This window comes from Embleya sp. NPDC005971, assembly GCF_040629175.1.
In the GTDB taxonomy this organism is placed as follows: Bacteria; Actinomycetota; Actinomycetes; order Streptomycetales; family Streptomycetaceae; genus Embleya.
On sequence record NZ_JBEXUX010000004.1, the window covers coordinates 1 to 112084 of the forward strand.

Consider the following 112084-nt stretch of genomic DNA (forward strand, 5'->3'; position numbering starts at 1 on the left):
CACGAGCGGCACCCGAAACTCATTCGCCGGGTACTCGATGCTCTGCCATACGGACCGACCGAGCGGGCTGCGGTCGAGGAACTCCTGTCCGAGAGTCCAGGCCAGGTGCGAACGGTTGCTCGGGCGACGGCCGTTCGCGAACAGTGCGGGATCGCTGTTGGCGGCGGCGAAGCTGATCACCACCGGGGTGCCCCGGCCGAGCGCGACGCCGGCCAGGTCGACGTCCCGCACCGGATAGTGCACCGCGTAGTTCGCCATCGGCGGGTCGGCCCACAACACCTCGTCGAGCGCGTCCTCGACGGAGGCTCCGCCGCCGAACAGGCTGGCCGAGAACCGCTCGTCGGAGAGGATCAGTCGCAGTCCGTTGGCGATCAGATTGCGCTGTGGTTCGGTGCCGGCGCTCATCAGCATGACGAGTTGGTGGATCATCTCCTCGTCGGTGAGCCGGTTGGGGTGCGCCATCAGCCACGAGGTGACGTCCGAGCCGGGCTCTTCGCGTTTGAGCGCGACGAGTTCGACCAGGGCTCCGGTCAACATCTGATTGGCCGCGTCCGCGTCCCCGACGGCGTCGAAGATGCCCGCGATGCCCGCCACCAGGCGGTCGCCCAACTCGGGCGGGCTGCCGAAGAGTTCGCTGAACACCAGGAGGGGCAGGGTCTTGGCGTAGGAGTTCAGCAGGTCGACGGTGCCGGTGCCCGCCCACTGGTCGACCAGGTAGTCCGAGCTGCGTTCGACGAACCGGCGCAACTGGTACGGGTCGATCCGGTCGAGGCTGTCGGTCACCGCCTGGCGCAGCCGCAGGTGCTCGGCGCCGTCGGAGAACAGACAGTTCGGCCGATACATCATCATCGGCACGACCGGGCTGTCCTCGGGAACCCGGCCGTCGGCCAGCGCGAGCCAGCGTCGGGGGTCCTTGGCGAACAACTCCGGGGAGTGCAGGACGCGCAGCGCGGCGGCGTGGTCGGTGACCAGCATCGCCTCGACGCCGGGCGCCAATTCCACCGGCGCCGCCACGCCCTGTCGGCGCAGGTCTTCGTACACGGCGCGCGGGTCGGCGGAGAACGTCTTGTCGTACAGGGGAACGGCCCCGCCGGCGTGGTGCGCGGGGCAACCCGGAGGCGGGGAGGGGTGACCGCCGGACGAGGGGGCCGGCGGATCGTATGGGCCAGTGTTCACGCGAGTTCCTTGGATGCCCGAAGCTGGAGGTAGCGGACGAGGGCCATCAGGGCCTCCGTCGAGGAGGCGCGGTCGCGGGCGTCGCAGGTGACCAGCGGCGTGTCCGGCAGCAGGTCGAGCGCGGCGCGCAGCTTCTCCAGGGGATGTTCGACGCCGCCGTCGAACCGGTTGATGGCGACGGCGTAGGGCACGTCGTACTCCTCCAACAGGCCGATCACGTCGAAGGATTGGTCGAAGCGCTCGGGGTCGATCAGGACCAGGGCGCCGAGCGCGCCGAGCGTCATGTCTTTCCACACCTGGGCGAAACGCTGCTGCCCGGGCGTGCCGAAGAGGTAGAGCACGAGTCGGTCGCTGAGGGTGAGTCGGCCGAAGTCCAGGGCCACCGTGGTGGTGGTCTTGCGGCCCGCGCCCGTCAGGTCGTCGATGTGTGCGCCGGCCTGCGTCATCGTCTCCTCGGTGGTGAGGGGGCGAATCTCCGACATGGTTCCGACGAAGGTCGTCTTGCCGACGGCGAAGTGCCCGACCACCAGGATCTTCGCCGCGACCTTGACGGAGTCGGCCAGGTAGACGTCGGTGCCGGCGCCGCTAGAGACGGGCGAGTCCATCCAGCACCTCCTGTAGCAGTTGGGTCTTGGGCAACTCGGCGCTGGGGATGGGGCGGCGGGTGGCCACCAGGCCGGTGTCCATCAGGTCGGACAGCAATACCTTGACCACGCCGATGGGGAGTTGCAGGTGTCCGGCGACCTCGGCGACGGAGAGGATCCCGCCGCGGCACAGGGCGAGCAGGCGGGTGCTCTCGGGGTCGAGGATGTGCGGCGACTCGTCGCCCGGCAACGCGATCACCAGGCTGACCAGGTCCAGGCCCTCGCGGGTCGGGTGGCCGCGGCCGCGGGTGATGACGTAGGGGCGGACTAAGTCCGGGGCATCGGATTTCGCCGTGGGATCGTTGGTCATACCGAATGGTCCGCATTCCGTCGGGGCGGGCTGGTCATTTCCTTTCCGAGTTGGCGCACGAGCTGTTGCATGCGGAACGTGATGATCTCCATGTCCACGTTCTGCGTGGCCGATACAGCCAGATAGGCGCCGGGGCCGGCCGCCACGAGGAAGATGAAGCCGTCGCCGAACTCGACGAGGGTCTGACGCCACGGCGTCTCGGAATCGCCGATGAACTCCGCCGTGCTCCGGCTGATGGACTGGAGTCCGGACAGCGCCGCGGCCTGCCGATCGGCTTCGTCCCGGGATATCCCGTCGGAGTGCGCTCGCAATATCCCGTCGGCGGACAACAGGATGGCGTGCCGGGCCTCCGGGACCTTGAGGGCGTCGTTGAGTATCCAGGCCAGCTCGTTGTTCATCGGTTTTCTTGCCCTTTGTCGTCTGTATCGGGAACGCGGCCGGAGCGGGTTCCGCGCAGGAACGCGCCCATCAGCCCCGCGGTCTCCGCGTCCGATCGGTCGGGGGCGTCCGTCGGCGCCGGTTGGTGCGTGCGGTCGACCGGCAGCGGGGCCCGGCGGCGGCGCTGGGGCAGTTCTCCGTCCAGGGCGGCGGTTCCTTCGTCGGCGACGGGAGCGGCGGCCGCGGGTGCGACCGGCCGGGATTCGCCGGTCCCGGCGCGCGGGACGCGGGCGACGCGACGCTGCGCGGGCACCGAGGCGGGCTCCGCGTCGACGGCGGTGGTGAGCAGCCCGGAGGGCAACATCACCACCGCGCGCATGCCGCCGTAGGGCGATCGGGTGTCCACCGACACGGTGAAGCCGTACTGGGCGGCGAGCATGCCGATCACCGGGAAGCCGAACTGGGGCGGGTGGCCCAGCCGGGTGATGCCGACCGGCTCACTGGCGTCGAGGTAGCGGGCCGCGTTCTGCCGGGCCTCCTCGTGCATGCCCACGCCCGCGTCGTCGACCATGATGCACACCCCGTTGGGCACGGTCTGGAAGTTGATCTCGACCGTGGTGTGCGGCGGGGAGTAACTGGCGGCGTTGTCGAGGAGTTCGGCCACCGCGAGGGCGACCGGCTCGACGGCTCGGCCGATGACGGCGACATTGGACTGCATCCGGATCTCCACCCGGAGGTAGTCGCGGATGCGACCCTTCGCACCGCGCATGACGTCGTACAGCGGTGCGGCGGCGCGCTGGCGGCCGGTCCACCCGCCGCAGAGCGCGGCGATCACCTGGGCCCGGCGGCCGAATTGCGAGTTCATGTGGTCGATCGCCAGGAGATCCTGGAGCAGTTGCGCGTCGACGTAGTTGTTCTGCATGTCGGAGATCGCCACCTGCTGTTCGCCGGCGAGCGCCTGGAGGGTGCGCATGGCGGCCTTCAACGCGTTCTTGGCCGAATGGTCGGCGCGATCGCGGGCGTCCTCGACGGCGGTGGTGAACATCTCCACGACCGTCTCGATGCCCTGCGCGTAGGGGGTGGCGCGCAACTCCTCGTGCCGGAGCAGCGATCCCTTCAGTCGTTCCCCGGTCTCGACCAGGGCCGGCAGCAACACCCGGACGACGTTGTCGATCTCGTCGTCGCGCATGCGCACATCCTCGGCCAGCAGGCGATTCCTCTCCCTCAGGTCCCTGACGGTTATTCGGCTGCGGGCCACGTAGACGGCCGCGGCACAGGTGCCGGCCACCCCGTACCAGAGTGCGGGGTCCTGTACAAAGTTCATTCCCACGGTCCTCGTCGCGCTATCAGGCGGGCAACGGCACGCGCAGCGAGTCGATTTCGGCGTCGACCGGGTACGCGAGGCACGCCACGCGGTCTCCGTCCGGCGTGTCGCGGAGTGCGCGACCCGCCCGCTGCACATATCACTCTCCGCTGCTCTCTCGTCGATGGGGCGTAGCGAGTGTAGTGGCGTCGACTTCCCCGTTCCGGGGCACGACGACACTTCTTCTTTCACGTCGACTACACGTGGGTGATCATTCCCGGGATCGAGTTATATGTCCGGTATATCGAGCCATGGCGACCGAATTCGATGCGCCCGTCGGCGGGGACGAATATTCGGAACGCCGGTCGGACGAACGTGGGAAATGGCTTGAATCCAACGGTCATTCGGAGCATTGCGGCCATTGCACCCACCGAATTTCGGGCAGGTCGCGAGATCGGCGGCGACACGAGACCCCGACCGGCGGACCCCGACATCCACGGCCGACGCACAGGCGGGGAAGTTGTTGTGAGGATGTTCACGCATTGGCGACCCGATCGACACAACTTCCCGACGAATGCCGGGGATTCGGACCCACACCCGGATCCTCCCGAAATGGCACGAGGCCCGACACGGGTGCGTCGGGTGTTGTCACCGGGGCCCGGGGTCGATTGCCGGCCTTGCACGAAGCCGCCGAACAGGCCGTCCCGGCGGGCGTCCGGGTCTCATCGCGGGGTGCTTGTCGTGGTGTTGCCTCGGTGGGGGCAGGCGAGGCGGGACAGGATTGCCTGGGCCATCAGGTCCTCCGGGCCCTTCAACGCGTTCGCCAGGGTGTGGTCCGCGGGGAACACCGCCTCCGCCGCGACGTTGTCCTGGACGATTCGGGCCAGGTTGTCGAGGGCGACGAAGACGGGGTCGGTGGGGGGTTGGGCGGTCGGCAGGTCGATCAGGTGCGAGTCGGCCGTTGCGGGGTCCATGAAGCGCCTGATGATGATCGAGTTCTGGTTCAGGGCGGAGGTCGTCCAGATCGACAACACGACGACGTACAGGCCGGGCCAATCCGCCGGGCCGACTCGCTCCCGCCAGCGGGTCAGCAGGGCCTCGACGCCCTCGATCTGGGCCTGTGCCGCGTGTTGGATGTTGGTGCCGATGTCGTCGGTCAGCCGGCTCGTGTAGCTCTCGAACGACGTCGTGTCGACGGAGCGGCGGCGCAGGCACGCGTCGACGAATGCGAGCGACCTGTCCAGGATCCGGGTGCTCGCCGCTGCCAACTCCGGTGCCAGGTGGGCGTCGCCGAGTTGTCGGCGGGCGGTGGCCAGGGTGTCGGCGAAGGACTGGAGCGGGGCCTGCCAGCCGGTCGTTCCGGGGTCCTTGAAGGCCACCATGGCCAGGTCGTGCGGGTCCCGGCGGGCCGAGCCGGGGCGATCCGGGATCCGGGGGTTCAGGTAGGGGGCGATGATCGAGTGGATGCCCAGCGGCGCGTGGGCGATCGACTTGGCCAGCTCGAAGACGTCGGATACCGGGTGCACGGATTCGTGTTCGGCGTTGTGGACGAGCGTGTATCGGCCGCCCCGGTAGTCGTTCTGGACGACGATGACGGGGGCGAGATGTCGGATCAGCTCGGCTCGGAGCGCGTCGTAGTGCGCCCGGGTGTCCGTGTCGATGGCGAAGATCGCGTTGCGGGCCCGGAGTTGCTGCGCCGGCGGACCCGGGTCGCCCGAGGCGCGGGCGCTACCGAGGAGCGTCACGGCGCCGACGGTGCCGGCGCCGCCGAGGAATTCCCGTCGGGTGGTCAAGGTCCGCCCTTCCCGTTCGAGTCTCCCGTGGACCGGGCCCGGCGGATCACCCCTGCCCGTCGTCCTCGTTCTCGTCGTCGCTGTGGGCGTAGAGCTTCAGCACCGGGACGCCCACCTTGTGCCGGGCCCGGGCGGCCCAGTCCCGGTGGAAGAACTCCTCGACCAGGTGCGGGGCGGTCAACACGATCACCTCGTCCGCGCCGACCTGGTCCACCACCGATCGCAGCAGGTCCAGCGGGTGGCCCTCTACCACCTGGCCGACCGCCTCGGAGCCGGCCTCGCGCAGCAGCCGGAGGGTGTGTTCCAGTGCGAGCGCGGCGGGGCGCAGGGAGTCCCGGCCCTCGGGTTCGTCACCCTCGTGGGCCGCTTCCTCCAACTCTCCGAGCACGACATCGTCGATGGTGCGCAGGAGTCGGTCCTCCGCACCCCGAGGGTTCATCAGGACGACGAACGACATCGCCTCGTCGTGCAGGCCGGTGACGAACTCGACATCCAGTGCGGACAACGGTTGCTCGACCATCAGGACGCTCGTGAACACGGCAGACCTTCCCTCGGCGCACCCGGACCGGCGCGGACGGAGAGTAACGATACCGACACCGACCGCTCGCGAGGCGGCGCTCCCGCAACCTCGTGCCCGGCGCGTTGCCCCGAGCGGCCGCGGTCTCGGTCAGGCGGTATCGAGGGCGGTATCGAGGGCGGAATCGGGGGCGATGTTCGTGGGCACTTCGAGGCCCTCGCGCACCAGGCCCAGCAGGCGGCGGCCCTCGTCGGCGCCGCCGCCGGCGATGCACAGGCCGCCCGCGACGGCGAGCAGGTCGTCGGTCGTGACGGTGCGGCGCACGGCACCGGCGGCCTGGGCCCGGATCAGGAGCGGCTCGGCTGCGGCTCGCAGACTGCGGTGCCAACGGTCGAACAGTTCGGTGCGCTGGTGCGCCGCGTCGTGGGTGGCGGCCAGGGCCAGCGGGCGTTTGTCCGCGACGTGTTCGATGAAGGCGCCGAGCCAGACGAACAACGCCTCGGCGGGTGGGGTCGGTGCCTGGGCGAGTGCCGTGCTCTTTTCGCAGAGCGCGGCGACTTCGTCCGCGTAGACGGCGGCGAGCAGTTCGCTGCGGGTGGGGAAGTGCCGGTACAGCGTGGCGTTGCCGACGCCGGCCCGCTTGGCGATGTCGTCGAGCGCCGCGTCTGGGCCGTGCGCGTCGAAGAGTTCCTTGGCCGCCGCGACCAGCCGCCGGGCGTTGCGGGCCGCGTCGGCGCGGGTGCGGCGCGGTGTCCCCGCTGCCGGGTTTTCCGTGTCCGCCATGCCGCACCGCCCTGTCTTCACGGTCGACCGGGGACTTCCCCGGTTAACCTAGCACTCGGAAAACGGGGAACTCCCCGATTGCATGCACCCATGTACCCCTCGACCCGTGACCCCTCGACCCGTGACCCCTCGACCCGTGACCCCTCGACGCCGTGACCTCCGTGACCCCTGACCGCTCACCGCATCCGCGAGAGGAACGACCGTGGCACTGAACGCCGAAGACCGCGTCACCATCACCGACCTGATCGCCCTGCACGGACACCTGATCGACGCGGGCGAACTCCTGCGCCTCGACGAGTTGTTCACCGCCGACATCGTCTACGACGTCACCGACCTGGGCGGAGCCGCGATCGAGGGGCTCGACGGCATCCGTCGGGCCGCACACGCACTCGGTGCCGGCAACCCCGTCGCGCACCACGTCACCAACATCGTGCTGACCCCGATCTCCGACACCGAGGTGACGGCCCGCTCCAAGGGCCTCGGTATCAACGTCGACGGCACGTGCGGCAGCGTGACGTACGAGGACACCGTCGTCACCACGGACGACGGCTGGCGAATCAGCCACCGCAAGGTCCACGCCCGCCGGGTGCCGTTGGACGGCGTGTGGGCCCGGGACGTGTCGTAGGCGGGTCGGCCGCGGCGGTGCCGGCGGGACGCGGGTCTTGGAGCGGTGTGGTTCGTGGGCAACTACGTGATTGTGTACCTCGAACCGCTCGACCATCGGAGGCTTCCGTGAGCAAGTTCCCGCGACGCAAGAGCAGTTACAGCGCCACGAGCAACTGCGTCGAAGCTCGGCTGCGGCGCGAGAAGGGCGTCGAGGTCGGCGATTCCAAGCTCTCGCCCGCCGCTCGCCGGCTCACCTTCACCGACTCGACCTGGACCGCGTTCCTGACCGATACCCGACGATCGCGGGGCTGAGCGCGGCATTTGCCCCCGCCGCGCTGGGTCGGCGGTCGTCGAGCCCAGCCAGGACGACGCCGCCGATGATCAGGAGGCCGCCGGCCGTCCGGGCGGCGGTGGGCGTCTCGTCGATCAGCAGCCAGGCGAAGCCGACACTGGCGACGACTTCCAACAGGGCGACGAACGAGGCCGTGCGTGAGCCGAGTCGGCGGCTCGCGGCGGTTCCCGTGGTGTAGGCCAGGGCGGCGGTGACCAGGCCGAGCAGGAGTACCGGCAACCACCAGGGCACGCGGCCGGTGGTGTAGTCGGCCGGCTCGAGCGTGGCGTGCATCGGCAACAGTCCGACGGCCGCGAGGGCGAGCAGGGTGATGGTGCCGAGTACGAGACCGGCGCCGGTCAGGGCCACCGGCGGCAGGCCGGTGTCGGTGTCCGCCGAGATGAGGAAGTACGCCGTCAGGCCCACCATCGCCCCGAGCGCCCAGGCCACGCCCGACCAGGCCAGGTCGGCGCCGGAGAGCAGGTCGACGGCCAGGACCAGGCCGGCGGCGGCCAGGCCGGAGCCGGCCAGCGTGTACGGGCGCGGTCGTTGGCCCCGGCGCACCCACAACCACACCACGACGGCGGCCGGGGCGGTGTACTCGATCAGCAAGGCCGGCGCGACGTCCATCTCGGCGACCGCGGAGAAGAAGCAGAACTGCGCTCCGGCCAAACCCAATACGCCGTACACCAGCACCACGTGCGCCTGCGCGCGCAGTTGCCGAACGCGGCCGCGCAGGGACACGGCCGCGAACGGCGCCACCACGAGCGCGGCGAGGCCGACCCGGGCCAGCACGATCGCTCCCGGACTCCAGCCGGACGAGAGCAGCCCGCGGGCCAACGATCCCGACAGGCCGAAGGACGCCGCGGAGACGACGGCGAGGAAGAGGCCGCCGCCGAGGGCGCCGGAGGAGGTGCGTACGCGCGACACGTCATCGGCCATACGGGTCATAGGCCATGACATTACGAGGCGCTATGTAAGATGTCAAAATGATTTTTGGTCATGACACCGAGTCCGCCCTCCAGGCAGCCGTGGCGCTGACCAACAGTGCGCGGGGGTCGGACACCCTCACCACCGTCCGGGAGTTGCGGGCCTGGTACACCGAGCACGGCTACACCGGACGCCGGGACGGCGATGCCGCCGAACTCGCGAGCCTTCGGGCGTTGCGGCCCGTGCTGCGGGAGTTGTTGACCGCCGACCGCGAGCACGCCGCGAGCCTGGTGAACACGATGCTCGCCGAGGCCCGCGCGCTCCCGCAGCTCGTTCGGCACGACGACCAGGACTGGCATCTGCACGCGGTCTCCGCGGACGCGCCGCTGGCCACCCGGGTGATCGTGGAGACCGCGATGGCGATGACCGACGTGGTGCGCGTCGACGAATCGTCCCGGCTGTTCCTGTGCGCGGACCAGGGCTGCGAGGGCATCGTCCTGGACCTCACCCGCAACCGTTCCCGCCGCTATTGCAGCACTACGTGCGCCAACCGCAACGCGGTGGCCGCCTACCGCGCCCGCCTCGGCGCGCGGCAAGCGGACGGGCCTTGATCCGAAGCTCCGAATGGTGGTTCACTGCTTGCATGGCCTACCGCAAGACACCGGCCGAACACGACCGCCTGAACGCGGCCCGCGAGCACCTGGTCGAGCAGGCCACCACCGTGGTCGCCGAGCTGGGCTGGGCCAACGCCTCGGTGACCGCGGTGGCCGCCGCCGCGGGCATCTCGGCCGGCTCGGTCTACCAGCACTTCCCGTCCAAGGCCGCCTTGGCGGTCGAGGTCTTCCGCCGGGCCTCCGGGCGCGAACTGGAGGTCCTGGGCCGGGTCCTGCACGACGGCGACGGCGACGCCGCGGCTCGGCTCGCGCACGGCGTCGCGGTGTTCGCCCGCCGCGCCCTGGAACGCCGCGGCCTGGCCTACGCACTGCTGGCCGCACCCGCCGAACCCGCCGTGGGCGAGCAACGACTGGAGTTCCGCCGCCGCTACCGGGACCTCTTCGCGCAGGTGGTCCGCGAGGGCATGGCCGCCGGCCTGATGCCGGCCCAGGACCCGGAGGTCACCGCCGCCGCCCTCACCGGCGCCATCGGCGAGGTGCTGATCGACCCACTGGCCGCACCGGCCGAGGAGGCCGTCGAGGACCTCGTGGCCGCATTGACCGCGATGTCCCTGCGCTGCGCGGGCGCCCGCGTCGACGCACGTCCGATCGATCCAGGAGGTTCCCGATGCCCGTGACCGCAACGCCCGCGCCGCGCAGCAACCCCACGGCGCGCACCCACGAGGTGAGCAACCAGGCCCCACCGCTGGTCGGACACGACGTCGCCGACGATCCGGTGCTGCTGGAGGGCATCGCACGCGAGGGTGCCCAGTGGTACGAGGCGGACCTGCACCGGGTCGGCCGGCTCGCGGGCAGCGAGGAGGTGCAGCGCTGGGCGGAGCAGGCCAACCGCTGCGAGCCGGAACTGCGCACGCACGACCGCTACGGCAACCGCATCGACGAGGTCGAATTCCACCCCGCCTACCATCACTTGCTGGACGTCGCGGTCCGCGAGGGCCTGGCCGGGGCCCCCTGGGCGGATCCGCGCCCGGGCGCGCACGTGGCCCGCGCGGCCGGATTCATGGTGTGGACCACCGCCGAGGCCGGGCACGGTTGCCCCGTCTCGATGACCTACGCGATCGTGCCCGCGCTCCGCGCCACCCCCGAACTGGCCGCGCTCTACGAGCCGTTGCTCACCAGCCGCGATTACGATCCGGGCCTGCGCGCGCCCGCGGCCAAGCGCGGCCTCCTCGCCGGCATGGGCATGACCGAGAAGCAGGGCGGCACCGACGTCCGCGCCAACACCACGACCGCCACCGAACACGCCGACGGCACCTGGCGGTTGCGCGGCCACAAGTGGTTCACCAGCGCCCCGATGAACGACCTGTTCCTGGTGCTCGCGCAGGCGCCCGGGGGCCTGTCCTGCTTCCTGGTGCCCCGGGTGCTCCCGGACGGCAGCCGCAACACCTTCCGCATCCAGCGCCTCAAGGACAAGCTCGGCAACCGCAGCAACGCCAGCAGCGAACCCGAGTTCGACGACACCGTCGCGTGGTTGGTCGGCGCCGAGGGCCACGGCGTGCGCACCATCATCGACATGGTCACCATGACCCGGCTCGACTGCGTGCTCGGCTCCGCGTCCGGCACCCGGGCCGCCCTCGCCCAGGCCGCCCACCACGTGCGGCACCGCTCGGTGTTCGGCCGCAAGCTGATCGACCAGCCGCTGATGCGCAACGTGATCGCCGACTTGGGCGTGGAGTCGGAGGCCGCGAGCACGCTCGCGCTGCGCCTCGCGGGCGCCGTCGACCGGTCCCGACGCGGCGACACGCACGAACGCGCCTTCCTGCGCACGGCCATCGCGGTGGCCAAGTACTGGGTGTGCAAGCGCCAGCCCGCGGCCGTCGTCGAGGCGCTGGAATGCCTGGGCGGCAACGGCTACGACGAAGCCTCGGGCCTGCCCAGGCTCTACCGTGACGCGCCGCTCAACGGCATCTGGGAGGGCTCCGGCAACGTCCAGGCCTTGGACGTCCTGCGCACCCTGCACCGCGAACCCGAGTCGCTCGCCGCGTTCGCCGCCGAAATCGACGCCGCGTCCGGTGCCGACAGCCGCCTGGACACCGCCTGGCGGGCGCTCCGCGACGAACTGGTACCGACCCGGGACCTCGAACCGCAGGCCCGCCGGCTGGCCGAATCCATGGCCCTGGTCCTCCAGGGCTCCCTGCTCGTCCGGCACGCGCCGACCGCCGTCGCCGACGCCTTCTGCGCCTCCCGACTGACCCCCGAACGCGGCCTGACCTTCGGCACCCTGCCCGCCGGCCTCGACCTCGCCCCCATCCTGGACCGGTTGCCGGGACGCACGGACTGACCGGGGGAGCGGGGGCGGCCTCCCGCCGTGCCGGGAGGCCGCCTTTCGTGCGTGTCGGCTACCAGCAACCGGCCGCGAAGGACACGGTCGCGCAGAGCGGGCCGGACAGCAGCCAGGTGCTCCGGGCGAACTTGCCGGTGTGCACGTCGCCGCCGGAGATCATGGTCAGGTCGATGTCACCGGACGGGTGCACGACGCCGGGCAGTTCCTCGCGCAGATCCTCGTCCTTCCAGGCGCGGATCAGCTCGTCGATGTCGTTCGGGTTGCTCATGGACGGTCCTTCCTTCTCAGGGCGTGAGAACGGCGCTGGTCGCGCCGTCGCCTCCGGAGCGAGCCGGGGTTGCCGGCGCTCCGGTGGAATGTGGGCCGAACAGGTCGGCGTAGTGCCCGCCCAGGGCGAGCAGTTCGGGGTGCCGGCCGCGTTCGACGATGCGGCCCGCGTCGAGCACGAGGATCTCGTCGGCGTTCTCGATCGCGGACAGCCGGTGCGAGACGACCAGTCGGGTGATCTCCAGCCGGTTGAGCGCCGCGTCGACGGCGCGTTCGGTGGCCGGGTCCAGGTGGCTGGTCGCCTCGTCCAGGATCAGCAGCCGCGGGCGGTGCACCAGGGCGCGGGCCAGCGCGACCCGCTGCCGCTGCCCGGCCGACAGCGCCACGCCGCCTTCGCCGACGTTCGTCTCGTAGCCCATCGGCATCCGCCGCACGTCCTCGTGCAGGCCCGCGAGTTCGGCCGCGTGCTCCACCTCGGACCGGGTCGACTCCGGGCTGCCGAGCGCGATGTTGTCGGCGATGCTGCCGTCGAACAGGGACAGGTCCTGGAGCACGGCACCGCAGTGCGTCCGCAGCGCACGCAGATCGAGCCGCTCCAACGGCACGCCGGAGAGCAGGACTTCACCCCGATCGGGCCGGAGCAGTCCGAGCACGAGCAGCGCCAGCGTGCTCTTGCCCGAACCGGTGCGCCCGGCGACCCCGATCTTGCGTCCGGGGGGCAGCGCGAGCGAGATGTCGCTCAGCACGGGCGCGGCCTCGCGGTCGTAGCCGAAGGTGACCCCGGTCAGCGCGACACCGATCGGTCCGCGACCGGGCAGCCGTTCGTCCCCGCCGCGCTCCGGCTCCGAGTCCAGCACGTCGTACATGCGTTCCACCTGTGCCCGGACCAGTTGCAGGGACTGACCGGCGCCGGCGAGCGAGTTCAACGGCTCCAGTACCGCGATGGCGACGGCGTTCGCGGCGAGCATCACGCCGACCGGCATCGCGCCGTTCAGGACCAGCCCGACGCCGACGGTCAACAGCACCAGCGGCGAGATCACCCGGAGCGTGCCCAGCGCGGCGTCCACGGCGGCGGAGGTGCGCCCGCGCCGCAGGCTCGTCTGCTGGTGCACCTCGAACAGGGCGCTCCAGCGGCGCAGCGCCCGGCCCTCGGCCCCGTTGGCCTTCACCGGCAACACGGCGTCCAACGTCTCGACCAGATAGCCCTGTTCGCGGGACATCGCGGTGAGTTCGCGCTGCGCGAGTCTGCCCTGCCGACCGTAGCTGCCCATGATCACGGCCAGTTGCAGCCCGCCCAGGGCGAGGGTGACCAGGACGTACTCGGGTGCGAGTACGGCCAGCCCGATCAGATAGCAACCGAGCATCGACGCGTCGAGCGCCACCATGAGCAACTGGCCGGTCAGTGCCTCGCGCGCCGTGGTGACACTGGCCAGGCGCAGCAGCAGGTCGCCGCGCGAGCGGCGCAGGAAGAACGGCAGCGGTTGGCGCAGCAGATGGGTCATGAAGCCGGGGGTGAGCACCGCGTTGGCCCGGGTGCGCAGCGTCACCACGACCCAGCCTCGGGTCAGGGCCGTGATCGCCTGGGCGAGCGCGACGATCGCCACGCCCGCGATCAGGACCGGCAGCAGATCGTGGCGTCCGTCCGGCAGCAGGGTGTCGACCACGTAGGCGGTGGCCAACGGCAGGGCCAGGCCCACGCCCTGGAGCGCGGCCGAGGCGAGCAGGATTGCCGCCATCGGCTTTCGGGTGCCGGGCACCGCCAGCACGTCCCGCAGGTAGCGCGACATCGGCCAGTCGCGCGGCCGTCCCAGCCGGCGGGTGAACCCGGGCGCCGGGGTGAGGCGCAGGTGGATGCCGCTGTAGTCGGCGGCGAACTCCGGGTGCGAGACGCGCATGCGTCCGTCGGCCGGATCGGCGAGGTAGGCCCATTTCGCCGTGCGCCGTTCCAACACCACGAAATGCCGTTTGCGCCAGAACAACATCAGCGGACCCGGCGGCAGTCGGTCCGGTTCGGCCCGCTCGACCCGTGCGGACAGCCCGAGTTCCCCGGCCACCTCGATCAGCCGGCCGACCGAGAGACCGTCGCGTCCGGCCTCCAGCAGTCGCCGGCCGTCGGCGGTGGTGGTGTGCCGGCCGAAGTACGAGGCGATCATCGCCAGGCAGGCGATGCCGCATTCGGTATCGGTGAGTTGTTGGCGCAACGGCACCCGCCGGGTCCGCCTCCGCAACCAGGTGAACAACCGCGCGATCGCCGGCAACAGCAGCCCCGATCGGTGGCGCGACGGCACCGTGCCGAGTGGAGTGTTCGACGTGCTCACCGCACGCTCCCGCGGTTCTCCCGCGGCGGCCGGAGCAGCAGGAGCGAGGGCACCCGCTCGGGGTCCGCCAGGCGCAGCAGCCCGTAGCCGATCCCGGCCAGGCCGGTCATCAGCGCCGGGGTCTCCACGTGCCCGGGGGTACCGCAGCGCGGGTCCTCCCCGATCGCGGCCGCGGCGAAGGCGATCGGGTCCGGACCGTCGTGGAGTCCGCGTTCGCGGGCCGCGAGCACGAGTTCGGCGTTGCCGAGCGTGCCGTGGCACAGGCAGTGCGCGGTCGGGACGTGCGCGCCGTGCACGGTCGCGGACAACGCGAGCCGCAGATCCTCGCGCAGCACGGGTATCTCCCGCAGGCCCAGGACGTCGGCCCGGGCCAGACCGATGCCCGGCGCGCCGTGGCACCAGCCGTACATGTGCGAGAGAGGCGCGTCCGGGGCACGTGGGTCGCGCCGATGATCGGGCCAGTTGCGCCACTCCGGCCGATATTCGGCACGTTCGTAGGCGAACGCGGCCAGCGCGGCCTCCCACATCGCACCGTCACCGGTGACCGCCGCGAGTCTGGCCAGGGCCCAGCCGATGCCCGCCGCACCGTGCGAGAACCCGAGCAGGGGAGTCGGATGCGCCTCGTGCCGCCAGGCGATGCCCTCGGCCCGGGCCTCGGCACGTGTCATCAGCCGGGCGCCGCGGTCCAGGGCGATCTCCAGCGCCTGCGCCGAGCCGGTGCGCGCGTGCACGGCCAGGAGCGCTGCGATGGTGCCCGCGTCGCCGCCGAGCACATCCGGCGAGTACGCGCCGTCCCGGGTCGACCCCCGCGCGATCAGCCGGACCACGTCGGCCGGCGGCGGCACCCGATCCTCGCCCGCACACGCGCCGATGTGCGTCAATGCGTACGCCACCCCGGGCAGCCCGGCGAAGCCGGCGGCGCCGCCGAGGGCCGCAGCCGGCCCGTCGAGCAGCCGGGGCAACTGCCACAACGCCCGGACCGCGAGGTCGAGATGACGTCGCTCGCCGGTGAGCGCGCCGAGCCTGGCCAGGAACACCGCGATGCCGACGGCACCGTCGTACAGACCGCCGCCCGTCGGCGCCACCTGCCAGCCGGAGTCCCCGATCCGGGTGAGCCCCAACCAGGAGACCCGATCCCCCTGCCGGATCGCCGAGGCGGCCAGCCGGTCGCCGATCCGGGCGGCCGACTCCAGGCACGCGGCCGCGGCGGGGGCGGCCGAGGGACGGTTTTCGGTCGTCGCCGGGCAGGTGCGGTCGTATGTTCGCTCGACCGCCCCGACCTTGGGCCGGGTGGCCAGGGAGGCCCGGATCACCCACTCCTGGCGGTCCCGGTCGGCCGGACCGAAGCCGGCCAGTTTGGCCCGGGCACGTTCCAGCGGGCTCTGCGCGAAGTAGCCCGCGAGCCGCTCGCCCCGGCCGGTCCACAGATCACGCGAGTCCGGCCGGGCACCGAAGATCGGCACGTCGCCCTCCCACAGATCCGCCTGTTCGTAGGGCACGAGGCGGGCGAACTGCGGGTCCGGTCGCGACAGTGCCCACAGGAAGTCCTGGAAACGATCCCGATCCAGCGCATCCCGCAGCAGATCCGGATGGGTGCCCTCGTCCAACAGCGTCGCGTAGACCTGGGTCGGTCGCAGGATCGCCCGCACCTGCATCCCGGCAAATCTCGCCAACAATCCGCTATCGCCCAGCAGTTCGTCACGACATCGAGCGAGGACGCCGTACCCGGCGCGGAACCCCTCGACCAACTCATGCACGTAGTCGGTCGGTTCGGCCGGACCGCCGGCCAGCGTCGGCCGGTTGTCCGCGCCTTCGAAGACGGATCGGGTCCGCACCAGGCGCATCGTGTCGGTGCCCAGATCCTCCCAGTCGGGCGCCGCGAACGGCAGCGCGGCGCCGCGATCCCCACCGACCCCGCCCATGTCCAACTCGCCGAGCTCGCCCGACAGCACGATGGGCAGCAGCCCCACCCGCAACACCGACGACATCAGCACCTCGGCCGCCGGATCCCGGTCGTCCACGCCGAGCAGCCGGTGCGGATGCAGCAGCCCCTCCAGATCCAGGAGCACCGGTTGCGCACCGTGCGCGATCAGGTTCTCGTAGTGGAAATCGGCGCCCTCGACCGCGTGCAGCAGGGCCAGCAGGGCACCCAACCGCCGGTAGTAGTCCCCGACTTCGGCAGCCGAGCGGCACTCGGCGGGCTCGACGAACTCGATCCACCCGTACGCGAGACGATCCAGCGCGGCGGGAACCCGCAGTCCCATCCCGCCGATCCGCTCGTCGAACCACGCCAACACCTCGCGGAAGCGGACGTGCACCCCCATCGGCCGCGGCTTGTAGACCAGCCGCTCCCCACCCCGAAACCGCAACACGGCCACCGCCCGGCCACCCCCGTGGGTGTCCCCACCACCGAGCACGATCGAGACGGGGTCTCCGATGTCCCGCCCGCCGAACAGGGCGGACCCGATCGCCTCGCGGTCGGCCCGCAGACGCCGGAACACCTCCGTCACGGCGGTGACCGTCTGATCGGTACGCCGGGCCGACAGCCGTGCCAGGACCGGGTATTCGAAGAACAACGCCTCGCGTCCGGCCCGGGTGGCGAGTTTCTCGACGAACGACCCGAAGCGTTCCCCCGAGGTGTCCCCGGGGAGGCGGCCGCCGACCCGCATCACGTTGAGTTCCAGGACCAGCGTGCGCAACGCGGCCACCACGAGCGACCTGCTCAGCGCCTCGCCGATGTCGCCGCACAACGCGTCCGCGCTCTGCGGGGGCAACTCGGCGCGCAGCCGGTCAAGTGCGTCGGCCACGAAGGGGCGCACGATCGACACGACCCCGCCGCGCCAACCCTGCGCGGGGTCCCACGCCGGTTCGTCCCGGTCCAGCACCCGTTCCAGGGCCTGCCACCATTGGGGCACCCGCCCGGCCCGGTCGGCCAGTTGCTCGGTGGGCTCGGCCAACAGCGCGAACAACCCGGCCTCGTCCCACCCGTCACCGAGCAGCGCCAACCGCTCCGTCAACCATCCCGGGTCGGCGCCGCGCCAGCGTGCCAGTCGGCGGAGCGCCCGCTTCTCGGCGTTCCCGGCGGCCTCGCCGCCCAGCGCCGCGCGCTCGACCAGATTCAACGCCCGCGCCCACGCCGGAGCGCCCAACACGGGCAACCCGTGCGGTGCGTGGGACGAGACGGTGACATCCGGCATGAGGGCCCCCCAGGCGCCAACGGTCACAGACGCACCAGCCCGATGCGCGGGCTCATGTTTTCAATTGGATGGCTGTCCAGTCAACAAAAAACTGCACCGACGGTGACCGAAGATCACCCGAAGGTGAGCCCTGGGTCCTGAGCCCCGCGTGCTGAGTCCCGAGCCCTGAGCCTGTGCGCGACGCTCGGCGGCACCCGCAGGGGCGACGAGCCGGGGCGGCCGAGGCGACTTGTGCCCCACGTCGCCCGATGCGACCGGGTCGGGATGTCCGCCGGATCGCGGCGCGGTGTCCGGATTCGCCCCCCGGCCGGCGTCGCGTACAACCGATGGTTGTGTCCGCCCGCCGGCAGGTTGTTTGCTCTCGTCGCCCGCCACTCGCTTGGATGCCGATGGTCCGCAATCGCGGGTCGGGGCGGCGAGGGGTGCGTGGGGTATGGCGGGTCGGCGGGCGCTGGGGCCGAGGTTCGGGCGGTTGTGGGCCGCGTATGCCGTCAGCGCGTACGGCACCTCGCTCGGATTCGGCGCGTTTCCGCTGATCGCGGTCCTCGTGCTGGACTCCGGGCCGGGGCAGGTGGCGGCGCTGGCCGCGGCCGGGCGGGCGGTGGGGGCGCTGGTGGCGGTGCCGCTCGGCCCGTGGGTGGAGTTCCGGCGCAAGCGGCAGGTCATGGTTGCGATGGACCTGATCCGGTTCGCGGCGTTGATGAGCGTGCCCGCCGCGTTCGCGCTCGGCCGGCTCGGCTTCGCCCAACTGCTCGTGGTGTCCGTCGTCGTCGCCGCCGCCGACATCGCCTTCAAGGCCGCCGCCGGCGCGTATCTGAAGACGCTGGTGCAGCCGGCGGACCTGCTCGTGGCGAACAGCCGCTTCGAGTCCACGACATGGACCGCGACCATCGTCGGACCACCGCTCGGCGGCGCCGCGATCGGCGTGTTCGGCCCGGTGACGACCGTGATCGCCGACGCGGTCAGCTACCTGCTCTCGGCGCTGGGCATCCGCTCCATCGGCGGGACGGAACCACGCACCGCCGCACCGCGGTTGCGTGCGCGTGACCTCCCCGAGGGGTGGCGGCACATCCTGACCCGACCCGCGCTGCGCCCGCTGTACCTCAACACGATCGTGGTCAACGGCCTGATCATGGCCTCCCAACCGCTGCTCGCCGTGCTCATGCTGCGCGATCTCGGCTTCGCACCCTGGCAGTACGGGCTCGTGTTCGCCGCCCCCTGCATCGGCGGCCTGCTCGGTGCCCGCCTCGCGCAGCCACTCGTGGCCCGGTACGGACGGCACCGGGTGCTTCGCACCGCCGGCGCGCTGCGCGCGTGCTGGCCGCTGGGCCTGGCCTTCGTCCGGCCCGGCCTGCCCGGGATCGTCCTGGTCATCGTCGTGCAACTCGGCCTGGTGACCTGCTGCGGCCTGTTCAACCCGGTACTGGCCACCCACCGGCTCGAACACACCGCCCCCGACCGGGTCGCCCGCACCCTGGCCGCCTGGTCGGTCAGCACCAGCATCGGCATCGCGGCCCTGACCGCCGGCTGGGGCCTGCTGGCCGCCGTCACCGGCCCACGCACCGCGATCGCCGCCGCCGGCCTGCTCCTCCTGGCCACCCCACTGCTGCTCCCGCGCCGCGAGAGCGTGTCGCCCAAGGACAGGGAAGAGGCGGTGAACCCGATCGGCTGAGGGGTGCCGGCAGCCGGCGCTAAAGGCCCGAGGTGCGCAGCCGCTCCGCCGGGCGGGGTGGGGTCGGGTCGGTGATCGGGAGGTCGTACATCCGGAACAGCCGGGCGCGGACCGCGGCCAGCGGGTACGTCTCGGGGTAGACGGCCAGCTTGAAGATCACGCCCTCCAGGACGCTGCGCAGCGTGGCCTCCTCGGCGCCGGGGTCGGCCGCGCCGCGTTCGGCGAAGATCGCCCGGATACGATCCTCCGCCTGCTCCAACGCGGCCATGTTCGCCTGCTCGGCCTTGGCGTACGTGGCCCGGGTGGCCGGCTGCAACATCAGTGACAACAGGAGCCGTTGCACGTCGACGCCGGCCGCGGCGCCCTGCAGCGTGCGGTCGATCAGACCGGCCAGGCGTTCGTCGGCGGTCCGCTCGCCCGGCGGCGGCGCGGTCGCCCCGTACATGGTCTGCAACGCCTCGGACAACAACGCTTCCAGCAATTCGTCCTTGGTCGCGAAGTAGTAGGTGACCAGGCCCCGGGCGACCTCGGCGCGGGCGGCGATCTGGGAGATGGTCGCGCCGGTGTAGCCGCGCTCGGCGAAGACCACGAGCGCGGCGTCGAGGATGCGCCGGCGCGAGCGCTCACGCATTTCCTCGTTGGCCGAGGTTGACCGCGGCACCGCCCCACCCCCTCATGTCACCCGACCGTTCGGCCATTGTCTCCGACGCGCCGCCCCGGCCCACCGCCGGACCGGCCGATACGCACGGAGCGGCCGAAAACCGCCCACCCGCGACCGTGTTCGGGAGCTGCGGCCGGCCATGGCATCCGCGCCGGCCGGGCCTGGGCCGAACCGGTCGGCGGCTGCCGGTTCAGGCAGTGGGCACCGGGACGGCGGCCTCCCACGCGTAGCCGTCCGGGTCGGTGAAGGGTTCGGTGGTGCCGGCGATGGTGAGGCGGCGTGATCCGGTGCCGTCGGCGGGGACGCCGACGTCCTTGGCCAGCGCGCGGCGCCGGTACAGGGCCGGCTTGATCTGGCTCGACCCGGCGGCGAACTCGACGTAGACGCGGCTGAAGCTCTTCGCCACGACCAGGCCCTGGTCCACGTAGAACCGCTTGCTCGCGATCACGTCCGCGACGCCCAGCAGGAGCACGATCTCGTCGATGTCGCGGGTGGCGGGGCCGCTGTTCTTCTTCGCCGAGGTGGCGACCTTCCAGATCGTCCCGTCCGGTGCCTGGACGACCCCGCCGTACCCCCAGAGCGACTTCGCGGCGGGCTTGAGCGAGGTGGCGCCGGCGTCGAGAGCCGCGTCGATCAGGGCGTCGACGTCGGCCGGCTGGGCCACGGTGAGCGCCATGACGAACCCGCGGAAGCCGGTCGAGGGCGCGTCCGAGGCCCGCAGACGGAGCTGCGTGTGCAGACCGAACGCGGTGGTGTAGAAGCGGTGGGCGGCCGAAGGGTCGGCCACGTCGAGGGTTACCGAGGTGATTGCCATGCCCACCACGCTAGGCGCGACCCCCCGACCCGAGCTTCTCGAATCCTGATCGATCGGATGGACCGATCGATTCGACCGATCGATTCGACCGTCGGGTCGACGGGGGCTCCGGCCACGGCCGCGAGCACACGTGGCAAGTACCTATGCGTGACCGATTCCCCGTCGTTCCCGTCTCCCTAGTTTTGGGGTCACCGGAGGGAACGACCACCGAGTGGAACGAAACCGAGGAGCGCAGCATGACCGCCTACGCCATCGCCCGCCTGCAAGACGCCGCCCCGCACCCGGAGATCGCCGACTACATCGAGCGACTGCCCGCCACCTTCGCGCCGTACGGTGGCCGCTTTCTCGTGCACGTCACGCCGCACGAGGTCATGGAGGGCCGCTGGTCCGGAAGCGTCGTGATGATCGGCTTCCCCGGGATCGCCGAGGCGCGGACCTGGTGGGACTCACCCGCGTACCGGGAGATCGCGCCGCTGCGCTCACGGCACATCAAGGGCGACATCATTCTGGTCGAGGGCGTCCCCGAGGACTACGACCCGGGCGCCACGGCCAGGGGCATGCGCGAGGCACTGTCGGCGGAGTAGTCATCACGGTCGGTCGGGTGGTCCGGCGGGCAGGCCCTTGACTTCCCGATCGGTTAGCCATTGGCTAAACTGCGGTCGATGTGCCGCCCGCCCCACCCTGGCGGCCCCCGCGCCGTGCCCGGCGCGGCCGTTCCCGCGGCGGCCGGCCGATGACCACCATCGCCGCACGGCTCGTCGCCCGCCTGGCCGAACTCGGCATCGAGCACCTGTTCGGCGTGCCCGCCGACTACAACCTCGACTTCCTCGGTGTTCGCCGACGAGTCGCCGGCCATTCGCACGCTCGCGGAACTGGTCGGGCGGGAGTGGGAGGCGGGGCCGGCATCGGACCCGGCCCGGGACCGGTACGACCCGCGGGTCGTCGCGGCGACCTCGGTGCTCGCCGTGCCGGCCTGGAGCGTGTTCGCCCCCTACGTGTTCCCGGCCGCCGGACTCGCGGACCGGGACCCGGACGACGTGCACGCCGAAGTCCTCGATCTGTTGCGGGACATGATCGCCACGACCGGGCCGGGCCCGGACCGCGGAAGCACGGATGTCGGGCCCTGAGGCCGAGGACCCGCACCGCGCGAGTTTGTGCGGCCGGCTATTTCGGGTGGGGGTCGGTGGTCTCGGGGCGGGCGACGGTGCGGTCGCGCCAGGCGTTTTCCCACTGGCGGGTCAGCGCCGGGTAGACGATCAGGTGACGGAACGGGGCGATGCCGGCCATGTACAGCCGGCCGAATCGGCCGTTGGGCTTGACCAGGACCGCCATGCGCAGTTCGTACTCGCCGCTGTCGCCGGACACCGGCGCCCACCCCAGGTGCATCACCGTGTGGCAGGTCTGGTTCGCCAGTTCCTGGGCGGCCTCGTCGGCCAGTTCGTACATCGGGGTGAACGGCATCCCGCGCGGCGCGGCGGTGTCCACGGTCTCGGCGAGGTCGGCCGGCAGGCGGTCGTGCAGGGGCGGAACCCGCGACCCCAGGCTCGCCTTCGGCTTGTCCCAGCCGAACAGTGCGCCGAGCTTCCAGCGCAGCGCGAACAGGAACCGGACCGGAGCGCTCTGCTTGCCGAATCCGCCGTCGCCGCGCAGCGCGGCGAGCATCACCGGGAAGTCGTTCGGCCCGGCGCCGGCGGTGCGGTAGGACCACACGTCCTCGATCCGGAAGTCGCTGGTGAACTCGTGGATTCGCCAGGGCTGTTCGGTGTGCGCCGAGCGGGCAAGCCTCATCGCCGCCGCCTTTCCTGCTGGGTCGGGATGGCGTGTCCCCACCTGTTATACGCTTGCGTATAGATCAGGGCAAGAACGAATATGCGGTGGCGTATATCGGACCGGAAGCGAGGTGGGACACCGTGGGCGTTGCGCGCACACCACGTGAGAGGTGGGTCGAGGAGGGCCTGCGGGCCCTGGCCGACGGCGGCCCGGACGCGGTCAGGATCGAGGTGCTGGCGAAGCGCCTCGGCGTCACCAAGGGCGGGTTCTACGGCTACTTCGCCGACCGCGACGCGCTTCTGGAGGCGATGCTCGACACCTGGCAACGGGAGTGCACCGACGAGGTGATCGAACAGGTCGAGCGCGAGGGCGGTGACCCCAGGACCAAGGCCCGGCGCGCCGGCAAGCTCACCTTCTCCGACGACCGACTGCTCCCGATCGACCTCGCGGTCCGCGACTGGGCCCGGCGCGACGAGGCGGTCGCCGAGCGCCTGCGCCGCGTGGACAACCGGCGGATGGAGCTGCTCCGCGAGATGTTCGGCACCTTCTGCCCCGACCCCGACGAGGTCGAGGCGCGCAGCCTGATCGCCTTCTGCGTGGCGATCGGACACCACTCCCTCGCCGCCGACCACCAGGGCCGCAGCCGCACCGACGTGCTCGCCCGCGCCGCGGCCCTGGTCATGGACTGCCCGCGCGACGCGTAGGGCGCCGGCGGATCACCGCGGGGCGGGACGGCGGCCCGCGGCCGGCGACGGGGTGACCGAGTCCGGAGCGTGAACGTGACCGTGCCGTCGGCCGGTTGCCCGTCCCCGACGAGCCCGGCGGACGGGTACACCCACCCGCCGCCGTGGTGACCCCGGCCTCGTCGCCGCCCCGGGCCCGCGCGCGGGTGTCCGGGGCGGCGCGCTATACGGTGGGTCGATGATCATTTCGCTGCCGCCGGGCGAGTTCCGCGCGTACCTGTTCGACTGCGACGGCACCATCGCCGACTCCATGCCCCTGCACTACCGGGCCTGGAAGCAGGCGCTCGACGAGTGGGACTGCGCCTTCCCCGAGGACCTGTTCTACGCCTGGGGCGGCCGGACGGTGGCGGGCATCATCGCCTCGCTCAACCAGGAGCAGGGGCTGGACATGCCGGTCGAGGTCGTCGCGCAGCGCCGCGAGGCGCTCTTTCGCGAACTGCTGCCGCAGGTGACCCCCGTGCCGGGAGTGCTCGCGCACATCGACAACGCCTGCGGACGCATACCCACGGCCGTCGTCTCCGGCAGCACCCGCGATTCCGTCACCGCGTCGCTGAGCGCGTTGGGTCTGTCGGACCGGTTCGACGTACTGGTGTGCGCCGGCGACTACACCAGGGCCAAGCCCGATCCCGAGGGTTTCCTCAAGGCCGCCGAGCACCTGGGCGTCGCCCCGCGGGACTGCCTGGTGTTCGAGGACACCGACCTGGGGATCCAGGCCGCCGACGCGGCGGGCATGGCCTCGGTGCGCGTGCCCCCGCCCCGGCGGGGATGAACGACACACCTCGCATCGGTCGCCGGGCCCGGAGCCGACGCTCCGGCCCCGGGCGGCGTCACAGTCGGTCGAAAAGCCCGAGCAGCGCCCGTGATACCGCGGTGTCCGGATCCGCGAGATCCAGCACCACGTCGAAATGGTTGCGATCCGGGACGACCAACAACTCCGTACCCCAGTGCGCCGCGAACGCGCGGGACTGCTCGGTGAAACCGCTCGCCTCGTGCTGCGCGAGCACCGTGACACCGGGCACCCGAGGAGGCGCCCCCGGCACGAGCGGGCTCAGCGCGGCCGCGCGCTCCTCGTCCAGGGTCAACCACGCGTTGGCCCGGGTGCGCACCAGCGGTCGCACGTCGAACAATCCGCTGATCGGAAACCCGGCCGCGACCACGTCCTCGGGCAACCCGACCGCCGCCTGCCAACCGTCGACCAGCGTCATCGCGGCCAGGTGGCCCCCCGCCGAACTGCCGCCCACGACCACCCGCGAACGATCCAGCCCGTGGCGCGGCCCCTCGCGGTACACCCACGCGATGGCCGCACGCACCTGCCGGGTGATCTCCTCCAGGGTCGCGGCCGGCGCGAGCGTGTAGTCCGGTACGACCGTCGCCACCCCGCGCTCGGCCAACATCCGCGCCCCGAAGGCCGAGTCCGCACGCGACAACGCCCGCCAATAGCCGCCGTGCACGAACACGAACACCGGACGCGGCGCCGTCGCCGACCCCGGCCCCCACACGTCCAGCCGCTCCCCGCTCGCGTCGTCGTAGACCAGCCCCGTGGTGCCGGGCAGGCCGGCGACCGCCGCCGCCGACTCCGCCCGATAGCGCTCCATCAACCGGGCGAATCGCTCCGGTCCCACCGTCGCCCGCGCGTCGTACGCGACGTCCAGCTCCGCATCCACCGCCGTGTTCGTCATGCGCCGGCACCCCGCGCGAACTCCACCGTCGCGGCCGCCGGCCCGGCGGTGACGTGGTGGTCGGTCCCGTGTGTGCCCGGGGTCACGGTCGGCATGGTCCGGTACTTCCTTCCCGATCGGCAGTGCTCGACAAGCATCAGGCAGCCTCTCGGGTCGCGGCATGCCGATCAAATGCCGGTCTCGGAGAGAGTCATACCATGATCGATATGGGCCTGCGGTGCCGACGCGGTGCGGACAGGATCCGGCGCGCCGCCGAGTGCGTGTCCCGGCGGCCGGTCGATCGTTTGGCGACGTGAGACTTGTTCCGCACCCTCGGAGGGAATGCCCATGCGCCGAATCTGTACGGCGGCTGCCCTGGCCATCACCGCGTTGACGCTGGGATCGACCGCCACCGCCCACGCCGACCGGCCCGGGCCCTCGGTCCTGGACCGGGTCACCAACCTGGACCCCGCCAACCTGGGCCACATGGTGGACGGGCCCACGCAGAAGGCGACCGGCATCGTGACGTCGTCGAACGCACAGCCGTGACCTCGCCGGCGCCGGGTCGCCCCGCGGGGCGATTCCGGCCGGTCGGTACAGTACCCGGATGGTGAACCCACGGGAGCAGATTCTTGCCGAGCTCGGCGTCAAGGCGACCATCGTGCCCAAGGTCGAGATTCGGCAACGGGTCGATTTCCTCAAGCACTACCTGAGGTCGACCCCGGCCAACGGCTACGTGCTCGGGATCAGCGGCGGCCAGGACAGCACCCTGGCCGGCAGGTTGTGCCAACTCGCCGCCGAGGAACTGCGGGCCGAGGGACACGAGGCCGAATTCGTCGCGGTGCGGCTGCCGTACGGAGTGCAGGCCGACGAGCACGACGCGCAGATCGCGCTGGAGTTCATCGCGCCCGACCGGTCGATCACGGTCAACGTCAAGCCGGGCGCGGACGCCGTCGCCGCCGAGGTGGCACTCGGCCTCGCGGAGCAGGCGGGCGACCCGGCCGGGCTGCGGGACTTCGTGCGCGGCAACCTCAAGGCCCGCGAACGCATGGTGATCCAGTACGCGATCGCCGGCCAGGCCGGCCTGCTCGTCGTGGGCACCGACCACGCGGCCGAGGCGGTGACCGGCTTCTTCACCAAGTACGGCGACGGCGGCGTCGACATCACCCCGCTGACCGGACTGACCAAGCGCCAGGGCGCCGCGCTGCTCCAGGAGCTGGGGGCGCCCCCGAGCGTGTGGGAGAAGGTGCCCACCGCCGATCTGGAGGACGACCGACCCGCACTGCCCGACGAGGTGGCGCTGGGCCTGACGTACAGCCAGATCGACGACTACCTCGAAGGTCTCGACGTCGCTCCCGAGGTGGCCGCGAAGCTGGAATCGATCCACCGCGCGACCCGCCACAAGCGCACGGTCCCGGTCACCCCCCTCGACGACTGGTGGCGCTAGCCGATCCCGCCGACGAGGGGATTGGGCACCTCGGTCCACGCGTCGCCCGGGCGGCCCGGGTTCAGGCGCATGCCGGTGAGGGCCTTCGTCGGTAGTGGCCGGGTCGACAGGGCCTCGACGTCGTCGGTGTGGGCGAGGTCTCGGGTGAGCGCGGCGAGCAGTTCGCGCATCGTGTGGGCGTTGCCCGCCAGGGGGCCGAGGGTGCCGGTGATCAGCGACCCGAAGAGCTTGCGTCGCAGTTCGCCGGCGTCGTCGGTGACGGGTCGCCCGGTCAGCGGTGGTGGGGCGATCCGGTGCCGGCGCAGGCGGGCCGGGCTGATCCGCACGTCGGCGATGTCGCGGTAGACCAGGCGCACCGGGTCGCCGGCCCGGTCCACGATCACGAGCAGGTTCTGGCCGTGGGCCTCCAGGGCCACGCCCAGGTCGAGCAGGTCCAGGCAGACCGAGCCGGCCAGCCGGGCGAAGGCCAGGACCGCAGCGGGCGAGCCGGCGAACGCCGCTGCGGGCAACACCCGTTCGCCCGCCTCGTGGTCGGCGTGGGCGCCGGGCGACTCGCGCAGCACCGCCGCGAGGTCGGCGGTGCCGGCACTTGCCGCGGCGAGCGTGCGGGTGATGTGCAGGCGACCGTCGAGGCGGCGCGCGAGCCGGTCCAGGAAGGCGGACACCGCGACGGAGTGCGCCACCGAGTGCTCGGAGATGTCGCGCACCGAGGAGGTCAGCCGAGCGCTCAGGGCGGTCTTGACGTGCGGGCCGCCGGCGAGCGGGGCGAGGGTGCGCAGGGACATCAGGGGATGCGCCGGAAAGCCCGGCCGGACGGGGGTGTCGGGCAGCACGTGCCGGGCCTGCCAAGGGTGGACCGGGACGAGTACGGTGCGCCCCTCGCGCAGGTGGGCCGGCCAGTCGCCGACCACCAGGGCGTCGGCGGTCGCGGCCAGGCCCAGTTGCACCACCGGCCGATGCTCGGGGGCATAGGCGAGTTGCTCGCCGGCGGTGAAGCCGGGTCGGGAGCGACACCCCGGGTGGTAGGGGTGGCCGTCGACGACGCGCTGTTCCCACTCCCAGTCGTTCCCGGGCGGATCGCGCGGGGTCGGTGTGGTGCGGGAAAGGGCGAGGGAGGCCGTGCTGTTGTCGAGTTCGACGGCGAACTCCGGGCCGTGCGGCACCCGTAGCGCGCGGACCAGCCGAGCCGGGTGATGGTACGCGGTGCCCGCGAGCACCACGACGGTGGTCGAGGGCCGGGTATCCCAGGGATCGGGCGCCGGGCCGTGCGCGCGTCGGCCGTCGGCCAGGTGCAGCACGACCGCGTCGCCGGCCCGCTCGTGGCGCACGACCCAGGGCAATCGGTCGTGCACCAGGCCGCGCCACAACCGGCTCAGCACTGCGGCCCGGGCGCCGGGCAGCGCCGCCTCGTACGCGCCGAGCCGATCCGGCGACGCCGTGCGCAACTGGTCGGCCAGGAGCCGTTCACCGATCGTGTGAAACAAGACCTGCTCCCCATTTACGGTCCGTACAGTGAATGACCGTGAACATCCCAGTCTCCGTGATCGACGACATCGCGGCGGGTCCACTGCTCAATTGCCTGCTGCGCGAGTTCGGCGAACCGATCGGGGAACCGGGCGCCGGGCGCCGGATCCACCGGTTGCGCGGCGGCGGGCTGCTGCGGGTGCGGGAGGGGCGGCGCCCGGCACAGCCGGAACGACGCGTGGGCCGGGCATGGCAACGCCTGAGCCACGGCGGCCTGGTCGCGTTGGTGGGAGAGGTCCTGCGGGAGAACACCGGGCGCGCCAATGCCGGACTCCTCGCCGAGATGGTCGACAGCCGGGATGTGCTGGCCTCGATCCTCGCGGCCCGAGTGCGCGCCGAGCCGCCGGCGGATCGATATCTGCGCTCCGAACAGGCCCTGCTGGTGGGGCATCCGTACCATCCCGCACCCAAGGCCCGCGGGGGCGCGCGCTCCGGCACCTGGTTGCGGTACGCGCCCGAGGCGCACGCCCGCTTTCCGCTGACCCTGCTCGGCGTGCGCGAGGACGTGCTCGTGGGCGAGGGCGATACGCGTCGCCTGGACACCCTCGGCGTGGCGCCGGCCGGATACCGACTGCTGCCCGCCCACCCGTGGCAGCTCGAACTGGCGGCGCGGCGACCCGAGGTGCTGCGCGCGTTCACCGACGGACGACTCGTGGCGCTGGGGCACACGGCGGTCGCGGCCCGACCCACCGCGTCGGTACGCACCGTGCATCTGCCCGCCGGCGCCGGGGTGGACGACGTGTTCCTCAAGTTCAGTCTGGACGTACGCATCACCAACGACGTTCGCCGGCTGTGGCGGCACGACCTGGTCAAGGTGTGTCGTACCAACACCGCGGTCGCCGCGGCGTTCGACGCGCTGCCGGGGCCGGCGGCGTGGTTGCGCGAGAGCGGCTACCGCACCGTCGGCGGACTCTTCGAGACGTTCGCGGTCCTGGTCCGGGAGGGGCTCGGGCGGCGGGTGCTGCCCGGGGCCGCGGCGTTGCTCGCGGCCGCGCTGACCGAGGACTTCGACGGCAACCCGCTGGACCGGGTCACCGACCCGTGCCGATGGTGGGCGGCCTACCTGCGCCACGTGGTGCCGCCCGTGCTGGAGGTCTTCGCCCGGCACGGCCTGGTGTTGGAATGCCACCTCCAGAACACCCTGATCGCCGTCGACGGCGAGGGCCTCCCGGTGCAGGCGATCTTCCGGGACGCGGAAGGCGTCAAGGTGCTCCGCGACGTCGGCCGGGCGGTCGGCTGGGAACGTCTGGTCTATTGCCTGGTGGTCAACCACCTGACGGAGATCGCGAGCACGCTCGCCGAGCGCTTCCCGCACACCGCCGACGCACTGTGGCCGGCCGTACGCGCGGAATTCGAGCGTGCCGCGGACGAGTACGAACTGCCCGAGGCCGCCGACCTGCTCACGACGCCGACGCTGCCCGCGAAGGCCAACCTGTCGCTGCGCTGGGGCGACGCCGACGGCGCGCACTCCCACTTCATACCGATGCCGAACCCGCTCCGCGGGCAGACGGCAGCCCACCTGCCGCAGCGGACACCCGCTCCCGTCGGCCCGCTCACCGACGGCGACCCGACGGTCCTGTGCGAGGGCGCACCGGCCCCGACGCGGTGACGCCGTTTACGGCGTCGAGCGCGTCCGGGTAGGCGCGCAACACGTGCAGGGGACGGGTGGTACCGGTCGACGACCACGGCACCCCACCTCGGCCGGGGCGATGCGAACCGGGGTCATGGGGGTGGGGTGGCGGGTCGCTCGGACGCGGCGGCGTAGCGGTGGGCCAAGAGGGCGAAGGCGGCCTTGAGTTCGGGTGGTCCGACGACCTCGATGTCGGCGTCGAAGCCGCCGACGGCGGCGGCCAGGCCGGGCCAGGACCACGAGCCCAGCACGAGCCGGCAGCGGTCCGGGCCGAGTTCCTCGACGATTGCCTCGCGGGCGTACCGGGAGACGGCGGCGGCGGGCAGGTCGAGGATCACCTCGCCGCGGCACGGCCACTCGCCGGAGCCGTCGGAACCCTGGAAGCGGCCGGCGACGAAGGTGGCCACGTCCCCGCCGGGCAGCTCGCGTCGGGCGAAACGGGGCCCGGTGGGGACGCGCGGGGTGATCCGGTCCGCGCGGAACGTGCGCCAGTCCGCGCGATCGAGGTCCCAGGCCACCAGGTACCACCGCCCGCTCCAGGTGACCAGATGGTGCGGCTCCACCCGACGCGGCGGGGGCTGGGCGGGGTCGCCGGCGTCGGTGGCCGACGGGTGCGCCGGGGCGTAGTCGAAGCGCAGCACCTCGCGGGCGTGTACGGCGTCGCCCAGGGCCACGAGAACGCCGCCGTCGACCGGCGAGCCCGATCGCGTCGTGGGCCGGCGCACGGCGGTGACCTGCAGGACGTCGATCCGGCGGCGCAATCGCGGCGGCATCACCTGGCGCACGGTGGCCAGCGCCCGTGCCGCGGCCTCCTCGATCCCGACCCCGGCGGTGCCCGCGATCTGCAGGGCGACGGCGAGGGCGACGGCCTGCTCGTCGTCGAACAACAACGGCGGCAGTTCGGCGCCGGCGCCGAGTCGATAGCCGCCTTCGGGTCCCTTGAAGGCCACGATGGGGTAGCCGAGCTCGCGCAGGCGATCCACGTCCCGGCGCACGGTGCGTGGGCTCACGTCCAGCCGCTCGGCCAGCAGCGCGCCGGGCCAGTCCCGGCGTGCCTGGAGCAGGGAGAGCAGCGCGAGCAGACGGGCCGAGGTCTTGGGCATGCCTGCATTGTTCCCCGAGTAGAGGACACTACCTGGCCGCTTCTGTTGGGATCGTTGTCTCATACCGATCAGCGATCACCCGGAACGACCGGAAGGACCGATCACCATGACCGACACGACGCCGCAGCCCGCCACCCCGGACGCCGAGCGCGCCGACCTGCTCGCGGCCCTCGCGACCGCGCGAAAGCACCTGATCGGCACGGTGCAGGGGCTCGACGACGAGCAGGCCCGCGCCTGCCCGACGGTCAGCACGCTGTGCCTGGGCGGGCTGATCAAGCACGTCACGTCCGTCGAGGAGACGTGGACGCGCTTCGTGGTCGAGGGCCCGACGGCGATGTCCTACGACCTGCCCGAGGGGGTCACCTGGGCGGACTTCGCGGCCGGCACCGCCCGCGAGATCCCACAGTGGGCGATCGACCGGGAGAACGGCTTCCGGATGTTGCCCGGCGAAACGCTCGCCGGGATCCTCGAGGACTACGAGCAGGTCGCCGCCCGGACCGACGTGCTCGTCGCCACCCTCCCCGACCTGTCCGCCACGCACCCGCTGCCGGAGGCCCCCTGGCACGAGCCGGGCGCGGCACACAGCGCGCGCCGCGTGCTGATGCACATCGTCGCCGAAACCACCCAACACGCGGGCCACGCCGACATCCTGCGCGAGACCCTCGACGGACGGACATCCATGTAGGCGGGGACGCGGCCGGCCCGCCGGGCCGGCCGGTCCCGGGCCCGGTCCTCGTTTCCGACGTCCATTCGATCCGCGAGCGCCATGCGCTCGATGAGGGTGCCATCAGATGAGTCCGACAACCATCCTCGACAACCGTGCGCTCAACCGCGCCACGCTCGCTCGGCAGTTGCTCCTCGATCGTGCCGAACTGCCCGTGTCGGACGCCGTCGCCCATCTCGGCGGTCTACAGGCGCAGGAACCACAGGAGCCGTTCGTCGGACTCTGGTCGCGGCTGCACGCCTTCGACCCGGCGACGCTCTCCGACCTGCTGATCGGGCGGGACGTGGTGCGGACCCACCTGATGCGCCGCACCGTGCATCTCGTCACCGCCGCCGACGCCCTGGCCTGGCGCGCCCGCCACGACGCCATGTTGCGCCAACGGGTCCTGGGCACCTACCGCACCGACCTCGACGGCCTCGACCTCACCGAACTCGCCGCGGCCGGACGGGCGATCATGGCCGACGGCGAGCCCCGCACGATGGCCGAACTCACCCGCGCCCTCGCCGAACATTGGCCGACGACAAACCGGCGCGCACTGGGGGAGATGCTGATCGCCGCCCTCGTGCCGATGGTGCAACTCCCGCCGCGCGGGCTCTGGCGTACCAGGGCGGGAGTACGCAACGTGCGACTCGCGGCCTGGCTGGGCCGCGACATCGACCCGCTCGACCCGGACGGTGCCGACCTCGTGGGTCAGGCGCTGGTACGGCGCTACCTGGCCGCGTTCGGCCCCGCCGCCACCGCCGACCTGCGGGCCTGGAGCGGCCTGGCCGGACTCCCGGCCGCGGTCGCGGCCATCCGCCCGGAGCTGGTCGCCTTCCGCGACGAGCGGGGCCGCGAACTGCTCGACCTCCCGGACGCGCCACGCCCCGACCCCGACACGCCCGCCCCGGTCCGGTTCCTGCCGGCGTTCGACAACGCGATCCTCGGCTACCACGACCGCAGCCGAATCATCGACGACGCCCACCGCGGCCTGTCGGTGGCCGGCGCCCGCGTCGTCCTGGTGGACGGCCGAGTCGCCGCGACCTGGACCGTCGAGACCGACACCGTGGTCGTCACCCCCCTGGCCCCCCTCTCCCGACCCGACCACACCGCTCTCACCGAACAGGGCCGAGAACTGGCCTCGTTCCTCTCCGACCACGCCACCGACGGAGTCCGCATCACCGCTGTGTGAACGCCGCGTCGCCCGGCGCCGGAGAAACAATCGCCCAGGGCGGACGATCATGCCGCGGCCCCGGAACACCACCGGCGACAACCACCGGAACCGCGTCGGCGGCAGTAGGTGATCGGCGAGCCCCCGTAGCCTGGTCCGAAAGGGTGGGCGGTCGGGAGAGAGTGGGCACGGCGTGTCGATCGGGCTGATGATCGTTCTCGGTGTTCTCGGATTGATCGTGGTCGGGCTGTTGTTCGCCGCGTTGATCGGGGCGACGTTCGGGCGGCGGGCCCGGGCGGGCAGGCGGGCCGGTCGGTACACCTCGCGGCCCGGGAACTCGTCGAGCAATTGGTGAGGTCGGGTTGCGGGTCGACCCCCGGCCCCGCTTCGGGGCGGACGGTGCCGGGAGCCGGTACCGCCCGTCCCGGCAGCGGGTCGACGGCAGGTCAGTAGTCGACGCGGTCGGGTTTGGCGAGCCATGCGTCGAAGGGGGCCGTACGGTTCGGCAGGTCGAGTTGTTCGACCCGGGTCGGCCACATCGACCTGGGCTTCTTCTCGAAGAGGTCGTAGAACTTGCGGTCGTCGAAGCCGGCCACCGCGGCGTCGTGCCGGTCGGCGGAGTAGACGATCCGGTCGACACGCGCCCACAGCGCGGAGGAAAGGCACATCGGACACGGCTCACACGAGGTGACCAGGACGCAGCCTTCGAGCGAGAAGGTGTCCAGTTGCCGGCAGGCGGCGCGCATCGCGCTCACCTCGGCGTGCGCCGTCGGATCCAGGGTCGCGGTGACCCGATTGTTGCCGATCGCGACGATCTCGCCGTCCTTGGCGAGCAGCGCGCCGAACGGACCGCCGCCCTTGGTCACGCTGTCGGTGGCCAGCCTGATCGCCTCGTCCATCCAGGCGCGTTCGAGGTTGTGGGTGCTTGATTCCTGGGCGTGCGCGGTCATCGTCACTCCTTTGTCGGGGGTGGTGGTGCGGTGGGTGGGGACGCGGGAGTTCAGCGCGGTTCGATGCCGCAGATGTGCTCCGGTGCCACCGGGGTGTGGGTCAGGTTCAACCCCGTCGCGTGGCGGATCGCGTTGACGATCGCCGGGGTGGCGGAAATGGTGGGCGGTTCGCCGACACCACGCACGCCGTACGGCGAGTTCGGGTCGGCCCGTTCGATCACGTCCACCGTCATCGGCGGCATGTCCACGATGGTCGGGATCAGGTAGTCGGTGAACGACGGGTTGCGGATCCGGCCGTTCTCGACCCGGATCTCCTCCATCACGGCCAGACCGAGCCCCTGCGCGGAACCCCCGTGGATCTGCCCGACGACGGCGTCCGGGTTGATCGCCCTGCCGACGTCCTGCGCACAGTCCAACTGCACGACCTTGACCAGACCCAATTCGGTGTCCACGTCCACCACCGCGCGGTGCGCGGAGAAGGCGTGTTGCACGTGCACCCGCCGGCTCTGCCCGGTCACCGGGTCCATCGCGTACGTCTGCCGGTGGTGGTATTCCCTGGTCTCCTCGATCACGTCCTCGCCGAGCACGTCGACGAGATCGGCCAGGACACCGGTGACTTCGGAAACGATCTTGCCGCCGGCCAGCGACAGATCCGCGGGGTTCTCGCCGAACCGCCGGGCCACCCGGTCGAAGAGCACCTCGCGGACGGCCTCACACGCGTTCTTGACGGCGCCGCCGGTGATGTAGGTCTGCCGCGACGCCGAACTCGACCCCGCGTCACCGACGTCGGTGTCGTTCGGATGGATGTTCACCCGCTCCACGCCGAGTTCGCTGCGGGCGATCTGCTGCTGCACGGTGATCAGGCCCTGTCCGACCTCGGCCGCCGCCGTGTGCACCATCGCGATGGCATGGCCGCCGATGGCCTGCAACCGCACCCGCGCCGTGGAGTAGTCGTCGGCGCCTTCCGCGTAGGAGATGTTCTTGACGATCACGCTGTAGCCGACTCCCCGGACGATGCCTTCGCCGTGCGTGGTGTTGGCCGCACCACCGGGCAACTCCCGGATGTCCACCGGTTCGGTCCGCGTCTCGGGCGGCAGCGGGATGTTCCTGACCCGCTCCAGCAGTTCGGCGACCGGCGCCGGGTAGTCCAGCACCTGCCCGGTGGGCATGGCCGAGCCCTCGCCGACGGCGTTGAGCCGACGCAGTACCACCGGATCCATCCGCAACGCCTCGGCCAGCTTGTCCATCTGGGACTCGTAGGCGTACGCGGGCTGCACCGCGCCCAGGCCACGCATCGCGCCGCACGGCGGGTTGTTGGTGTACAGGCCCCAACCCTTGATGTCGACGTTGGGTACCTCGTACGGCCCGATGCCCAACGAGGTGGCGTTGCTGACCACGACGGGGGTCTTGGAGGCGTACGCACCACCGTCGAAGTACATCCTGGCCTTGACGTAGACGAGCCTGCCGTCCTTGGTCGCGCCGTGCTCGTAGTACATCTTCGCCGGGTGCCGGTGCACGTGGCCGTAGAAGGATTCCTCCCGGTTGTAGACCATCTTCACCGGTCGGGCGGTGTGCAGCGCCAACATGCAGCAGTGGATCTGCATGGACAGGTCTTCGCGGCCACCGAAGGCGCCGCCGACCCCGGACATGGTGAAACGCACCTTCTCGACCGGGAGTCCGAGTGCTCGCGCGGTCTGTCGCTGGTCCACGTGCAGCCACTGGGTGGCGAGGAACAGGTCGACCCCGCCGTCCTCGCCCGGGACGGCCAAGCCGGATTCCGGCCCGAGGAACGCCTGGTCCTGCATGCCCATGGTGTACACGTCGGAGACCACGACGTCGGCCCGTGCATTCGGATCGCCGGTGACGATCGGCTGATAGCGCACCACGTTGCCCCCGGGATGCAGCTTGGGCAGCGTGTCGTCGTGCGCGGCGCGCTCCGGGTCGGTGATCGGCTCGAACACCTCGTATTCGACCACGATCTTCTCCAGCGCGCGCCGGGCCGTCTCCGGGTGATCGGCGGCCACCAAGGCGACCGGCTCGCCCTGGTAACGCACGATGTCCCGAGCGAGGACCGGCGTATCGGCGACCTTGAGGCCGTAGATGTTCTCGCCGGGGACGTCCTCGTGGGTCAACACCGCGTATACGCCGGGGTGGGCGAGTGCGGGTCCGATGTCGATGGAATCGATCCGCGCATAGGGGTGTGGGCTGCGCAGCGTCGCACCCCAGAGCATGTCCTGCGCCCACAGGTCCGAGGAATAGGCGTACTCCCCGCGTACCTTGAGCGTTCCGTCCGGCCGCAGCGGGCTGTCGCCGATCCCGCCGGTGATCAATTCGTCGAGGTCCTGCGGGGTGCGGGCGGGAGAGGTCTGTTCGGTCATCGGGAAGCCCCCACGGTCTGGATACTCGGCGGCCCGCACCCGGGCCGGGTGGGTTCGGGCCGAGTGGGCCGGGCCGCCGGGTGGGTTCGGACGGAGCGGATCGAATTCGTGCGTTTGACAGGTGATTTGCCGATGCTCCGCGGCTCGCGCGAAACAGCGCTCCTCGATGCGGTTTCCGGCTGATCGCGGTTGGTCGGAAGCTGTGAGAAGTACACAGTCCATCCGGGGTGACCCGCCACGGGCGGAAGAAATGAAAGGCCACGCAGGCCCGGACCGGCTCTTCGTAGAGTCCTACAAGCCCCGGGTCACCGTCGACCGGGTCACCCGCACCGCGGTTCGCCTACGGGGTCCAGCGGGCGCGGAGGGTGGTATCGGGGTCCGGGAGGACGGCGGAGAGCAGGGGTGCGGATTCGGCCGGGTCCAGGGACAGGGCCATGGCGGCGCGGGCGCCGGTGAGGGTTCGGGCCAGGTCCGGGTCTTCGCCGCGGGCGACGAGGGCGGCGAGGTGCCGGGTCCCGGTTTCCCAGACGAGCCGGAACAGGTCGTCCCCAGTGACGGAGGCGAGGACGCCGGCGACGTCCGGGGAGAGATCGGGCCAGACGAGCAGGCGTGCGCGCGGGGCGAGTCGGGCACGGATCGGGTCGAGGGTGGCGGTGGTGAGTCGGTGCCATCGGGAGGTGGAGGCGAGGTAGCCCTCTTCGAGGATCACCGCACCGCGCGCGGCGACGAGCGCTGCGGTCTCCGCCCAGAACCCGGCGTCGGCGACGCGTGGCGCGGGAGCGTCGAGGTTCGGTGCGTACGGTGAGCCCACCATGGCTTCGGGGAACAGCCCCAGTTCGCGGGTGTGGGCGAGCGCGCGTTCGCAGGGGTCCGTGCTGCCGACGTAGACGTACTGGTCGTAGCCGACATGGACGAAGAAGCGTCCCTCGTCCTCCAGTCGGCACCAGGCGCCGCTGTCGCGCAGCATGGCGCGGACCAGTTCCAGCGCGGTGGCCACGGGCACTCGGGCGCCGTCGTGGTAGCCGGTGAGGTCGGGTGGGAAGAGTCCGGCCAGGCCGTGGCCGGCGGCGGTCGCGGCCGGGCCGGACTCGACCGGGCCGCCGACGCCCGGTTCCCGGATGGAGACTTCGGTGCTTCCGCTGTCCCGGGCGAAGGCGGCGACCGCGGACAGGTAGCCGGCTTCGACGGGGCCGCGGTCGCTCTCGGAGTGCTCGATGCCGGTGTAGCGACCGTACCCGTCGCGGTCGGCCGGGTCGTATTTGGTGACGCGGTAGGTGTACGGCAACACGTGGACTCCAGGTGGCGTCGGGCGAGGGGCGGCGGGGCCGTCGGGCACGAGGGTAGGGGCCGCCGGGCGTGCCCTCGGCGCCGCGAGCCCGCGTGCCTGCCGCAAGTCGCCTTCGCGGCCTTGCCGATGCGTTCGAGCGGGTGCCTTGCCGCGCGCACGAATCGGGCTCGCCGGCGGGGGAACGGCGGTCCCGGACGGTGTTCGTCGATGCCCTCCTCCCGGTTCTGCGGGCCTGTGACCGGCGGTGGAACTCCTGGTGCCCCCCGGGCGGGGATGGGCCGTCCCGGGATACCTCCGGGGCCTGCGCGGGGCCGTTGTGCGCCGAGGCCGGGGAGCCTTCGGCGGCTCGGGTGCGAAGCTCTGTGTGGCGATCTGAAGGCTTGGATGGCCGGGTGGCGTGGAGGGGATTGACATCCGGGATTCTGGAGGCTTGTAGCGGCAATTGGCCGGCTTGTATGCCGGCATACAGATCACTCGATCGGTATGATTGCGCTTGTTCTCGGATCGAGAATCGCGGCCCCGAAGGGGCCTTGTTCGGCATGCCTGCCCGCAGCCGATACCGCCCGACCACACCAACGCTCCCGTCACTCGACGGGAGCGCTGCTCGCAATGCCAGAAACGAGGGCTCCATGACCGATCCCGGCATCCTCTCCGTCGCCCCCGGGTCGCACGCCGACCGCACCGGCGGGGCGGGCGACCCCTACGACGCCGGTACGATCACCGTGCTGGACGGGCTGGACGCCGTTCGCAAACGGCCGAGCATGTACATCGGTTCGACCGGTGAGCGCGGCCTGCATCACCTGGTGCAGGAGATCGTCGACAACTCGGTCGACGAGGCTCTGGCCGGTTGCGCGGACCGGATCGACGTGACGCTCCTGCCCGACGGCGGCGTTCGGGTGGTGGACAACGGGCGCGGCATCCCCGTGGGCATGCACCCCCAGGCGAAGAAGTCCGGCGTCGAACTCGTGCTGACCGTGTTGCACGCGGGCGCCAAGTTCGACGGCGTGGGATACGCGGTCTCCGGCGGCCTGCACGGGGTCGGCCTGTCCGTCGTCAACGCCCTGTCCACCCGGCTGTCCGTGGAGATTCGCACGGACGGACATCGATGGAGCCAGGACTACCGCAACGGCGTGCCCGGCGCCGCTCCCGCCCGCCACGAGGCCGTGACCGACACCGGCACGTCAGTCGCCTTCTGGGCCGATCCGGACATCTTCGAGACTGTCGAGTACTCCTTCGAAACCCTGGCCCACCGTCTTCAGCAGATGGCCTTCCTCAACCAGGGCCTGACCCTGACCCTGACCGACGAACGCGCCGGCACCCGACCGGCGACCGGCGCGGCCGACCACGACCACGCCGGCGGGGAGCCGGGGGAGGACGGTGCGGCCCGGTCGGTCGAATACCGCTACCAGGGCGGCGTCGTCGACTTCGTGCGGCACCTCAACTCGCGCAAGGGCGATCCGGTACATCCCTCGGTGATCTCCCTCCGGACCGAGGATCCGGGGCAACTCCTCTCCGTGGACGTCGCGTTGCAATGGACCACCCGGTTCAGCGAGGGCGTGTACTCCTTCGCCAACGCCATTCACACGCACGGGGGAGGCACCCACGAGGAGGGCCTCCGTACCGCGGTGACCGGCGTGGTCAACCGCTATGCCCGCGAGCGCAGGCTGCTGCGGGACAAGGACGAGAACCTCTCCGGCGAGGACATCCGGGAGGGATTGACGGCGATCGTCTCGGTGAAGCTGGGCGAGCCGCAGTTCGAGGGCCAGACCAAGACCAGGTTGGGCAACACGCAGGCGCGGACGTTCGTGCACAAGGTCGTGCACGAGCACCTGTCCGACTGGTTCGACCGCAACCCGCTCGAAGCGGTGGACATCGTCCGCAAGGCGGTCAGCGCCCGGACCGCGCGGGTGGCGGCCCGCAAGGCACGCGATCTCACCCGTCGCAAGAGCATGTTGGAATCCACCGCGTTGCCGGGCAAGCTCGCCGACTGCCGGTCCACCGACCCGGCCGCCTGCGAGATCTTCATCGTCGAGGGCGATTCCGCCGGCGGTTCCGCCAAGTCCGGCCGCGACCCTCGGCACCAGGCGATCCTGCCCATCCGCGGCAAGATCCTGAACGTCGAGAAGGCGCGCATCGACAAGATCCTGCAGAACACCGAGATCCAGGCGCTCGTCTCGGCCTTCGGCACCGGGGTGCACACCGACTTCGACCTCGGCAAGCTCCGCTACCACAAGGTCATTTTGATGGCGGACGCCGACGTCGACGGCCAACACATCAACACCCTGTTGCTCACCTTCCTGTTCCGCTTCATGCGACCCCTGGTCGAAGCCGGGCACATCCACCTCTCCCGGCCCCCGCTCTACAAGATCAAGTGGAGCCGGGACGACACCCGGTACGCCTACAGCGACCGCGAGCGCGACAACCTCGTCGCACTCGGCGCACGCCAGGGCAAACGCCTGCGCGACGACACGATCCAACGCTTCAAGGGCCTCGGCGAGATGAACGCCGAGGAGCTGCGCGTCACCACCATGGACCCCGCGCACCGCGTCCTGGGCCAGGTCACGCTCGAGGACGCCGCCCGAGCCGACGGGCTGTTCTCCGTCCTGATGGGCGAAGACGTGGACGCACGGCGCCTGTTCATCCAACGCAACGCCCGGGACGTACGTTTCCTCGACATCTGAGTCCTCGGGAGCCGGCGCCCGACGGGGCTCAGTCGAGGATCGCCGTGGCCTCGATCTCGACCAGGTGCTCGGGGACGTCCAGGGCGGCGACCCCCAGCAGGGTGCCCGGCGGTACCGGGGTGACGCCGAGCCGCGCGGCGGCCCGACCGACGCCGGCCAGGAACAGGGGCAGCTTGTCGGGGGTCCAGTCGACGACGTGGACGGTCAGCTTCGCCACGTGGTCGAACGTGGCGCCGACCCCGGCCAGGGCGGTGGCGATGTTGAGGTAACACTGCTCCACCTGCGCCGCGAGGTCGCCGGCGCCGACGGTCACCCCGTCGGCGTCCCAGGCGACCTGTCCGGCGACGAAGACCAGCTTGGATCCGGTCGCGATCGACACCTGTCGGTACGCGTCGATCGCCGGGAGTCCGACGGGGTTCACCAGGGTGACGGCCATGTTGCCTGCCTTCGTGTACGGAGGGTCCACGGGCGCGCCCGCGCAACGCCGGGACCCGCGACCGCTCTCTTGTGGTTACTGGTGAACTGTAGGAGAGTGAGCGCTGACCTGGAAGAACGCACTTTTCGGTGACTGAGGAACCTTATGGTGACCAAGCGCGGGGACTTGCCCCACGACGCGGACCTGCTACGCGCGGACTCGCTGGCGCGGGAGATCTTCTCGGACGTCGCCAACAAGTGGGCGCTCCTGATCATCGGCGCCCTCGACCAGGGCACGCTCCGTTTCGGGGAGCTGCGCAACGAGGTCGAGGGCATCAGCCACAAGATGCTCACCCAGAACCTGCGCATGATGGAACGCAACGGCCTGATCGAGCGCAAGGTGTATCCCACGGTGCCGCCACGGGTCGAGTACACGCTCACCGAATCGGGCCAAGCCCTGCGGGCCACGGTCGACGGCATGTGCGACTGGACCCAGCGCTACCTCGGTCACATCGAGGCATCTCGCCGCAGCTTCGACGGGTGACGGGGGACGCCTCGCGGTGGCGGGGTGGGGCGGTGGTGAGCCGACTGTGGGCATCGATGATTCGTGCCCCGTCGTCGTCCCCCCGGGCGTTGTCGCCGGGGGGACTCGGTCGAACGGTCGGGTGTTACGCCTTGGGGCCCTGTTGGATTCGGACCATGTTGCCGGAGGGGTCGCGGAAGGCGCAGTCGCGGGGGCCCCAGTTCTGGTCGATCGGCTCCTGCAGCACTTCGGCGCCGGACGCCCGTACACGTTCGAAGGTCGCGTCCACGTCGTCGGTGCTGAAGACGGTCATCGGCAGGACGCCCTTGGTGAGGAGTTCCTGGAGGGTGTCGCCGTCGGACTGGGAGCGGCCCGCGTGCGGCGCGGAGAGCACGATTTCCAGGCCGGGCTGGGTCGGGCTGCCGAGGGTGACCCAGCGGAACCCGTCGGAGGCGACGTCGTTGCGGACCTCCAGGCCGAGGCCGTCCCGGTAGAAGGGGAGTGCCTCGTCGGGGTCGTTGACGGTGATGTGGCAGTACTGGAGTGCGATGTTCATGCCGTCCACGTTAGGCGGCGGCGTCGGGGCCTGCTTCTCGAATCCTGATCGGATTTCTCGTCGGCCGGGTCTGTACCTTGGCCACACACGCGGGCATCGCGGCCGGGGCGTCGTGGTCCCGGTTGCGGTAGGCGCTGGGCGTCTCGCCGGTGATCTCGGTGAACCGCGAACTGAACGAGCCCAGCGAGGTACAGCCGACCGCCATGCACGCGTCGGTCACGCTCATTCCGCCACGCAACAACGCCATCGCCCGCTCGATCCGGCGGGTCATCAGGTAGCTGTACGGCGTCTCGCCGTAGGCCGCCCGGAAGCGTCGGGAGAAGTGCCCCGGGGACATCAACGCGCGGGCGGCCATCGTCGGCACGTCCAGCGGCCGGGCGTACTCGCGGTCGATCAGATCCCGCGCCCGGCGCAGGTGGGCGAGGTTGGCGAGTTCTTCCGGGGTCATGTCCCGACGCTAGCACTGCCCGCCGACGCGGCCGGGGTGCGGCTCAGGGCTCCCGTGGGTACGCCGCCGGGGGTGTCGGCGGTCCGATCGCGAGCAGTCTTCGGGCCAGGTCGTGGGCGTGCGTCGCGAGTTCGGGCGGGTCCAGGACCTCGAAGTCGTGTCCCAGCAGGAGCATGTGCACGAGGATGGCATCGAGGGAGGCGGCGCCGCTGCGGACCTCGCAGCGGCCGTCGCCTCGCGGGATGACCACGGCCGAGGAGGCGGAGACGCGGGCACGGACCGCATCGGCCGACGCGTGGACCAGAACGCGGGCCCGATGTCGGTAGACCCGGCCGGTCATCCCCTCCTGGACGTACGCGGCCGCGTCCGGCGCCGGGCGCGGCCGGTAGCTCCAGGTGCGTGCGGCCACGTCGGTCATCCGGTCGATGCGGAAGCTGCGCCAGTCGTCGCGGTCGAGGTCGTAGGCGAGGAGGTACCAGCGCCGATCGGAGGCGACCAGGCGATAGGGCTCGACCCGTCGCCGGTGTACCTCGTTCCCGGACGGATAGTCGAAACCGGCCTCGACCTCGTCGCGACAGGCGCCGGCCAGGGTCATGAGCACCTGCGGATCGAGCGGGTCGGCGCCGCCGAAGGATTCCACCGAGGCGGAGAGCGCGCGCACCTCGTGTCGCAACCGGGTGGGCAACACGCGGTCGAGCTTGCTCAGGGCCCGCAGCGCGGCGTCGCCCGCGCCGGGGATCGCGCCGCCGGCGCCGGCGACGAGCGAGACCACGGTGGCGATCGCCTCCTCGTCGTCGAGGAGCAGCGGCGGCAGGTCCGTGCCGGGGCCGAGACGGTAGCCGCCGCCGACGCCGGGGCCGGCGTGCACCGGATAGCCCAGTGTGCGTAGTCGTTCGACGTCGCGCCGGACCGTGCGCGTGGTGACGGCGAGCCGGTCGGCGAGTTCGGGGCCGGTCCAGGCGCGGCGTTGTTGCAGCAGGCCGAGGAGGGTGAGGACGCGCTCCGTGGTGCCCCGCTCGTCGCCGTTCGCCGTGTCCATGCCGGCCACCCTGTCAGAGATCGCGGACCGAATCCGTCCGCATCGTCTGCCAGGGTGGTCGCACGGACTCGACAAGGTCCGCAGCCCCACCGCGAAACCATGGAGAACGGAGCACGACGATGAGCCGCCACGTGCAGATCACTTTCGACGCCCACGATCCTCGGGCCCTGTCGGTCTTTTGGCGCGACGTGCTCGGCTACGTCCACCCGGGGCCGCCCGGGGTCGACGTGCCCGAGGGCGTCGACCCGCTGTCCGCGTGGGACGAGTTCCTGGCGCGGATCGGGGTGCCGCAGGAGCAGTGGAACACGAGGTCGGCGATCGAGGACCCGGACGGGCAGGGCCCGCGGGTGTTCTTCCAGCAGGTACCGGAGGACAAGGTCGCCAAGAACCGCGTGCATCTGGACGTGCGCGCGGCTCCCGGCCTGGCGGGCGAGGAGCGGATGGCGGCGCTGGAGGTCGAGTGCGCCCGGCTCGTCGCGATGGGGGCGACGCGGGTGCGTCGCGACGAGCCGGCTCCGCCGATGAGCGCGGGTTACCTCGTGATGACCGACCCCGAGGGCAACGAGTTCTGCCTGGACTGACCCGGCCCCTGCCACCCGGGCCGTGCCCCCGCCGCCCCCGCCTGCGCGGCCGGGGCACGGTGCGAGGGTCCGGCCGGGGGTCGGAGCGGTCAGAGGGTGCCTGCGTCCGGTCGGTTCGACCAGTGCGTGTTGGGCGCCTCGGTGGGGCGGTATCCGTCGGCATCCCCGGTGTCGAGGACTTCGGCGATCGCGCGGAAGAAGGGGTGGCCGCCGGGCCGGTGGTCGTCCGACAGGTCCGTCGGCTGATGCCACTCGTCCAGCCGGAGGACCAGCGGGATGTCGGCCGGGATCCCGGCCCGTACCTCGCGGTCGTCGGCCAGGAGCAGCTCCCGGTGTTCCGGCACCAGGGACCGGAACACGTCTTCCAGCGGGGTCCCTTGCGCCGCATCCACCACCAGCGCGCGACCGCGGACGACGATCGGAACGCCGCCGCGGAACTGCTCCGCGTCGTCCCCGTCGCCCTCGACGTCGTCCATGTTGTCGACCCGATGGAGGAAGTCGTTCGTCGGGCCGATGTCGCCGTGGGTGAGGCAGTTCCCGAAGACATGGACCACGTCGATCAGGTTGCGGCCGCGGGGACTGTAGCCGAGCAGTTCGACGACCCAGGCCCACCTGTGCGGGTCCGCGAACAGGTGCATGCGGACGTCCACCGGATAGTGGTAGCCGTTGTCCAGGTCGGGGAACCTGCCGGTGTCGTAGGCGAGATCGAACTGGCCGAGGATCGAGGAGACGGTCTTCACGGCGCGTGATCGTACAAGGCGGGCCGGCCGGGCCGGCCCGCGGTGTTCGAGTCGGCGGGCGTGGTCAGATGTCGGCGTCGACGGGCTCGCCGGCGGTGCGTCGGTCGATCGGGCTGCCGGTGACCGAGACCGGGATTCCGTGCGGCGCGGCGTGCGTGCGGAGGTCGTCGACCAGGTCTCGGACGGCTTCGAAGGCCAGGTAGGAGAGGACGTGGCGGCGGCGCGAGCCGTTGCGCATCGTGTAGCGCATCGTGACGTAGCACATGTTGTCGAAGTGCGGGCGGATCTCGATGGCCGCGATGTCCACCCAGGCCACCCGGCGGGTGCCGAACAGTCCCATCAGCGCCGGTCCCTGCGGTTTGATCACGATCTTTTGCCGGAGGAAGTAGACGAACATGAGGACGAAGAGCACGACCGACGCGATGATCGCGTAGCGCACCCAACCGACGTCGACGAACGCCGGGACGACGCCCACGATCACCGGGACGAGGGGGATCGACATGTCCCAGCCCAACCGGGGTTGCCACAACACGCCGTCGGCCGTCACCGAGCGGTTGCCTCTGTTTCGACCCACCGGACCCCCGTTGCACACGTGCTCACCGACACCCTCACCCGGATGTCGCCGTTCGGGCCATCCTATGAAAACGGAATCACCGCCACCGCAGGGAAAAGCCTCGACTCGACCTCGGCTCACGAGGAGGACGGCTTGGGCGGATTCGCGGCGCGGGTGGCGCGGTCGCGGGCCGGCTCGGTGCGGTTGGCCACCCCGAGCTTGGCGTAGGCGTGTGCGAGGTGTGTCTTGACGGTGCCGCGTCCGATGAACAACTCGGCCGCGATCTGCGGGTTGCCGAGCCCGCGGACCGCCGGCTCGGCCACGGAGCGTTCGGCCGGGGTGAGAGCGGCCCAGCCCGTCACCGGCCGGGTGCCGCGGCGGTTGACCCGAAGTGCCCGCTCGGCGGCCTGGTCCAGGGTCAGTGCCCGGCCGCGAGCCAGTGCGGCGGCGACGGCGGGCCCGGTCGGCAGCGGCGATCGTGCGGCGAGGTAGCCGGTGTCTCCACGGGCTCGGTGCGCCGCGCCCAGGAGCAGTGCGACTCGTTCGGGCGTGCCGGCCGTCGCCGGCGCCTCCAGGCTGTCGATGCAGCCGAGGACCAGGCCGTGCCGGAGCCGGATGCGCAGCGCGTCACGATGCAGGGCGGCGGCCGCGGTCGCATCCTCGGCGGCGATCAGGTGGGCCCGCTCCGCCGGCGCCACGGCCCGCAGTCGGGGCATCGCGGCCAGGGTCGGCGAGGACTCGGCCTGCTCCAGCCTGCGGCGAGCCGCCAGGGCGTCGCCGGTTCGGCGCAGGGCGGCCACGTGGGTGAGCAACAGGTCGGGGGTGAGCGCGTGTTGCTCCCGTGCGCACCAGCGCAACGCGTCCGCGGCGGCGCCGCGCCACAGGGCCACCTGGGCGCGGGTCGCGGACCAGCCGGGGACGTAGGGGGCCGTCGACGCCTCGTCGATCACCCGCTGTAGCTCGTCCATGATCGCCTCGGCCTCGTCGAGTCGGCCGCGCAACGCGATGATGCGGGCCAGTCCCCAGGCCGCGGTGCCGATCCGGACGAAGTCGTGCAGTGGGGCGGCGGCGTCCCGGGCGCGGAGGGCGGTCTCCTCGGCCTCGGCGAGGTTTCCGGTGTGGGCCCGGCCGATGGCGAGGGCGGCCGGCGCCGTGCCGGCGATGCCTCGGTCGCCGCGGCGGAGCAGGGCGGTCGCGGACCGGTCGAGCCGGTCGAAGGCGGCGGCGTGGTTCTCGCCGAGCTGATCGATCAGGCCGACGAGTACGCCGGACGCGTCCCGGCCGAAGTCGTCGCCGACGGCCGCGGCTTCGTGATGGGTGCGCAGGGCGAGTTCACGCGCGGCGGCGAGGTCGGTGTGGAGCAGGCCGATCGCGACCAGTTGTTGCGCGAGCAGCGTGGTGCCCGGATCGTCGGTCCGGCGCCCGAGCGCCGCCGCTTGTTCGGCGGCGGCGAACGTCCGCGCGTCGGGCTCTACCACCTCGCCCACCAGGGCCAGGGACACCAGTACGCGAGCCTGGAGCGCGTCGTCGTCGCCCGGGTCGAGTGCGGCGGCCTGCCGGAGCAGGTGCAGGCCGGTTCGGTCGCCGGTGAGGTGCCACCACCAGGCCGCCGCGACGCACAACCGGCGGCCGAGGTCGGGGTCGCCGCCGGACAGGCACCACTGCGCCGCGGCGGGCAGATCGGCCCGGAATTCGCCGACCCGTTCCCGCCATCGGTCCTTGTCGTCGGCCGCCAGTGGCCGCAGGGCCCGGAGCAGGTCCAGGTGCGCCCGGGCGTGTCGGTGCCGGGCGCGGGTCTCCTCGCCGGCTTCACGCAGGCGGGCCAGGGCGTACTCGGCCACGACGGTCGGCATGCGGTGCCGGGCGCGTGGCCCGGAGACGTCGCAGACGACCAGGGACTTGTCGATCAGGCCGCGCAGGGCCTCCAGCACCGCGTCGGCGGCATGCTCCCGGTCGGCCGGCGCCCGGACCGCGTCGACGCCGAAGTGTTGGAACGGGGCGAGCCGGCGCAGCAACCCTGCTCGTCGCCGGTGAGCAGCCGATGGCTCCAGTCCATCGAGTCGGCCAGGGTGCGCTGTCGAAACGGGGCCGATCGTCGGCTGCCCGCGAGCAGTGGGCGCTCGACGTCGTCGCTCAGCATCGCCGCGATCTCGTGCAGCGAGAGGGTGCCGGCCCAGGAGGCCGTCAGTTCCAGGGCGAGCGGCAGCCGGTCCAAACGATCGCAGATCCGGCGCGCCGCGGCGCGGGCGTCGGGGTCGGTGGGGTCGGCGTCGGATCGGTCCAGGAACAGGTCGATCGCCTCGGTCAAGACCATCGGGGTGAGCCGCCAGACCCGCTCCCCGGTGATCCGCAGCGGTTCGCGACTGGTCGCCAGGACGGTGAGCCCGGGGCATCGCCGCAGTGCGACCTCGACGAATTCGGCTGCACCGGCGCGTACTTGCTCGCAGTTGTCGAGCACGATCAGCGCCGGGCCGGCCGCCAGGGCGGCGGCCACGGCGGCCGGATCCGAGCGTGGTACGGGCACGGCCGGCGCTTCGGCGACCCGCTGGGTGACCTGGTCGTCGTGGGATGTCTCGGACAGGTCCACCCACACGGCCGCGTCGGACGAGACCCGCCGGGCGGCTCGGATCGCCAGCCGGGTCTTGCCGAAGCCGCTCGGGCCGGCCGGCGTGAGCAACCGGCTGCCGGTCAGCGCCTGGAGGATCGACTCCAGTTCGGTTGCCCGGCCGACGAAGGACGACAGGTCGGCCGGGAGGTGGATCACCATGGCGAGGAGTCTGCCATCCGGCCTGCGCACGGACGGTCGCGCGGGGTGCGAAACGTCTGCCGGCGGGGGTGGGAAACCCATGCCATCGCAGGTGCGGAGGGTTGCCGCCCTCTGCCACCTCGGCGCACGAAAGATCTGCCACCTGGCAGATGTCCCGGTTCGGCTCGGCGGCCACGATGGAACCACACCGAGCGAGCAGCACGACGATCGAGAGGAACCACGGCGCATGGGCACGGCGCGACGGGGAACGGCCCGGGTTTCGGGGCCCGTTGCTCCCGGTCGCGGGCCAGGGAGATCGCGCCGGGCCACAGGTGTTCCACGTCCACGATCGAGGCGGGCGGGGCCGTGGACGTGGCGTCGATATCGGTCGAGGGCGGTGCCCGTGGCGCCGAGCCACAGGCACCGCTCTTCCATGGTGCCAATGGCCGCTCGCGTGCGGGCCGAGACGCCGCGCACGCGGGGGAGGGGTTCGCCTGCTTTGCCGGGTCGCGATCGCCGGACGCGGACGGCCCCGGGGCGCCTACGCGGCATGGCCCTTTCGGATCGAGGGCATCCGGTCATCCTGCCACGGGCCGACGGGTGCGGCTCGGGTGGCGTGGCGCGGTGGGGTGCCCAAGTGTTCGCTCAGGTGGTTGCGACCAGTAGTTCCTCGCCGCTCGATGTGCGGAGGCCGTCCGGGCGGTCGGTGAAGTAGCGGTCGTTGAGGTCGGCGGCCGATACGTGCCGGGCCTGCGGGAAGCCCGCTTCGCGGGCCAGCGCCAACATCTCCTCCGGGGCGAAGAAGCTGACGAACGGCGTCCCGGACTCCCGGGCACCCCGCACCGCGACCTCGAACCCGGCGCGCTTGTCCGGGTCGAGCAGTTGCGGCGGAAGCTGGAACGTCATGGCCAGCGTGGATCCCGGGGCAAGCTCCGCCAGTCGGCGCAGGGTGGCCGCGTTCGCCTCCCTGCTCAGGTACAACGCGACGCCCGTGGAGACCACCACCGCCGGCTGTTCGGCGTCGAACCCGGCGGCCGTCAGTCGATCCCACCACGACCCGCCCGCCTCGAAGTCGACCGGCACCAGCCGCAGCCAGTCCGGGACGCCGAAGCCGAGTTCGTCCAGCCGCCGGCGCTTCCAGACCTGGGGTTCGGGTCGGTCGACCTCGAACACCCGCAGGCGCGAGGCGATTTCCGGCCTGCGCTGGGCGAAGGTGTCCAGGCCGGCGCCGAGGATCACGTACTGGCCGACGCCGCGATCGGCCTGTTCGACCACCAGGTCCTCGATGAAGCGGGCCCGGGCCACGATCGCCGCCCGGAACCATTCGGTCAGGGTCGGGTCCATGTCCCCGCGCCGGAGCCAGTCCTCGCCGGGATCGGCCAGTCGCAGGCCGATCTCGTCCTCCAGGACGTACGGCGGCGCGTCGAGTCTGATGTGCAGGGCCCGCCACAGGGCCGTCCGTACCGCCGTGCTGTCCGGCGCCCCGGTTCGTTGATCGGCCATCACGCACTCCCCCTTCGATGCTCGGCTGTTCGCGATCAGTGCTCGGCCGGGGCCTGAATGCTCCACAGGCGCCCGTCGGGGTCGCGGACGGTCATCTCCCTGGTCCCGTAGTGGGTGTCCGCGAAGGGCGTGACCACCTCGGTGCCGGCGGCGGGGGTGAACGCATCCGCGTCCGCCACCTTCAGGACCAGCCGCATCTCGGGCTCCTTGTCCCGAGGGACCTCGGCGATGAACACGTACGGGCCGTCGCCGTTGCGGAGTTGGCCGGAGTTGTGATCCGTGGAGAACTCCAGCTCGTAGCCCAGTCCCTGGAAGAACTTGGCCGCCTTCCCCCAGTTGTGCGTCTCCAGGAGCACGGCCTCGATGCCTTCGGTGGTCATGTCAACTCTCCTTCTCGGACGATGGCTCTCGTTCGCTCGGGGTGTCGTCGAGGTAGGCGCGCAGCGCGGTGGCGACCAGCGCCGACAACGACTGCTCCGTCTCGATGGCATGGTGCTTGACCTGCTTGATCAACCCGATCGGCAGATACACGTTGAACTGCTTCACATCCTCGTCGCCCACGGGTCGATGCTAGCAAACTAAAAACCTAGATTCCAGAGCGGAAGCAGCCCGGGGCCTCGCCGTCATCCCCGCGATCGCCAACGAAGTGGCGCGTGCCTGCCGAGCGGGGCGCCGGGCTGCTCGTGCCGGCGTCCCGCTCGGAAAGCGAGGCCGTCAGTCGGCCGATTCCTGCTTGATGTAGTCGTCGTACTCCGCGGAGGTGAGCAGATTCGACATGTCGGCGCCCTTGTCGAGGGTGATCTCGATCATCCATCCCTGGTCGTAGGGATCGACGTTGACGTTCTCCGGGGACTCGTCGAGCTCCGTGTTGACGGCGGCGACCGTGCCGGTCAGCGGCATGTAGACCTCGGTCACCGCCTTGACGGACTCCACCGACCCGAACGGCTCACCCGCCTCGCGGCGGTCGCCCACCGGCGGCAGTTCCACGAAGACGACGTCGCCGAGTTGTTTCTGGGCGAAGTCGGTGATCCCGATCGCCACCCGCTCGACGCCGAGTGAACGCACCCACTCGTGGTCCTTGGTGTACTTGAGGTCTTCCGGGCTCATGCTGCGCCTCCGCGAGGTCGTGGCCGAGGTTCCCGCTCCACCGATCGGCAACCGTCGCCGAGCTTGCTACAAACACCCGGAGTTCGGTGGGATGTTCACCCGAACGTGGTGTCCGTCGGCACGTCGATCGCCACCGCCGCAGCGGCACGCGCGGCCACCCGCGCGCGTGCGGGTCCGAGCGCCGGGTGCCCGGCCGCCCAGCGCTCGGCGTCCGCCAACGCCGCGTCGGCGGCGGCGAAGTCGCCCGCGGCGGCCGAGCAGATCGCGATCAGGCACTCGCACTCGGCCCGCGTCCAGCGGCTGCGACACACTGCGGGGCTCCGCCGCCATCGATAAGCCTGGGCTGCCGCGTCGTCCACCCGTCCCTCGTGCAGATTCAAGGCGAACTCGGCCACACAGCCTCTGCTTCGGTGCGCCCGCGTGCTGCTTGCCACTGCGGGACGCAGCTCGGGCACCACCGAGGCCGCGTCGGCCCTGCCCAGGACCAGCAACATCGCGGCATATTCCGTGCCGCGATGCGCCACTCGGCGCCCCAACAGGTCGTCGTGCGGATGCGTCCGCAGCCACTGCCGGACCACCTCGACGGCCTCCGGACCGAGACCTCGGGCGAAGAGCACCATGGACACGGACTGCACTTCGAGTACCCGTCCCACGGGGGTGTCGGGAAAGCCCTGTGCCTGCGCCCGCGCCCGCTCGATATCGCCGCGACGCACGGCGCGCGTCACGCGCCTGCTCCGCGCCATGGCGGCCCGATCCGCCCTGGCGAGCAGCAACGGCAGCCCCGAGCGGGCCCGTTGCCGGATTGCCAGTCCTTGCAGGGCCAGGCAGGTCAGGACGACCGCCGCCGCGAACCCCCACGGTCCGCGGAACACCAGAAACGAGACGGCGAAACAGGCGACCGTCGAGAGCGGCGGAATCGCCCGGAGCAGGATGTGCACGAAGGGAGTATGCAACCCGCCCGACCTGTGGGAACAGGCCGCCCCCCGTTGTCGGGTCGGGTGCGTGGTTTCGTCGTGTCGGTGGGCGATTTGTGGTGTCGGGGATGGGGCAGGGGAGTGGCATGGCCTTGTTCAAGCGAAGGACCGCCGGTCGAGCCGGTGAGTGGTACTACTGCCTGAAGCACGGGACGGTCGAGGAAGGCCCCGAGTGCCGGGCCGCCGATCGGCTCGGGCCCTATGAGAGCCGGGAGGAAGCCGGTCGCGCACTGGAGACGGTGCGCGAGCGTGACGCGCAATGGCGGGAGGATCCCCGCTGGAACGACGACGGGGGAGCGGACCGGTAGGGTCCGGGACTCGGTTGTCGGGGGCGGGAATTCGGTCGCCGGGGTGGGCGGGGCGCTGCTAGCTTGCGGGCGTGGATCTCTTCTCGCGTTCGTGGACGGCGTTGCGCGCGGCGGTTGCCGAGCTCGGCGACGAGGACTTCGTCCGGCCGTCCGGCTGTGCCGGCTGGCTCGTCCGGGACCTGGTGTGCCACCTGGTCATCGACGCGCAGGATGTACTCATCACCCTGGTGACGCCGGTCGACGAGGAACCGACCCGCGACGCGGTGACCTATTGGGCGGTGTCCCGGACGCCGCCGACCGGCGAAGACCCGTTGGACGCGTTGATCGTGCGACTGGCCGCCGCGTACCGGGAGCCGGGGCTGCTCAAGTTCCACCTGGACGACGTCGGTTCCGCCGCCGGCCGAGCCGCCGGCCTGGTCGACCGGGGCCTGCGGGTCGGTACACAGGACCAGGTCCTCACCGCCGGCGACTACCTCGACGCGTATGTCCTGGAATGGACGTTGCACCACCTCGACCTGATCGCGCACCTGCCGGATGCCGCCGAACCCCCTGCGGAGGGACTGGCCCGCACGCGCGCGATGGTGGAGAAGATCGCCGGGATCGCGTTCCCCGCATCCTTCTCCGACCGGGACGCGCTGCTGATCGGCACCGGACGGCGGGCCGCAACCGCTGCGGAGCGGGCCGAACTGGGCGCATCGGCCGCCGAACTCCCGCTCTTCCTGGGCTGATCGCCCGGGCCGACGGGACCGAGTGCGGGGCGGTCAGGGGAGCAGGGTGAACGCCGCCGTCGCGCGGACCTCGCCGTTGACGACGATCTCCAACTCGCGGGCGCCGGGTGGTTCGGTGCGGGTGGTCACCGGGCGGAACGAGTGGGAGCGGGCGAGGGTGAACGTGTCCCCGGCGGCTTGCGCGACCCGCTCGGCCAGGTGGAACACGCGGCGGGAACCGTCCCGGCGGACCGCGTACTTCAGCAGCAGCGGCCCGGGTCCGTCGGCGCGGACGACGACGGTGAACGGGATGCGGTCGCCGGTCGCGACGGTGTCCGCGACCGTGAGCGATGCGACGGTGCCGCTCCCGTGGGTCGCACCGACGAGGCCGAGCGCCTCGGGATGCCCCGCCCGCAGGAGACCGCGTGCGGCGTGGCGCACGACGCGGTCGGTGTGCTCGCCGCCCTCGGCGTGCCAACGGCGCAACACCGCCAGCGCCGTGTCCGGATGGTCCTTGGCGATGTCGTTGACGTGGTTGGCGACCGAACGACGCACGTATTCGCTCGGGTCGTCGCGCAGCCGCTCCAGGATGGGCAGTGTCGGGCCGGGGGACATGAGCCCGCGCACCCGGACGCCCCAGGGCAGGCGCGGGCGGGTGCCCTCGGACGCGAGGCGGCGCAGGTGTTCGTCGGCGTCGTCGGCCCAGTCCAGGACGATCTTCAGCGCGGCGTCCGGGTAGCGGTCGAGATAGGGACGCACCGCGAACTCGGCGGTGGCGAACGGGGTGATCACGGCGAGCGTGGACATCGCCTCGTCGAGGTGCTCGATGCCCTGGACGGCGACGTAGTCGGTGGCGGGCCAGCCGCTCCACATGTCCAGGCGGGCATGCCCGGTCGCCTCCCGCAACACCCCGGCGGCCTGCGGAAAGGGCAGGTCGAGGGTCGTGTGCAGGACCCGAGCCACGTGGCCGACGCGGGCCTTGAGCTCCAACCCGTCCAGCCCGGCGAGCGCGTCGGCGACGAAGCGGTCGCGGGGGAAGCCGCCGTGGGCGGCGACGACTCCGTCGGCCAGGGCGGCGACGGAGGCGGCGTTGATCATGTCCTTGAGCGGTTGCGCCATGCGCCCAACGGTGCCAGACCGCACCGACATCGGCGGCTCCGGGCATATTTCCCGACGGATCGATGCACGGCGTGGGCGTCACCCGACGGCGGCCGTCCCGGTGCCGTCGACGGGAATGTCATATGTTTCCCGATATCACCCCGATGCCCGTGCCGTACGTGCCAGACTCCGCCTCGGGAGCAATCGTCGGTACACATGCGGACATTCGAGGCAGGTGGGCCGGCCGTGCCGATGCCTCCCGGCCGGCACCTTCAGCCCCGGCGGACGGAGCGAGCAGATGGCGTTCATTCGACCAAAGATCACCGGATTCGCGGGTGCGATCGGCTACCCCGCCGCACCCTGGCAGGCGCTGTTCCTGCGCGGCGACAAGGTGGCCGTGATCAACGAGAGTGCCCTCCTCTACGCGGGCGATCTGGCCGGCGCCGGGGGCGGCAGGCTCGACGGCGTGACCGAGCCGTATCGGTTCGCCACCGACGGCCTGCTGCAACTGCCCGACGGCCCGGACGGGTCGCGGCAGACCATGTTCCTGCGCGGCGACACCGTCCTGGTCTACGACTGGGAGCGCGGCGTCGTCCGCGACGTGCCGTGGACGCGGTACGACAACTGGGGCACCGGGCTTCCGGCCGGCTACCGCTCGGGCATCGACGCGATCCTGCTCGCGCCCGACTCGGCCGACGGAACGCCGCGTACCCACTTCTTCAAGGGACCTCGCGTCCTGACCCTGCACCCGGTGACCGGCGTCGAACACGAACGCCCGATCACCGAGGGCCCGGACCCGCAGCGCTGCGCCGGCTGGGCGCAACTGCCCGCGGACTTCCGTGCCGACCTTGACCACGTCCTGGTATTGCCTCCGGCCGAGGACGGCACCCACCGCTCACTGCTGATCAAGGGTGACACCGGCTGCCTCCTCGACTGGGCCGGCGGCGTGCGGAACACCGGCCCCCTGACCACCCTGCTGCCCGGACTCGCCGCGCTTCCGGCCCCGTTCACCACCTGCTACCGCCCGGTCAGCGGCCGCTACGTGGGTCTCAACGGCACCGGCCGGGTCGAACTGCGCATCGACGTCGACGGCGACCGGGCCCTCGGCGCGGTCAGCGGCGACCTGTTCACCGTCACCGGCGGCACCACGACCTACCGCGACTCCTTCCGGGCGTCGGGCGTCGAGGTCCTGATGTCCGAGCAACAGGTGCAGATCGACGTGACCGGTTCGCTGGGATTCGCCAAGCCCGGCACCCGCACCGACCTGCGGGTGGTGATCCCGCGCAGCGCCGCCGGTCAACCGCAGGGCAACGCCGACCTGATCCTGGGCGGGCCGGCCCGGGACGACACGGAGCAGTGGTCGGCCGCGTACGAATCCACCGCCTTCCGCAGCGTGGACGTCGAGACCGACAACATCGCCGGCACCGTCCCGTTCACCCGATACGACACCTCGACCGGCCCCGCGCCGGCCTGGTACCGGCACCGTGTCGCCACCGTCGCCGGCGCCTATGCCGAGGCCGGCATCGAACTGCGCACGGCCGGCACCACCAATGTCCCCGCCGACACCTCCGGCGCGGACCTGCGCTGGTCCGAGGCCGAGCTGCACGCCGCGATGGTCGCCAACTTCAGCCTGCGACGCGAGGTCCCGCAATGGAAGTTGTGGACGTTCGTGACCACCCGGCACACCAAGAACGGCGTCATCGGCATCATGTTCGACCAGAGCGGTGCCCAGCGTCAGGGCATGGCCGTCTTCCACCGCGCGCTCGTCGACTTCGGGCTCGTCGGCCGCAACCACGAGTTCCATACCTACGTGCACGAACTCGGCCACGCGTTCAACCTGCTGCACGCCTGGCAGAAGGACCTGGCGAAACCGCCCGCTCCGCTCGGACCGAACAACGGCTTCGGCGACCTGTCCTGGATGAACTACCCGCAGAACTACCGGAGTTTGTCGGGCGAGGTCGGCGAGGAGGCGTTCTGGGGCGCGTTCGCCTTCCGGTTCTCCGACGACGAACTGCGCCACCTGCGGCACGGCTTCTATCGGCACGTCGTCCCGGGCGGCGACAACTTCGTGGTCAACTCGGCGATCGACCTGGGCGCTGCCGCCGAGGCCGCGACGGCGCCGATCGACGACGAATCCGGGCTGCGTCTGGAACTCGGCGGCAAGGCCGGGTACGAGTACGGCGAACCGGTGATGGCCGAGCTCAAACTCTCCCGCACCGGCACCCGCGGCGACGTCACCGTCATCCCCGAACTGTCCCCCAAGAGCGAGCACCTCGCGATCTTCGTGACCGACCCGCAGGGCCGCACCCGGTTGTTCCGGCCGATCGCCCGACTGTGCACCGGCCACGGCACCGGCGCCCCGATGGTGACCCTGACCGCGTCCGAACCCGCCCTGTACGACACGGCCTACCTCGGCTACGGCAGCGACGGCCTGTACTTCCCGGACCCCGGCCGCTACCGGATCACCGCCGTCTACCACGCCCCCGACGGATCCCGGGTCGTCTCCGCCGCCCGCGTCGTCCGCGTGCGACACCCGATCACCCGCACCGAACAGGAGATCGGCGACCTGTTCCTCGGCGACCAACAGGGCACGCTGCTCGCCCTGCTCGGCTCCGACGCCCCGCAACTGCGGGAGGGCAACGACGCGTTGGCGGAGATCGTGGAGAAGTACGGCACACACCCGCTCGCCGCCTACGCCCGCCTGGCCCGCGGAGCCAACGCCGGGCGCCACTTCCAACACCTGCGCAACGGGCGCGTCGAAGTCCGCCGCCCCGACTTCAAGGAGAGCATCAGCCAACTGACCGCCGCCATCGAGGCATCCCGGGGCGACGACGGCCTCGACAACATCACCCTCAACGCGGCGATGCGTCGACTGGCCACCGTGCACGCCAAGGAGGGCGACGTCACCCGGGCCGGCATCGTGCTGGACCGGATGGCCGGCCACTTCGGCGCCAAGCGCATCCCGGCCCAGGTGCAACGCCACATCCGGGCCCAGGCCGAGGCGACCCGCCGACGGATCACCGAACCGCCGAACTGACGAGTGCCGACCCCCGCGCCTCCCCTACCTCTTCGGAGGGAGCGACCCGACCTCCGGAGGGGTATCGGTGTCGCCTGCCGGGTTCGCCGGGGACGCGTCGACCCTGGTCCGGGCGGCGCGGGGGCGCAGGGAGCGCGGTCCGCGGCGGTGGATCGCGCGGAGCGGGATCGGGGACAACCCCGGGCGATATCCCCGGGGCGGGTGGGGGACATCTCCGATGGTCGCCCGGGGGTGCCGGCGGCCACGCTCGGGGACATGAGAATCCCTCGCGGTACCACCCCGAACATGCCCACCCCGGAAGCGAGTTCCATCGATTCGACGGCGCGCGCCCACCACGTGGCCGCGCCGGTCGAATCGGCGGACGGGCCCGAACTCCCGCAGTACTCCGTCGCCAAGGTGCTCGCGATCTGGGCGGCGGCGGCCGTCCCGATGGCGCTGCTCGCCTGGGTGGTGACCCCGGTGGTGGCCGGGGGCGATGCGCCCGAGGGGCGGTTCGCGACCGTGCTGATCGCGGCGCTTACCGGTGGCCTGGTCTGGCAGGCGGTCCTGGTGCTGGGCCTGGTCGCCCACGAACAGCGAAGCCTGCGTTGGCCCGTGCTGCGCGATGCGCTGTGGTTGCGCGCCCCGTCGGACGACCGGGGCCGGCGGGGCGGTCGACTGTGGTGGTGGGTCGCGGTGTTCGCGCTCGGGTTCTTCCTCGTACAACTCGTCCCGACCGGCCTGCCCGAGCCGTCCGACCGCAGCCTCGGCGCATTCCTGGCGTCGACGGAGGGACAGGAGCACTTCAGCGGTGCGTGGGGGCTGTTCGCCCTGGTGGTCGTCATGATGACCTTCAACAGCTTCCTCGGTGAGGAACTGCTGTTCCGCGGCCTGCTGTTGCCACGCATGCGCGGGGCGTTCGGCCGTCGCGACCGGATGGTCGACGCGCTGCTCACCGGCCTGTACCACCTGCACCAGCCGTGGTCGATGCCCGGCGCGGTACTGGCGGGCGCCCTGTTCGCCTACCCGAGCCGACGATTCCGCAGCGCCTGGATGGGCATCGCGATCCACTCGACGCAAAGTGTCGTGTTGCTCGTCGTGATCGGCACCCTCGTCCTGCGCTGACCGTTGCCGGGCGTCGTGGACGCGAAGGGGCGAGAGACGCCCGGTCACGGGGAACGCCTGCTCTGACATCATGGGGCAAACGGAGCATGGTTCCGTCAACGACGATACGGAACCGTGTTCCGATCGGCAAGCGAGCGACGGAGGCGACAACGCGATGGCGGACAGCGGCAGCGGATCGGGATCGCCGGCCCCCCGGAAGCGTGCCGACGCCCGGCGCAACGAGCAGACCCTGCTGGAAGCGGCCGCCGCGGCCTTCGTGGCCTCCGGGGTCGACGCACCCGTGCGCGACATCGCGACCAGGGCCGGCGTGGGCGTCGCCACGATCTATCGCCACTTCCCGACCCGGGCCGACCTCGTGGTCGCCGTCTACCGGCATCAGGTCGAGGCGTGCGCCGAGGCGGGCCCCGAACTGCTGGCGAACAACGAGTCGGCGCACACCGCCCTGGTCCGGTGGATCGATCTGTTCGTGGACTTCCTGGTCACCAAGCACGGTCTCGCCGAGGCGCTGCAATCCGACAACGCGGCATTCGCGACCCTGCACGCGTACTTCATCGAGCGCCTGATGCCGGTCTGCGCCGAACTGCTCGCCGCCGCCGCGGCGGCAGGCGAGATCCGCCCCGACATCGAGGCCCTCGAACTGATGGTCGGCGTCGGCAACCTCTGCATCGGCGCGAACAAGGACCTGCGCTACGACGCCCGCCGCATGGTCGAACTCCTGCTCGCCGGGCTGCGCCTGCACTAGATCGGGTCGCCCCGATGCCCCGATGCCCCGATGCCCCGGCGCCACGTAGCCGCCGGGGCATCGGCGACCTACAGGTCGGCCAGCAGCGTCGCCGGCCGCTCGACACAGTCCGCCACGTAGCGCAGGAAGCCGCCCGCCACGCCGCCGTCGCACACGCGGTGGTCGAAGCTCAGCGAGAGCTGGGTGACCTTGCGGACGGTGAGTGCGCCGTCGACCACCCAGGGCTTGTCGATGATGCGGCCGACCCCCAGCAGCGCCGCCTCGGGATGGTTGATGATCGGGGTGGAGCCGTCCACGCCGAACACGCCGTAGTTGTTGAGCGTGAACGTGCCCCCGGTCAGCGCCTCGGGCGGCAGCGCGCCGGTGCGGGCCAGTGCGGTCAACCGGCCCAGCTCGGCCGCGAGTTGCGTGGTGTTCAGGGTGTGCGCGTCGCGCACCACGGGCACCACCAGGCCGCGGTCGGTCTGGGCGGCGAAGCCCACGTTCACGTGCGCGAAGCGCACGATCTCCTCGCGGGCGGTGTCCACGGTGGAGTTCAGCTCCGGGAAGCGCCGCAGGCCCGCGACGCAGATCCGGGTGAGGATCGCCAACAGGCCGATCCGCTGCTGTGGTCGCGCGGCCTGGAGCACGTCCTTGGCTTCCAGCAGCGCGGTGGCGTCCACGTCCACCCAGGTCGTCGCGTCCGGGATCTCGGCCCGGCTGCGCGCGAGCTTGTGCGCGACCGCGCGACGGATGCCGCGCAGCGCAATGCGCTGCTCGCCCGGGGTGCCGACCGGCTCGCTCGCGACGGGCGAAGAACCCGCCTGCCGCTCCCGGGCGATGGCCTGCTCCACATCGACGCGGCGGATGATGCCATCGGCTCGGCCGGGCGCCAGAGCGGCCACGTCGATGCCGTGGTCGCGGGCCAGCCGGCGTACCAGCGGAGAGATCACCAGGCGCGCACAGGCCGGGCCCGCCGTCGGCACTGCCGCGTCGGCGGCGCGCGGCCCGGACTCGACCGCGGCCGGCGACGGGTGCGTCCGGCCGGCGGCCGGCGGTGTCGAGCCCCGGCGGCGCCGCCGGGAAACGGGCGCGTGGCCGGTGCCGTAGCCGATCAGGACGTTGCCGGAGCCCGCCTGCTCCTCCTCGCGATAGCGGTCGGCGGCACCGGGCTCCGCCGGGGTGGGCGCGGCGCCGACGGTGATCAGCGGCAGGCCCACCGCGAGCGCGGTGCCGGCCTCGGCGTGCAGGCTCAGCACGGTGCCCGCGTACGGCACGGGCACCTCGACGGCGGCCTTGGCGGTCTCCACCTCGACCACGATGTGGTCGACCTCCACCGTGTCGCCGACGGCGACCTTCCACTCGACGATCTCGGCCTCGGTCAGTCCCTCGCCCAGGTCCGGCAGGAGGAAGACCTGCGCGTGCAGCGTGTCGATGCTCACGCCGCCCCCTGGACCAGGTGCCGTACGTCGGGCGTGTCGTCGAACTGGAGCCGGTCCACCGTGTCCAGGATGCGATCCACCCCCGGCAGGTGCGCGTGCTCCAACTTCGGCGGCGGGTAGGGGATGTCGAACCCGGCCACCCGCAGTACCGGCGCGGCCAGCGAGTGGAAACAGCGCTCCTGGACCCGGGCCGCGATCTCGGCGCCGACCCCCGCGAAGCCCTGGGCTTCCTGGACCACCACACAGCGGCCCGTGCGGCGCACCGACGCGGCCACCGTCTCGTCGTCGAAGGGCACCAGCGTGCGCAGGTCCACCACCTCCAGGCTGCGCCCCTCCAGCGCCGCGGCGGCCGCGGCCTCCAACGCCACCGGTACCGACGGGCCGTACGCCACCAGCGTCGCGTCCGAGCCCGCCCGGCGTACGACCGCGCGACCGAACGGCCGGGCCGCACGCGTGGCGAGGTCGACCTCCGCCTTCGCCCAGTACAACTTCTTGGGTTCCAGGAACACCACCGGATCCGGATCCTCGATCGCGTCGCGCAGCAGCCAGTAGGCGTCCTCGGGCGTCGCCGGCGTCACCACCTTCAACCCGGGGGTGTGCGCGTAGTACGCCTCGCTGGAATCGCAGTGGTGTTCGACGCCGCCGATGCCGCCCGCGTACGGGATCCGGATCACCATCGGCAGGCCGAGCCGCCCGCGGGTGCGGTTGCGCAGCTTCGCGACGTGCGAGGCGATCTGTTCGAAGGCGGGGTAGGCGAAGGCGTCGAACTGCATCTCCACCACGGGCCGGAAGCCGCCCATGGCCATCCCCACCGCCAGTCCGACGATGCCGGCCTCGGCGAGCGGGGTGTCGAAGCAGCGCTCCTCGCCGAACTCGCGGGTCAGGCCGTCGGTGACGCGGAAGACGCCGCCGAGCGGGCCGACGTCCTCGCCGAACATCAGCACCCGCTCGTCCGCCGCCAGCGCGTCGCGCAGGGCCGTGTTGAGCGCCTGGGCCATCGTGAGGGTCGCCATCTCAGACCTCCTGGGCGGTGGATTCGGCGGCGAGCAGGGCACGTTGCTCGCGCAGTTGGGGGGTGGGTTCGGCGAAGACGTGGTCGAACAATTCGAGCGGGTCGAGTTCGGCGTCGATGTTCATCCGGGTGCGCAGATCCGCCGCGAACGCCTCGGCGGCGGCCTGGTCGGCCGCGATGTCCTCGTCCGTGAGCAGGCCGCGCCCGCGCAGATGGGCCTCCAGCCGGATCAGCGGGTCGGCCGCCCGCCACGCCTCCACCTCGTCCGCGTCGCGGTAGCGCGTCGCGTCGTCGGCGTTGGTGTGCGCGTCCATGCGGTAGGTGTGCGCCTCGACCAGGAACGGGCCGTTGCCGGCCCGGGCGTGGGCGACCGCCTCGGACAACACCGCGAGCACCGCCACCAGGTCGTTGCCGTCGACCTGTTCGGACCGTACGCCGTACCCGACGCCCTTGTAGGCCAGCGCGGGTGCCGCGCTCTGCCGGGCGAGCGGCACCGAGATCGCGTACTTGTTGTTCTGTACGAAGAACACCACCGGCGCGCGGAAGACCGCCGCGAAGTTGAGCGCCTCGTGGAAGTCGCCCTCGCTGGTGCCGCCGTCGCCGACGAAGGCCATCGCCACCCGGTCCTCGCCCTTGCGTCGCATCGCCTCGGCCATGCCGGTGGCGTGCAGGACCTGGGTGGCCAGCGGGGTGCACTGCGGCGCGACCCGGGTGGCCACCGGGTCGTAGCCGCAGTGCCAGTCCCCGCGCAGCAGCGTCAACACCTCGACCGGGTCCAGACCCCGGGAGACCAGGGCCACCGAGTCGCGGTAGGTCGGGAAGAGCCAGTCGTCCTCGCGCAGCGCGAGCACGCCGGCGATCTGGCACGCGTCCTGGCCGCGGCTGGAGGGGTACACGGCGAGCCGGCCCTGCTTGGTGAGCGCGGTGGCCTGGGTGTCGAACCGCCGCCCGAGCACCATCCGGCGGTAGCCCTCGCGCAGTTGTGCGTCGTCCGGTGCGGTGTACCCGGCGGGCGCCGGCACGGCGGAACCGTCCTCGGCGACGAAGCGCACCGGGGTAAGCGAGGGAAGGAATCTCTGCATCGCCCGACGCAGGGCCGTCGCGGATATCGGAGACATCGAAGATGCTCGCTTTCGTTGGACGTTTGACAGGTGAATGGTCCAACCGAGCGAAGATCTGTTCAAGACCTTCCGTAATCGTGCGATAAACTGTCGAGATCAGACACTCCAGGGAGCCATATGTCCGAGGATGAAGTGTCGGAGGGCCCGGAGGCGGGACGTTTGGCCGCTGCGCCCGATGCCACCGACCGCGCGATCATCGCCGAACTGGTCGCGGACGGACGGATATCCGTACGCGCCCTCGCCGAGCGGGTGCACATCTCGCGCGCCAACGCCTACACCCGGATCGGCCGGATGGTCGAGGACGGCACGATCTCCGGGTTCACCGCTCGGGTGGACCCGCGACGGGTGGGTCTGGGCACCACCGCGTACGTCACCATCACCATCGAGCAGAACGCCTGGCGCGCGGTCGGCGAACGACTGCGCGAGATCCCCTACATCGAGCACCTGGCCCTGGTCGGCGGCGACTACGACGTGCTGGCCCTGGTGCGCACGCCGGACAACACCGCGCTGCGCGAGGTGGTGCTGGAGCAGATCCAGAGCATCCCCAACGTGCGCTCCACCCGCACCTGGCTGGTCTTCGAGGAGGTGCCGGGGCGCGGCGTCGTCTGGGAGGGGTGAGCGCGCGCCCCGGGAGGCGGCTTCGGGGTCAGTTCCGCGCGGGCGCGGCGCGCAGCCCGTCGAACAGCACCGCGGTCAGGGCGTCGGCCAGCGCGGACACGGTCAGGCCGCCGTCGGGGCGGTACCACTCGACCAGGGAATTGACCGTGCCGAACAGCAGCCGGCTGGTCAGGTGCGGGTCGACGTCGGCGCGCACGCCGCCCTCGGCCGCGGCGCGGGTCACCAGTTCGGCGACGCGGTGGTCGAATTCGCGCCGTTTGTCCAACGCGTGCCGCTCGACGGCGCTGTTCCCGCGCACTCGCAACAGCAGGGTGACGTACGGCAGTTCGGCGGCCAGTACCTCGACGCTGCGGTGCACCACGTGCTCCAGCCGGGCGGTGGCCGTCGCGTCGGGGTCGGGGAGCTCGTCCAGGACCGCGAACAGGGCGTCCAGGGCGCGTCCCAGGGCCAGGCCGAGCAGCTCCTCCTTGCCCGAGACGTGGTGGTAGATGCTGGACTTGCTCAGCCCCAGCCGCTTGGCCAACTCCTCCATGCCGGTGCCGTCGTAGCCGCGCTCGTTGAACGCGGCCACCGCCACCTGGAGGAGTGAATCGCGGTCGTAGCCGGGGCGGCCCACACGGCCGGCGTTTCTGTGCACGGGTGTACTACTCACTCGATCATTGTGTCAGGAACCGCAGGTCACGAATGCCGTGGATCCCCGGCGGGGCGCAGTTGCCGAGCGAGCGTTCCGGCCTGTCGGCGTCGACGCCGATTCCCACGTCGGCCCGGACGAACGGACGATCGCGCGCGGCCTCGCGCCCCGCCGCGTCGGTCATCGCGGTCTCTTCGCCGTCGTTCCCTCGCACGTTGTGCAGGGGACCGGGATTCCGCGGTCCGGCATCGCCTTGTTAACCGACCGAACATTCGGTAATGTGCGGCAGGCCAGGTAAGCCAGCATCACCGCTGCATGTCAAGAGGTGGATCGCATGCCCGACGTGAACTCCGAGCGCCCCGACTTCTTCGCGCGCCATCGCACGCTGCTGGAGCAGGCCGTGCAGGCCACCGCGGAGCGCGATCACTGGACGCCATACCCCGAGTCGCCGAGCACCAAGGTCTACGGCGAGCAGGCACCGGCCCTGGGCGAGGCGGCCTTCAACGAGCAACTCGGCCGCCCCTTCGGCCTGCCCGACCACCCGGGCGACGGCCGGGTGGTCGTGGGCGAGGTCTCGCCGTACGGCCGATCGCTGGGCATCTCCTATCCCCGCATCGACCCGGAGCAGGCCGTGGCCACCGCCAAGGCCGCCGCCGGCCCCTGGCGCGCCGCCGACCCGGACACCCGCGCGGGCGTCGCCGCCGAGATCCTGGCCCGACTGAACGCGGCCACCTTCGAGATCGCGCACGCCGTGCACCACACCACTGGGCAGCCGTTCGTGATGGCCTTCCAGGCCGGCGGCCCGCACGCCCAGGACCGGGGCCTGGAAGCGGTCGCCTACGCCTGGGCGGAGCAGAAGCGACACCCGGCCGCGGCCCGCTGGAGCAAGCCGCAGCGCAAGGGCGACCCGCTGGAGTTGGACAAGACGTTCACCCCGGTCGGTCGCGGCGTCTCGCTGCTGATCGCCTGCAACACCTTCCCGACCTGGAACGGCTACCCCGGTCTGTTCGCCAGCCTGGTCACCGGCAACCCGGTCGTGGTCAAGCCGCACGCCGGCGCGGTGTTGCCGCTGGCGATCACCGTGCGGATCGCCCGCGAGGTACTCGCCGAGGCGGGCTTCCCGCCGGACGTGGTGCTACTCGCCGCCGAGGCGCCCGAGGGCCGCAGCGCGGCCACCCTCGCCGTGCACCCGGACGTGCGTATCGTCGACTTCACCGGCTCGACCGCCTTCGGCGACTGGCTGGAGGCCAACGCCCGCCAGGCCACCGTCTACACGGAGAAGGCCGGCCTGAACACCGTCGTGCTGGACTCCACCGACGACTACCGGGGCCTGTTGGGCAACCTCGCCTTCTCGTTGTCGTTGTACAGCGGCCAGATGTGCACCACCCCGCAGAACCTGCTCATCCCGCGCGAGGGCTTCGCCACCGACCAGGGCACCCGTACCGCCGACGAGTTCGCCGCCGATCTCGGCGCCGCGCTGGACCGCCTGCTCGGCGACCCCGCCCGCGCCGTGCACACCCTCGGCGCGATCGTCAACGACGGGGTGCGGCACACCCTCGAACAGGCCGAAGCGCTCGACCACATCGCGCACCCCTCCGCCGTCGTCGCGCACCCCGATCACCCCGAGGCGATCGTGCGCACGCCGCTGGTGGCCCGGCTCGACGCGGACACCGACCAGGACACCTACACCCGCGAATGGTTCGGCCCCGTGTCGTTCGTGATCGGCACCGACTCCACCGAGCACGGCCTGCGGATCCTGCGCGAGACGGTGGGCAGCCGCGGCGCGCTGACCGCCGCCGTGCACTCGACCAGCGAGTTCGTACTCGCCGCGGCCCGCGAAGCCGCCCTGGACGCGGGCGTGCACCTGTCCGAGAACCTCACCGGCGGCGTGTTCGTCAACCAGTCCGCCGCGTTCAGCGACTTCCACGGCAGCGCCGCCAACCCGGCCGCCAGCGCCACCCTGTCCGACCCCGCGTTCGTCACCGCCCGCTTCGCCACCCTGCAATCCCGCCGACCCGCCGCCGCGAAGGAGTCGGTCGGTGCCTGAGCCCGTCTACCTCGTCGACGGCGCCCGCACGCCCCAGGGCCGCTACGGCGGCGCCCTGGCCGCGGTCCGCCCCGACGATCTGGCCGCCCTCGTGGTCGGGGAGGCGGTACGCCGGGCCGGGATCCCCGCGGAGGCCGTGGACGAGGTGATCCTCGGCGCCGCCAACCAGGCCGGCGAGGACAACCGGGACGTGGCCCGGATGGCCGTGCTCCTGGCCGGCCTTCCGCACACCGTGCCCGGCTACACGGTCAACCGGCTGTGCGCCTCGGGGCTGACCGCGATCGCCTCCGCCGCGCACACGATCCGGGCCGGCGAGGCCGACCTGGTCGTCGCCGGCGGGGTCGAGTCGATGACCCGCGCGCCGTGGGTGATGGACAAGCCCGGCACCCCGTGGGCCAAACCCGGCGCCATCCACGACACCTCGCTGGGCTGGCGCTTCACCAACCCCCGCTTCACCGCGGCCGATCGCGCGTTGCCCACCGACGCCGGCCGGACCACGCTGTCGATGGGCGAGACCGCCGAGGAGGTCGCCGCCCTCGACGGGATCACCCGGGACCGCTCCGACGCGTTCGCCCTGCGCAGCCACCAACGCGCCGTCGCCGCCCAGGACAAGGGCCGCTTCGACCGCGAGATCGTGCCCGTGCCGGTCGGCGACGCCCTGGTCACCCGCGACGAGGGCCCACGTCCCACCACCACGCTCGACAAGCTCGGCAAGCTGCGTACGAGCTTCCGGGCGGGCGGCATCGTCACCGCCGGCTCCGCGTCGCCGCTGTCCGACGGGGCCGCCGCGCTGGTCCTGGCGAGCGAGGCGGCCGTGCGGCGGTACGGCCTCACCCCTCGGGCACGGGTCGTCGGCGCCGCGTCGGCCGGCGTGCAGCCCCACCTGATGGGCCTGGGGCCGGTCCCCGCGACCGAGAAGGCGCTGGGCCGCGCGGGCTGGCGGAGCGCCGACCTGGGGGCCGTCGAACTCAACGAGGCGTTCGCCGCCCAGGCCCTGGCCGTGATCGGCCGACTGGGCCTGGACGAGGACATCGTCAACGCCGACGGCGGGGCCATCGCGCTGGGCCACCCGCTCGGCTGCTCCGGCGCCCGTATCGTGCTGACCCTGCTCGGACGCCTGGAACGCGAGGACGCCCGGCGCGGTCTGGCCACGCTGTGCGTGGGCGTCGGCCAGGGTGTCGCGATGCTCGTGGAGCGGGTATGAGCAACACCCGACCGACACCCGACCCAGCGCTCGACCCGGCGGGCGAACCCGCCCACGCCACAAGCTCGTTGCGGATCGAGGAGCACACGGACCGCGTCGTGGTCACCCTGCACCGCCCCCGCGAGCGCAACGCCATCGACGCCCGCATGATCACCGAACTGCACGCGGTGTGCGACCGGTTGGAGCGCGACCCCAAGCTGCTCCTGCTCACCGGCCACGGCGGGGTCTTCGCCGCCGGCGCGGACATCGCCGAACTGCTCGACCGGGGCCGGGACGAGGCCCTCCAGGGCATCAACAGCCGCCTGTTCGAACGGGTGCGCCGGTTGCCGATGCCCACCGTCGCCGCCGTCGACGGTTGGGCCCTGGGCGGCGGCGCCGAACTGGCCTACGCGTGCGACCTGCGCATCGCCGGCCCCGACGCGGTCTTCGGCAACCCCGAACCCGGCCTGGGCATCATCGCCGCCGCCGGCGCCTGTTGGCGTCTGCCGCAATTGGTCGGGGAGTCGATCGCCAAGCAGATCCTGCTCGCCGGCCACCGTCTCGACGCGCGGGCGGCGCTGGCCGCGGGACTGGTCATGGAGGTGGTACCGGCCGACGAACTGCTCGACCGGGCACATGCCCTGCTCGACCGCATGGCCCGTTCCTCGGCCGGGGCCCTGCGGCTGACCAAACTCGTCGTCGACGCCCCCGGCGCCCACCCGATCGCCGACGACCTGGCCCAGGCCGTGCTCTTCGAGAGCCGGGACAAGAAGGAGCGGATGACCCGCTTCCTGGACGCAAGGAGCCGTACATGAGCGCCACTTCCGCCGCACCGGCCCCGCCCGCGGTGGTCGGCGTCATCGGCGGTGGACGCATGGGCGCCGGCATCGCCCAGTCGTTCGCGGCGGCCGGCTCCGCGGTCACCATCGCCGAGAGCGACGCCCGGGCCGCCGCCGCGGCCCGCGAGCGGATCGCCGCCGGCCTGGCCCGTGCCGCCGAACACGGCACGGCCGGCGAACCCGCCGAGCGGGTGCTCGCGCGAGTGCACACGGTCGACACGATCGAGCAACTGCCCGCGCACGCCGACCTGATCGTGGAGGCCGTGCCCGAGGACGCCGCGCTCAAGGCCCGCCTGCTCGCCGCCGTCGAACGCACCGTCGGCGCCACGACCGTGCTGGCCACCAACACCAGTTCGTTGTCCGTCACCGACCTCGCCGCCGCGCTGACCCGGCCCGGCCGCTTCCTGGGCATGCACTTCTTCAACCCGGTGCCCGCCTCGGCGCTGGTCGAACTCGTCCGCGCCCCGGACACCGCCGACGACGTGCTCGCCCGCGCCCTGGACTGGACCCGCGCGCTCGGCAAGCAGGACGTCGTGGTCAACGACTCGCCCGGCTTCGCCAGCAGCCGACTGGGCCTGGCGCTGGGCCTGGAGGCGATCCGGATGGTCGAGGACGGCGTCGCCGCCCCCGAGGCCATCGACGACGCGATGCGGCTGGGCTACCGACACCCGATGGGTCCGCTGCGGTTGACCGACCTGGTCGGCCTGGACGTGCGCCTGGCCATCGCCGAACACTTGCACGCCACCCTCGGCGCGCGCTTCGCACCGCCCCGACTGCTGCGCGACAAGGTCGCCCGCGGCGAGCTGGGGCGCAAGACCGGACAGGGGTTCTACGTATGGCCGTGACCACGACCGACACCGCCGGACCGGGCTCCGCCGGGGACGGGGAACGCGTCGGATACCGCCTCGACGGTGACGTCGCCGTGCTCGAACTGCGGCGCCCCGCAGCCGGGAACGCCCTCGACGCGCCACTGCGCGCCGCGCTGCTCGCGGCCGTGCGCCGGGTGGGCGAGGACGGCGGGAAGGTCCGGGCGGTCCTGCTGGCCGCCCAGGGCCGGCACTTCTGCGTGGGCCAGGACCTCAAGGAGCACGCCCGCGCCCTGGAGCACGAGCCCGAGTCCGCCTTCGCGATCGTGCGCGAGCAGTACAACCCGCTGGTGGAGGCCCTGCACGCGGTGCGCCAACCGGTGGTCGTCGCGGTCGAGGGCGCCTGCGTCGGCGCCGGGCTCGGCCTGGCACTGTGCGCCGACCTGCGGGTCGCGGCCGAAAGCGCCCGTTTCTCCACCGCGTTCACCGGGATCGGCCTGGCCGCCGACACCGGGGTGAGCGGCGCGCTGGTCCGCGCCGTCGGCCCCTCGCGGGCGGCGGCCCTGATGCTCCTGGACGAACGTGTCGGGGCCGAGGACGCCCGCCGATGCGGCCTCGTGCACCGGGTGGTGCCGGACGGTGCGGCGACCACCGAGGGGCTGGCCCTCGCCCGACGCCTGGCCGCCGGCCCGACCGCCGCCTACGCCGAGGTCAAGGCGCTGCTTCGGCACACCGACGGCGCGAGCCCGGCCGACCTGCTCGAACGGGAGGCGGCGGCCCAGGAGCGGCTCGGCCGCACCGAGGACCACCGGGCGGCGGTGCGCGCCTTCCTGGCGGGCGACCGGCCCACCTTTGACGGACACTGACCCACTTGGGCCCGCTCGTGGGCCCCGACCCACCCGGGGCCCACGCGGGCCCGGCCTCGCCACACGATTGACCGAACGAACGGTCGGTAGGGAATTGTCGATGGTCACCCCACCCCCCACCACACCGCCTGCGGACGACGCGCCGCCGGATCTCGCCGACCACTTCGCGGCCACCCTCGCCAAGGACGACCGGATCGAACCCCGCGACTGGATGCCCGAGGGCTACCGCCGCACGCTGATCCGCCAGATCGCGCAGCACGCCCACTCCGAGATCATCGGCATGCAGCCCGAGGCCGAGTGGATCGCCCGCGCCCCGTCGTTGCGCCGCAAGGCGATCCTGCTCGCCAAGGTCCAGGACGAGGCCGGCCACGGGCTCTACCTGTACTCCGCGGCGGAAACCCTCGGCGCCGACCGCGCGGACCTGACCGCCCGGCTGATCGACGGCCGGCAGAAGTACTCCTCGATCTTCAACTACCCCACCCTGAACTACGCCGACGTCGGCGTCATCGGCTGGTTCGTGGACGGCGCGGCGATCTGCAACCAGGTGCCGCTGTGCCGCAGTTCGTACGGGCCCTACGCCCGGGCCATGGTGCGGGTGTGCAAGGAGGAATCCTTCCACCAGCGGCAGGGCTACGAGCAACTGTCCACGATGATGCGCGGCACGGACGCGCAACGCGCGATGGTGCAGGACGCCGTCGACCGCTGGTGGTGGCCCTCACTGATGATGTTCGGCCCGCCCGACGACAACTCGCCCAACTCGGCCCAGTCGATGGCCTGGAAGATCAAACGGCACAGCAACGACGAACTGCGCCAACGCTTCGTCGACATGACCGTGCCCCAGGCCCGCCACATCGGAGTGACCCTGCCCGATCCGGAGTTGACCTGGAACGCCGACCGCGGCCGACACGACTTCGGCACCCCCGACTGGGCCGAACTGCGGCGGGTGATCGGCGGCGACGGCCCCTGCAACGCACAACGGATCAGCCGTCGCAGGACGGCCCACGACGAAGGCAAGTGGGTACGCGAGGCAGCGAGCGCGTACGCGGCCAAGCAGACCACCCGGCAAGGAGCAGCCGCATGAACGACATCCGAACCGGCGCCGACTGGCCGCTCTACGAGGTGTTCGTGCGCGGCAAGCGCGGCCTCAACCACGTGCACGTCGGCTCCCTGCACGCCGCCGACGACCGGATGGCGCTGACCCACGCACGCGACCTGTACACCCGCCGCAACGAAGGCGTCAGCATCTGGGTGGTGCGCTCGCAACACATCACCGCGTCCACTCGGGACGAGAAGGACCCGTTCTTCGCGCCCAGTGCGGACAAGGTGTACCGCCACCCCACCTTCTACGACATCCCCGACGACGTCCCCCACATCTGAGGAGCAGGTCAATGCACGACGACCACCTCCCGCCCTCCCTCGCCGACGGGGACGGCGGCGACGCACGCTGGGCGTTCGGTACCGGCTTCGAGGACCCCCTGTACGGCGTCGACAGCACGTTGCCCGCGCACGTCGACGCCGCCGAACTCGCCGCGTGTTGCCTCGTCCTGGCCGACGACGCGCTGATCGGCGCCCAGCGGCTGGCCGAATGGACCACCCGCGCGCCCGAGCTCGAAGAGGAACTGGCCCTCGCCAACATCGCCCTGGACCTGCTCGGCCAGGCACGCCTGTTGTACGCGCGCTGCGGGCAGGTCGACGGCAGCGCACGCGACGAGGACGCCTACGCGTACTTCCGCGACGCGGCCGACTTCCGCAACGTACGACTGGCCGAACTCCCCAATGGCGACTTCGCGTTCACCATCGCCCGGCTGTTGCTGCTGTCCAGTTGGCGGCTCGCGCACTTCACCCGGCTCGCGAGCACGGCCGACCCGGTGCTCGCGGCCGTCGCCGCCAAGGGCGTCAAGGAACTGACCTACCACCGGCAGTACGCCGCCGAGTGGACCGTACGCCTCGGCGACGGCACCGAGGAATCGCGGCGCCGCATGCACGTCGCGCTCGGGCAAGTGGCCGCCTGGCTCCCCGAGTTGTACGAAGCGCACGACGCGCGCGAGGAGGTCGGGGCAGTGCTGGCCCAGGTGCTCGACGCCGTCGCGCTGACCCTGCCCGATGCCGCGCCGCCGCTCCCGGGGCACGGCAGAAACGGCGAGCACACCGAGCATCTGGCCCCACTCCTGGCCGAGTTGCAGGGGCTGGCCCGCGCACACCCGGGCGCGACCTGGTGACCGCGAACACCGCCGCGGACGTGCGCCGCGCCCGCCGGATCGCCGCCGAGGTACCCGACCCCGAACTGCCCGCGCTGACCCTGGCCGACCTCGGGGTGCTCCGCGACGTCGAGATCACCGCGGACGGCACGGTGGTCGCGGGCCTGACCCCGACCTACTCCGGCTGCCCGGCGATGGCCGAGATGCGCGCCGAGGTCGCCGCCCGCCTGCGCGCGGCGGGCTTCGCCCGGGTCGAGATCCGGACCGTGCTCGACCCGCCGTGGAGCACCGACCGGATCACCCCCGCCGGGCGCCGCAAGCTGACCCGCTACGGCATCGCCCCGCCGGGCGCCGCACCCCGGCCCGGCACCGGGTCGGTCCCGCTGGACCTGCTGCCGACCCGCCGCCGGGTGCCCTGTCCGCACTGCGGCTCGGCGGACACCGAGGAGACCTCCCGCTTCGCCGCCGCGTCCTGTCGGGCCCTGCGGCGTTGCCTCGCGTGCCGCGAGCCGTTCGAGCACATGAAGGAGATCTGATGCAGGACCCGACGACGACGATCTCCGCCGCGCCGCCGCCCTCCCGCCGCCGCCCGAGCTTCCACCACCTGCGCGTCGCCGAGGTGCACCGGCTGTGCCCCGATGCCGCCGCGGTCGCCTTCGAGGTGCCCGACGAACTGGCCGACACCTTCGCCTTCGTGCCCGGCCAATCGCTCACGCTGCGCCGCGAGATCGACGGGACGGACGAACGCCGCACCTACTCGATCTGCTCCGCCGCCGGCACCCGGCCGCGGATCGGCGTCCGGGTGGTGCCCGGGGGCCTGTTCTCCTCCTGGCTCGTCAACGACATCCGGCCCGGCGATCGCGTCGAGGTGATGGCGCCGACCGGCACCTTCACCGCCGACGTGTCCGCCCCCGCCCACCACGTGCTGATCGCCGCGGGCTCCGGCATCACCCCGATGGTGTCCATCGCCGAGTCGGTGCTCGCCGCCCACCACGACTCGCGGGTCACCCTGCTCTACGGCAACCGCCGCACCGACACGGTGATGTTCGCCGACGAACTGGCCGACCTCAAGGACCTGTACCCGGCCCGCTTCGAACTCGCGCACGTGCTTTCCCGCGAACCCCGCGAGGCCGAGCTGCTCTCGGGTCGCCTCGACCACGACCGGCTGCTCGCCCTGATCGACGGCCTGGTCGACGCCGAGCGGGCCGACCACTGGTGGTTGTGCGGCCCGCACGGCATGATCCGCGACGCGCGGCGCGCCCTGGCCGGCCTCGGCGTGCCCGACGACCGGGTGCACCAGGAGTTGTTCTTCGCCGACGACACACCGCCGCCGGCGGTCCGGCACGAGGACGCGCCGGTGGATGGACCCGTCAGCCGGGTGACCGTCGTGTTGGACGGCCGCTCCACCGTCGCCGACCTGCCTCGCGAGAGCACCGTCCTGGACGCGGCGGGCCGACTGCGCCCGGACATGCCCTTCGCCTGCAAGGGCGGCGTGTGCGGCACCTGCCGCGCCCTGGTCCGCGACGGTGACGCGGACATGCGCCGCAACTACGCCCTCGACCCGGCGGAGATCGAGGCGGGCTACGTCCTGACCTGCCAGACGTACCCCGCCTCGGACACCCTCACCGTCGACTTCGACTGCTGAGCCGCCGGTCCGCGCACCAGGACCCGCCGGTACCGCCCGAGCACCCGCCGGGGACCTCGAACTCCGCGATTCCGGCGCGGAGTCCGAGGTGCCGGCGGGCGCCCGGCGGTGCGTTACGGCGCCCGGCGGCGGGTGGCCGTGCGGGCCGGGGGGTGGGTCAGCAGGGGAGCACCAGGTCCACGGTGACCGGCCGCGCCGGCCACTGGTAGGACTCCACCGCGAAGCTGCCGTGCACCGTCGAACCGCACGGCACGGTGCCGCCGACGCCAAAGACGCTGATCGTCGAGTAGTGGAAGAGCGAGTCCTGGTTCACCGCGCCGAGCGAGACGCCGCCCACGTTGCCGGACAGCCGCAGGTTGAGCGACTGCGGCTGCCGGGGCGGACTGCCGGGCGACGGCGGACCGGCCAGCCCGACCTGGCCGAACAGGCGGACGTTGTCGCCGGTGACCTCGGCGCAGACCTTGGTCGACAGACCGGACTGGAGCCCGTAGGCGCCGCAGGTCACGGTGGGCGTCGGGGTGGGATCGGCGCTCGCGACCGGTGCGGCGGCGATGATGCCCAGGCCGGCTATGCCGATCACTGCCGCGGTTGTCATGAATTTCATGGGAAGCCTCCACTGTTCGGGGCACCCGAAATGATGCCCACTTGATGAGGTGTGACATTTCACATCTCACATGGCACATCATTGCATGACGATGGGTCGCGCGGCGGCCCCGAAGGGTGAACATCGGACGTGATTTGGGTTACATGGAGTTCCGCATGCATGACTTTCGGTCAGATCGGCACGCGGAACGCGGCCGGGCGCGCAACGAGTTCGGGCACGGACCGAGGTCAGGCGCGGGCCACCGACTGGGGGAAGGCGAACACCTGGTCCGGGTCGTAGCGTCGGGACACCGACTTCAGACGCGGCAGGTTCTCGCCGTAGTAGGCGGTGCCCCAGTCGGGCAGGTTCTCGTCGATGTAGTTGACGTACGCGCCCCCGGCGCCCAGGGCTGCCAGGTCGTCCCGGACTGCGTCGACCGCGGCGGTGGCGGCCTGCTTGCCGCCGGGTGTGGTGCTCGCGTAGATCTGCGCGGTGGCGAGCGCCGAGCGATGCGGGAAGGCCGTTGCGTCGGGGGCGAGTTGCGAGACGGCGCCGCCCATCGAGTCGAGCAGCAGGTCCATCCCGGTGCGGCCGACCATCAGTTGCACCACCCCCTGTGCGTCCAGCGGGGCGGTCAGCACCCGCGAGACCGCGACGAAGGCCGCTCGCGGCAACCGGCCGCCCTCGGACGTCGGATGGCACTGCGCGATGGTGTCGTTCGCGCAGCCGGCCATGTACTTCATCGTGTCCAGATAGCTCTTGCCCTGCACGCTGCGGGACGTCGGCTGGGTCCCGGCGGCGGCGATCAGTCGGTCCAGGAGCGGGTTCAGTTCGTCGGCGGTCCCCACGTGGCACCCGCCGACCCGGGCGGTCGGCGCCGCGCCGCCGGAGACCACGCAGTTCGACCACAGTTCGGGCGGCGCGTCCGCGACCCACCCCTGCCACGCGCCGATCACGGCGGCGGCCGCGGCGGCCGGGAAGCGCAGCGCGAACACGGTGAGCGCGGGGGCCGGTTCGGTGCTGAAGGTGAATTCGGTGACCACCCCGAAGTTGCCACCGCCTCCGCCGCGCAGTGCCCAGTACAGGTCCGGCTCGGAGCACTCGGAGGCGGTGAGCACCCGGGAGTCGGCGGTGACCACCTGCGCCGAGACCAGCCGGTCGCAGGTCAGTCCGTACTTGCGGGTCAACACCCCGATCCCGCCGCCCAGGGCGAGTCCGCCGATCCCCACCGTCGGGCAGGAGCCGGCCGGCATCAGTCGCCCGGCCTGCGCCAACGCCGCGTAGACCTCGATCAGCCGGGCCCCCGCGCCCACTCGCACCGTCCCGTCGGACCGCACCCGGACCCCGGCCATCGGCCGCAGGTCCAGCACCAGCCCGTCGTTCGGCACGCTGTAGCCGAGGTAGCTGTGCCCGCCGCTGCGCGCGGCGATCGGCACCCCGTGTCCGCGGGCCGCGTCCAGGCAGATCCGCACGTCCGCCGCCGAGTTGCAGCGGGCCACCGCCGCCGGCAGTTGATCGTCGTACAGCTCGTTGAAGCCGAGCCGGGCGACGTCGTAGCCCTGGTCCGCCGGCAGCAGCAGCCGCCCGTCGAGCCGCGCCTTCAGCGCCGACCAGTCCGGCGGCTCGGGGGCGGCGAACCCGCCCGTCCGACGCCCGCCGTACGCCGGGAACACCGGCGCCACACCCCGCGCGATGCCGCCGGCGGTCGCCCCCGTCACCGCCAACGCACCGCCGACTCCCAGAGCGGCCAGAAACGCCCGTCGATCGATCGTCATGTGCCCACTTCTCCCGGCGATTGATGCACGCCACGTGGCCGTCACATGACGCTGTGTCGCTGCCATCGTCACCCGGGGGTCGGCGCAAGTCGCGCCGGCTGCGTCCATCGGTGACGCAGGCGACATCCGTCCGTCTCTAGCAATTAACCGTGGCTATCTCCTAGGCTAGGTCCGTTGCTAACCGATGATGGGAGCTCAGGTGCGCACGTATCGGATCGCGGCGATCCCCGGCGACGGCATCGGTCGGGAGACCGTGTCGGCCGCTCGGCGGGTGCTCGACGTACTGTCCGCGACACACGGGTTCGAACTGGTGTGGACGGAGCACCCCTGGGGGTGCGCGTTCCATGCCGAGACCGGCGCGATGATGCCCGCCGACGGCATCGAACGACTGCGGGAGGCGGACGCGATCCTGCTCGGGGCGGTCGGCACTCCGGAGATCCCCGACCATGTGTCGCTGTGGGGGTTGCTGATCCCGATCAGGCGGGAGTTCGACCAGTTCGTCTCGCTGCGCCCGGTGCGTTCGCTGCCCGGGGTGCGTGGGCCGCTGCGGGACGAGCGACCGTTCGACCTGGTGGTGGTGCGGGAGAACACCGAGGGCGAGTACGGCGAGATCGGCGGCCGGTTGTATCGCGGCCGTCCGCACGAGCTGGCGGTGCAGGAGGCGGTGTTCACCCGACTCGGCGTCGAGCGCATCGCCCGCTACGCCTTCGGGCTGGCCCGTACCCGCTCGGGCCGGGTGGCCTCGGCGACCAAGTCGAACGGCATCGTGCACACCATGCCGTTCTGGGACGAGGTGGTGGCCGAGGTCGCCGCCGACTTCCCCGACGTCGAGTTGACCTCGTACCACGTGGACGCGCTGGCCGCGCTGCTCGTCCTGGACCCCACCCGCTTCGACGTGATCGTCGCCTCCAACCTCTTCGGCGACATCCTCAGCGACCTGACCGCCGCCCTGGCCGGCAGCATCGGGGTGGCGCCCTGCGGCAACATCGACCCGACCCGGAGCGGGCCCTCGATGTTCGAGCCGATCCACGGCTCGGCACCGGACATCGTCGGCACCGGATCGGCCGACCCGATCGGTCAGATCTGGTCCGCCGCCCTGATGTTGGAACATCTCGGCGAGAAGGAGGCGGCCGACCGGCTCGTCCGGGCGCTGGACCGGGTGGTCGCGGCCGGCTCGGTCACCCCCGACCTGGGCGGCACGTTGTCGACGGACCAGGTGTGCGACGCCTTCATCGAGGAGCTGCGCCGGCCGGGGACGGACGGATGAGCGCGCCGGCACCCGGCCTGCGGCGGGTCGAGGCGTCGCGCGACGGGGTGCGGATCAACGCGTTCGTCGGGGGCGAGGGCCCGCCGGTCCTGCTGCTGCACGGCTACCCGCAGACCTCGACCATGTGGCACCGGGTCGCCCCGGAACTGGTCGCGGCGGGTCACACCGTCGTGCTGGCGGACCTGCGCGGCTACGGCGACAGCGACAAACCCGGCGACACCGCCGGGCACGAGCCGTACGGCAAGCGGGTGATGGCGGCCGATCAGGTGTCGCTGATGGAGTCGCTCGGCTTCGCGCGCTTCGCGGTCGTCGGCCACGATCGGGGTGCGCGGGTCGCCCACCGGATGGCGCTGGACGCTCCCGAACGGGTGCTTTCGGTGGCGGTGCTGGACGTGGTGCCGACGCTGCACATGTTCGAGAACGTGGACCGGACGATGGCGTCGGACTACTTCCACTGGTTCTTCCTGTCGTTGCCCTCCGACCTGCCCGAGCGGCTGATCCTGGCGGACCCCCTGACCTGGATTCGCAGCCGGTTCGCCGGTCGGCATGCCGGCGGCTCGGCGATCGACGCGGCGGCGATGGCCGAGTACGAACGCTGCTTCGACGCGGGCACGGTGCGTGCCTCGTGCGCCGACTACCGGGCCGCGGCCGGCATCGACCTGGTGCACGACCGGCTGGATCGCGAGCAGGGCCGGCGGGTCGAGGTCCCGCTGCTCGCGCTGTGGGGGGCGCGGAGCTACGTGGGCCGCAACTTCGACGTGGCCCGGGTCTGGCGGACCTACGCGCGACGGGTGGACGCGGTCTCCGTGCACGCCGACCACTACCTGGCCGAGGAAGCCCCCGATGCGGTGGCGCACGCCCTGACGTCGTTCTGGCAACACATCCGCACCCCCGAACCGGGAGAGTCCCGTTGAGCACCGTCCCCGAGGTCGATACCGGCCGTTCGTTGTCCCGGCTGCGCCGACTCGTCGAGTTGGAGACGCCGTCCGGCCACGTACCGGGACTGGACCCGCTGTACGAATTGTTGGCCTCGTGGTCCGACGGCCTCCTGGGCGAGCCGGAACGCGTCGTCCGGGACGGGGTGCCCCACCTGTACGTGCACGAGCGGGTGCGCGACCCGGCCGTCGCCCCGGTGTTGTTGCTCGGGCACGCCGACACGGTCTGGCCGCTCGGCACGCTCGCCGAGCGCCCGTTCACCGCGGTGGACGGGCGGGTGACCGGCCCGGGAGTGTTCGACATGAAGGCGGGGCTGGTGACGGCGCTGGACGCGCTGGAGCTGATCGGCGGCGCCGACGACGTGCGGATGCTGGTCACCGGGGACGAGGAGCGGGGCTCGCTCACCTCGCGCGCGTTGATCGAGGAGGCCGCCGCGGGTTGCCGGGCGGTGCTGGTACTGGAGCCCAGCCAGGACGGGGCCGTCAAGACCGCCCGCAAGGGTGTGGCGATGTACCGGGTGGGTGTGCGCGGACGCGCGGCCCACGCCGGCCTGGAGCCCGAGCTGGGAGTCAACGCCCTGGTCGAACTGGCACACCAGGTGCTCGCGATCAGCGTGCTCGGTGACCCCGGTCGCGGCACGACGGTCACCCCCACCGTCGGCGGCGCCGGCACCACGACCAACACCGTGCCCGAGTCCGCCTACGTCGACGTCGACGTACGGGCCTGGGAACGCGCGGAGTTGCTGCGGGTGGAGGAGGCGCTGAGCGCGCTGTGCCCGCGGCTGCCGGGGGCCCGGGTCGAACCGGCGGGCGGCATCAATCGGCCGCCGTTGGAACACGGCATGTCCCGAGGGCTGCTGCTGGCCGCGCGGCGACTGGCCCGGGAAGGGGGGCTGACCGCGATCGAGGAGGCCCGGGTCGGCGGTGGCTCGGACGGCAATTTCACCGCCGCGCTGGGCATTCCCACCCTGGACGGGCTCGGCCCGGCGGGCGGCGGGGCGCATGCCCGGCACGAGTGGCTGGACGCGGGCTCCCTGCCGGAGCGGGCGAGGCTGGTGGCCGGGTTGCTCCGGGAGGGGGCCGCGGCTCCGTCGAGCCGGTGACGGAGCGGGTCACCTCTCCTTCGGCGTGGACTCCTGCCGGGTGGACCGCCGGTTCCGGGCCTGTTCGGCGCGGGCCTCGATGGCGTCGAGGAACAGGTCCACGGCGGTGTCGAAGACCTTCGGGTCGCCGATGTCCAGGAGTTGTCCGCTCATCGCGGCGATCCGCGGATACTGCTCGGCCGGCACCCTGCGGTACTCCAGTTGCCAGGCCAGCGTGTCGCCGTCCCGGGTCTCCGGGTCCAACGCGAGCATGCCCGCCTCCATGCTGGACAGCGAGCGGATGACGTTGCCGAACACCCTCAGGTACATCGCCGCGTCCGCCTCGTCCAGACCGGCCCGCAGCAGCGCGTCCAGGGCGAACTCCACGTTGGCGAACTCGGTCGGCCTGCGGGTGGTGCGCGCAGCCATCTGCACGGCGAACTGCGGGTAGCGCAGGTAGTGCTCGTGGATGTAGCGGGCCGACGTGCGCAGGTCCTCGCGCCAGGAGTCGGTGGGCTTGAGCAACCCACCGTAGGAGCGGGCCCGGAGGTCGTCGATCAGTTCGAGGACCAACTGGTCCTTGTCGCGAAAGTGCCGGTAGAGCGACGTCGGGTGGGCGTTCACCTCCTTGGCCAGGGACTGGAACGTGAAGGCGTCGAGCCCGTCCCGCGCGGCGACCCGCTCGGCGGCCTCCAGGATGACCTGGCGGCTGAGCGTGTCACGCGGGAGCCGACGGCGTCCGGGGCCCGTGCTCTTGGCCGGTACGTCGGAGGTGTCCTCGGCTTTCGGGGCGTTCATGCGGGTCCTTCCTGGGGAGTCGGCGCCGGTGGGCGCCGGTGTACCGAGCCTGCCGGAGGCATGGCCACATTTCAAGTCAATCTCATTGGCTAACTACTAGCCTATGTGTATTGCTAAGCCGTTCACGTCTCCTTACCCTTGATCACCGAGTCCCGGGACATCCCGTGCAGGGAAGGTCGAACATGATGATTCATTCACGAAACGACCGCAGGCCGCCATCCGGCCCCAAAAGGCGGCGAACCCCGGTCGGAAGTGCCCTGGCGGCGCTCGCCGTTCTCGTCGCCACCGGATGCACGTCGGGCGCACCGGCGCTGGCGCCGGGGACGAACTCGATCCGCGACGTCCCGGTCAAGCAGGGCGGGAGCCTGGTGATCGGCGCCGAGCAGGAGCCGGACTGCGCCGACTGGATCTCCACCTGCGCCGGCTCCATCTGGGGCACCTACCTGATGCAGGCCCAGACCATCCCGCAGGTCTTCAAGGTCGTGCAGCAGGGGAACACCTGGGTCCCGGTCGCGTCCGACCTGATGGCCGCCACCCCCACCACCTCGGTGGCGGACGGACGGCAGACGATCACCTACACACTCAACCCCGCCGCGGTCTGGTCCGACGGGCAGCCGATCACCTCGGCGGACCTGAAGTACACCGCGTTGCAGATCCGCGACGGCAAGGACGTGTTCACCCAGACCGGCTACGACCTGATCGACTCGGTCGCCACGCCGGACCCGCGGACCGCGGTGGTCACGCTGAAATCCCCGTACGCCAACTGGCGGCAGTTGTTCGGCGCCGACTACGGAGTGTTGCCGGCGCACCTGCTCGACGGCAAGGACCGCAACGCGCTGATGAAGAACGGCTACACCTTCAGCGGCGGGCCCTGGAAGATCGCCTCCTGGGTTCGGGGCACCTCGGTCACCCTGGTCCCCAACGAGCGCTACTGGGGTCCCAAACCCCACCTGGACAAGGTGACGTTCCAGTTCACCACCGACACCGCCGCCGAATTCCAGGCATTCGCCAGCGGCCAGCTCGACGCCCTGTATCCGACGCCGCAACTCGACGTGTTGTCCCAGATCAACTCGCTCGGCGGCAGCGCCAACATGCAGGTGGAGACCCGTACCGGAAATCTCCAGGCGCTGTGGATGAACAACTCGACCTTCCCGTTCGACTCCCCGGCGGTCCGGCAGGCGCTGGCCTACTCGATCGACCGCGGCGCGATCGTGCACAAGCTGTTCGGCTCGCTGGGCGTGGCCGCGCCCGCGCAGAGCTTCCTGTCCCCGCTGGTATCCGCCTTCGCGAGCGAGGACTTCGCCGGCTATCGGCGCGACCCGGCCAAGGTGCAACAGATCATGACCGCCGCCGGGTGGGCCAAGAACGGCGACGGCATCTGGGCCAAGGACGGCCGCGCCGCGCAGTTCACCATCGTCTCCCTCGCGGGCAACCAGAGCCGCGAACTCACCGAACAGATCCTGCAGTCGCAACTACGGCAGGCCGGATTCAAGATGACGATCAAGAACACCAGCGCCGCGAACCTGTTCGGCAAGGTCGCCCCGGCCGGGGACTTCCAACTGGGGTTGTGGACGCTGACCGACACCTTCCCCGAGCCCACCCTGGACGCCACCCTCGCCTCGACGTCGATCCCCGGTGCCGTCGAGGGCAGTTCGGGCATCAACTTCATCCGCGCGAAGATTCCCGGCCTGGACGAACTGCTCCGCCGGGTACGCACCGAGGTCGACGAGACGGCCCGGATCCAGGCATCGCGCCAGGCGGAGAAGCTGATCGCCGAATCCGTACCGTCCCTGCCGCTGGGCGCCGTCCCCAACATCCTGCTGACCGGCAAGGGCGTCGGCGGCCCGATCAGCATCAACCCCGTCCAGGGCCCGTTCTGGAACCTCGCCGAATGGGGACTGGCGAAATGACCCGCGGCCGACTCCTCGCCGAGGACTTCCCATGTTGAGATACACGCTGCGCCGACTGGCGTACTCGCTGCCCGTGATGGTGATCGCCTCCTTCATCCTGTTCTGGGCGGTCCGGGCCACCTTCGATCCGCTCGCCAAGCTGCGCCAGTCGACCGACCCCGGCGCGCTGCACCGACAGACGGAACTGCTCGGCCTGGACCGATCGGTGCCCGAGCAATACCTGCTGTGGATGAAGGCCTTCGTCACCGGCGACTGGGGCACCAGCACCAGGACCGGCGGCGCGGTGTTGCCGATGATCGGATCCGCGCTCGAAGTCACCCTGCAACTGATGTTCTGGGGCGTGCTGTTCGCCGCCGTGATCGCGCTCGGCATCGGGATCTACTCGGCGGCCCGGCAGTACTCCGCCGGAGACTACGTACTCACCGGGCTCTCCTATGTGGGCATCGCGATGCCCGCGTTCTGGCTCGGCCTGGTCCTGATCCAAGTGCTGGCGGTGTGGCCCAGGCAGCAGTTCGGCCTGAGCGAACCCCCGCTGTACTTCGTCGGATTGCACTCGGTCGGTCGAACCGGGATCAACCTCGACTACTTCCGGCACCTCGCGCTTCCCGTCGTCACGCTGACCGTCGGCCTGGTCGCCAGTTGGTCCCGGTTCAGCCGGACCGCGATGCTCGACGCCCTCGCCAGTGACTACGTGCGCACCGCCCGGGCCAAGGGCGTGCCACGCCGGCGGATCCTGTTCCGGCACGCCCTGCGCAACGCGCTCGCCCCCTTCGTGACCGTCGTGGCACTGGACGCCGCCGCCCTGGTCGGCGGCCTGGTCGTCACCGAACAGATCTACGCGATCCCCGGCATGGGCCGGCTCTTCCTGAGCTCGATCCTGGCCGGCGACGTGTTCGTGCTGATCCCGTGGATGCTCGTGGTGGCCGTCGCGGTGATCGTCTTCAACCTGCTGGCGGACGTGACCTACGCGCTCCTGGACCCGAGGGTGGCCCTGCGATGACCGACTCCGCCGCGGCCCGGATCGTCGACTCCGCGCCACCCACCGCCCCGTCGCCCGCACCGGCCCGGGACAAGCCCCGGCACCGGATCGTGCTGGAGCGATTCCTGCGCCACCGGCCGGCCGTCGTGGGCCTGTTGATCCTGACCGCGTTGGCGATCTCCTGCTTCGGCGCGTCCTGGATCGCCCCCTTCCCGCACAACCGGCAGGACCTCCTGCTGGGCGCCCAACAGCCCTCCTCGGCCCACTGGTTGGGCACCGACTCGCTCGGCCGCGACTACCTCAGCGAACTGCTGTTCGCCGGTCGGGTCTCGTTGGCGATCGGCATCTGCGTCGCCCTGTTGTCCACCGTCGTCGGCACGGCCGTCGGCGCGATCGCCGGCTTCGTCGGCGGCTGGGCGGACGAGGTGATCATGCGGGTGACCGACCTGTTCCTGATCGTGCCCGCGATCGCCGTCCTGGCCGTGGCGCTGGAGTCGCTGGGCCCCTCACCGGTGACCATCGTGCTGGTGCTGGCCGCGCTGGGCTGGACGATGATCGCCCGAGTGGTGCGCGCCCAGGTGCTCACCCTGCGCAACAAGGAGTTCATCCAGGCCGCCCGGGTCATCGGTGCCTCGAACCCGCGCATCGTCGTGCGACACCTGCTGCCCAACCTGACCGGCGTCATCGCCGTCAACGTCTCGCTGGCGGTCGCCTCCGCGATCATCCTCGAATCCACCACCAGCTTCCTGGGGTTCGGCATCCAACCGCCCCAGTCGAGCTGGGGCAACATGCTCAGCCAGGCCGCCGGACTGATCGGCACCTCGCAGGCCTACCTGCTCTACGTACCGGGCCTGGCGATCCTGATCACCGTGCTGGCCGTCAACTTCGTCGGCGACGGCCTGCGCGACGCCTTCGACCCGCAAGGAAGGCAATGATGAGCACCGACGCGTCCCCCGTGTTGTCCGTACGCGACCTCACCGTCACCTACCGGACCGACTCCGGGCCGGTGACCGCCGTCGAACGCCTGTCCTTCGACGTGGCCCCCGGCGAGACCCTGGGCATCGTCGGCGAGTCCGGCTCCGGCAAGAGCGCCGCCACCATGGCGATCATGGGCCTGCTCCCGCGCAACGCGACCGCCCGGGGATCGGTGCTCTTCGGCGGACGGGAACTGCTCGACCTCTCCGACCGGGAACTGCGGGCGGTCCGCGGCAACCGGATCGCGGTGGTCTTCCAGGACGCGCTCGCCGCGCTCAACCCGATGATGACCATCGGCGGGCAGGTGGCCGAGGCGGTCTCGGTGCACGACGCGAGCCAGGGACGCCGGGCCCTGCGCGAGCGCACCGTCGACCTGCTGGACCTGGTCGGCATCGCCTCCCCGCGCGACCGCGTCGACCAGTACCCGCACGAACTCTCCGGCGGCATGCGCCAGCGCGTGATGATCGCGATGGGCATCGCCAACGACCCCGCGCTGCTGATCGCCGACGAGCCGACCACCGCGCTGGACGTGACCGTACAGGCGCAGGTCCTGGACGTGATCGAACGGGTGCAGGACCGCACCGACACCGCGGTCCTGCTGATCACCCACGACCTGGGCGTGGTGGCCGGCATCGCCGACCGGGTGATGGTCATGTACTGCGGACGCAAGCTGGAGGAAAGCCCGGTCGACGCGCTGTTCCACCACCCCGCCCACCCGTACACGACCGGGCTCCTGGGCGCGCTGCCGCGCATCGATCGGCGCGCCGCCCGCCTGGTGCAGATCCCCGGCCAGCCCCCGCTGCCCACCGAACGCCCCACCGGATGCCCGTTCCAGCCCCGCTGCGCGCACGCGGTCCCGGCGGTCTGCGGCGAAGTCGATCCGGCACCCCTGGCCGTCGACACCACGCACACCACGGCGTGCGTGCGGTTCCACGAGATTGAGAGCGTGACGCGATGAGCACGACCGCGGTGGACGTCACCGGGCTGGTGGCCGAATACCGGACCGGACGCGGCCGCAAGTCCGCCGTCGTACAGGCCGTCTCCGGCGTGGACTTCGCCATCGCCCGCGGCCGAACCCTGGGCCTGGTCGGCGAGACCGGCTGCGGCAAGAGCACCCTCGGCCGCTGCCTGGTCCGCCTGGTCACCCCGGCCGGCGGCCGGGTCCTGCTCGACGGCACCGACATCGCCACCGCGAACCGACGGACCCTGGCGGACCTGCGCCGCCGGGTGCAACTCGTCTTCCAGGACCCCTACTCCTCGCTCAACCCGCAGATGAGCGTGCAGGCCATCCTCGCCGAGCCACTGCGCATCCACGGCCTGCACCCCAAACGCGAACGCGAGCGGGTGCACGAACTGCTGGGCCTGGTCGGCCTGGACCCCGCGCACGCGCACCGCTTCCCACACCAGTTCTCCGGCGGACAACGACAGCGGATCGGGATCGCCCGGGCGCTGGCCGTGGAACCGGAGGTGCTGGTCCTGGACGAACCGGTGAGCGCACTGGACGTCAGTGTGCAGGCCGGCGTGGTCAACCTGCTGGAGGACCTCCAGGAACGGCTCGGACTGACCTACCTGTTCATCGCACACGACCTGTCCGTGGTCCGCCAGATCAGCGACGAGGTGGCCGTGATGTACCTCGGCCGGATCGTCGAACACGCGCCGGTGGACTCGCTGTTCGAGTCGGCGCGACACCCCTACACGCAGGCGCTGCTGTCCGCCGTGCCCATTCCCGACCCGCGCATCCAGCGCACCCGCAAGCGGATCGTGCTGGAGGGCGACATACCCAGCCCGCTGGCACCGCCCTCCGGCTGCCGATTCCGCACCCGCTGCTGGAAGGCACAAAGCGTGTGCGCGGAGGAGACCCCGCCCCTCGTCGAGACGGGCGACGGACACCTGACCGCCTGTCACTTCGCCGAAGTCCTGCCGCGACCGGACACCGCCAACACCCCCGAGAGGATCGCCCCATGACCGCCTCCTGGCACCCCTACTTCAGCACCGATCGCATCCTGTCCATGCGCCGCGGCCGCGGAGAGCGCGATCTGTGCCTGGTGGTCCGGGACACCGAGCACGGCCAGACCCTCGGTCGCCGGGACATGGTGCGGGGCATCGACCTGCCGCTGCCGGGCGACGTCGGCGACCCGGGGGAGGCGGTGCTCAGCGCGGACGGCGAGTGGGTGCTGAGCCTGCACGACGACAACGGTTCGGAGGTCGGACACGTGTGGGCCACCGCCGTGGACGGCGGCGACCGCCGCGACCTGACCCCCACCCTGCACCCCTACACGCTCCGGGGCATCGACACCGCCCGACAGGGCGACGCCGTGGTGATCACCGCCGCCGCCCCCGACGGGTTCGGTCTCTGGCACGTGCACAACTCCCGGACGCCCGCGCCCAGGCTGCTCTTCACCTCGCCGCACGAGGCGTGGAACGGACTGATCTCCGCCGACGGGCGCCTGGCCAGCGTGGACACCACCGACCACAACCCCGGAGTACGCCGCTTCGCGGTCACCGTGGTCGCCACCGACAGCGGGAAGGTGCTGGGCAGCCTCACCGACGGGCCGGCGGAGCCCGTGCGGGCGGTGCGGTTCTCCCCGGTCGTCGGCGACGGCCGGCTGCTGGTGTCCACCGAGCGCACCGGCTTCGCCCGCCCGTGCGTCTGGGACCCCGCCGACGGCAGCCGGATCGACGTGGACGCCCCGCACCTGAACGGCGACCTGGTGGCGCTGGACTGGTCCGACGACGGCGCCCGGATCCTGCTGGTCCTGGTCGACGAGGGCCTGCACCACGTACTGGAGTTCGACCTGCACAGCCGGGCGCTCACGGTGGTCGGGCATCCGGCCGGGGCCTACTTCGAGCCCGATGTGGCCTCGGCCCAACTCCACCAGTGGGCCTCGCACTACGCCGCCGACGGGCGCGTCCGGCTGCTCCGGCAGCGCTTCGACCAGCCGCTGAGCGTGCTGCACGTCGAACGCTCGACCGGGGAGATCGTCCCGGCCGATCCGCCGACCCCGCCGGTATCGGGCGTCGGCGCCGACTCGCACACCGTGCACTCCGCCGACGGCACCGCCCTGCAACTGTGGGTGTGCCGACCCCCGGACGCGCAAGGGCCGCGGCCGCTGGTGCTGAACCTGCACGGCGGCCCGAACCTGGTGTCCGTCGACGCGTACAACCCGCAGGCCCAGGCGTGGGCCGCCTCGGGGGTGGCGTACGCGTCCTTGAACTACCGGGGTTCGGTCACCTTCGGTCGGCGGTTCCGCGAAGGGTTCCTGGGCTCGATCGGAGACCGGGAACTGGAGGACATCGAGGCGGCGGTGCAGCGGTTGATCGCCGACGGGGTGGCCGAGGCGGGCAGCATCTTCGTCACCGGCGCGTCCTACGGCGGCTTCCTGTCCCTGTTGTCCGTCGGACGATTGCCCGAACTCTTCGCCGGGGCGCTGGCGTTCGTGCCGATGGCGGACTGGGTGACCGCCTACGGCGACATGAATCCGGCGCTGCGCGCGGCGTGGAAGGCGTTCTTCGGAGCGGGCCCCGACCTCGACCCGGACCGCTACCGGCGCTCCTCGCCGATCACGTATGTCGATGCGGTCCGCGCACCCGTGTGGATCTCGCAGGCCACCCACGACACCCGCACGCCGCCCAAGCAGGCGTACGCCTACGCGCAGGCGCTGCAGGACGCGGGCGGGGACGTGTGCCTGGACTGGTTCAGCGGGGGCCACGAGACCAGCAGCCGCGAACTGGAGATCCACGACCAGCAGCGGATGATGGACCTGGTCGAGGCCGCGCTGCGCGGTGAGTCCTGGTCCCGGGGGCCGGTCGAACCGCCGGCCGGGCCAAGCCCCGCATGACCCGGGACCCGTTCGTCCCGCAACCGCGCGACCCGGTTCCCGGCGCCGTCGACGCCGCCGGCGAACCGGGTGGTCGGCCCGGCGGGATGCCGCCGCCGCATGTGCTGCTCGCGCCGGACAAGTTCAAGGGCTCGCTCGGCGCCGCGGCCGTGGCCCGGCATCTCGCGGCCGGGCTGCGCCGGGCCCGCCCGGGTCTGTGGGTGACCGTGCTGCCCGTCGCCGACGGCGGCGAGGGCACCGTCGACGCGCTGGTGCACTGCGGCTTCCGACGCCGCGTGGTCGGCGTCGGCGGGCCCACCGGTCGGCCCGTTCGCGCCTGCTACGCCCAACGCGGGAGCACGGCCGTGGTCGAACTCGCCCAGAGTTCCGGACTGGCGTTGTTGCCCGGCCACGTCCCGGCGCCGCTCACCGCGAGCAGCCGAGGCGCCGGCGAGGTGGTGCGCGGGGCGCTGGACACCGGTGCGCGCACCATCGTGCTGGGGCTGGGCGGCAGCGCCTGCACCGACGGGGGAGTGGGCCTGCTCGGCGCGCTGGGGGCGCGGTTCACCGACGCGGACGGGCGACCGGTGGCCGACGGTGGCGCGGCCCTGCGCGACCTCGCCCACGCCGACCTGTCCGGTCTCGATCCGCGGCTGGCGGCCACCGAGTTCGTGGTCGCCACCGACGTCGACGCGCCCCTATTGGGGCCCGGCGGGGCGGCGGCGCTGTACGGGCCGCAGAAGGGCGCCGGGCCCGAGGACGTCGCCGTGCTGGAGGCCGGGCTCGGTCGCCTGCTGGAGGTGCTGGCGTCGACCGTGGGTCCGCCTGCCGGGCGCATCGCGGCCGCGCCGGGCGCGGGGGCCGCCGGCGGCACCGGCTTCGGCGCCCTGGTCGCGCTGGGGGCGCGCCGCCGGCTCGGCGTCGACGTCGTCCTGGACGCGGTGGGGATCGACCAGGAACTGCGCGCGGCGACCCTGGTCGTCACCGGTGAGGGCGCGATGGACCTGCAGACCCTCCAGGGCAAGGCCCCGCTGGGCGTGGCCCGGCGCGCGCGGCGGCACGGGGTCCCGGTGGTCGCCGTGTGCGGACGCCTGGACCTGACCCGCGATCAGCTCGCCGCGGCCGGGTTCCGCGCCGGCTACCCGCTGAGCAGCCTCGAACCGGACCCGGAACGGTCGATCGCCGCAGCCGCCCCGCTGCTGGAGGCGCTGGGGCAACTGATCGTCCGCGAGCACCTGCCCGACCTCCCGCCGCCGAGGGCCGGGGCGCGGTAGCGGCCGAGCCGGGTCCGGCCGTACCCGGTGGGGCCGTTCCCGGTCGTTCACCGTCGGTCGCCCGAGCCCGGCTCGGGCCGGGAGGCGTCGGAAGCCCGGCCGGCGCGGGCGACGACCGCGGCCCGCGCGTCGGCGCCGATCAGGTCGATGTTGATCGCCGCCGCGGCCTGCACCCCCGATGCCGCGGCGGCCGGGACCGGGGCCATCAGGTCCGTGACGTTGCCCGCCGCCCACACGCCGTCGACCCCGGTGAACCCGCCCGGTTCGGTGACCAGTTGGCCGCCGATCCCCATCGGGTGCTCGGTCACCGCGAGGCCCGCGTCGGCGAGGAAGCCGGCGCGCGCCACGAACCGGGGCGCCACCACCAGGGCGTCCACCGCGACCGACCGGCCCGAGGCCAGGCGCACGCCCGCCAACCGGTCCCGGTCGTCGACCTCCAGCGCACCGACCGTGCCGTCGACCACGTCGATGCCCAGGGCGGCCAACTGCTCCCACTGCTCCTCGGTCGGGTCGCCGCCGGAGTGCAGGAACAGCGTCACCTCCGGCGACAACTGCCGGAACATCAGCGCCTGGTGGAACGCCGCCGGCCCGGTGGCCAGCACGCCGACCGCGCCATCGCGCACTTCCCAGCCGTGGCAGTACGGGCAGTGCAACACGTCGCGCCCCCACCGCTCGGCGAGCCCGGGGATCGCGGGCAGTTCGTCCACCAGTCCCGTGGTCACCAGCACCCGCCGGGCCGGCGCACGGCCGCCGTCCTCGGTGGTCACCACCAGCTCCGCGCCCTCGCGCCGCAGGCCCGAGACGCGGCCGGACTCGACCCGCCCACCATAGGAGAGGACCTCCTCGCGCCCCAGCCGCAGCAGCTCCAGCGGCGCGATCCCGTCCCGTGACAGGAGGTTGTGCGTCGCGGCGGCGGGCGCGTTGCGCGGCTCGCCCGCGTCGATCACCAGCACCGAGCGGCGCACCCGCGCCAGGGTCAGCGCGGCCGACAGCCCGGCCACCCCACCCCCGACCACCACGACGTCCCACACTTCGTCACTCGCCTGCACCCACGTGTTCTCGCTCATGTCGACCACCCTGCGAGCACGCCGGCCATACGGCAAACATTCATGCCGTTTCGGCAATATGGGGGCGGGCCGGTGTGGCTACTTCTCGACCCCCAGGCCCTGCCAGCCGCGGTCGAGGAGATCGAAGGCGTGGTCGGTGGCCACGACCGCGTCGATCCGGCCCGGACCGATCTGCGGGGCGCGCAAGGCGAAGTGCGCGAGCGCGGCGCAGTCCGGGTCGTCCTCGGGTCGTCCCGTCTCCTCGGCGATGGCCCGGGCCAGGGCGGCTTCGTGGCGTAGCCACATACGCTCGCCGTATTCACGCAACGCCGGTGTCCGCTCCACCAGTTCGACGAACTCCGCGAAGTCGGCGTCGGTGTCGCCGGACTTGAGCCGGTATCTCAGGGCGTGCTCGCGAAGCGCCGCCGGGATCGATCGGCCCGCGGGGCGCTCGCGCACGGCGGCCAGCAGTCGGGCCTCGTCGTTCGCGTCCTCGTCGAAGACGAGTGCCTCCTTGCCGGCGAAGTGCTTGAACAACGTCGTGGTGGACACGTCGGCCGCCTCGGCGATGTCGCGGATGCCGACGCGGTCGTAGCCGTGTTCGAGGAACAGCCGCAACGCGGCGTCCGCGAGCGCCTGCCGGGTGGCGGCCTTCTTGCGCTCGCGCCGGCCCGTCGGCGGGTGTGCTGTGCTCGGGGGTGTCGGCTCGGCCGTCGTGTCGCCCATGGTCGAGACCCTACTCTTGGTTGTGCGACTCAAAAAGTTGGCCGGTTGCTCTTTTCTGTGACACGGGTTTCCCCGTCGCGGTGGACGGCACGTTGCCGTATCCGCCCAGGCACCGGCTCGACCGGGGATGGCTCGGCGAGTTCGCCACCTGACGCGGGGTCGGCCGAGCGCGCGCTCCGGTCGGAGCGGCGGTTTCGAGCCGACCGAGGACGTCGAGGGGAGCACGTTCCCGATCGGCTCGGGCAACTGCCTTGCCCGGTAAACAATTTCCTTGAAAGTTAATGGTCTAGTCCACTTTGGTCCAGACCATTGACTTCTGTGCGTGCCGGGCTGTCTCATACCCCATGCCGCCGTGCCACGCGAATCGGCGGTCCGTCCCCAATTACAGTCTGGACGCACATGCGACTCTTGCGTACGTTACGAGCGGCCGTCGCCGCAACGGTCACCGCCGCCGCGGCCGTGACCTTCACCGCGCTCGGAGCCGGCCCCGCCCAGGCCGCGACTCCGTTGCCCTCGCACGTCTTCGCCCCCTACTTCGAGGCGTGGACCGGGGACAGCCCGGCCGCGCTGGCCGCCCAGTCCGGTGCCAAGCACCTGACCATGGCGTTCCTGCAGACGGCCACCAAGGGCTCCTGCACGGCGTACTGGAACGGCGACAGCGGCATGCCGATCGCCCAGTCCACGTTCGGCGCCGACATCAAGACCATCCAGGCCAACGGCGGGGACGTGATCCCCTCCTTCGGCGGCTACACCGCGGACACCACCGGCACCGAGATCGCGGACAGTTGTACCGATGTCAACCAGATCGCCGAGGTCTACAAGAAGGTCATCACGACCTACGAGATCTCCCGCCTGGACATGGACATCGAGATCGACGCGCTGGACAACACGGCCGGCATCGACCGCCGCAACAAGGCGATCAAGCTGGTCCAGGACTGGGCCGCGAGCAACGGGCGCAAGATCGAGATCTCCTACACGCTGCCCACCACCACCAGCGGCCTGGCCCCCAACGGCGTGGCCCTGCTGCGCAACGCGGTGAGCAACGGTACGAAGGTCGACGTCGTCAACCTGATGACGTTCGACTACTACGACAACGCCACGCACAACATGGCCAACGACACCGAGACCGCGGCCCAGGGCCTGTACAACACCCTGGCCCAGCTCTACCCGAGCAAGACCCCCGCCCAATTGTGGGCGATGGTCGGCGTCACCGAGATGATCGGTGTCGACGACTTCGGGCCGGCCGAGACCTTCACCCTGGCCAACGCCACCCAGGTCTACAACTGGGCCGTGTCCAAGGGCATCAACACCCTCTCGTTCTGGGCCCTCCAGCGCGACAACGGCAACTGCCCGAACCAGCCGGCCGCGGACAACTGCTCCGGCATCGCCCAGAACACCTGGGACTTCAGCCACATCTTCGAGCCCTTCACGGGCGGCACCACCACCCCGACCAACGACTTCTCGGTCAAGGCGACTCCCGCCGCCGGGTCCGTCGTCGCGGGCTCCTCGACCACCTCGACCATCTCGACCGCGGTGACGGCCGGTGCCGCGCAGACGGTGAGCCTGACCGTCAGCGGCGCCCCGGCGGGCGTCACCGCCTCGCTCAGTCCCACCTCGGTGACGGCGGGCGGTTCCTCCACGCTCACCGTCAACACCACCGCGGCGACCGTCTCGGGCACCTACAACCTCACCGTGACCGGGACCGCCGCCTCCGGCGGTCACAGCGCGACCTACGCCCTGACCGTCACCGGCGGCAACGGCCACACGTGCACGGCCCCGGCCTGGGCGTCCGGCACGATCTACACCGGTGGCCAGCAGGTCTCGCACCAGGGTCACAACTGGAAGGCCAAGTGGTGGACGACGGGTGAGACACCCGGCACCACCGGCCAATGGGGCGTCTGGCAGGACCTCGGCGCCTGCTGAAGCCGTCGTCCCTGATCGGCGACCCGCGTCGAACACGGTGCTGCCCGGCAGGTCACCTGCCGGGCAGCACCCGCGTTGCGGATCGGTTACAGGCCGCGGGCCAGATGCTCGGTGAGCAACCGGGTGAAGCGGGCCGGGTCGGGCAGGTCGCCGCCCTCGGCCAACAGCGCGCCGCCGTAGACCAGTTCGACGATCTCCGCGAGCGCCGGGTCGTCGGCGTTCGCCTCGTGCGCCGAGCGCAGCCCGGTGATCAGCGGGTGGGTCGGGTTGAGCTCCAGGATGCGCTTGACCGAGGGCATCTCCTGCCCCATCGCCCGGTACATCTTCTCCAGCGTCGGGGTCATGTCGTGCGCGTCGCCGACGATGCAGGCCGCCGACGTGGTCAGTCGCGACGACAGCCGGACCTGCTTCACCTGCTCGGACAGGGTCGTGGTCAACCACGGCAGCAGCGCGGCGAAGTCCTGCTCGCGCTTGGCCTTCTCGGAGCCGGCCTCCGCGTCGTCGGCGGCCGGCTCGTCCAGGTCGACCTGACCCTTGGCGATCGACTGGAGGCGCCGGCCGTCGAAGGCCGGGACCTGGTCGACCCAGACCTCGTCGACCGGGTCGGTCAGGATCAGCACCTCGTACCCCTTGGCCGCGAACGCCTCCATGTGCGGGGAGTTCTCCACCATCGCGCGGGTCTCGCCGGTCAGGTAGTAGATCGCGTCCTGGCCGTCCTTCATGCGCTCGACGTACGCGCGCAGCGTGGTGGGCTGCTCCGGGTCGTGCGTGGAGGCGGCCGACACCAACTCCAGCAGGGCCTCGGTGTTGTCGGCGTCCTCCAGCAGGCCCTCCTTCAGCGCCCGACCGAACTGGGCCCACAACCGCGCGTAGCGCTCGCCGTCCTTGGCCTGCATGTCCTTGATCGCGCCGAGGACCTTCTTGACCAGGCGCCGACGCACCCCGCGGATCTGCCGGTCCTGCTGGAGGATCTCGCGGGAGATGTTCAGCGACAGGTCGTGGGCGTCCACGACACCCTTGACGAAGCGCAGGTAGTTGGGCATCAGCGCTTCGCAGTCGTCCATGATGAACACGCGCTTGACGTACAACTGCACGCCGCTCTTGGACTCGCGCGAGAACAGGTCGAACGGTGCCTGTGCGGGGATGAACAGCAGCGCCTCGTACTCGAAGTTGCCCTCGGCACGCATGTGGATGGTCTCGGCCGGGTCGAGCCCGTCGTGGCTGATCTGCTTGTAGAACTCGTGGTACTCGGCTTCGGTCACCTCGCTGCGCGGCCGGGCCCACAGCGCCTTCATCGAGTTGAGCGTGTCGACCCCGTGCGTGGTGACGCCGTCGGCCTCGGTGCGCACGGTGGGCATCCGGATCGGCCAGCGGATGAAGTCCGAGTACTGCTTGACGATCTGCCGGATCTTCCAGTCGGCCAGATAGTCGGCCAGCCCGTCCTCGCTGTCCGCTGCCTTGAGGTGCAGGGTGACCGAGGTACCCACGGGCAGGCCGTCGACGGCCTGGATCTCGTAGGTGCCCTCGCCGTCGGACTCCCACCGGGTGCCGGCGTCGGTGCCGGCCCGCCGGGTGCGCAGGGTGACCTTGTCCGCGACCATGAAGGCCGAGTAGAAGCCGACGCCGAACTGGCCGATCAGGTGCTGCGTCGCGGCGGCGTCCTGGGCCTCCTTGGCTTCCTTGATCTTCTCCAGCAGGCCGGCGGTACCGGACTTGGCGATGGTGCCGATCAGGTCCACGATGTCGTCGCGGCTCATGCCGATGCCGTTGTCGCGAACGGTCAGCGTGCGGGCGTCCTTGTCGACCTCCAAGGCGATGTGCAGGTCCGAGGTGTCGACCTCCAGATCGGAGTCGATCAGGGACTCCAGCCGCAACTTGTCCAGTGCGTCGGAGGCGTTCGAGATCAGCTCGCGCAGGAAGATGTCCTTGTTCGAGTAGATCGAGTGGATCACCAACTGGAGCAACTGACGGGTCTCGGCCTGGAATTCCAGTGTTTCGACGCTGCTACCCACCCTGGGGTCTCCTCATCTCCTCGGCGACGCCGGGTTGTGTCGTCTTGGCGACGACACTTTATGGCGGAGCGCACAGGCACGTCCAAGCGACCCGGCCGGCGCGTTCAGGGTCGGGGCTCGTCGTGGTCGCAGTCGGCCGGGTCGGCGGACAACAGGTCTTCGGCGGCGCCTTCGAGGGCCGCGGCGGTCTCGATGGAGCGGGGGAGCATGGTCTTCTCGTAGCCGCGGACGGCGTCCCCGACGGTGGCGGCCCGCGCGAGGGCGAGGGCGAGTTCGGTGGCGTCGAGCATGGCGAGGTTGACGCCGACACCGAGCGGTGGCATCAGGTGGGCGGCGTCGCCGAGCAGGGTCACCGTCGGGCTGTGCTCCCAGGCGTGCGGAACCGGGAGGGCGAAGAGCGGGCGGTCGACGTAGCGGCCGTCGTTGTCGGTGATCATCCGGCGCATCCGGGGCGACCAGTGGGCGAACTCGTCGAGGAGCAGGGCGCGGATGCCGCCGGTGTCGTCGGTGCCGAGGCCGTTGTCGGTGATCCAGTCGACCGGGCCGCGTCGAATGAGGTGCACGCGGATGTGGTTTCCGCTGTTGCGCTGTGCGAACAAGCCGCGTTCGCCGTCGGCCGCGGCGGCGCCGCCCGGACCGACCAGCGCGGCGATCTCGGGGTGTCGGTGGTCGACATCGTCGAACCAGGCTTCCAGGAAGCTCACTCCGGTGTAGGCGGGGACGGCGCGGGACACTGCCGGGCGTACTCGGGAGAAGGCGCCGTCGGCCCCGACGACCAGATCGCTCTCGACGGTGGTGCCGTCGGCGAAGTGCAACTGCCGAGGCCCGTCGGCGGGTCCGCCGATCGTGTCGAGGGTGTGGCCCCAGCGCACGGTTCCCGGTTCGAGCGACTCCAGGAGCAGGTCGCGCAGTTGGCCGCGGTCGATCTCCGGCTTGAACAGCTCGTCGGCCGCCGGGACATGGCGGAACGTGGTGCGGCCGGTCGGGTCCAGTCGGCGCATCTCCTGACCTTCCGGGCGGGCGAGCCGGAAGAACTCGTCGAGCAGGCCCGCTTCGCGCAGGGCGATCTGGCCGTTGTCGGCGTGCAGGTCGAGGGTGCCCCCCTGGTTGCGCGTGTCGGGGCCGGGATCGCGGTCGTACACGGTGACCGCGATGCCGTGCCGCTGGAGGATTCGGGCGCAGGTGAGCCCGCCGGGCCCGGCGCCGATGATGCCGATCCGAGCGTGGGCGACTGCTGGGGAATTCATGGTGGTGCTGCCTCTCCGGTGGGGGCGATCGTTCGATGCCCTCAGAAAAGCAGATCGAATATAAAAGTGCAACAAGACAACTTAGTTATCGATGCAACCAATGGCTGTGCTCGAATCGCCGGCGCCGGCGTGTGGCTGGTGGCGGGTGAGTCGTGGGGATAGGCCCACCCCGATTCGGGTGCTGTCCGGATGCCCCGGGGCCGGGCCCGGGAGCGATCGTGGTCGCGTTCACCGGATGCCGTGTCGGCCCGGGGAAGGGAACCGAGATGACCAGACTTCGCAGCACCTGTTCGGCGATCGTGGCGGCCTCGTTACTGGTGTTGACCACCGGCGTCGGCGCGTCCGCCGACACCGGTGCGACCCGATCGCCCACGCCGGACGGCGTGTGGCGCGCCGACGGGTACGGCATGATCGTGACGATCCGAGACGGCACGCTGCGCCAGTACCAGACCACTTCGATCGGTTGCCTGCCCGGGCCGAGTGCCCGACGCTCCGGTGCCGATCGGGGAGAGACGCTGTACGACTCGACGGACGGCATGGTCGTCGGGGTGCGACCGGCCGCGCGGCCGAACCGGGCCGAGCTGCGTTTCACCCACGCGCCCGGATACCGGAAGCTGAACCGGATCGGTGCCCTGCCACGGAACTGCCTGCGCCCGGCTCCGTCCGGCCCCGTGGCCGCCTTCGACACCTTCTGGCAGTCGTACGAGGAGAACTATCCGTTCTTCGCGGCCAAGGGCATCGACTGGCACGCGCTGCGCGATCGGTATCGGCCACTGGTGGGGCCGAACACCACGGAGGACGAACTCTTCTCGATCATGCGGGACATGCTCGATCCGCTCGACGACGCACACGTGGATCTCACGGCGGGCCCGGACCGATACTTCGGCGACACGCGTCCCGGCACCACCGTGCCCACCGCCGATTTCGACCGGCGGATCCGGGCCTACATCGTCGAACGCGACCTCGGTGGGCGGCCCCTGACCGAGTACGCGAACGGACGGGTCGCCTACGCCGATCTGCCCGACGGACAGGGCTATCTGCGGATCAACGGATTCATGGGCTATCTGCCCGACCGCCCGCCCAGCCACCTCGGCGACAGCGCCGAACTCGACCGCGCCCTGGACGCGGTGCTCACCCCGGAACGGCTGGGCCGGCTGCGCGGGTTGATCATCGACGCACGGGTCAACGACGGCGGCATGGACAACCTCGGGCTGCAACTGGCCGGCAGGCTCTGTGACCGCCCGTATTTCGCCTACGCGAAGCAGGCCCGCAACGACCCGCACGACGCGAGCCGGTTCACCCGCCTCCAGCCGATCGAGGTGCGTCCCGACCCGGCAAGCACCCGCTACACCGGGCCGATTGCCATCCTGACCGGCGGTTCCACGGTCAGCGCGGGCGAGACCTTCGTCCAGGCGATGATGGGCCGGCCCGGTTCGACGATCCGCATCGGTGCGGCCACCCAGGGCGTCTTCTCCGACGTCATGCAGCGCCGACTGCCCAACGATTGGCAGGCGGGCGTGCCCAACGAGGTGTTCCGGACCCGGGACGGCCGCACCTTCGACGGCACCGGCATCCCGCCGAATGTGCCGGAACCGGTTTTCACCGAGGACGAGTTCGCCAACCACCGCGACTCGGCCTTCGACCGTGCGGTGCGGATGTTGCCCACCACCGCTTCCTGACGACCGCGTCCACTCGGTCCCGCTACGCGGCAGGACCGAGGTGGCGGCCGATGAGCAGGGCGACTTCCGGGTGGCCCAGGTAGCCGACGATGCCGTGTGGATCCCGGTGCGGATTCGCCACCCGCAGGTGCCGGTCGACCCCGGGGAACCCGACGGCTCGGCCCGGCGGGCGCAGGGTCACCGGATCCCGCGGGTCGTACACGTTGAGCCAGTGGGCGACCCCGGCCGGCCGGGCGAGCGCGGGCGGTCGTAGATGGCGTTGGATGGTCGCGAAACCGAGGGCCGAGCCGACCGTGACGAACAGCGGGACCTCGACCGTCGTGCCCAACTCGCGCAACAACTCGTAGGCCGGCACGGAACCGAGGGAGTGTGCGACCACGACGACCGGTTCCCGCTCGGCCACGGCCTGCGTCAGGGGTTCCGCGACGATCTGCCGGATGTCCGGACCCACGTAGGGTGCCCGGAGATACGCCTCCACATCGGCGACGAAACGCAGGAACCCTCGACCGGCGGCGGGTACTCGCCGGTCCAGCGCGGCCAGCGTCGCCTGCACCCAGGCCCAGTTGACGGGGCCTCTGGTCACCGCCTCCCCGTCGGGGAGTTCGGCGGTGACATCGTCGTAGGTGAGGCCGAGTTCGACCTCCAGATCCCGGATCAACTCTGCGGCAAGCGTGGAGAGTTTCGGGTCGCGAGGGGCTGCGTCCGGTGCTTCGTCGGCATCCGCCGGGGCGCCGTACGTCACGAGCCTCGGCGACTCGCGGCCCACCCAGTCCGCCAGGACGTCGCCGTAGTAGGGCATGGTGGCCGCAACCACGGCGGGCGGCACGTTCGTCGCACCCAGTCCCTCGGTCAGTGCGTCCACCCACTGCCGCAGCAGTTCGACGGGATCCTTGCCCTGTTGGGCCCGTCCGTGCACGAATACGAGTCGGGTCATGGCGTGCTCCCCCAGAGGAGTTCGGGTGGGTCGGGCCGGGTGGTGTCGCAGGAGAGGGAACTCCAGGTGACCCAGCGCAGTGCAGGCCGCAGATCGGGCGTACCGCGCGGCGCTTCGTGGGTCAGCCACCCCGCCCGCATCAGCGGGTACGTGGGGGTGACCGTCACCGTGTCGGCGAGGCGTGGGTGGCCCGCGAGGAGGACCAGGTCGTACGGAACCCAGCCCTGTTCGGCGCAACGCGCGATCAGGCGGGAGAGGGCGGCCCGTTCGCCCGCGCGGGACAGTGCGTAGGCGGCGGAGAGGGCCAGGGTCGGATTCGGGGGTATCGACTCGTCGTTGAGGAATTCGGCCACCGGCGAATCCGGGTCGGTGGCCACCTGCTCCCAGCCGTTGACGACGCCCACCGCGTATTCCTTGAGGATTTCGGTCTCGTCGCGTACCCAGGGTTTGCCGGAGGTGCTGCCGAGGGGCAGGTGGAGCACCAGGTCACTGCCCTGGTCGTTCGCGAGATGCAGCGTCACGTAGTCGGGGAAGACCGCGGACAACAGCCAGACGGCGTCGCCACCCGAACCGGTGCGAATGATCGCGGCCGTGGGCCTCGCCGGGGTTCCCCACCGCGCCGGCCCGGGGCGCGCGATCCCGGTGGGTCGGGTGCCGCCCGGCAGGTACGCCGCCACCTCGGCGGGTCGTCGTCCGAGGGGGAACCTGACGCACAGGCCCGTTCGATCGGGGAATCCGTCGCGAGCCGGATCCATGATCCCGGCGATGTCCCAGGCGCCTAAGTGCTGCGCGGGCATCTGCTTCTCCACCGGCGGTGGTCGTGAGCCCGCGGCCAACCACCTCGACTCGGCCACGGACCGTCCGGTCCGCAGGTCCATGGTCTCGACGACGAACTCGCCGTCGTGGGGAGCGGTGGTCCTCTCGCGATACGGTGGCGCGAATCGGGTGACGACGTCTCGTGGCGGATCCGCTCCGCGGACCCCGCTCAGGGGGGCCACCCGGATTTCGGTGTCGAGTTTGGCGACGTGCCTTCTTTTCCCGTCCTCCGCGCGCAGCTTCCAGGCGCCGTCGGCAGACAGTCCGAACTCGGCTTTCCGAGGCAATCGCACGGTCTGCGAGGGTGTTTCGGCATCGATACGGGCGATTTCCCGCTCGCCGGCATCCCTGACGAGGAATGCTCCCGGTGCGGAGGGTATGCGGGAGGCTCGGACCGTGATGGATACCTCCGCCGGAGAGGGGCGGCGGGCGAGTCGGCAGGGCGGGCGGAACGAGGTGATTTCGAACCAGGGTATTTGAGAATTTATGTGCAGTTCGTCGGACAGGCTTTGCATTCGCTCCTCGACGGCGCGCCACATGCTGTACGTGGTGATGAAGAGATCGTCCGCCTCGCCGTTCTCGCCGAATTCGAGAGCATCGGTGAGTCTGCCGTGCAGGGCGTCCAGAACGGCTCGGGAGAATATGCCGAAGGCCGGCAGGTCACCCCGCGCCGGTATTTCGTACGCAGGCTTGCCCAGCTCGACGGCGTAGAACCGATCGACGAAAGTCCGTCCGCCTCGCCTTTCCGTGGCGTTCGGGAAGATGTTGAAGCCGGTGAGGCCGTTCCGAAATCGTGCGTCCGGCAGCACCCGACAGGCATCGGAGATCAGCACGACGTGTCTGATGCCGCAGTACTGGGCCCACCCCTGGTAGTAGTCGACCTCGACGGCCTCGTTGGGATTGTCGACGCAATTCGACAGGAGCCAGAGATCGGATCCCCGCTGCGGATTCATGACCACGCCGTGTCCCGCGAAGTAGATCACGAGCTGTTCGACGTCCCCACGCATCGTCAGGCTCTGTATGCACTCCCGGAGAGCCTCGGCCCTGATGGATTCGACCGGTGCATCGGGCAGAGGTTGATCGATGAATCGATGGACCTCGTAGCCTTCGCCTTCGAACCATTGGACCATCTCGCGCGCGCTGTTGAGGGCACCTTCCAGATGCGTGAGTTCCCGGTATTTGCCCACACCGATGATGACGGCAGCTTTCGCCATGAGGCGTCACCCCCTGGGGTGGATGGTATCCGCGCGGCGCGGCTCCGTGGGCGAGACTCCGCGAGAAAGGGAAAACGCGTCGATCCACCCGTATCGCTTCCCGTCGGGTGCCGAACCGGTAGCCTGAAGTTCACGTCGGGAGGTGCACGATGGATGACGAGATACGTGCCGTGGACAGCTATATTCGGCGCGAACTGACCAATGTCGATCCTCGGTTGCTGATACTTCGCTTCGATACGGAATACGATATTCCTCTCGATCATGCATTCCCCATCGGCCTGTTGCAGATGGTCGGTGCCTTCGACCCGCCGGGGGCGGCATCGGACCTGGCGAAAACCGCGATCCGGGTCGGGGCGTACTGGTGTCGGATCGTGCAGGCCGACGTCGAATACGACCTGCTGCTCGGTCGGCGACTGATCACCGAGTCGGCGGCGTGGGCGGCGTGGCTGACCGAGGCGTGCGCGGGGAGCCCGACCGATGAGGACACCTTCGCGGCCTACGCCGCCGCCCGCTGGCACGACGGCGCGGGCCGTATCCACTACCGCCTGGGGTCGCACGGACTCGCCGTCGAGTCGTTCAAGACCGCCGAGAAGCTCGCGAAGGCGGCCCACCTGTGGTGGTGCCTGCCCGATCTGAGCAGCAATCGCGCACGCGGGGAGTTCGAACTCAGGAAGACCTTGCACAAGGAGGTCGCAGTCGGCGATCGCCAGACGCTCCTGGACAAGCTGACGGATCTGCACCGGGACGTGGGCCGCGTCGCGAACGAGCACGGGATCGAGGCCGCCCACCCCGGCCGGGCCACCGACGTCCGGGAGCGCGAGTTCCTGCGCGGATACTCGAACGTGTTGCACAATCTCGCGACCGTGCTCCGTGAGTCGGACGATCCGTCGCGGTCCCTGGAGCACACGATCGAATCGATCGCCATTTCGAGGGCGTTGGGGGACCACTACCGGATCGCCCAGTCGACCCTCAACCGCGCGTTCATCGAGAAGCCGGATGCCCTCCGGTACTTCGCCGAGCTGGCCGAACTGCCTTGGCAGCGGGGCAGGTTGATCGCCGAACAGAACATCGCGGCAGGTCGATACGATCTCGAGGGGTTGCGGAGGCTGGAACAGCTTCTGGATGCCATCCGAGGAGACGGGTTCGGCGAAGCGTTGATCAGCGGTGTGGACGCCGACTACTACGCGTACACCGTCCGGGCCTACGGCCGCACGATCAAGGCTCTCCTGCCGGACGCGTCGGCCGAGTTCCGGGCACGGTTGGAGCACGATCTGCGCACCCGGTCGCTGGAGATGGCTCGCTCGATGCGACGGGTGGTCACGCTCCCGGTCTACAAACGCACCTACGCGAAGACGGCGCGCCCGGTCTACCTGGAGCGGATCCGGTATGAACTGGATCTGGAACCGGCCGGATACGAGAAGGCGTTCGCACTGGTGGAGGAGTGCTCGGCCCGTGAACTCCTCGATCTGATGGCCAACACCGAGTTGCCTCTCCTCGAACATCCGGAGCACGGGCACGAGATCGGGTCGTCGCAGCCGGACGAACCCGATCCGGCACCGGCCCCGGCGCGGGGGACACGGGCGGGACTGGTTCGGGCAGCGCCGGCGGGATCGTTCCGACAGGCCGTGCGTGCCAGGTCCGCCGAGTTCGAGGAGAGGTTTTCTCGGCACCCGCTGCAACTGGCTCCGCACGATCCGGACATCGCTCATCGGCTGACGTCGTTCGCGGTCAACCATCCCGGCACCTGCGTGGTTCGCTACTTCGTCGAGGGATGGGACGAGAGCGAGGGCGAGGGTATTCCAACCGGGTTGGGAGCCTTCGTGAGCCGAGGTACGACCCTGACGTACAGGCGCGGGCTCTCCTATCTCGAAGTGCGCGGGTTGTCCGAGGCCATCGCGTCGAACCGGGAACTCGTGCCCACCGAAGCCGATGCCAAGGAGATCTGGCGGTTGTTGATCGCGCCGATCTGGGATCTCGTCACCTCGGACGGCCTGCCCGGACATCTCGTGCTCGTCCCGACCGACGAGATCTTCGCGATCCCGCTCCAGGTCGCCCTGCCGGACGAGCCCGGGGCGGTTCCGCTCGGGGCCATGTTGCCGATGTCGCTGTCCGCGAGCGTGACCACCTACGTAGGGCGAGGTCGGCACCTGCTCAAGACCCAGGCGGTGACCGGCACCGATGATCTGGCCGTTCTGATGGGTGTCGATCCCAGTGCCGGCGGGGGCGAGTTGATCAATCTGAAGTGGCCCAAGGAGCACTTCGTCGTCGCCGGCGAACCGCCCGAGACGATTGTCGACGCGGTCACCCGGCACCGGGGCGACTGGTCGGGGGTCCGCGCCCTGGTCGACTGCGAACCGGAGTTCTTCCTCTTCGTCGGGCACGGCGTGTACGACCCCGAGGCCCAGGAGCTGGGTCCGGGTCTGAAGTTCGGTGCCCATTACCTCACCCAGTTCGACGTGGCCCTGCGCCTGCGTCTGCCACGGAACAAGCTCACCGTGCTGGCCGCGTGTGTGGCGGGTCGAGGTATGCAGAGTCAGGGTGGGGACGTCCTGGGGTTCGTGCGGTCGTTCATCGCGTCGGGTGCCGGCGCGGTCGCCGTCCCGCTGTGGGACGTCAGGGACAGTGCCATGGTCGCCACGGTGGGTCGGCTGCTGCGTGCGTCCCGGGAGGCGCTCGACATTGGGGGCGGGGTCTTCGACGTCGTCGACACGCTGCACGAGCACTATCGCGAACTCATGCGCCATCCGTACGAAACGTTCGCCGACCGAGTGCGGGATCTTCCCCTGGCCCTGTATCTGTGACGAGACTCGGGACGGACACTCCGTCCGACTCGCCGCGAGACCCAGGGGACCGTCTTGGACGACATTCGCATTCGTCGGGAGGCCGCACTCGCGGCGTACGAGGAACTGGGTGCGGAACGCCCCGAACTCTTCGCCAACCCACCCGGGGCCGCCTTCGAGATCATCCTGGACCGCCCCACCCAGGACGCCGTCGCCGACGAGGTCGCGCAACGCTCGGTCGCGGCCGGATTCCCCGCCTCGTGCGGAGACGTCGGAGTCGTCTACCGGGACCCCTACCTCATGGTGGTCCGCGACGCGGTGCGCTTTCGGTCCGGTCGGGTGGGGACGTACATCCGCCTCGTGGGCGGCAGTGCCGGGCCGGGGGCGGCCGTGCTCCCGGTCCTCGACGACGGCCGGATCGTGCTGATCAACCACTTCCGCCATGCCGACCGGAGCTGGCACTGGGAGATCCCACGGGGCTTCGGCGATCCCGACGACGCGTCCGGCGAGGCCACCGCCGCGCGGGAGGTCCGGGAGGAACTGGGCTGTCCGGCCGTGGAACTGTCGTGGCTGGGCGCGATCAACACCGACAGCGGCATGTCCGGCGGCCGGGACGTCATCCACCTGGCCCGCATCGCCGCCGCCGCGTTACCGGCCGACCCCTCGGGCGACGGCACGGAGGAGGGCATCGACCGGATCCGCGTCGTGACCCCCGACGAACTCCGAGCCATGATCCTCGACGGCGAGATCACCGACGCCTACACCCTCGCCGCCTACGCCTTCGCCCTCACCCGCGGCCTCCTGCCGCATTGACCCCGCGGTGCCCGAGCCCCGGGTCCCACCGTCACAGCCCCGCCTGACTCCCGGGGCGATGCGGGGGTCGATTCGGGCGTATTCGGGCCGTCCGCTCCGGCGGCGGTCCGGCTTGATCACCCGGTCCGCGGCGGTGCGGGACGGGCGGGATGCATAGTTTTGCCTTCGGGTGCAAATGTATGCCATGCTGTCGGTCTCGGGTGTTCCCGAGCTACTTGTTTCGATTCGGGGCCACGTGCGATCGGGCCGCTTGGGGTGTACAGATGTCGAAGGTCTTGAGCAAGTTGCCGGTCGGGGAACGGATCGGTATCGCCTTCTCCGGCGGGTTGGACACCTCGGTCGCGGTGGCGTGGATGCGTGAGCGCGGCGCCGTTCCGTTCGCCTACACGGCCGACATCGGTCAGTACGACGAGCCGGATCTGGGCGACGTGCCGCAGCGTGGTCGAGCCTATGGCGCCGAGCAGGCGCGGCTCGTGGACTGCCGGGCCGCGCTGGTCGAGGAGGGCCTGGCCGCACTGACCTGTGGCGCCTTCCACATCCGCTCGGGTGCGCAGACCTACTTCAACACCACCCCGCTCGGCCGGGCCGTGGTCGGCACGCTGCTGGTGCGCGCGATGCACGAGGACGACGTGTCGATCTGGGGTGACGGGTCCACCTACAAGGGCAACGACATCGAGCGGTTCTACCGCTACGGCCTGCTCGCCAACCCCGAGTTGCGGATCTACAAGCCCTGGCTCGACGGGGAGTTCGTGGCCGAGCTGGGTGGTCGCCAGGAGATGTCCACCTGGCTCGCCGAGCGCAACCTGCCCTATCGCGATTCCGCCGAGAAGGCGTACTCCACCGACGCGAACATCTGGGGCGCCACGCACGAGGCCAAGCGGCTCGAGTATCTGGACACCTCGCTGGAGATGGTGAACCCGATCATGGGCGTCGCCTACTGGGACCCCGAGGTGGAGATCCCGACCGAGGACGTCACCGTGGAGTTCGAGCACGGCCGGCCGGTGCGGATCAACGGGCGCACCTTCGCCGACGCGGCGGAGCTGGTGCTCGCGGCCAACGAGATCGGCGGCCGGCACGGGCTCGGCATGTCGGACCAGATCGAGAACCGCATCATCGAGGCCAAGAGCCGTGGCGTCTACGAGGCTCCCGGCATGGCGCTGCTGCACGTGTGCTACGAGCGGCTGCTCAACGCCATCCACAACGAGGACACCATCTCGATGTACCACGTCGAGGGGCGCCGGCTCGGACGACTGCTGTACGAGGGCCGCTGGTTCGACCCGCAGGCGATGATGCTCCGCGACGGCATCCAGCGCTGGATCGGCTACCCGATCACCGGCAGTGTCACCGTGCGGCTTCGGCGCGGCCAGGACTACTCGGTGCTCGACACACAGGGTCCGAACCTCAGCTACCACCCCGAGAAGTTGTCCATGGAGCGCAGCCTCGACCAGACGTTCGTCCCGGACGACCGGATCGGCCAACTCACCATGCGCAACCTGGACATCGCCGATTCCCGCAACAAGCTGGAGCAGTACGCCGCCCACGGTGCGCTCAACCCGTGGAGCCGGCTGATCGGCGAGCTGACCCCGGGAGGCGCGACGGCCATCGCCGCGCAGAGCGAGGACGCCGTGGCCGTCGCGGAGGCGTCCGACGCGCTGGATCACGCGGCCATGGAATCCGGTACCGACTGACGGTCCGCGTCGTACCGGGATCTTCGAACAGCGGGCGACCCCGCACGCGCGGCGCGTGCGGGGTCGGTTCGGCGGGTCGGCGAACGTGCTCAGGCGCGACGGTCGTCCGTCGGCTCGGCGCCGGCCAGGCCGAGGACGCGGACCGCGTTCTCCTTGAGGATCAGCGGGCGTACCTCGTCCCTGATGTCCAGCTTGGCGAAGTCGGCAAGCCACCGTTCCGGTGTGATGACCGGATAGTCGGAGCCGAACAACACCTTGTGGCGCAACATCGAGTTCGCGGCGCGCACCAGTTGCGGCGGGAAGTACTTCGGCGACCAGCCGGACAGGTCGATGTAGACGTTGGCCTTGTGCGTCGCGATCGAGATCGCCTCGTCCTGCCACGGCACCGACGGATGGGCGAGGATGATCGTCAGCTCGGGGAAGTCCGCCGCGACGTCGTCGATCAGCATCGGGTTCGAGTGCCGCAGCTTGATCCCGCGTCCGCCCGGCAGACCCGCGCCGATGCCGGTCTGCCCGGTGTGGAAGAGCGCGGGCACACCGGCTTCGGCGAGTGCCTCGTAGAGCGGGTAGAAGCGGATGTCGTTCGGGTCGAAGCCCTGGAGGCTGGGGTGGAACTTGAAACCGCGGACGCCGTGTCGCGTGATCAGGCGGCGGGCGCGGGCGACCGCGGCCCGGCCGCCGTGCGGGTCGACCGAGCCGAACGGGACGAGGATGTCCGCGTGCGCGGCGGCGGCGTCGGCGATCTCCTCGCTGGACAGCGCCGGGTGGCCGGTCGCGGCGCCCGCGTCGACGGTGAAGACGACGGCGGCGGTGCGCCGGGCGCGGTAGTGCGCGGCGATGCGCTCCAGGGTCGGGGTGCGGTCCCGGTCGGCCTTGAAGTAGGCGGCGGAGGCGTCCAGCAGTTCGCGGTCCAGGGCGAAGCAGCCGTGGCCGTCCTGTTCGACGTGCACGTGCGTGTCGACGGCGTCGATGGTGCTGAGGTCCATGGTGGGTTCTCCGGGCGGGCTGGCTGGGGCGAGGGATGGTGCGGCCTGCGGGCCTGCGGGCCTGCGGGCGGGCGTCGGTCAGGGCAGGTCGGCGTCGGCCTTCGCGGCGAGCAGCAGGCTCAGCAGTGCGTCGCGGCGGGCGGCGAGCGCGGTGTCGTCGACGCCGGCGAGCGCCTCGGCCACGCCGGCCACGAGCTTCGCGGTGAGTTCGGGGGTCAGCGAGGGGTCCCCGAGATCGCGCCACCACGCCTCGGTCGGCGGCCCGAGATGGGCCAGCACGTGCGCGATGCCGCCCGGGCCGCCGGACAGATGCTGGTTGGCGAACGGCCCCAGGATCGCCCAGCGCAGGCCCGGTCCGTAGGCGATCGCGGTGTCGATGTCGGCCACCGTCGCCGCACCCCGATCGACCAGCGAGTACGCCTCCCGCCACAGCGCCGCCTGGAGCCGGTTGGCCAGGTGGCCGGGCAACTCGCGGCGCAGCCGGATCGGCTTCTTGCCGACCGAGGTGTAGAACGCGAGCGCGGTACGGACGGCGTCCTCGCCGGTGTTCTCCCCGGGCACGACCTCGACGAGCGGGATCAGGTGCGGGGGGTTGAACGGGTGGCCGATGAGCACCCGTTCGGGGTGCGCGACGCAGTCCCTGGCGATCACCGTGGTCGCCAGGCCGGACGAACTGCCGGCCAGCACGACGCCGGGACGGGCCGCCGCGTCCAGGCGGGCGAACAGCGCCCGCTTGACGTCCTCGCGTTCGGGGCCGTTCTCCTGGATGAAGTCCGCCTCGGCGGCGGCCTCCGCCGCGTCGGCCGTGAAGGTCAGCCGAGCGGGCCGGGCGCCGCTGGCCGAGCCGCCGGCCAGGGTCGGCCGGAGTGCGGCGACGTCGGCGCGCAGCCGCTCCTCCGCGCCCGGGGCCGGGTCGGTGGCGACCACGTCGAGCCCGCGAGCCAGGAAGTGTGCGGCCCAACTCGCCCCGATCACGCCGGTGCCCACGATCGCGACCCGGGCGATCCCGGCGGCCTCCGCCGAACCTCGCACGCCGGCGGGGCCCGTGCGCACACCCGCGCCCGCCCCCACGCCGGCGCCCGCATGCGTACCTGCGTCGGCGCCGACACCCGCGCCCATGCCCACGCGCGCGCCCGTGCCGCTGCTCGTGTTCATCGCTTGCTCCGTTCCGTCGCGAGGGTGAGGAAGTCGTCGAGCGCGGTCGGGTCGGCGAGGGTGTCCGGGCCGATGACGTCGGCGAGGTCCGCACCGAGCAGGAGGCGTTTGACCGGCAGTTCGAGCTTCTTGCCGGTGCGGTTGCGCGGCACGGTGGCGACCGCGACGACGGCGTCCGGCACGTGTCGCGGCGAGAGGGCACCGCGCAGTTCGCGGACGATGCGGTCGCGCAGCTTCGCGGTGAGTGCGTTCTCGGCCGCCGGCACCACGAACAACAGGAGTTCGCCGTTGCCGCCGGCCGGGTCCTCCAGGTGCACGACGAGGCTGTCCGCGACCTCCGGGAGCTCCTCGACCACGCGGTAGAACTCGGCGGTGCCCAGTCGCACGCCGCCGCGATTGAGCGTGGCGTCCGAGCGTCCGGCGATCACGCAGCTCCCGGTCTCGGCGAAGCGCACCCAGTCCCCGTGTCGCCACACGCCCGGATAGGTGTCGAAGTACGTCGCGCGGTAGCGCGAACCGTCGGTGTCGCCCCAGAAGCCGACCGGCATCGACGGCATCGGGACGGTGATGACCAGTTCGCCGAGTTCGCCGACGACCTCGCGACCGTCGTCGTCGAACGCCTTCGCCGCCACCCCGAGCGCCGGGCCGGAGATCTCGCCGGCCCGCACCGGCTGCCACGGGCCGCCCTGCACGATGCCGCTGCACACGTCCGTACCGCCGCTGCCGACGTTGAGCAACACCCGGTCGCCGAACTGCTCGTGCAACCACTGGTAGCCCTCCGCCGGCAGCGGGCTGCCGGCGGCGCCGATCTGGCGCAGTGCGGCCAGGTCGTGATCGCGTCCGGGGTTCAGGCCGGCGCGGCGGCAGGCCATCAGGTAGCCGGGACTCGCGCCCATCAGCGTCGCCTTGGTCTCGGCGGCGATGCGCCATTGCGTGTCCGGGTCGGGGTACAGCGGGTTCCCGTCCAACAACACCGGACAGGCGCCGACGAGCAGGCCGGACACCAGTGCGTTCCACATCATCCACGCGGTGGTGGTGAACCACATCATCCGGTCGCCCGGGGCCAGGTCCCAGCTCAGCGCGTGGTTCTTGAGGTGTTCGAGCAGAATGCCGCCGTGGCCGTGCACGATCGCCTTGGGGCGGCCGGTGGTGCCGGACGAGAAGAGTACGTAGAGCGGATGGTCGAACGGCACCGGGTCGGTGTCCGGCCGGCCGGGCTCGGCGAGCAGGTCGTCCCACCCGACGGTGTCGGGCAGTGCGCCGTCGCCGTAGGGGACGCAGACCACCACGCGCAGGGTCGGCAGCGCGGCGCGGATCTCCGCGACGGTCGCGCCGCGGTCGACGTCCTTGAGGCCGTAGCGGTAGCCGGGCACCGCGAGCAGCACCGCGGGTTCGATCTGGGCGAACCGGTCGACGACGCTGCGTGCCCCGAACTCCGGTGCGCAGCTCGCCCACACCGCACCCAGGCTCGCGGTGGCCAGGAACGCGACGACGGTCTCGGGCAGGTTGGGCAGGTAGGCCACGACCCGGTCGCCCCGGCCGACGCCGAGCCGGCGCAGTCCGGCGCGGGCGCGGCCCACCCGGTCGCGCAGCTCGCCCCAGGTGAGTTCGACGCGGTCGCGGGTCTGCGAGTACGCGACGAGCGCCGGTGCGGAGTCGGCCGCGCCGGCGCCGTCCAGGGCGTGCCGGGCGTAGTTGAGGGTGGCGCCGGGGAACCAGCGGGTGCCGGGCATGCCCTGGTCCGGGAGTGCGGCCTGCTCGGGCGTGGCGAACCGCACCCGGAAGAAGTCCCGGACGCTCGTCCAGAATTCCGCCGGCCGGGTGACCGACCACCGGTGCAACTCGTCGTAGTCGGCGAACGACTCGCCCCGGGCGGCCTGCACGTACCGGACGAAGCGGCCCAGTTCGGTGCTGTCCAGGACGTCGGCGGCCGGGGCGCGCAGCAGTTCGGGCTCGTCGGCCGGAGCGGGTGCGGCGGCCGAGGCGGGCGTGGCGCGCGGGGGTTCGGGGGTGGTCACGAGCGGCCGACCTTTCCGGCGCGGCCGTCGAGGAACGCGCGCATCCGGGTCTTGGCCTCGTCGCTGCCGGAGGCGACGGCCGCCATCAGCGATTCGAGCAGGTAGCCCTCGTCGGGGCCGGCCTCGGCGATGCGCGGCAGGGCCTGGAGCACGGCGAAGTTGGTGATCGGCGCGTTGCCGGCGATCCGCAGGGCGAGTTCGAGCGCGTGGTCGAGCCCGGCTCCGGCGTCGGTCAGGTATTGCGACAGGCCCAGTGCCTGGCCGTCGGTGGCGTCGACGACGCGGCCGGTGAGCATCATGTCGGTCATCCGGTGCACGCCGATCAGGCGCGGCACCCGGACGGACGCGCCGCCGCCGACGAACAGGCCGCGTTGGCCCTCGGGCAGCGCGTAGAAGGTGCTTGGTTCGGCGACGCGGATGTGCGCCGCGCAGGCGAGTTCGAGGCCGCCGCCGACGACCGCGCCCTTGAGTACGGCGATCACGGGTACATCGCCGCGTTCGATGCGTTCGAAGGCGCGGTGCCACATCCGGGAGTGCCGCAGCCCGGCGAAGGTGTCGCGCTCGGTGAGTTCGGACAGGTCCAGTCCGGCGCAGAAGTGCTCGCCCTCGGCGTCCAGGACGACGGCCCGCACATCGGCCGGGGGTGCCGTGAAGAACGCTTCGAGGCCGAGCACGGTCGCGTCGTCGAGGGCGTTGCGCTTGGCCGGCCGGGACAGGCGCAACACCGCGACGGGGCCGTGCCGCTCGATGTGCAGGGACGGCGGCAGCGCGGGGGCCGGTGCCTGCGCGGACGGGTCGGCGGTCGCGGTCGCGGGCCCCTGGGGGGCCGGGGCCGGGGCCGGGTGGGTGGCGGGGCGGGTCATCCGGAGGTTCCTTCCACGTCGGCGAATTCCGCGGCGGCCCGGGCGCGCAGCTCGACGCGGCGGATCTTGCCGGTGGCGTTGGCCGGGAGCGCGGTCACGAAGACGACGTACTTGGGGATCTTGAAGCGGGCCAGGTGCGCCTCCAGGTGGGAGCGCACGCCGGATTCGTCGAGGGTGCAGCCCTCGCGCGGTTGGATGTAGGCGGCGCCGACCTCGCCCCAGCGGGCGTCGGGGACGGCGACCACGGCGACGTGGGCGATCGTGTCGAGCCGAAGCAGCACGGCCTCGACCTCGGCCGGGTACACGTTCTCGCCACCGGAGATGATCAGGTCCTTGACCCGGTCGGTGACCGACGCCCAGCCGTCGGCGCCCACGCTGAGCAAATCGCCGGTGCGGAACCAGCCGTCCACGAACGAATCGGCGGAGTCGGCGGGCCGGTTCCAGTAGCCGGAGAACACGTGCGGCCCGCGCACGAGCAGTTCGCCGGGCGTGGCGTCGAGGGGGCCGGGCCGACCGTCGCGCAGCATCGCGACATCGGTGAAGAAGTGCGGTACGCCGACCGCGACGGGTCGCGCCGCGGCACCGGACGCGGGCGCCATGTAGACGCCCGGCGATGCCTCGGTCATCCCGTAGCCCTGCCTAAGGCGCACGCCGCGGTCCAGCCAGGCCCGGGCGACGCGCTCCTGCACGGGCGAGCCGCCGTAGACCACGCTGGTCAGCGAGCCGAGGTCGACCTGTGCCCAGCGTGGGTGTTCGCACATCATGGCCAGCATCGTGGGTACCGCGGAGAAGCTGGTGATCGCGGCGTGCTCGATGCGGTCGAGGACGGCTCCCGCGTCGAAGCGGGCGACCGGTTCCACGCTGCCGCCTTTGAAGAACGTCGGCAGGGTGACCTGGCCGAGCCCGGTGGCGTGGAACAGCGGCGAGATGCACAGCGAGCGTTCGTCGTGCCCGAAGTCGATGTGTGCGAGCTGGTTGATCGTGTTCCAGGTCAGGTTGGCGTGGCTGAGCACGGCGGCCTTGGGTCGGCCGGTCGTGCCGGAGGTGTACAGCAGTACGGCCGGGTCGTCGAGGGAGACGGCCGGCGGTACGTCGAGCGCGGGTCCGGCCGCGATCGCCCCGGCGAGGTCGGGCGAGTCGGCGGGCCCCGGGTCGGCCGGGCCGACCGGGACGCGGGTGCGCAGCGTGTCCGGCAGCGGTGCCGCCGCGGCCAGGAGCGCGTCGGTGTCCGGGCTGTGCACCAGGACGGTCGCGCCGGAGTCGGCCAGCATGTACCGGATCTCCGGGCCGGAGAGCCGGAAGTTGAGCGGTACGACGATGGCGCCGAGCAGCCACGTCGCGAAGAACGTCTCGAACGTGCTCGCGGCGTTGACACCGAGGTAGGCCACCCGGTCCCCGGGGCGCACGCCGCGCTCGGCCAGGTGGCCGGCCAGACGTGCGGTGCGCTCGGCGAGGGCGGCGTACGTGAGGGCGCGGCCGGCTTCGACGATCGCGGTGCGCTCGGGGGATATCCGGGCGCGGCGGGCCGGCCAGGTACCGAGCCCGAAGTTCGCGTGGCTGCCCTGAGCTGCGGTGTTCATGGTGATGGGTCCTCTGCGTCGAGGCAATGACAGGAATCCTTATATCAAGATTCCGTGCAATGGTCACTCGTCCGGGACGCGAGTCCCGGCATGCGAGACTCTGGGCGCACAGGCGGATCACTGGCGGGGCACCGGATGGGGAGTGGGCGGATGGCGGCGCGAGCCACGGGGAACGACACACCGGGCGCGGCCGCTCCGTTGCTCCTGTACGCGGTCAAGCAGGTCGAACTCGCGGTGCGCGCACACCTGGACGAACTGCTGCGCCCGGCGGGCATCACCGCCCTCCAGTACACCGCGCTCACCGTGCTCGACCGCCGCGACGGGCTGACCAGCGCCGAACTCGCGCGCAACTCGTTCGTGACCCCGCAGGCGATGCGGGACCTGGTCACCGCCCTGGAGCGGCGCGCCCTGATCGCCCGCCGGCACGACCCCGCACACCGACGCCGGCTGCTCATCGCGCTCACCCCGGCGGGGCAGGCACTGCTCGCGCGGACCCGGGACGAGGTCGACGCACTGGAGGAGCGCATGCTCGACGGCTTCTCGCGCGCCGAGCGCGGCGCGTTCCGCGACTACCTCAACCGCGCCCGGACCGCCCTCGCGGGCGGTCCGGCGCAGTAGCCGCGGCGTCGGGCCCGGCCTCGGGCGGGCGGGACGCTCGGGCGTTCCCGCGGCGTCCGCGCCCCGATCGTGCCCGCAGTGTCGAGCGGGAGGCCCGCGCGGAGCCGACGGTCAGGGGGTGCGCAGGGCCGCGGCCGTACGGGACGCCTGCGCGGTGACGCCGGCGATGCTCGACGTGAGGAACGAGCCGCCACCGGTCAGGTCGCCGACCACGTGCACGCGCGGGTCGGTGGGGACCACCCCGCCGGCCGGGTGCAGCGTGGCCAGGCCGGCGTCCGTCAGCGATCGCACCAGGTCCCGGGCCGCGCCCGGGAGCGCC

Annotated in this window: 106 protein-coding genes (1 of these 106 cut by a window edge); 51 read left to right on the forward strand and 55 right to left on the reverse strand. The window is 71.6% G+C overall.

Features of this window, described 5'->3' with window-relative positions; translation table 11 throughout:
• The 8 genes from ABZ374_RS05540 to ABZ374_RS05575 form a co-directional block, all read right to left on the reverse strand.
• Positions 1-1014: cytochrome P450 (locus ABZ374_RS05540; protein WP_360307167.1), on the reverse strand; the 1014-nt coding region annotated here is incomplete at its 3' end.
• Between the two features lie 158 nt (positions 1015-1172).
• The gene (locus ABZ374_RS05545; protein ID WP_360306477.1) at positions 1173-1781 is read right to left on the reverse strand and encodes an ATP/GTP-binding protein; all 609 of its coding nucleotides are present in this window, start codon (positions 1779-1781) and stop codon (positions 1173-1175) included.
• Entirely contained in the window at positions 1762-2130 is a 369-nt protein-coding gene (locus tag ABZ374_RS05550; RefSeq protein WP_360306481.1) for a DUF742 domain-containing protein, read from the reverse strand. Before ABZ374_RS05550 ends, ABZ374_RS05545 begins: the two co-directional genes overlap by 20 nt.
• Positions 2127-2528, reverse strand: a complete 402-nt coding sequence (locus ABZ374_RS05555) for a roadblock/LC7 domain-containing protein (protein ID WP_360306484.1) — start codon at positions 2526-2528, stop codon at positions 2127-2129. The genes ABZ374_RS05550 and ABZ374_RS05555 overlap by 4 nt, the downstream gene beginning before the upstream one ends.
• Positions 2525-3832 (reverse strand): ATP-binding protein, encoded by a 1308-nt coding sequence (locus ABZ374_RS05560; RefSeq protein WP_360306487.1) that lies wholly within the window; start codon positions 3830-3832, stop codon positions 2525-2527. The genes ABZ374_RS05555 and ABZ374_RS05560 overlap by 4 nt, the downstream gene beginning before the upstream one ends.
• A 701-nt stretch (positions 3833-4533) precedes the next feature.
• Positions 4534-5556 (reverse strand): hypothetical protein, encoded by a 1023-nt coding sequence (locus ABZ374_RS05565; protein ID WP_360306490.1) that lies wholly within the window; start codon positions 5554-5556, stop codon positions 4534-4536.
• A gap of 94 nt (positions 5557-5650) precedes the next feature.
• A complete protein-coding gene (locus ABZ374_RS05570) occupies positions 5651-6142 on the reverse strand; it encodes an indole-3-glycerol phosphate synthase (protein ID WP_360306492.1) in 492 nt (163 codons plus the stop codon).
• Between the two features lie 129 nt (positions 6143-6271).
• Entirely contained in the window at positions 6272-6904 is a 633-nt protein-coding gene (locus ABZ374_RS05575) for a helix-turn-helix domain-containing protein (RefSeq protein WP_360306495.1), read from the reverse strand.
• A gap of 202 nt (positions 6905-7106) precedes the next feature.
• Here ABZ374_RS05575 and ABZ374_RS05580 point away from each other — a divergent pair, with 202 nt between their 5' ends.
• Positions 7107-7529, forward strand: a complete 423-nt coding sequence (locus ABZ374_RS05580) for a nuclear transport factor 2 family protein (protein ID WP_360306498.1) — start codon at positions 7107-7109, stop codon at positions 7527-7529.
• Positions 7530-7636: 107 nt separating this feature from the next.
• Positions 7637-7822 (forward strand): DUF397 domain-containing protein, encoded by a 186-nt coding sequence (locus tag ABZ374_RS05585; RefSeq protein ID WP_360306501.1) that lies wholly within the window; start codon positions 7637-7639, stop codon positions 7820-7822.
• Here the strand turns inward: ABZ374_RS05585 and ABZ374_RS05590 are convergent.
• The gene (locus tag ABZ374_RS05590; protein ID WP_360306504.1) at positions 7767-8783 is read right to left on the reverse strand and encodes an EamA family transporter; all 1017 of its coding nucleotides are present in this window, start codon (positions 8781-8783) and stop codon (positions 7767-7769) included. The genes ABZ374_RS05585 and ABZ374_RS05590 overlap by 56 nt on opposite strands.
• Before the next feature lie 47 nt (positions 8784-8830).
• Here ABZ374_RS05590 and ABZ374_RS05595 point away from each other — a divergent pair, with 47 nt between their 5' ends.
• The 3 genes from ABZ374_RS05595 to ABZ374_RS05605 are packed head-to-tail and all read left to right on the forward strand — an operon-like array spanning position 8831 to position 11726.
• Complete coding sequence (locus tag ABZ374_RS05595) at positions 8831-9382, forward strand: CGNR zinc finger domain-containing protein (protein ID WP_360306507.1); 552 nt, start codon at positions 8831-8833, stop codon at positions 9380-9382.
• Between the two features lie 32 nt (positions 9383-9414).
• Entirely contained in the window at positions 9415-10062 is a 648-nt protein-coding gene (locus ABZ374_RS05600; RefSeq protein WP_360306510.1) for a TetR family transcriptional regulator, read from the forward strand.
• The gene (locus ABZ374_RS05605) at positions 10053-11726 is read left to right on the forward strand and encodes an acyl-CoA dehydrogenase family protein (RefSeq protein ID WP_360306513.1); all 1674 of its coding nucleotides are present in this window, start codon (positions 10053-10055) and stop codon (positions 11724-11726) included. The genes ABZ374_RS05600 and ABZ374_RS05605 overlap by 10 nt, the downstream gene beginning before the upstream one ends.
• Positions 11727-11784: 58 nt before the next feature.
• On the opposite strand, the gene ABZ374_RS05610 is transcribed toward ABZ374_RS05605, so the two are convergent.
• Genes ABZ374_RS05610 through ABZ374_RS05620 form a run of 3 tightly spaced genes read right to left on the reverse strand, consistent with a single transcriptional unit; the run spans position 11785 to position 17511 of the window.
• Positions 11785-11997: a mersacidin/lichenicidin family type 2 lantibiotic gene (locus ABZ374_RS05610; RefSeq protein ID WP_360306516.1), complete on the reverse strand. Its 213-nt coding sequence runs from the start codon at positions 11995-11997 to the stop codon at positions 11785-11787.
• Positions 11998-12013: 16 nt separating this feature from the next.
• Entirely contained in the window at positions 12014-14314 is a 2301-nt protein-coding gene (locus ABZ374_RS05615; protein WP_360306519.1) for a peptidase domain-containing ABC transporter, read from the reverse strand.
• The gene (locus ABZ374_RS05620; RefSeq protein WP_360306522.1) at positions 14311-17511 is read right to left on the reverse strand and encodes a type 2 lanthipeptide synthetase LanM family protein; all 3201 of its coding nucleotides are present in this window, start codon (positions 17509-17511) and stop codon (positions 14311-14313) included. Before ABZ374_RS05620 ends, ABZ374_RS05615 begins: the two co-directional genes overlap by 4 nt.
• Positions 17512-17944: 433 nt before the next feature.
• Between ABZ374_RS05620 and ABZ374_RS05625 the strand changes: the two genes are divergently transcribed.
• Positions 17945-19183, forward strand: a complete 1239-nt coding sequence (locus tag ABZ374_RS05625) for an MFS transporter (protein ID WP_360306525.1) — start codon at positions 17945-17947, stop codon at positions 19181-19183.
• A gap of 19 nt (positions 19184-19202) precedes the next feature.
• Here ABZ374_RS05625 and ABZ374_RS05630 read toward each other — a convergent pair whose 3' ends face one another.
• The gene (locus ABZ374_RS05630; protein WP_360306528.1) at positions 19203-19814 is read right to left on the reverse strand and encodes a helix-turn-helix domain-containing protein; all 612 of its coding nucleotides are present in this window, start codon (positions 19812-19814) and stop codon (positions 19203-19205) included.
• 220 nt (positions 19815-20034) lie between these two features.
• Positions 20035-20658, reverse strand: coding sequence for a glyoxalase (locus ABZ374_RS05635; RefSeq protein ID WP_360306531.1), 624 nt, complete (start codon positions 20656-20658; stop codon positions 20035-20037).
• A 236-nt stretch (positions 20659-20894) separates the two neighbouring features.
• Here ABZ374_RS05635 and ABZ374_RS05640 point away from each other — a divergent pair, with 236 nt between their 5' ends.
• Together ABZ374_RS05640 and ABZ374_RS05645 are read left to right on the forward strand one after the other, a co-directional pair.
• On the forward strand, positions 20895-21242 hold the full coding sequence (locus ABZ374_RS05640; protein WP_360306534.1) for a DUF1330 domain-containing protein: 348 nt from the start codon (positions 20895-20897) through the stop codon (positions 21240-21242).
• Positions 21243-21488: 246 nt separating this feature from the next.
• Positions 21489-21785: a hypothetical protein gene (locus ABZ374_RS05645; RefSeq protein WP_360306537.1), complete on the forward strand. Its 297-nt coding sequence runs from the start codon at positions 21489-21491 to the stop codon at positions 21783-21785.
• A 37-nt stretch (positions 21786-21822) separates the two neighbouring features.
• Here ABZ374_RS05645 and ABZ374_RS05650 read toward each other — a convergent pair whose 3' ends face one another.
• Positions 21823-22446 carry a DUF2867 domain-containing protein gene (locus ABZ374_RS05650; protein WP_360306540.1) on the reverse strand — a complete coding sequence of 208 codons (624 nt, stop codon included), beginning with the start codon at positions 22444-22446 and terminating at the stop codon, positions 21823-21825.
• 122 nt (positions 22447-22568) lie between these two features.
• Here ABZ374_RS05650 and ABZ374_RS05655 point away from each other — a divergent pair, with 122 nt between their 5' ends.
• Together ABZ374_RS05655 and ABZ374_RS05660 are read left to right on the forward strand one after the other, a co-directional pair.
• Positions 22569-23132 carry a TetR/AcrR family transcriptional regulator gene (locus ABZ374_RS05655; protein WP_360306543.1) on the forward strand — a complete coding sequence of 188 codons (564 nt, stop codon included), beginning with the start codon at positions 22569-22571 and terminating at the stop codon, positions 23130-23132.
• A 217-nt stretch (positions 23133-23349) separates the two neighbouring features.
• On the forward strand, positions 23350-23940 hold the full coding sequence (locus tag ABZ374_RS05660; protein ID WP_360306546.1) for an HAD family phosphatase: 591 nt from the start codon (positions 23350-23352) through the stop codon (positions 23938-23940).
• Between the two features lie 58 nt (positions 23941-23998).
• On the opposite strand, the gene ABZ374_RS05665 is transcribed toward ABZ374_RS05660, so the two are convergent.
• Positions 23999-24850, reverse strand: coding sequence for an alpha/beta hydrolase (locus ABZ374_RS05665; RefSeq protein ID WP_360306549.1), 852 nt, complete (start codon positions 24848-24850; stop codon positions 23999-24001).
• A gap of 327 nt (positions 24851-25177) precedes the next feature.
• On the opposite strand from ABZ374_RS05665, the gene ABZ374_RS05670 reads away from it, so the two are divergent.
• Together ABZ374_RS05670 and nadE are read left to right on the forward strand one after the other, a co-directional pair.
• The gene (locus ABZ374_RS05670) at positions 25178-25378 is read left to right on the forward strand and encodes a hypothetical protein (protein ID WP_360306552.1); all 201 of its coding nucleotides are present in this window, start codon (positions 25178-25180) and stop codon (positions 25376-25378) included.
• Positions 25379-25436: 58 nt separating this feature from the next.
• Positions 25437-26276: an ammonia-dependent NAD(+) synthetase gene (gene nadE, locus ABZ374_RS05675; RefSeq protein ID WP_360306555.1), complete on the forward strand. Its 840-nt coding sequence runs from the start codon at positions 25437-25439 to the stop codon at positions 26274-26276.
• On the opposite strand, the gene ABZ374_RS05680 is transcribed toward nadE, so the two are convergent.
• Entirely contained in the window at positions 26273-27733 is a 1461-nt protein-coding gene (locus ABZ374_RS05680) for an IucA/IucC family siderophore biosynthesis protein (protein ID WP_360307170.1), read from the reverse strand. The genes nadE and ABZ374_RS05680 overlap by 4 nt on opposite strands.
• A gap of 65 nt (positions 27734-27798) precedes the next feature.
• Between ABZ374_RS05680 and ABZ374_RS05685 the strand changes: the two genes are divergently transcribed.
• Positions 27799-29409, forward strand: a complete 1611-nt coding sequence (locus tag ABZ374_RS05685) for an IucA/IucC family protein (protein ID WP_360306558.1) — start codon at positions 27799-27801, stop codon at positions 29407-29409.
• Between the two features lie 113 nt (positions 29410-29522).
• On the opposite strand, the gene ABZ374_RS05690 is transcribed toward ABZ374_RS05685, so the two are convergent.
• Positions 29523-30533, reverse strand: coding sequence for a WYL domain-containing protein (locus ABZ374_RS05690; protein ID WP_360306561.1), 1011 nt, complete (start codon positions 30531-30533; stop codon positions 29523-29525).
• A 106-nt stretch (positions 30534-30639) separates the two neighbouring features.
• On the opposite strand from ABZ374_RS05690, the gene ABZ374_RS05695 reads away from it, so the two are divergent.
• The 3 genes from ABZ374_RS05695 to ABZ374_RS05705 all read left to right on the forward strand — a co-directional run bounded on the left by ABZ374_RS05695 (position 30640) and on the right by ABZ374_RS05705 (position 32762).
• The gene (locus ABZ374_RS05695) at positions 30640-31218 is read left to right on the forward strand and encodes a DinB family protein (RefSeq protein WP_360306564.1); all 579 of its coding nucleotides are present in this window, start codon (positions 30640-30642) and stop codon (positions 31216-31218) included.
• A gap of 106 nt (positions 31219-31324) precedes the next feature.
• Positions 31325-32428, forward strand: a complete 1104-nt coding sequence (locus ABZ374_RS05700) for a winged helix DNA-binding domain-containing protein (RefSeq protein ID WP_360306567.1) — start codon at positions 31325-31327, stop codon at positions 32426-32428.
• A 187-nt stretch (positions 32429-32615) separates the two neighbouring features.
• Positions 32616-32762 (forward strand): hypothetical protein, encoded by a 147-nt coding sequence (locus ABZ374_RS05705; protein ID WP_360306570.1) that lies wholly within the window; start codon positions 32616-32618, stop codon positions 32760-32762.
• 91 nt (positions 32763-32853) lie between these two features.
• On the opposite strand, the gene ABZ374_RS05710 is transcribed toward ABZ374_RS05705, so the two are convergent.
• The 3 genes from ABZ374_RS05710 to ABZ374_RS05720 all read right to left on the reverse strand — a co-directional run bounded on the left by ABZ374_RS05710 (position 32854) and on the right by ABZ374_RS05720 (position 37023).
• Positions 32854-33357, reverse strand: coding sequence for a nucleoside deaminase (locus ABZ374_RS05710; RefSeq protein WP_360306573.1), 504 nt, complete (start codon positions 33355-33357; stop codon positions 32854-32856).
• A gap of 50 nt (positions 33358-33407) precedes the next feature.
• Positions 33408-35735 carry a xanthine dehydrogenase subunit D gene (gene pucD / locus ABZ374_RS05715; protein ID WP_360306576.1) on the reverse strand — a complete coding sequence of 776 codons (2328 nt, stop codon included), beginning with the start codon at positions 35733-35735 and terminating at the stop codon, positions 33408-33410.
• A gap of 340 nt (positions 35736-36075) precedes the next feature.
• The gene (locus ABZ374_RS05720) at positions 36076-37023 is read right to left on the reverse strand and encodes an RNA-binding protein (RefSeq protein WP_360306579.1); all 948 of its coding nucleotides are present in this window, start codon (positions 37021-37023) and stop codon (positions 36076-36078) included.
• Between the two features lie 629 nt (positions 37024-37652).
• Between ABZ374_RS05720 and gyrB the strand changes: the two genes are divergently transcribed.
• On the forward strand, positions 37653-39704 hold the full coding sequence (gyrB, locus tag ABZ374_RS05725; protein ID WP_360306582.1) for a DNA topoisomerase (ATP-hydrolyzing) subunit B: 2052 nt from the start codon (positions 37653-37655) through the stop codon (positions 39702-39704).
• Positions 39705-39732: 28 nt separating this feature from the next.
• On the opposite strand, the gene ABZ374_RS05730 is transcribed toward gyrB, so the two are convergent.
• Positions 39733-40140: a RidA family protein gene (locus tag ABZ374_RS05730; RefSeq protein ID WP_360306585.1), complete on the reverse strand. Its 408-nt coding sequence runs from the start codon at positions 40138-40140 to the stop codon at positions 39733-39735.
• Positions 40141-40284: 144 nt separating this feature from the next.
• On the opposite strand from ABZ374_RS05730, the gene ABZ374_RS05735 reads away from it, so the two are divergent.
• Positions 40285-40662, forward strand: coding sequence for a helix-turn-helix domain-containing protein (locus ABZ374_RS05735; protein ID WP_360306588.1), 378 nt, complete (start codon positions 40285-40287; stop codon positions 40660-40662).
• Between the two features lie 124 nt (positions 40663-40786).
• Here ABZ374_RS05735 and ABZ374_RS05740 read toward each other — a convergent pair whose 3' ends face one another.
• Genes ABZ374_RS05740 through ABZ374_RS05750 form a run of 3 tightly spaced genes read right to left on the reverse strand, consistent with a single transcriptional unit; the run spans position 40787 to position 42684 of the window.
• A complete protein-coding gene (locus ABZ374_RS05740) occupies positions 40787-41197 on the reverse strand; it encodes a VOC family protein (protein ID WP_360306591.1) in 411 nt (136 codons plus the stop codon).
• A 10-nt stretch (positions 41198-41207) separates the two neighbouring features.
• The gene (locus ABZ374_RS05745) at positions 41208-41645 is read right to left on the reverse strand and encodes a helix-turn-helix transcriptional regulator (RefSeq protein WP_360306594.1); all 438 of its coding nucleotides are present in this window, start codon (positions 41643-41645) and stop codon (positions 41208-41210) included.
• 43 nt (positions 41646-41688) lie between these two features.
• A complete protein-coding gene (locus ABZ374_RS05750; protein WP_360306597.1) occupies positions 41689-42684 on the reverse strand; it encodes a YafY family protein in 996 nt (331 codons plus the stop codon).
• 119 nt (positions 42685-42803) lie between these two features.
• Between ABZ374_RS05750 and ABZ374_RS05755 the strand changes: the two genes are divergently transcribed.
• A complete protein-coding gene (locus tag ABZ374_RS05755) occupies positions 42804-43265 on the forward strand; it encodes a VOC family protein (protein WP_360306600.1) in 462 nt (153 codons plus the stop codon).
• An 89-nt stretch (positions 43266-43354) separates the two neighbouring features.
• On the opposite strand, the gene ABZ374_RS05760 is transcribed toward ABZ374_RS05755, so the two are convergent.
• From ABZ374_RS05760 to ABZ374_RS05800, 9 genes are all read right to left on the reverse strand, one after another.
• Positions 43355-44005 (reverse strand): hypothetical protein, encoded by a 651-nt coding sequence (locus ABZ374_RS05760; protein WP_360306603.1) that lies wholly within the window; start codon positions 44003-44005, stop codon positions 43355-43357.
• Positions 44006-44069: 64 nt separating this feature from the next.
• Positions 44070-44579, reverse strand: a complete 510-nt coding sequence (locus ABZ374_RS05765) for a hypothetical protein (RefSeq protein ID WP_360306606.1) — start codon at positions 44577-44579, stop codon at positions 44070-44072.
• A 116-nt stretch (positions 44580-44695) separates the two neighbouring features.
• Positions 44696-46573 carry a LuxR C-terminal-related transcriptional regulator gene (locus ABZ374_RS05770; protein ID WP_360306609.1) on the reverse strand — a complete coding sequence of 626 codons (1878 nt, stop codon included), beginning with the start codon at positions 46571-46573 and terminating at the stop codon, positions 44696-44698.
• On the reverse strand, positions 46465-47325 hold the full coding sequence (locus tag ABZ374_RS05775) for a hypothetical protein (RefSeq protein WP_360306612.1): 861 nt from the start codon (positions 47323-47325) through the stop codon (positions 46465-46467). Before ABZ374_RS05775 ends, ABZ374_RS05770 begins: the two co-directional genes overlap by 109 nt.
• Before the next feature lie 624 nt (positions 47326-47949).
• Positions 47950-48807, reverse strand: a complete 858-nt coding sequence (locus ABZ374_RS05780) for a class I SAM-dependent methyltransferase (protein WP_360306615.1) — start codon at positions 48805-48807, stop codon at positions 47950-47952.
• 35 nt (positions 48808-48842) lie between these two features.
• Positions 48843-49187 carry a VOC family protein gene (locus ABZ374_RS05785; RefSeq protein ID WP_360306618.1) on the reverse strand — a complete coding sequence of 115 codons (345 nt, stop codon included), beginning with the start codon at positions 49185-49187 and terminating at the stop codon, positions 48843-48845.
• Between the two features lies 1 nt (position 49188).
• On the reverse strand, positions 49189-49368 hold the full coding sequence (locus tag ABZ374_RS05790) for a CopG family transcriptional regulator (RefSeq protein ID WP_360306621.1): 180 nt from the start codon (positions 49366-49368) through the stop codon (positions 49189-49191).
• Positions 49369-49521: 153 nt separating this feature from the next.
• Positions 49522-49914: a glycine cleavage system protein GcvH gene (gcvH, locus tag ABZ374_RS05795; RefSeq protein WP_360306624.1), complete on the reverse strand. Its 393-nt coding sequence runs from the start codon at positions 49912-49914 to the stop codon at positions 49522-49524.
• Between the two features lie 95 nt (positions 49915-50009).
• Positions 50010-50852: a hypothetical protein gene (locus tag ABZ374_RS05800; RefSeq protein ID WP_360306627.1), complete on the reverse strand. Its 843-nt coding sequence runs from the start codon at positions 50850-50852 to the stop codon at positions 50010-50012.
• 122 nt (positions 50853-50974) lie between these two features.
• Here ABZ374_RS05800 and ABZ374_RS05805 point away from each other — a divergent pair, with 122 nt between their 5' ends.
• Complete coding sequence (locus ABZ374_RS05805; protein WP_360306630.1) at positions 50975-51196, forward strand: hypothetical protein; 222 nt, start codon at positions 50975-50977, stop codon at positions 51194-51196.
• A 71-nt stretch (positions 51197-51267) separates the two neighbouring features.
• Positions 51268-51924, forward strand: coding sequence for a maleylpyruvate isomerase N-terminal domain-containing protein (locus ABZ374_RS05810; RefSeq protein ID WP_360306633.1), 657 nt, complete (start codon positions 51268-51270; stop codon positions 51922-51924).
• Between the two features lie 33 nt (positions 51925-51957).
• On the opposite strand, the gene ABZ374_RS05815 is transcribed toward ABZ374_RS05810, so the two are convergent.
• Positions 51958-53022 carry a hypothetical protein gene (locus tag ABZ374_RS05815; RefSeq protein WP_360306636.1) on the reverse strand — a complete coding sequence of 355 codons (1065 nt, stop codon included), beginning with the start codon at positions 53020-53022 and terminating at the stop codon, positions 51958-51960.
• 277 nt (positions 53023-53299) lie between these two features.
• Between ABZ374_RS05815 and ABZ374_RS05820 the strand changes: the two genes are divergently transcribed.
• The 3 genes from ABZ374_RS05820 to ABZ374_RS05830 all read left to right on the forward strand — a co-directional run bounded on the left by ABZ374_RS05820 (position 53300) and on the right by ABZ374_RS05830 (position 57884).
• Entirely contained in the window at positions 53300-56038 is a 2739-nt protein-coding gene (locus tag ABZ374_RS05820; protein WP_360306639.1) for a hypothetical protein, read from the forward strand.
• Positions 56039-56323: 285 nt separating this feature from the next.
• Positions 56324-57142, forward strand: coding sequence for a CPBP family intramembrane glutamic endopeptidase (locus ABZ374_RS05825; protein ID WP_360306642.1), 819 nt, complete (start codon positions 56324-56326; stop codon positions 57140-57142).
• Positions 57143-57296: 154 nt separating this feature from the next.
• Complete coding sequence (locus tag ABZ374_RS05830; RefSeq protein ID WP_360306645.1) at positions 57297-57884, forward strand: TetR/AcrR family transcriptional regulator; 588 nt, start codon at positions 57297-57299, stop codon at positions 57882-57884.
• A 68-nt stretch (positions 57885-57952) separates the two neighbouring features.
• Here the strand turns inward: ABZ374_RS05830 and ABZ374_RS05835 are convergent, their stop codons facing one another.
• From ABZ374_RS05835 to pdhA, 3 genes are read right to left on the reverse strand one after another with little or no spacing between them, the layout of a single operon-like run.
• Positions 57953-59305, reverse strand: coding sequence for a dihydrolipoamide acetyltransferase family protein (locus ABZ374_RS05835; protein WP_360306648.1), 1353 nt, complete (start codon positions 59303-59305; stop codon positions 57953-57955).
• The gene (locus tag ABZ374_RS05840) at positions 59302-60318 is read right to left on the reverse strand and encodes an alpha-ketoacid dehydrogenase subunit beta (protein WP_360306651.1); all 1017 of its coding nucleotides are present in this window, start codon (positions 60316-60318) and stop codon (positions 59302-59304) included. Before ABZ374_RS05840 ends, ABZ374_RS05835 begins: the two co-directional genes overlap by 4 nt.
• Before the next feature lies 1 nt (position 60319).
• A complete protein-coding gene (pdhA, locus tag ABZ374_RS05845; protein WP_360307172.1) occupies positions 60320-61426 on the reverse strand; it encodes a pyruvate dehydrogenase (acetyl-transferring) E1 component subunit alpha in 1107 nt (368 codons plus the stop codon).
• Between the two features lie 129 nt (positions 61427-61555).
• On the opposite strand from pdhA, the gene ABZ374_RS05850 reads away from it, so the two are divergent.
• The gene (locus tag ABZ374_RS05850) at positions 61556-62056 is read left to right on the forward strand and encodes an Lrp/AsnC family transcriptional regulator (RefSeq protein ID WP_360306654.1); all 501 of its coding nucleotides are present in this window, start codon (positions 61556-61558) and stop codon (positions 62054-62056) included.
• 28 nt (positions 62057-62084) lie between these two features.
• On the opposite strand, the gene ABZ374_RS05855 is transcribed toward ABZ374_RS05850, so the two are convergent.
• Both ABZ374_RS05855 and ABZ374_RS05860 read right to left on the reverse strand, forming a co-directional pair.
• Positions 62085-62708 carry a TetR/AcrR family transcriptional regulator gene (locus tag ABZ374_RS05855; RefSeq protein WP_360306657.1) on the reverse strand — a complete coding sequence of 208 codons (624 nt, stop codon included), beginning with the start codon at positions 62706-62708 and terminating at the stop codon, positions 62085-62087.
• 4 nt (positions 62709-62712) lie between these two features.
• On the reverse strand, positions 62713-62871 hold the full coding sequence (locus tag ABZ374_RS05860) for a hypothetical protein (protein ID WP_360306660.1): 159 nt from the start codon (positions 62869-62871) through the stop codon (positions 62713-62715).
• A 150-nt stretch (positions 62872-63021) separates the two neighbouring features.
• On the opposite strand from ABZ374_RS05860, the gene paaN reads away from it, so the two are divergent.
• The 10 genes from paaN to paaE all read left to right on the forward strand — a co-directional run bounded on the left by paaN (position 63022) and on the right by paaE (position 72271).
• Entirely contained in the window at positions 63022-64734 is a 1713-nt protein-coding gene (gene paaN, locus ABZ374_RS05865; protein WP_360306663.1) for a phenylacetic acid degradation protein PaaN, read from the forward strand.
• Complete coding sequence (locus ABZ374_RS05870) at positions 64727-65938, forward strand: thiolase family protein (protein WP_360306666.1); 1212 nt, start codon at positions 64727-64729, stop codon at positions 65936-65938. The genes paaN and ABZ374_RS05870 overlap by 8 nt, the downstream gene beginning before the upstream one ends.
• Positions 65935-66732, forward strand: coding sequence for an enoyl-CoA hydratase/isomerase family protein (locus ABZ374_RS05875; protein ID WP_360306669.1), 798 nt, complete (start codon positions 65935-65937; stop codon positions 66730-66732). Before ABZ374_RS05870 ends, ABZ374_RS05875 begins: the two co-directional genes overlap by 4 nt.
• Positions 66729-67601 (forward strand): 3-hydroxyacyl-CoA dehydrogenase family protein, encoded by an 873-nt coding sequence (locus tag ABZ374_RS05880; RefSeq protein ID WP_360306672.1) that lies wholly within the window; start codon positions 66729-66731, stop codon positions 67599-67601. Before ABZ374_RS05875 ends, ABZ374_RS05880 begins: the two co-directional genes overlap by 4 nt.
• Positions 67592-68428 carry an enoyl-CoA hydratase-related protein gene (locus ABZ374_RS05885; RefSeq protein ID WP_360306675.1) on the forward strand — a complete coding sequence of 279 codons (837 nt, stop codon included), beginning with the start codon at positions 67592-67594 and terminating at the stop codon, positions 68426-68428. Before ABZ374_RS05880 ends, ABZ374_RS05885 begins: the two co-directional genes overlap by 10 nt.
• 100 nt (positions 68429-68528) lie before the next feature.
• Positions 68529-69509, forward strand: coding sequence for a 1,2-phenylacetyl-CoA epoxidase subunit PaaA (gene paaA, locus ABZ374_RS05890; protein ID WP_360306678.1), 981 nt, complete (start codon positions 68529-68531; stop codon positions 69507-69509).
• On the forward strand, positions 69506-69805 hold the full coding sequence (gene paaB / locus ABZ374_RS05895; RefSeq protein WP_360306681.1) for a 1,2-phenylacetyl-CoA epoxidase subunit PaaB: 300 nt from the start codon (positions 69506-69508) through the stop codon (positions 69803-69805). Before paaA ends, paaB begins: the two co-directional genes overlap by 4 nt.
• Before the next feature lie 11 nt (positions 69806-69816).
• Entirely contained in the window at positions 69817-70647 is an 831-nt protein-coding gene (gene paaC, locus ABZ374_RS05900; RefSeq protein WP_360306684.1) for a 1,2-phenylacetyl-CoA epoxidase subunit PaaC, read from the forward strand.
• Entirely contained in the window at positions 70641-71162 is a 522-nt protein-coding gene (gene paaD, locus ABZ374_RS05905; protein ID WP_360307175.1) for a 1,2-phenylacetyl-CoA epoxidase subunit PaaD, read from the forward strand. Before paaC ends, paaD begins: the two co-directional genes overlap by 7 nt.
• Complete coding sequence (paaE, locus tag ABZ374_RS05910; protein WP_360306687.1) at positions 71162-72271, forward strand: 1,2-phenylacetyl-CoA epoxidase subunit PaaE; 1110 nt, start codon at positions 71162-71164, stop codon at positions 72269-72271. Before paaD ends, paaE begins: the two co-directional genes overlap by 1 nt.
• Before the next feature lie 157 nt (positions 72272-72428).
• Here paaE and ABZ374_RS05915 read toward each other — a convergent pair whose 3' ends face one another.
• Together ABZ374_RS05915 and ABZ374_RS05920 are read right to left on the reverse strand one after the other, a co-directional pair.
• Positions 72429-72866 carry a hypothetical protein gene (locus ABZ374_RS05915; protein ID WP_360306690.1) on the reverse strand — a complete coding sequence of 146 codons (438 nt, stop codon included), beginning with the start codon at positions 72864-72866 and terminating at the stop codon, positions 72429-72431.
• Between the two features lie 236 nt (positions 72867-73102).
• Entirely contained in the window at positions 73103-74629 is a 1527-nt protein-coding gene (locus tag ABZ374_RS05920) for an FAD-binding oxidoreductase (protein WP_360306693.1), read from the reverse strand.
• Positions 74630-74828: 199 nt separating this feature from the next.
• On the opposite strand from ABZ374_RS05920, the gene ABZ374_RS05925 reads away from it, so the two are divergent.
• The 3 genes from ABZ374_RS05925 to ABZ374_RS05935 are packed head-to-tail and all read left to right on the forward strand — an operon-like array spanning position 74829 to position 77934.
• The gene (locus ABZ374_RS05925) at positions 74829-75896 is read left to right on the forward strand and encodes a tartrate dehydrogenase (RefSeq protein WP_360306696.1); all 1068 of its coding nucleotides are present in this window, start codon (positions 74829-74831) and stop codon (positions 75894-75896) included.
• Positions 75893-76810 carry an alpha/beta hydrolase gene (locus tag ABZ374_RS05930; protein ID WP_360306699.1) on the forward strand — a complete coding sequence of 306 codons (918 nt, stop codon included), beginning with the start codon at positions 75893-75895 and terminating at the stop codon, positions 76808-76810. Before ABZ374_RS05925 ends, ABZ374_RS05930 begins: the two co-directional genes overlap by 4 nt.
• A complete protein-coding gene (locus ABZ374_RS05935) occupies positions 76807-77934 on the forward strand; it encodes a M20 family metallopeptidase (RefSeq protein WP_360306702.1) in 1128 nt (375 codons plus the stop codon). Before ABZ374_RS05930 ends, ABZ374_RS05935 begins: the two co-directional genes overlap by 4 nt.
• 9 nt (positions 77935-77943) lie before the next feature.
• On the opposite strand, the gene ABZ374_RS05940 is transcribed toward ABZ374_RS05935, so the two are convergent.
• A complete protein-coding gene (locus ABZ374_RS05940; protein ID WP_360306705.1) occupies positions 77944-78711 on the reverse strand; it encodes a TetR/AcrR family transcriptional regulator in 768 nt (255 codons plus the stop codon).
• 182 nt (positions 78712-78893) lie between these two features.
• Here ABZ374_RS05940 and ABZ374_RS05945 point away from each other — a divergent pair, with 182 nt between their 5' ends.
• The 7 genes from ABZ374_RS05945 to ABZ374_RS05975 all read left to right on the forward strand — a co-directional run bounded on the left by ABZ374_RS05945 (position 78894) and on the right by ABZ374_RS05975 (position 87667).
• Positions 78894-80621 carry a peptide ABC transporter substrate-binding protein gene (locus ABZ374_RS05945; protein WP_360306708.1) on the forward strand — a complete coding sequence of 576 codons (1728 nt, stop codon included), beginning with the start codon at positions 78894-78896 and terminating at the stop codon, positions 80619-80621.
• Positions 80622-80652: 31 nt separating this feature from the next.
• Entirely contained in the window at positions 80653-81621 is a 969-nt protein-coding gene (locus tag ABZ374_RS05950) for an ABC transporter permease (protein ID WP_360306711.1), read from the forward strand.
• Positions 81618-82535: an ABC transporter permease gene (locus ABZ374_RS05955; RefSeq protein ID WP_360306714.1), complete on the forward strand. Its 918-nt coding sequence runs from the start codon at positions 81618-81620 to the stop codon at positions 82533-82535. The genes ABZ374_RS05950 and ABZ374_RS05955 overlap by 4 nt, the downstream gene beginning before the upstream one ends.
• Complete coding sequence (locus ABZ374_RS05960; protein WP_360306717.1) at positions 82535-83533, forward strand: ABC transporter ATP-binding protein; 999 nt, start codon at positions 82535-82537, stop codon at positions 83531-83533. The genes ABZ374_RS05955 and ABZ374_RS05960 overlap by 1 nt, the downstream gene beginning before the upstream one ends.
• Positions 83530-84540, forward strand: coding sequence for an oligopeptide/dipeptide ABC transporter ATP-binding protein (locus tag ABZ374_RS05965; protein ID WP_360306720.1), 1011 nt, complete (start codon positions 83530-83532; stop codon positions 84538-84540). The genes ABZ374_RS05960 and ABZ374_RS05965 overlap by 4 nt, the downstream gene beginning before the upstream one ends.
• The gene (locus ABZ374_RS05970; protein WP_360306723.1) at positions 84537-86414 is read left to right on the forward strand and encodes a prolyl oligopeptidase family serine peptidase; all 1878 of its coding nucleotides are present in this window, start codon (positions 84537-84539) and stop codon (positions 86412-86414) included. Before ABZ374_RS05965 ends, ABZ374_RS05970 begins: the two co-directional genes overlap by 4 nt.
• Positions 86415-86500: 86 nt before the next feature.
• Positions 86501-87667 (forward strand): glycerate kinase, encoded by a 1167-nt coding sequence (locus ABZ374_RS05975; protein ID WP_360307178.1) that lies wholly within the window; start codon positions 86501-86503, stop codon positions 87665-87667.
• Positions 87668-87714: 47 nt separating this feature from the next.
• Here the strand turns inward: ABZ374_RS05975 and ABZ374_RS05980 are convergent, their stop codons facing one another.
• Together ABZ374_RS05980 and ABZ374_RS05985 are read right to left on the reverse strand one after the other, a co-directional pair.
• Positions 87715-88734, reverse strand: coding sequence for an NAD(P)/FAD-dependent oxidoreductase (locus tag ABZ374_RS05980; protein ID WP_360306726.1), 1020 nt, complete (start codon positions 88732-88734; stop codon positions 87715-87717).
• Between the two features lie 78 nt (positions 88735-88812).
• Positions 88813-89439 (reverse strand): helix-turn-helix domain-containing protein, encoded by a 627-nt coding sequence (locus ABZ374_RS05985; RefSeq protein ID WP_360306729.1) that lies wholly within the window; start codon positions 89437-89439, stop codon positions 88813-88815.
• A gap of 399 nt (positions 89440-89838) precedes the next feature.
• On the opposite strand from ABZ374_RS05985, the gene ABZ374_RS05990 reads away from it, so the two are divergent.
• Entirely contained in the window at positions 89839-91362 is a 1524-nt protein-coding gene (locus tag ABZ374_RS05990) for a chitinase (protein ID WP_360306732.1), read from the forward strand.
• An 86-nt stretch (positions 91363-91448) separates the two neighbouring features.
• On the opposite strand, the gene htpG is transcribed toward ABZ374_RS05990, so the two are convergent.
• Together htpG and ABZ374_RS06000 are read right to left on the reverse strand one after the other, a co-directional pair.
• Positions 91449-93374 (reverse strand): molecular chaperone HtpG, encoded by a 1926-nt coding sequence (htpG, locus tag ABZ374_RS05995; protein WP_360306735.1) that lies wholly within the window; start codon positions 93372-93374, stop codon positions 91449-91451.
• A 104-nt stretch (positions 93375-93478) separates the two neighbouring features.
• Positions 93479-94621, reverse strand: a complete 1143-nt coding sequence (locus ABZ374_RS06000; protein WP_360306738.1) for an FAD-dependent monooxygenase — start codon at positions 94619-94621, stop codon at positions 93479-93481.
• 266 nt (positions 94622-94887) lie between these two features.
• Between ABZ374_RS06000 and ABZ374_RS06005 the strand changes: the two genes are divergently transcribed.
• Positions 94888-96300 carry a S41 family peptidase gene (locus ABZ374_RS06005; RefSeq protein ID WP_360306741.1) on the forward strand — a complete coding sequence of 471 codons (1413 nt, stop codon included), beginning with the start codon at positions 94888-94890 and terminating at the stop codon, positions 96298-96300.
• Positions 96301-96322: 22 nt separating this feature from the next.
• On the opposite strand, the gene ABZ374_RS06010 is transcribed toward ABZ374_RS06005, so the two are convergent.
• Entirely contained in the window at positions 96323-97234 is a 912-nt protein-coding gene (locus ABZ374_RS06010; protein ID WP_360306744.1) for a hypothetical protein, read from the reverse strand.
• Positions 97231-99264, reverse strand: a complete 2034-nt coding sequence (locus ABZ374_RS06015; RefSeq protein WP_360306747.1) for a caspase family protein — start codon at positions 99262-99264, stop codon at positions 97231-97233. The genes ABZ374_RS06010 and ABZ374_RS06015 overlap by 4 nt, the downstream gene beginning before the upstream one ends.
• 149 nt (positions 99265-99413) lie before the next feature.
• Between ABZ374_RS06015 and ABZ374_RS06020 the strand changes: the two genes are divergently transcribed.
• From ABZ374_RS06020 to argG, 3 genes are all read left to right on the forward strand, one after another.
• Complete coding sequence (locus ABZ374_RS06020; protein ID WP_360306750.1) at positions 99414-102065, forward strand: CHAT domain-containing protein; 2652 nt, start codon at positions 99414-99416, stop codon at positions 102063-102065.
• Between the two features lie 54 nt (positions 102066-102119).
• Positions 102120-102857 (forward strand): NUDIX hydrolase, encoded by a 738-nt coding sequence (locus tag ABZ374_RS06025; protein ID WP_360306753.1) that lies wholly within the window; start codon positions 102120-102122, stop codon positions 102855-102857.
• Between the two features lie 263 nt (positions 102858-103120).
• On the forward strand, positions 103121-104545 hold the full coding sequence (argG, locus tag ABZ374_RS06030) for an argininosuccinate synthase (RefSeq protein WP_360306756.1): 1425 nt from the start codon (positions 103121-103123) through the stop codon (positions 104543-104545).
• An 89-nt stretch (positions 104546-104634) separates the two neighbouring features.
• On the opposite strand, the gene couO is transcribed toward argG, so the two are convergent.
• The 5 genes from couO to ABZ374_RS06055 form a co-directional block, all read right to left on the reverse strand.
• Positions 104635-105531, reverse strand: a complete 897-nt coding sequence (couO, locus tag ABZ374_RS06035) for a 4-hydroxyphenyl-beta-ketoacyl-CoA hydrolase (protein ID WP_360306759.1) — start codon at positions 105529-105531, stop codon at positions 104635-104637.
• A 78-nt stretch (positions 105532-105609) separates the two neighbouring features.
• Positions 105610-106686, reverse strand: coding sequence for a 3-hydroxyacyl-CoA dehydrogenase NAD-binding domain-containing protein (locus ABZ374_RS06040; RefSeq protein WP_360306762.1), 1077 nt, complete (start codon positions 106684-106686; stop codon positions 105610-105612).
• Positions 106683-108704 carry an acetoacetate--CoA ligase gene (locus ABZ374_RS06045; RefSeq protein ID WP_360306765.1) on the reverse strand — a complete coding sequence of 674 codons (2022 nt, stop codon included), beginning with the start codon at positions 108702-108704 and terminating at the stop codon, positions 106683-106685. The genes ABZ374_RS06040 and ABZ374_RS06045 overlap by 4 nt, the downstream gene beginning before the upstream one ends.
• Positions 108701-109567, reverse strand: a complete 867-nt coding sequence (locus ABZ374_RS06050) for a crotonase/enoyl-CoA hydratase family protein (RefSeq protein ID WP_360306768.1) — start codon at positions 109565-109567, stop codon at positions 108701-108703. The genes ABZ374_RS06045 and ABZ374_RS06050 overlap by 4 nt, the downstream gene beginning before the upstream one ends.
• On the reverse strand, positions 109564-111147 hold the full coding sequence (locus tag ABZ374_RS06055) for a long-chain fatty acid--CoA ligase (protein WP_360306771.1): 1584 nt from the start codon (positions 111145-111147) through the stop codon (positions 109564-109566). Before ABZ374_RS06055 ends, ABZ374_RS06050 begins: the two co-directional genes overlap by 4 nt.
• 150 nt (positions 111148-111297) lie before the next feature.
• Between ABZ374_RS06055 and ABZ374_RS06060 the strand changes: the two genes are divergently transcribed.
• Positions 111298-111765: a MarR family transcriptional regulator gene (locus tag ABZ374_RS06060; protein ID WP_360306774.1), complete on the forward strand. Its 468-nt coding sequence runs from the start codon at positions 111298-111300 to the stop codon at positions 111763-111765.
• 111 nt (positions 111766-111876) lie between these two features.
• On the opposite strand, the gene ABZ374_RS06065 is transcribed toward ABZ374_RS06060, so the two are convergent.
• Positions 111877-112084 carry the 3' end of an FAD/NAD(P)-binding protein gene (locus ABZ374_RS06065; protein ID WP_360306777.1) on the reverse strand. It continues 1226 nt past the right edge of the window, so 208 of the gene's 1434 nt are visible here — the last part of the coding sequence; the start codon falls outside the window, past its right edge; its stop codon occupies positions 111877-111879.

Bases quoted from the DNA above. Each gene is read 5' to 3' on its own strand.
- paaE (WP_360306687.1), top strand. From the start codon at position 71,162: ATGCAGGACCCGACGACGACGATCTCCGCCGCGCCGCCGCCCTCCCGC.
- ABZ374_RS05965 (WP_360306720.1), top strand. From the start codon at position 83,530: ATGAGCACGACCGCGGTGGACGTCACCGGGCTGGTGGCCGAATACCGG.
- ABZ374_RS05610 (WP_360306516.1), bottom strand. From the start codon at position 11,997: ATGAGCAACCCGAACGACATCGACGAGCTGATCCGCGCCTGGAAGGAC.
- paaA (WP_360306678.1), top strand. From the start codon at position 68,529: ATGGTCACCCCACCCCCCACCACACCGCCTGCGGACGACGCGCCGCCG.
- ABZ374_RS05960 (WP_360306717.1), top strand. From the start codon at position 82,535: ATGAGCACCGACGCGTCCCCCGTGTTGTCCGTACGCGACCTCACCGTC.
- ABZ374_RS05650 (WP_360306540.1), bottom strand. From the start codon at position 22,446: ATGAGGCTTGCCCGCTCGGCGCACACCGAACAGCCCTGGCGAATCCAC.
- paaN (WP_360306663.1), top strand. From the start codon at position 63,022: ATGCCCGACGTGAACTCCGAGCGCCCCGACTTCTTCGCGCGCCATCGC.
- nadE (WP_360306555.1), top strand. From the start codon at position 25,437: ATGGTGAACCCACGGGAGCAGATTCTTGCCGAGCTCGGCGTCAAGGCG.
- ABZ374_RS05550 (WP_360306481.1), bottom strand. From the start codon at position 2,130: ATGACCAACGATCCCACGGCGAAATCCGATGCCCCGGACTTAGTCCGC.
- ABZ374_RS05860 (WP_360306660.1), bottom strand. From the start codon at position 62,871: ATGACCGACGCGGCGGGGCGCGAGGCCGCGCGCGATCGTCCGTTCGTC.
- couO (WP_360306759.1), bottom strand. From the start codon at position 105,531: ATGGACCTCAGCACCATCGACGCCGTCGACACGCACGTGCACGTCGAA.
- ABZ374_RS05805 (WP_360306630.1), top strand. From the start codon at position 50,975: ATGGCCTTGTTCAAGCGAAGGACCGCCGGTCGAGCCGGTGAGTGGTAC.
- ABZ374_RS06005 (WP_360306741.1), top strand. From the start codon at position 94,888: ATGACCAGACTTCGCAGCACCTGTTCGGCGATCGTGGCGGCCTCGTTA.
- ABZ374_RS05975 (WP_360307178.1), top strand. From the start codon at position 86,501: ATGCCGCCGCCGCATGTGCTGCTCGCGCCGGACAAGTTCAAGGGCTCG.
- ABZ374_RS06000 (WP_360306738.1), bottom strand. From the start codon at position 94,621: ATGAATTCCCCAGCAGTCGCCCACGCTCGGATCGGCATCATCGGCGCC.
- ABZ374_RS05985 (WP_360306729.1), bottom strand. From the start codon at position 89,439: ATGGGCGACACGACGGCCGAGCCGACACCCCCGAGCACAGCACACCCG.
- ABZ374_RS06015 (WP_360306747.1), bottom strand. From the start codon at position 99,264: ATGGCGAAAGCTGCCGTCATCATCGGTGTGGGCAAATACCGGGAACTC.
- ABZ374_RS05575 (WP_360306495.1), bottom strand. From the start codon at position 6,904: ATGGCGGACACGGAAAACCCGGCAGCGGGGACACCGCGCCGCACCCGC.
- ABZ374_RS06055 (WP_360306771.1), bottom strand. From the start codon at position 111,147: ATGAACACCGCAGCTCAGGGCAGCCACGCGAACTTCGGGCTCGGTACC.
- ABZ374_RS05945 (WP_360306708.1), top strand. From the start codon at position 78,894: ATGATGATTCATTCACGAAACGACCGCAGGCCGCCATCCGGCCCCAAA.
- ABZ374_RS05820 (WP_360306639.1), top strand. From the start codon at position 53,300: ATGGCGTTCATTCGACCAAAGATCACCGGATTCGCGGGTGCGATCGGC.
- ABZ374_RS05980 (WP_360306726.1), bottom strand. From the start codon at position 88,734: ATGAGCGAGAACACGTGGGTGCAGGCGAGTGACGAAGTGTGGGACGTC.
- ABZ374_RS06040 (WP_360306762.1), bottom strand. From the start codon at position 106,686: ATGAACACGAGCAGCGGCACGGGCGCGCGCGTGGGCATGGGCGCGGGT.
- ABZ374_RS05710 (WP_360306573.1), bottom strand. From the start codon at position 33,357: ATGACCGCGCACGCCCAGGAATCAAGCACCCACAACCTCGAACGCGCC.
- ABZ374_RS05605 (WP_360306513.1), top strand. From the start codon at position 10,053: ATGCCCGTGACCGCAACGCCCGCGCCGCGCAGCAACCCCACGGCGCGC.
- ABZ374_RS06010 (WP_360306744.1), bottom strand. From the start codon at position 97,234: ATGACCCGACTCGTATTCGTGCACGGACGGGCCCAACAGGGCAAGGAT.
- gcvH (WP_360306624.1), bottom strand. From the start codon at position 49,914: ATGAGCCCGGAAGACCTCAAGTACACCAAGGACCACGAGTGGGTGCGT.
- ABZ374_RS05955 (WP_360306714.1), top strand. From the start codon at position 81,618: ATGACCGACTCCGCCGCGGCCCGGATCGTCGACTCCGCGCCACCCACC.
- ABZ374_RS05690 (WP_360306561.1), bottom strand. From the start codon at position 30,533: ATGCCCAAGACCTCGGCCCGTCTGCTCGCGCTGCTCTCCCTGCTCCAG.
- ABZ374_RS05735 (WP_360306588.1), top strand. From the start codon at position 40,285: ATGGTGACCAAGCGCGGGGACTTGCCCCACGACGCGGACCTGCTACGC.
- ABZ374_RS05970 (WP_360306723.1), top strand. From the start codon at position 84,537: ATGACCGCCTCCTGGCACCCCTACTTCAGCACCGATCGCATCCTGTCC.
- paaB (WP_360306681.1), top strand. From the start codon at position 69,506: ATGAACGACATCCGAACCGGCGCCGACTGGCCGCTCTACGAGGTGTTC.
- ABZ374_RS05560 (WP_360306487.1), bottom strand. From the start codon at position 3,832: ATGAACTTTGTACAGGACCCCGCACTCTGGTACGGGGTGGCCGGCACC.
- ABZ374_RS05840 (WP_360306651.1), bottom strand. From the start codon at position 60,318: ATGGCGACCCTCACGATGGCCCAGGCGCTCAACACGGCCCTGCGCGAC.
- ABZ374_RS05600 (WP_360306510.1), top strand. From the start codon at position 9,415: ATGGCCTACCGCAAGACACCGGCCGAACACGACCGCCTGAACGCGGCC.
- ABZ374_RS05920 (WP_360306693.1), bottom strand. From the start codon at position 74,629: ATGACGATCGATCGACGGGCGTTTCTGGCCGCTCTGGGAGTCGGCGGT.
- ABZ374_RS05825 (WP_360306642.1), top strand. From the start codon at position 56,324: ATGCCCACCCCGGAAGCGAGTTCCATCGATTCGACGGCGCGCGCCCAC.
- ABZ374_RS05875 (WP_360306669.1), top strand. From the start codon at position 65,935: ATGAGCAACACCCGACCGACACCCGACCCAGCGCTCGACCCGGCGGGC.
- ABZ374_RS05595 (WP_360306507.1), top strand. From the start codon at position 8,831: ATGATTTTTGGTCATGACACCGAGTCCGCCCTCCAGGCAGCCGTGGCG.
- ABZ374_RS05830 (WP_360306645.1), top strand. From the start codon at position 57,297: ATGGCGGACAGCGGCAGCGGATCGGGATCGCCGGCCCCCCGGAAGCGT.
- ABZ374_RS05815 (WP_360306636.1), bottom strand. From the start codon at position 53,022: ATGGCGCAACCGCTCAAGGACATGATCAACGCCGCCTCCGTCGCCGCC.
- ABZ374_RS05660 (WP_360306546.1), top strand. From the start codon at position 23,350: ATGATCATTTCGCTGCCGCCGGGCGAGTTCCGCGCGTACCTGTTCGAC.
- ABZ374_RS05745 (WP_360306594.1), bottom strand. From the start codon at position 41,645: ATGACCCCGGAAGAACTCGCCAACCTCGCCCACCTGCGCCGGGCGCGG.
- ABZ374_RS05915 (WP_360306690.1), bottom strand. From the start codon at position 72,866: ATGACAACCGCGGCAGTGATCGGCATAGCCGGCCTGGGCATCATCGCC.
- ABZ374_RS05850 (WP_360306654.1), top strand. From the start codon at position 61,556: ATGTCCGAGGATGAAGTGTCGGAGGGCCCGGAGGCGGGACGTTTGGCC.
- ABZ374_RS05670 (WP_360306552.1), top strand. From the start codon at position 25,178: ATGCGCCGAATCTGTACGGCGGCTGCCCTGGCCATCACCGCGTTGACG.
- ABZ374_RS06050 (WP_360306768.1), bottom strand. From the start codon at position 109,567: ATGACCCGCCCCGCCACCCACCCGGCCCCGGCCCCGGCCCCCCAGGGG.
- ABZ374_RS05785 (WP_360306618.1), bottom strand. From the start codon at position 49,187: ATGACCACCGAAGGCATCGAGGCCGTGCTCCTGGAGACGCACAACTGG.
- ABZ374_RS05750 (WP_360306597.1), bottom strand. From the start codon at position 42,684: ATGGACACGGCGAACGGCGACGAGCGGGGCACCACGGAGCGCGTCCTC.
- ABZ374_RS05740 (WP_360306591.1), bottom strand. From the start codon at position 41,197: ATGAACATCGCACTCCAGTACTGCCACATCACCGTCAACGACCCCGAC.
- ABZ374_RS05775 (WP_360306612.1), bottom strand. From the start codon at position 47,325: ATGGTGATCCACCTCCCGGCCGACCTGTCGTCCTTCGTCGGCCGGGCA.
- argG (WP_360306756.1), top strand. From the start codon at position 103,121: ATGTCGAAGGTCTTGAGCAAGTTGCCGGTCGGGGAACGGATCGGTATC.
- pucD (WP_360306576.1), bottom strand. From the start codon at position 35,735: ATGACCGAACAGACCTCTCCCGCCCGCACCCCGCAGGACCTCGACGAA.
- ABZ374_RS05990 (WP_360306732.1), top strand. From the start codon at position 89,839: ATGCGACTCTTGCGTACGTTACGAGCGGCCGTCGCCGCAACGGTCACC.
- ABZ374_RS05590 (WP_360306504.1), bottom strand. From the start codon at position 8,783: ATGGCCGATGACGTGTCGCGCGTACGCACCTCCTCCGGCGCCCTCGGC.
- ABZ374_RS05885 (WP_360306675.1), top strand. From the start codon at position 67,592: ATGGCCGTGACCACGACCGACACCGCCGGACCGGGCTCCGCCGGGGAC.
- ABZ374_RS06020 (WP_360306750.1), top strand. From the start codon at position 99,414: ATGGATGACGAGATACGTGCCGTGGACAGCTATATTCGGCGCGAACTG.
- ABZ374_RS05755 (WP_360306600.1), top strand. From the start codon at position 42,804: ATGAGCCGCCACGTGCAGATCACTTTCGACGCCCACGATCCTCGGGCC.
- paaC (WP_360306684.1), top strand. From the start codon at position 69,817: ATGCACGACGACCACCTCCCGCCCTCCCTCGCCGACGGGGACGGCGGC.
- ABZ374_RS05665 (WP_360306549.1), bottom strand. From the start codon at position 24,850: ATGACGAACACGGCGGTGGATGCGGAGCTGGACGTCGCGTACGACGCG.
- ABZ374_RS05630 (WP_360306528.1), bottom strand. From the start codon at position 19,814: ATGCGTGAGCGCTCGCGCCGGCGCATCCTCGACGCCGCGCTCGTGGTC.
- ABZ374_RS05545 (WP_360306477.1), bottom strand. From the start codon at position 1,781: ATGGACTCGCCCGTCTCTAGCGGCGCCGGCACCGACGTCTACCTGGCC.
- ABZ374_RS05730 (WP_360306585.1), bottom strand. From the start codon at position 40,140: ATGGCCGTCACCCTGGTGAACCCCGTCGGACTCCCGGCGATCGACGCG.
- ABZ374_RS05625 (WP_360306525.1), top strand. From the start codon at position 17,945: ATGGCGGGTCGGCGGGCGCTGGGGCCGAGGTTCGGGCGGTTGTGGGCC.
- ABZ374_RS05950 (WP_360306711.1), top strand. From the start codon at position 80,653: ATGTTGAGATACACGCTGCGCCGACTGGCGTACTCGCTGCCCGTGATG.
- ABZ374_RS05620 (WP_360306522.1), bottom strand. From the start codon at position 17,511: ATGCCGGATGTCACCGTCTCGTCCCACGCACCGCACGGGTTGCCCGTG.
- gyrB (WP_360306582.1), top strand. From the start codon at position 37,653: ATGACCGATCCCGGCATCCTCTCCGTCGCCCCCGGGTCGCACGCCGAC.
- ABZ374_RS05705 (WP_360306570.1), top strand. From the start codon at position 32,616: ATGATCGTTCTCGGTGTTCTCGGATTGATCGTGGTCGGGCTGTTGTTC.
- ABZ374_RS05555 (WP_360306484.1), bottom strand. From the start codon at position 2,528: ATGAACAACGAGCTGGCCTGGATACTCAACGACGCCCTCAAGGTCCCG.
- ABZ374_RS05930 (WP_360306699.1), top strand. From the start codon at position 75,893: ATGAGCGCGCCGGCACCCGGCCTGCGGCGGGTCGAGGCGTCGCGCGAC.
- ABZ374_RS05940 (WP_360306705.1), bottom strand. From the start codon at position 78,711: ATGAACGCCCCGAAAGCCGAGGACACCTCCGACGTACCGGCCAAGAGC.
- ABZ374_RS05695 (WP_360306564.1), top strand. From the start codon at position 30,640: ATGACCGACACGACGCCGCAGCCCGCCACCCCGGACGCCGAGCGCGCC.
- ABZ374_RS06060 (WP_360306774.1), top strand. From the start codon at position 111,298: ATGGCGGCGCGAGCCACGGGGAACGACACACCGGGCGCGGCCGCTCCG.
- ABZ374_RS05700 (WP_360306567.1), top strand. From the start codon at position 31,325: ATGAGTCCGACAACCATCCTCGACAACCGTGCGCTCAACCGCGCCACG.
- ABZ374_RS05780 (WP_360306615.1), bottom strand. From the start codon at position 48,807: ATGGCCGATCAACGAACCGGGGCGCCGGACAGCACGGCGGTACGGACG.
- ABZ374_RS05635 (WP_360306531.1), bottom strand. From the start codon at position 20,658: ATGGCAATCACCTCGGTAACCCTCGACGTGGCCGACCCTTCGGCCGCC.
- ABZ374_RS05880 (WP_360306672.1), top strand. From the start codon at position 66,729: ATGAGCGCCACTTCCGCCGCACCGGCCCCGCCCGCGGTGGTCGGCGTC.
- ABZ374_RS05640 (WP_360306534.1), top strand. From the start codon at position 20,895: ATGACCGCCTACGCCATCGCCCGCCTGCAAGACGCCGCCCCGCACCCG.